At 45.4% G+C, this 115,343-nt stretch carries 115 protein-coding genes and 1 pseudogene (1 of these 116 running past the window's edge); 98 read left to right on the plus strand and 18 right to left on the minus strand.

Annotated features, from left to right (window positions below):
* Positions 1 to 447: 447 nt before the first annotated feature.
* Both BO48_RS00005 and BO48_RS00010 read right to left on the minus strand, forming a co-directional pair.
* On the minus strand, positions 448 to 756 hold the full coding sequence (locus tag BO48_RS00005) for a hypothetical protein (protein WP_496365375.1): 309 nt from the start codon (positions 754 to 756) through the stop codon (positions 448 to 450).
* Between the two features lie 294 nt (positions 757 to 1,050).
* Entirely contained in the window at positions 1,051 to 1,659 is a 609-nt protein-coding gene (locus BO48_RS00010) for a YktB family protein (RefSeq protein ID WP_496365376.1), read from the minus strand.
* A gap of 82 nt (positions 1,660 to 1,741) precedes the next feature.
* Here BO48_RS00010 and BO48_RS00015 point away from each other — a divergent pair, with 82 nt between their 5' ends.
* Both BO48_RS00015 and BO48_RS00020 read left to right on the plus strand, forming a co-directional pair.
* Positions 1,742 to 2,554 carry an inositol monophosphatase family protein gene (locus tag BO48_RS00015; protein WP_496365378.1) on the plus strand — a complete coding sequence of 271 codons (813 nt, stop codon included), beginning with the start codon at positions 1,742 to 1,744 and terminating at the stop codon, positions 2,552 to 2,554.
* A 70-nt stretch (positions 2,555 to 2,624) separates the two neighbouring features.
* Entirely contained in the window at positions 2,625 to 2,789 is a 165-nt protein-coding gene (locus tag BO48_RS00020) for a hypothetical protein (RefSeq protein WP_496365379.1), read from the plus strand.
* A 73-nt stretch (positions 2,790 to 2,862) separates the two neighbouring features.
* Here the strand turns inward: BO48_RS00020 and BO48_RS00025 are convergent, their stop codons facing one another.
* Both BO48_RS00025 and BO48_RS00030 read right to left on the minus strand, forming a co-directional pair.
* Positions 2,863 to 3,417 (minus strand): hypothetical protein, encoded by a 555-nt coding sequence (locus BO48_RS00025; protein ID WP_496365380.1) that lies wholly within the window; start codon positions 3,415 to 3,417, stop codon positions 2,863 to 2,865.
* A gap of 170 nt (positions 3,418 to 3,587) precedes the next feature.
* Positions 3,588 to 3,779, minus strand: coding sequence for a DUF5325 family protein (locus BO48_RS00030; RefSeq protein ID WP_496365382.1), 192 nt, complete (start codon positions 3,777 to 3,779; stop codon positions 3,588 to 3,590).
* A 150-nt stretch (positions 3,780 to 3,929) separates the two neighbouring features.
* Between BO48_RS00030 and typA the strand changes: the two genes are divergently transcribed.
* Positions 3,930 to 5,780 (plus strand): translational GTPase TypA, encoded by a 1,851-nt coding sequence (typA, locus tag BO48_RS00035; protein WP_496365383.1) that lies wholly within the window; start codon positions 3,930 to 3,932, stop codon positions 5,778 to 5,780.
* A gap of 6 nt (positions 5,781 to 5,786) precedes the next feature.
* The gene (locus BO48_RS00040; RefSeq protein ID WP_496365385.1) at positions 5,787 to 6,149 is read left to right on the plus strand and encodes a YlaH-like family protein; all 363 of its coding nucleotides are present in this window, start codon (positions 5,787 to 5,789) and stop codon (positions 6,147 to 6,149) included.
* A 38-nt stretch (positions 6,150 to 6,187) separates the two neighbouring features.
* Here BO48_RS00040 and BO48_RS00045 read toward each other — a convergent pair whose 3' ends face one another.
* Positions 6,188 to 6,670, minus strand: coding sequence for a hypothetical protein (locus BO48_RS00045; RefSeq protein ID WP_496365387.1), 483 nt, complete (start codon positions 6,668 to 6,670; stop codon positions 6,188 to 6,190).
* Between the two features lie 149 nt (positions 6,671 to 6,819).
* Between BO48_RS00045 and BO48_RS00050 the strand changes: the two genes are divergently transcribed.
* The 4 genes from BO48_RS00050 to BO48_RS00065 all read left to right on the plus strand — a co-directional run bounded on the left by BO48_RS00050 (position 6,820) and on the right by BO48_RS00065 (position 13,943).
* Positions 6,820 to 7,113, plus strand: a complete 294-nt coding sequence (locus BO48_RS00050; RefSeq protein WP_496365388.1) for an Fpa/YlaN family protein — start codon at positions 6,820 to 6,822, stop codon at positions 7,111 to 7,113.
* 30 nt (positions 7,114 to 7,143) lie between these two features.
* On the plus strand, positions 7,144 to 8,325 hold the full coding sequence (locus BO48_RS00055; protein ID WP_496365389.1) for an FtsW/RodA/SpoVE family cell cycle protein: 1,182 nt from the start codon (positions 7,144 to 7,146) through the stop codon (positions 8,323 to 8,325).
* A 101-nt stretch (positions 8,326 to 8,426) separates the two neighbouring features.
* Complete coding sequence (locus tag BO48_RS00060; protein ID WP_496365391.1) at positions 8,427 to 11,867, plus strand: pyruvate carboxylase; 3,441 nt, start codon at positions 8,427 to 8,429, stop codon at positions 11,865 to 11,867.
* A gap of 138 nt (positions 11,868 to 12,005) precedes the next feature.
* Positions 12,006 to 13,943 (plus strand): aconitate hydratase, encoded by a 1,938-nt coding sequence (locus BO48_RS00065; protein ID WP_496365392.1) that lies wholly within the window; start codon positions 12,006 to 12,008, stop codon positions 13,941 to 13,943.
* 392 nt (positions 13,944 to 14,335) lie between these two features.
* Here the strand turns inward: BO48_RS00065 and BO48_RS00070 are convergent, their stop codons facing one another.
* Positions 14,336 to 15,232 carry a COX15/CtaA family protein gene (locus BO48_RS00070; RefSeq protein WP_496365394.1) on the minus strand — a complete coding sequence of 299 codons (897 nt, stop codon included), beginning with the start codon at positions 15,230 to 15,232 and terminating at the stop codon, positions 14,336 to 14,338.
* A gap of 299 nt (positions 15,233 to 15,531) precedes the next feature.
* Between BO48_RS00070 and cyoE the strand changes: the two genes are divergently transcribed.
* The 7 genes from cyoE to BO48_RS00105 all read left to right on the plus strand — a co-directional run bounded on the left by cyoE (position 15,532) and on the right by BO48_RS00105 (position 22,132).
* Entirely contained in the window at positions 15,532 to 16,470 is a 939-nt protein-coding gene (gene cyoE, locus BO48_RS00075) for a heme o synthase (RefSeq protein WP_496365396.1), read from the plus strand.
* Between the two features lie 28 nt (positions 16,471 to 16,498).
* Positions 16,499 to 17,677, plus strand: a complete 1,179-nt coding sequence (coxB, locus tag BO48_RS00080; protein ID WP_496365397.1) for a cytochrome c oxidase subunit II — start codon at positions 16,499 to 16,501, stop codon at positions 17,675 to 17,677.
* 3 nt (positions 17,678 to 17,680) lie between these two features.
* On the plus strand, positions 17,681 to 19,600 hold the full coding sequence (locus tag BO48_RS00085) for a cytochrome c oxidase subunit I (RefSeq protein ID WP_496365398.1): 1,920 nt from the start codon (positions 17,681 to 17,683) through the stop codon (positions 19,598 to 19,600).
* The gene (locus BO48_RS00090) at positions 19,600 to 20,226 is read left to right on the plus strand and encodes a cytochrome c oxidase subunit 3 (protein WP_496365400.1); all 627 of its coding nucleotides are present in this window, start codon (positions 19,600 to 19,602) and stop codon (positions 20,224 to 20,226) included. The genes BO48_RS00085 and BO48_RS00090 overlap by 1 nt, the downstream gene beginning before the upstream one ends.
* Before the next feature lies 1 nt (position 20,227).
* On the plus strand, positions 20,228 to 20,572 hold the full coding sequence (locus BO48_RS00095; RefSeq protein ID WP_496365402.1) for a cytochrome C oxidase subunit IV family protein: 345 nt from the start codon (positions 20,228 to 20,230) through the stop codon (positions 20,570 to 20,572).
* A 130-nt stretch (positions 20,573 to 20,702) separates the two neighbouring features.
* Positions 20,703 to 21,656: a cytochrome c oxidase assembly factor CtaG gene (ctaG, locus tag BO48_RS00100; protein ID WP_496365404.1), complete on the plus strand. Its 954-nt coding sequence runs from the start codon at positions 20,703 to 20,705 to the stop codon at positions 21,654 to 21,656.
* A gap of 20 nt (positions 21,657 to 21,676) precedes the next feature.
* Positions 21,677 to 22,132 (plus strand): DUF420 domain-containing protein, encoded by a 456-nt coding sequence (locus BO48_RS00105; RefSeq protein ID WP_496365405.1) that lies wholly within the window; start codon positions 21,677 to 21,679, stop codon positions 22,130 to 22,132.
* A gap of 143 nt (positions 22,133 to 22,275) precedes the next feature.
* Here the strand turns inward: BO48_RS00105 and BO48_RS00110 are convergent, their stop codons facing one another.
* Entirely contained in the window at positions 22,276 to 22,632 is a 357-nt protein-coding gene (locus BO48_RS00110; RefSeq protein WP_496365407.1) for a YugN family protein, read from the minus strand.
* A 125-nt stretch (positions 22,633 to 22,757) separates the two neighbouring features.
* Here BO48_RS00110 and BO48_RS00115 point away from each other — a divergent pair, with 125 nt between their 5' ends.
* The gene (locus tag BO48_RS00115) at positions 22,758 to 23,195 is read left to right on the plus strand and encodes a YlbF/YmcA family competence regulator (protein WP_496365409.1); all 438 of its coding nucleotides are present in this window, start codon (positions 22,758 to 22,760) and stop codon (positions 23,193 to 23,195) included.
* A 364-nt stretch (positions 23,196 to 23,559) separates the two neighbouring features.
* Here BO48_RS00115 and BO48_RS00120 read toward each other — a convergent pair whose 3' ends face one another.
* A complete protein-coding gene (locus BO48_RS00120; RefSeq protein WP_496365411.1) occupies positions 23,560 to 24,480 on the minus strand; it encodes a glycerophosphodiester phosphodiesterase family protein in 921 nt (306 codons plus the stop codon).
* 97 nt (positions 24,481 to 24,577) lie between these two features.
* Here BO48_RS00120 and BO48_RS00125 point away from each other — a divergent pair, with 97 nt between their 5' ends.
* The gene (locus BO48_RS00125) at positions 24,578 to 24,841 is read left to right on the plus strand and encodes a DUF2129 domain-containing protein (protein WP_496365412.1); all 264 of its coding nucleotides are present in this window, start codon (positions 24,578 to 24,580) and stop codon (positions 24,839 to 24,841) included.
* Here BO48_RS00125 and BO48_RS00130 read toward each other — a convergent pair.
* Positions 24,838 to 25,209 (minus strand): DUF7147 family protein, encoded by a 372-nt coding sequence (locus tag BO48_RS00130; protein ID WP_496365413.1) that lies wholly within the window; start codon positions 25,207 to 25,209, stop codon positions 24,838 to 24,840. The two genes, BO48_RS00125 and BO48_RS00130, sit on opposite strands and share 4 nt — an antisense overlap.
* A 62-nt stretch (positions 25,210 to 25,271) precedes the next feature.
* Between BO48_RS00130 and rsmD the strand changes: the two genes are divergently transcribed.
* Both rsmD and coaD read left to right on the plus strand, forming a co-directional pair.
* Positions 25,272 to 25,820: a 16S rRNA (guanine(966)-N(2))-methyltransferase RsmD gene (rsmD, locus tag BO48_RS00135; RefSeq protein WP_496365414.1), complete on the plus strand. Its 549-nt coding sequence runs from the start codon at positions 25,272 to 25,274 to the stop codon at positions 25,818 to 25,820.
* Complete coding sequence (coaD, locus tag BO48_RS00140; protein WP_496365415.1) at positions 25,817 to 26,299, plus strand: pantetheine-phosphate adenylyltransferase; 483 nt, start codon at positions 25,817 to 25,819, stop codon at positions 26,297 to 26,299. The genes rsmD and coaD overlap by 4 nt, the downstream gene beginning before the upstream one ends.
* On the opposite strand, the gene BO48_RS00145 is transcribed toward coaD, so the two are convergent.
* Positions 26,289 to 27,434: a nucleotidyltransferase gene (locus BO48_RS00145; RefSeq protein WP_496365416.1), complete on the minus strand. Its 1,146-nt coding sequence runs from the start codon at positions 27,432 to 27,434 to the stop codon at positions 26,289 to 26,291. The genes coaD and BO48_RS00145 overlap by 11 nt on opposite strands.
* Before the next feature lie 112 nt (positions 27,435 to 27,546).
* Between BO48_RS00145 and BO48_RS00150 the strand changes: the two genes are divergently transcribed.
* Together BO48_RS00150 and rpmF are read left to right on the plus strand one after the other, a co-directional pair.
* A complete protein-coding gene (locus BO48_RS00150; RefSeq protein WP_496365417.1) occupies positions 27,547 to 28,065 on the plus strand; it encodes a YceD family protein in 519 nt (172 codons plus the stop codon).
* A gap of 2 nt (positions 28,066 to 28,067) precedes the next feature.
* Positions 28,068 to 28,241, plus strand: a complete 174-nt coding sequence (gene rpmF, locus BO48_RS00155) for a 50S ribosomal protein L32 (protein ID WP_052256701.1) — start codon at positions 28,068 to 28,070, stop codon at positions 28,239 to 28,241.
* A 27-nt stretch (positions 28,242 to 28,268) separates the two neighbouring features.
* Here the strand turns inward: rpmF and BO48_RS00160 are convergent, their stop codons facing one another.
* Positions 28,269 to 28,736: an N-acetyltransferase gene (locus tag BO48_RS00160; RefSeq protein WP_496365418.1), complete on the minus strand. Its 468-nt coding sequence runs from the start codon at positions 28,734 to 28,736 to the stop codon at positions 28,269 to 28,271.
* Between the two features lie 110 nt (positions 28,737 to 28,846).
* Here BO48_RS00160 and bshC point away from each other — a divergent pair, with 110 nt between their 5' ends.
* The 29 genes from bshC (at position 28,847) to pyrE (ending at position 60,722) form a co-directional block, all read left to right on the plus strand.
* Entirely contained in the window at positions 28,847 to 30,433 is a 1,587-nt protein-coding gene (gene bshC / locus BO48_RS00165) for a bacillithiol biosynthesis cysteine-adding enzyme BshC (RefSeq protein WP_496365419.1), read from the plus strand.
* A gap of 140 nt (positions 30,434 to 30,573) precedes the next feature.
* A complete protein-coding gene (mraZ, locus tag BO48_RS00170; RefSeq protein ID WP_496365420.1) occupies positions 30,574 to 31,005 on the plus strand; it encodes a division/cell wall cluster transcriptional repressor MraZ in 432 nt (143 codons plus the stop codon).
* Between the two features lie 11 nt (positions 31,006 to 31,016).
* The gene (rsmH, locus tag BO48_RS00175) at positions 31,017 to 31,946 is read left to right on the plus strand and encodes a 16S rRNA (cytosine(1402)-N(4))-methyltransferase RsmH (protein WP_496365421.1); all 930 of its coding nucleotides are present in this window, start codon (positions 31,017 to 31,019) and stop codon (positions 31,944 to 31,946) included.
* 12 nt (positions 31,947 to 31,958) lie between these two features.
* Positions 31,959 to 32,342: a cell division protein FtsL gene (gene ftsL / locus BO48_RS00180; protein ID WP_496365422.1), complete on the plus strand. Its 384-nt coding sequence runs from the start codon at positions 31,959 to 31,961 to the stop codon at positions 32,340 to 32,342.
* On the plus strand, positions 32,329 to 34,500 hold the full coding sequence (locus tag BO48_RS00185) for a penicillin-binding transpeptidase domain-containing protein (protein WP_496365423.1): 2,172 nt from the start codon (positions 32,329 to 32,331) through the stop codon (positions 34,498 to 34,500). The genes ftsL and BO48_RS00185 overlap by 14 nt, the downstream gene beginning before the upstream one ends.
* Positions 34,501 to 34,509: 9 nt before the next feature.
* Positions 34,510 to 35,472, plus strand: a complete 963-nt coding sequence (gene mraY / locus BO48_RS00190; RefSeq protein WP_496365424.1) for a phospho-N-acetylmuramoyl-pentapeptide-transferase — start codon at positions 34,510 to 34,512, stop codon at positions 35,470 to 35,472.
* Positions 35,473 to 36,807 carry a UDP-N-acetylmuramoyl-L-alanine--D-glutamate ligase gene (gene murD, locus BO48_RS00195; RefSeq protein WP_496365425.1) on the plus strand — a complete coding sequence of 445 codons (1,335 nt, stop codon included), beginning with the start codon at positions 35,473 to 35,475 and terminating at the stop codon, positions 36,805 to 36,807. It abuts the gene before it with no gap.
* A gap of 19 nt (positions 36,808 to 36,826) precedes the next feature.
* Positions 36,827 to 38,092 (plus strand): cell division protein FtsQ/DivIB, encoded by a 1,266-nt coding sequence (locus tag BO48_RS00200; RefSeq protein ID WP_496365426.1) that lies wholly within the window; start codon positions 36,827 to 36,829, stop codon positions 38,090 to 38,092.
* 107 nt (positions 38,093 to 38,199) lie between these two features.
* A complete protein-coding gene (gene ftsA / locus BO48_RS00205) occupies positions 38,200 to 39,660 on the plus strand; it encodes a cell division protein FtsA (protein ID WP_496365427.1) in 1,461 nt (486 codons plus the stop codon).
* A 26-nt stretch (positions 39,661 to 39,686) separates the two neighbouring features.
* Positions 39,687 to 40,832 (plus strand): cell division protein FtsZ, encoded by a 1,146-nt coding sequence (gene ftsZ / locus BO48_RS00210; protein ID WP_496365428.1) that lies wholly within the window; start codon positions 39,687 to 39,689, stop codon positions 40,830 to 40,832.
* A gap of 61 nt (positions 40,833 to 40,893) precedes the next feature.
* The gene (locus tag BO48_RS00215; protein WP_496365429.1) at positions 40,894 to 41,679 is read left to right on the plus strand and encodes a purine nucleoside phosphorylase YfiH/LACC1 family protein; all 786 of its coding nucleotides are present in this window, start codon (positions 40,894 to 40,896) and stop codon (positions 41,677 to 41,679) included.
* On the plus strand, positions 41,672 to 42,304 hold the full coding sequence (locus tag BO48_RS00220) for a YggS family pyridoxal phosphate-dependent enzyme (RefSeq protein ID WP_496365430.1): 633 nt from the start codon (positions 41,672 to 41,674) through the stop codon (positions 42,302 to 42,304). The genes BO48_RS00215 and BO48_RS00220 overlap by 8 nt, the downstream gene beginning before the upstream one ends.
* On the plus strand, positions 42,301 to 42,936 hold the full coding sequence (locus tag BO48_RS00225; RefSeq protein WP_496365431.1) for a cell division protein SepF: 636 nt from the start codon (positions 42,301 to 42,303) through the stop codon (positions 42,934 to 42,936). The genes BO48_RS00220 and BO48_RS00225 overlap by 4 nt, the downstream gene beginning before the upstream one ends.
* 11 nt (positions 42,937 to 42,947) lie before the next feature.
* The gene (locus BO48_RS00230; protein WP_496365432.1) at positions 42,948 to 43,259 is read left to right on the plus strand and encodes a YggT family protein; all 312 of its coding nucleotides are present in this window, start codon (positions 42,948 to 42,950) and stop codon (positions 43,257 to 43,259) included.
* A 59-nt stretch (positions 43,260 to 43,318) separates the two neighbouring features.
* On the plus strand, positions 43,319 to 44,098 hold the full coding sequence (locus tag BO48_RS00235; protein WP_496365433.1) for a YlmH family RNA-binding protein: 780 nt from the start codon (positions 43,319 to 43,321) through the stop codon (positions 44,096 to 44,098).
* A gap of 24 nt (positions 44,099 to 44,122) precedes the next feature.
* Positions 44,123 to 44,641 (plus strand): DivIVA domain-containing protein, encoded by a 519-nt coding sequence (locus BO48_RS00240; RefSeq protein ID WP_496365434.1) that lies wholly within the window; start codon positions 44,123 to 44,125, stop codon positions 44,639 to 44,641.
* Positions 44,642 to 44,908: 267 nt separating this feature from the next.
* Positions 44,909 to 47,650, plus strand: a complete 2,742-nt coding sequence (gene ileS / locus BO48_RS00245; protein ID WP_496365435.1) for an isoleucine--tRNA ligase — start codon at positions 44,909 to 44,911, stop codon at positions 47,648 to 47,650.
* 5 nt (positions 47,651 to 47,655) lie between these two features.
* Complete coding sequence (gene lspA / locus BO48_RS00250) at positions 47,656 to 48,159, plus strand: signal peptidase II (protein WP_496365815.1); 504 nt, start codon at positions 47,656 to 47,658, stop codon at positions 48,157 to 48,159.
* Positions 48,131 to 49,039 carry an RluA family pseudouridine synthase gene (locus BO48_RS00255; RefSeq protein ID WP_496365436.1) on the plus strand — a complete coding sequence of 303 codons (909 nt, stop codon included), beginning with the start codon at positions 48,131 to 48,133 and terminating at the stop codon, positions 49,037 to 49,039. The genes lspA and BO48_RS00255 overlap by 29 nt, the downstream gene beginning before the upstream one ends.
* 428 nt (positions 49,040 to 49,467) lie before the next feature.
* Positions 49,468 to 49,992 (plus strand): bifunctional pyr operon transcriptional regulator/uracil phosphoribosyltransferase PyrR, encoded by a 525-nt coding sequence (gene pyrR / locus BO48_RS00260; RefSeq protein WP_496365437.1) that lies wholly within the window; start codon positions 49,468 to 49,470, stop codon positions 49,990 to 49,992.
* A gap of 10 nt (positions 49,993 to 50,002) precedes the next feature.
* Complete coding sequence (locus BO48_RS00265; RefSeq protein WP_496365438.1) at positions 50,003 to 51,322, plus strand: uracil-xanthine permease family protein; 1,320 nt, start codon at positions 50,003 to 50,005, stop codon at positions 51,320 to 51,322.
* The gene (locus BO48_RS00270) at positions 51,315 to 52,196 is read left to right on the plus strand and encodes an aspartate carbamoyltransferase catalytic subunit (protein ID WP_496365439.1); all 882 of its coding nucleotides are present in this window, start codon (positions 51,315 to 51,317) and stop codon (positions 52,194 to 52,196) included. The genes BO48_RS00265 and BO48_RS00270 overlap by 8 nt, the downstream gene beginning before the upstream one ends.
* Entirely contained in the window at positions 52,196 to 53,467 is a 1,272-nt protein-coding gene (gene pyrC, locus BO48_RS00275; protein WP_496365440.1) for a dihydroorotase, read from the plus strand. The genes BO48_RS00270 and pyrC overlap by 1 nt, the downstream gene beginning before the upstream one ends.
* Positions 53,467 to 54,558 (plus strand): carbamoyl phosphate synthase small subunit, encoded by a 1,092-nt coding sequence (locus BO48_RS00280; RefSeq protein ID WP_496365441.1) that lies wholly within the window; start codon positions 53,467 to 53,469, stop codon positions 54,556 to 54,558. The genes pyrC and BO48_RS00280 overlap by 1 nt, the downstream gene beginning before the upstream one ends.
* Positions 54,551 to 57,727, plus strand: coding sequence for a carbamoyl-phosphate synthase large subunit (carB, locus tag BO48_RS00285; protein WP_496365442.1), 3,177 nt, complete (start codon positions 54,551 to 54,553; stop codon positions 57,725 to 57,727). Before BO48_RS00280 ends, carB begins: the two co-directional genes overlap by 8 nt.
* Positions 57,728 to 57,735: 8 nt before the next feature.
* A complete protein-coding gene (locus tag BO48_RS00290; RefSeq protein ID WP_496365443.1) occupies positions 57,736 to 58,485 on the plus strand; it encodes a dihydroorotate dehydrogenase electron transfer subunit in 750 nt (249 codons plus the stop codon).
* The gene (locus BO48_RS00295) at positions 58,482 to 59,396 is read left to right on the plus strand and encodes a dihydroorotate dehydrogenase (RefSeq protein ID WP_496365444.1); all 915 of its coding nucleotides are present in this window, start codon (positions 58,482 to 58,484) and stop codon (positions 59,394 to 59,396) included. Before BO48_RS00290 ends, BO48_RS00295 begins: the two co-directional genes overlap by 4 nt.
* 17 nt (positions 59,397 to 59,413) lie before the next feature.
* A complete protein-coding gene (gene pyrF / locus BO48_RS00300; RefSeq protein WP_496365816.1) occupies positions 59,414 to 60,118 on the plus strand; it encodes an orotidine-5'-phosphate decarboxylase in 705 nt (234 codons plus the stop codon).
* Complete coding sequence (pyrE, locus tag BO48_RS00305; RefSeq protein ID WP_496365445.1) at positions 60,111 to 60,722, plus strand: orotate phosphoribosyltransferase; 612 nt, start codon at positions 60,111 to 60,113, stop codon at positions 60,720 to 60,722. Before pyrF ends, pyrE begins: the two co-directional genes overlap by 8 nt.
* 267 nt (positions 60,723 to 60,989) lie before the next feature.
* Here the strand turns inward: pyrE and BO48_RS00310 are convergent, their stop codons facing one another.
* The 3 genes from BO48_RS00310 to BO48_RS00320 form a co-directional block, all read right to left on the minus strand.
* Positions 60,990 to 61,541 (minus strand): DUF488 domain-containing protein, encoded by a 552-nt coding sequence (locus tag BO48_RS00310; protein WP_496365446.1) that lies wholly within the window; start codon positions 61,539 to 61,541, stop codon positions 60,990 to 60,992.
* A 154-nt stretch (positions 61,542 to 61,695) separates the two neighbouring features.
* Positions 61,696 to 63,342: a phospho-sugar mutase gene (locus BO48_RS00315; RefSeq protein WP_496365447.1), complete on the minus strand. Its 1,647-nt coding sequence runs from the start codon at positions 63,340 to 63,342 to the stop codon at positions 61,696 to 61,698.
* Positions 63,343 to 63,356: 14 nt separating this feature from the next.
* Positions 63,357 to 65,051: an Rqc2 family fibronectin-binding protein gene (locus BO48_RS00320; protein ID WP_496365448.1), complete on the minus strand. Its 1,695-nt coding sequence runs from the start codon at positions 65,049 to 65,051 to the stop codon at positions 63,357 to 63,359.
* A 132-nt stretch (positions 65,052 to 65,183) separates the two neighbouring features.
* Between BO48_RS00320 and gmk the strand changes: the two genes are divergently transcribed.
* The 10 genes from gmk to BO48_RS00370 all read left to right on the plus strand — a co-directional run bounded on the left by gmk (position 65,184) and on the right by BO48_RS00370 (position 77,332).
* Positions 65,184 to 65,807 (plus strand): guanylate kinase, encoded by a 624-nt coding sequence (gene gmk / locus BO48_RS00325; protein ID WP_496365449.1) that lies wholly within the window; start codon positions 65,184 to 65,186, stop codon positions 65,805 to 65,807.
* Complete coding sequence (gene rpoZ / locus BO48_RS00330) at positions 65,807 to 66,001, plus strand: DNA-directed RNA polymerase subunit omega (RefSeq protein ID WP_496365450.1); 195 nt, start codon at positions 65,807 to 65,809, stop codon at positions 65,999 to 66,001. Before gmk ends, rpoZ begins: the two co-directional genes overlap by 1 nt.
* 46 nt (positions 66,002 to 66,047) lie before the next feature.
* The gene (gene coaBC, locus BO48_RS00335; protein ID WP_496365451.1) at positions 66,048 to 67,250 is read left to right on the plus strand and encodes a bifunctional phosphopantothenoylcysteine decarboxylase/phosphopantothenate--cysteine ligase CoaBC; all 1,203 of its coding nucleotides are present in this window, start codon (positions 66,048 to 66,050) and stop codon (positions 67,248 to 67,250) included.
* Positions 67,250 to 69,631 (plus strand): primosomal protein N', encoded by a 2,382-nt coding sequence (gene priA, locus BO48_RS00340; RefSeq protein WP_496365452.1) that lies wholly within the window; start codon positions 67,250 to 67,252, stop codon positions 69,629 to 69,631. Before coaBC ends, priA begins: the two co-directional genes overlap by 1 nt.
* Positions 69,632 to 69,640: 9 nt before the next feature.
* Positions 69,641 to 70,570, plus strand: coding sequence for a methionyl-tRNA formyltransferase (gene fmt / locus BO48_RS00345; RefSeq protein WP_496365453.1), 930 nt, complete (start codon positions 69,641 to 69,643; stop codon positions 70,568 to 70,570).
* A gap of 5 nt (positions 70,571 to 70,575) precedes the next feature.
* Positions 70,576 to 71,877, plus strand: coding sequence for a 16S rRNA (cytosine(967)-C(5))-methyltransferase RsmB (gene rsmB, locus BO48_RS00350; RefSeq protein WP_496365454.1), 1,302 nt, complete (start codon positions 70,576 to 70,578; stop codon positions 71,875 to 71,877).
* Positions 71,878 to 71,879: 2 nt separating this feature from the next.
* Positions 71,880 to 72,983, plus strand: a complete 1,104-nt coding sequence (gene rlmN / locus BO48_RS00355) for a dual-specificity RNA methyltransferase RlmN (RefSeq protein WP_496365455.1) — start codon at positions 71,880 to 71,882, stop codon at positions 72,981 to 72,983.
* 1 nt (position 72,984) lies between these two features.
* Positions 72,985 to 73,731, plus strand: coding sequence for a Stp1/IreP family PP2C-type Ser/Thr phosphatase (locus tag BO48_RS00360; RefSeq protein WP_496365456.1), 747 nt, complete (start codon positions 72,985 to 72,987; stop codon positions 73,729 to 73,731).
* On the plus strand, positions 73,728 to 75,968 hold the full coding sequence (gene pknB / locus BO48_RS00365) for a Stk1 family PASTA domain-containing Ser/Thr kinase (protein ID WP_496365457.1): 2,241 nt from the start codon (positions 73,728 to 73,730) through the stop codon (positions 75,966 to 75,968). Before BO48_RS00360 ends, pknB begins: the two co-directional genes overlap by 4 nt.
* A gap of 89 nt (positions 75,969 to 76,057) precedes the next feature.
* Positions 76,058 to 77,332 carry a cytochrome P450 gene (locus BO48_RS00370; protein ID WP_496365458.1) on the plus strand — a complete coding sequence of 425 codons (1,275 nt, stop codon included), beginning with the start codon at positions 76,058 to 76,060 and terminating at the stop codon, positions 77,330 to 77,332.
* Between the two features lie 55 nt (positions 77,333 to 77,387).
* On the opposite strand, the gene BO48_RS00375 is transcribed toward BO48_RS00370, so the two are convergent.
* Entirely contained in the window at positions 77,388 to 77,699 is a 312-nt protein-coding gene (locus tag BO48_RS00375) for a rhodanese-like domain-containing protein (protein WP_496365459.1), read from the minus strand.
* A gap of 93 nt (positions 77,700 to 77,792) precedes the next feature.
* On the opposite strand from BO48_RS00375, the gene rsgA reads away from it, so the two are divergent.
* From rsgA to BO48_RS00395, 4 genes are read left to right on the plus strand one after another with little or no spacing between them, the layout of a single operon-like run.
* Positions 77,793 to 78,656: a ribosome small subunit-dependent GTPase A gene (gene rsgA / locus BO48_RS00380; protein WP_496365460.1), complete on the plus strand. Its 864-nt coding sequence runs from the start codon at positions 77,793 to 77,795 to the stop codon at positions 78,654 to 78,656.
* A 1-nt stretch (position 78,657) separates the two neighbouring features.
* Positions 78,658 to 79,302, plus strand: coding sequence for a ribulose-phosphate 3-epimerase (gene rpe / locus BO48_RS00385; RefSeq protein WP_496365461.1), 645 nt, complete (start codon positions 78,658 to 78,660; stop codon positions 79,300 to 79,302).
* A 3-nt stretch (positions 79,303 to 79,305) separates the two neighbouring features.
* A complete protein-coding gene (locus tag BO48_RS00390) occupies positions 79,306 to 79,923 on the plus strand; it encodes a thiamine diphosphokinase (protein ID WP_496365462.1) in 618 nt (205 codons plus the stop codon).
* Between the two features lie 15 nt (positions 79,924 to 79,938).
* Entirely contained in the window at positions 79,939 to 80,640 is a 702-nt protein-coding gene (locus BO48_RS00395; protein ID WP_496365463.1) for a DUF554 domain-containing protein, read from the plus strand.
* Positions 80,641 to 80,973: 333 nt separating this feature from the next.
* Here the strand turns inward: BO48_RS00395 and rpmB are convergent, their stop codons facing one another.
* Entirely contained in the window at positions 80,974 to 81,162 is a 189-nt protein-coding gene (rpmB, locus tag BO48_RS00400; RefSeq protein ID WP_496365464.1) for a 50S ribosomal protein L28, read from the minus strand.
* Positions 81,163 to 81,516: 354 nt separating this feature from the next.
* Here rpmB and BO48_RS00405 point away from each other — a divergent pair, with 354 nt between their 5' ends.
* From BO48_RS00405 to BO48_RS00430, 6 genes are all read left to right on the plus strand, one after another.
* On the plus strand, positions 81,517 to 81,885 hold the full coding sequence (locus BO48_RS00405; protein ID WP_052256654.1) for an Asp23/Gls24 family envelope stress response protein: 369 nt from the start codon (positions 81,517 to 81,519) through the stop codon (positions 81,883 to 81,885).
* Positions 81,886 to 81,905: 20 nt separating this feature from the next.
* The gene (locus tag BO48_RS00410; protein WP_496365817.1) at positions 81,906 to 83,561 is read left to right on the plus strand and encodes a DAK2 domain-containing protein; all 1,656 of its coding nucleotides are present in this window, start codon (positions 81,906 to 81,908) and stop codon (positions 83,559 to 83,561) included.
* Positions 83,562 to 83,631: 70 nt separating this feature from the next.
* Positions 83,632 to 84,297 (plus strand): L-serine ammonia-lyase, iron-sulfur-dependent subunit beta, encoded by a 666-nt coding sequence (gene sdaAB / locus BO48_RS00415; RefSeq protein WP_496365465.1) that lies wholly within the window; start codon positions 83,632 to 83,634, stop codon positions 84,295 to 84,297.
* An 18-nt stretch (positions 84,298 to 84,315) separates the two neighbouring features.
* Positions 84,316 to 85,188, plus strand: coding sequence for an L-serine ammonia-lyase, iron-sulfur-dependent, subunit alpha (gene sdaAA / locus BO48_RS00420; RefSeq protein ID WP_496365466.1), 873 nt, complete (start codon positions 84,316 to 84,318; stop codon positions 85,186 to 85,188).
* A gap of 1 nt (position 85,189) precedes the next feature.
* Positions 85,190 to 87,160 carry an ATP-dependent DNA helicase RecG gene (gene recG / locus BO48_RS00425; RefSeq protein WP_496365467.1) on the plus strand — a complete coding sequence of 657 codons (1,971 nt, stop codon included), beginning with the start codon at positions 85,190 to 85,192 and terminating at the stop codon, positions 87,158 to 87,160.
* The gene (locus BO48_RS00430) at positions 87,161 to 87,826 is read left to right on the plus strand and encodes a class A sortase (RefSeq protein ID WP_496365468.1); all 666 of its coding nucleotides are present in this window, start codon (positions 87,161 to 87,163) and stop codon (positions 87,824 to 87,826) included.
* 75 nt (positions 87,827 to 87,901) lie between these two features.
* Here the strand turns inward: BO48_RS00430 and BO48_RS00435 are convergent, their stop codons facing one another.
* Positions 87,902 to 89,089 carry an NADH-dependent flavin oxidoreductase gene (locus tag BO48_RS00435; protein WP_496365469.1) on the minus strand — a complete coding sequence of 396 codons (1,188 nt, stop codon included), beginning with the start codon at positions 89,087 to 89,089 and terminating at the stop codon, positions 87,902 to 87,904.
* Positions 89,090 to 89,256: 167 nt separating this feature from the next.
* Between BO48_RS00435 and BO48_RS00440 the strand changes: the two genes are divergently transcribed.
* The 17 genes from BO48_RS00440 (at position 89,257) to BO48_RS00520 (ending at position 104,816) form a co-directional block, all read left to right on the plus strand.
* Positions 89,257 to 90,267 carry an LLM class flavin-dependent oxidoreductase gene (locus tag BO48_RS00440; protein WP_496365470.1) on the plus strand — a complete coding sequence of 337 codons (1,011 nt, stop codon included), beginning with the start codon at positions 89,257 to 89,259 and terminating at the stop codon, positions 90,265 to 90,267.
* 22 nt (positions 90,268 to 90,289) lie between these two features.
* Positions 90,290 to 90,622, plus strand: coding sequence for a glycine cleavage system H family protein (locus tag BO48_RS00445; protein ID WP_496365471.1), 333 nt, complete (start codon positions 90,290 to 90,292; stop codon positions 90,620 to 90,622).
* A gap of 78 nt (positions 90,623 to 90,700) precedes the next feature.
* On the plus strand, positions 90,701 to 91,474 hold the full coding sequence (locus BO48_RS00450) for a protein-ADP-ribose hydrolase (RefSeq protein ID WP_496365472.1): 774 nt from the start codon (positions 90,701 to 90,703) through the stop codon (positions 91,472 to 91,474).
* A 16-nt stretch (positions 91,475 to 91,490) separates the two neighbouring features.
* Positions 91,491 to 92,372 carry an SIR2 family NAD-dependent protein deacylase gene (locus BO48_RS00455; protein WP_496365473.1) on the plus strand — a complete coding sequence of 294 codons (882 nt, stop codon included), beginning with the start codon at positions 91,491 to 91,493 and terminating at the stop codon, positions 92,370 to 92,372.
* Between the two features lie 5 nt (positions 92,373 to 92,377).
* Positions 92,378 to 93,400, plus strand: a complete 1,023-nt coding sequence (gene lplA / locus BO48_RS00460) for a lipoate--protein ligase (protein ID WP_496365474.1) — start codon at positions 92,378 to 92,380, stop codon at positions 93,398 to 93,400.
* Between the two features lie 133 nt (positions 93,401 to 93,533).
* Positions 93,534 to 94,106: a transcription factor FapR gene (gene fapR / locus BO48_RS00465; protein WP_496365475.1), complete on the plus strand. Its 573-nt coding sequence runs from the start codon at positions 93,534 to 93,536 to the stop codon at positions 94,104 to 94,106.
* Entirely contained in the window at positions 94,099 to 95,076 is a 978-nt protein-coding gene (plsX, locus tag BO48_RS00470) for a phosphate acyltransferase PlsX (protein WP_496365476.1), read from the plus strand. Before fapR ends, plsX begins: the two co-directional genes overlap by 8 nt.
* Positions 95,076 to 95,981 carry an ACP S-malonyltransferase gene (fabD, locus tag BO48_RS00475; protein WP_496365477.1) on the plus strand — a complete coding sequence of 302 codons (906 nt, stop codon included), beginning with the start codon at positions 95,076 to 95,078 and terminating at the stop codon, positions 95,979 to 95,981. The genes plsX and fabD overlap by 1 nt, the downstream gene beginning before the upstream one ends.
* Positions 95,974 to 96,711 carry a 3-oxoacyl-[acyl-carrier-protein] reductase gene (gene fabG, locus BO48_RS00480; protein ID WP_496365478.1) on the plus strand — a complete coding sequence of 246 codons (738 nt, stop codon included), beginning with the start codon at positions 95,974 to 95,976 and terminating at the stop codon, positions 96,709 to 96,711. The genes fabD and fabG overlap by 8 nt, the downstream gene beginning before the upstream one ends.
* 33 nt (positions 96,712 to 96,744) lie before the next feature.
* Complete coding sequence (locus tag BO48_RS00485; RefSeq protein ID WP_052256638.1) at positions 96,745 to 96,978, plus strand: acyl carrier protein; 234 nt, start codon at positions 96,745 to 96,747, stop codon at positions 96,976 to 96,978.
* 102 nt (positions 96,979 to 97,080) lie between these two features.
* A complete protein-coding gene (rnc, locus tag BO48_RS00490) occupies positions 97,081 to 97,830 on the plus strand; it encodes a ribonuclease III (protein ID WP_496365479.1) in 750 nt (249 codons plus the stop codon).
* Positions 97,831 to 97,840: 10 nt separating this feature from the next.
* Positions 97,841 to 101,380 carry a chromosome segregation protein SMC gene (gene smc / locus BO48_RS00495; protein ID WP_496365480.1) on the plus strand — a complete coding sequence of 1,180 codons (3,540 nt, stop codon included), beginning with the start codon at positions 97,841 to 97,843 and terminating at the stop codon, positions 101,378 to 101,380.
* A 27-nt stretch (positions 101,381 to 101,407) separates the two neighbouring features.
* The gene (gene ftsY, locus BO48_RS00500; protein WP_496365481.1) at positions 101,408 to 102,523 is read left to right on the plus strand and encodes a signal recognition particle-docking protein FtsY; all 1,116 of its coding nucleotides are present in this window, start codon (positions 101,408 to 101,410) and stop codon (positions 102,521 to 102,523) included.
* Positions 102,516 to 102,857, plus strand: coding sequence for a putative DNA-binding protein (locus tag BO48_RS00505; protein WP_496365818.1), 342 nt, complete (start codon positions 102,516 to 102,518; stop codon positions 102,855 to 102,857). Before ftsY ends, BO48_RS00505 begins: the two co-directional genes overlap by 8 nt.
* Positions 102,858 to 102,859: 2 nt before the next feature.
* Positions 102,860 to 104,206 carry a signal recognition particle protein gene (gene ffh / locus BO48_RS00510; RefSeq protein WP_496365482.1) on the plus strand — a complete coding sequence of 449 codons (1,347 nt, stop codon included), beginning with the start codon at positions 102,860 to 102,862 and terminating at the stop codon, positions 104,204 to 104,206.
* 101 nt (positions 104,207 to 104,307) lie between these two features.
* The gene (rpsP, locus tag BO48_RS00515; RefSeq protein WP_496365483.1) at positions 104,308 to 104,583 is read left to right on the plus strand and encodes a 30S ribosomal protein S16; all 276 of its coding nucleotides are present in this window, start codon (positions 104,308 to 104,310) and stop codon (positions 104,581 to 104,583) included.
* Between the two features lie 5 nt (positions 104,584 to 104,588).
* On the plus strand, positions 104,589 to 104,816 hold the full coding sequence (locus BO48_RS00520; protein ID WP_052256632.1) for a KH domain-containing protein: 228 nt from the start codon (positions 104,589 to 104,591) through the stop codon (positions 104,814 to 104,816).
* A gap of 133 nt (positions 104,817 to 104,949) precedes the next feature.
* Here BO48_RS00520 and BO48_RS00525 read toward each other — a convergent pair whose 3' ends face one another.
* On the minus strand, positions 104,950 to 105,087 hold the full coding sequence (locus BO48_RS00525; protein ID WP_496365484.1) for a hypothetical protein: 138 nt from the start codon (positions 105,085 to 105,087) through the stop codon (positions 104,950 to 104,952).
* A gap of 46 nt (positions 105,088 to 105,133) precedes the next feature.
* On the opposite strand from BO48_RS00525, the gene rimM reads away from it, so the two are divergent.
* The 11 genes and pseudogenes from rimM to hslV form a co-directional block, all read left to right on the plus strand.
* Positions 105,134 to 105,628: a ribosome maturation factor RimM gene (rimM, locus tag BO48_RS00530; RefSeq protein ID WP_496365485.1), complete on the plus strand. Its 495-nt coding sequence runs from the start codon at positions 105,134 to 105,136 to the stop codon at positions 105,626 to 105,628.
* Entirely contained in the window at positions 105,625 to 106,290 is a 666-nt protein-coding gene (gene trmD / locus BO48_RS00535; RefSeq protein WP_496365486.1) for a tRNA (guanosine(37)-N1)-methyltransferase TrmD, read from the plus strand. The genes rimM and trmD overlap by 4 nt, the downstream gene beginning before the upstream one ends.
* Before the next feature lie 130 nt (positions 106,291 to 106,420).
* Complete coding sequence (gene rplS / locus BO48_RS00540; protein ID WP_092983695.1) at positions 106,421 to 106,768, plus strand: 50S ribosomal protein L19; 348 nt, start codon at positions 106,421 to 106,423, stop codon at positions 106,766 to 106,768.
* Between the two features lie 105 nt (positions 106,769 to 106,873).
* Positions 106,874 to 107,743 carry a ribosome biogenesis GTPase YlqF gene (gene ylqF / locus BO48_RS00545; RefSeq protein ID WP_496365487.1) on the plus strand — a complete coding sequence of 290 codons (870 nt, stop codon included), beginning with the start codon at positions 106,874 to 106,876 and terminating at the stop codon, positions 107,741 to 107,743.
* The gene (gene rnhB / locus BO48_RS00550) at positions 107,727 to 108,494 is read left to right on the plus strand and encodes a ribonuclease HII (protein WP_496365488.1); all 768 of its coding nucleotides are present in this window, start codon (positions 107,727 to 107,729) and stop codon (positions 108,492 to 108,494) included. Before ylqF ends, rnhB begins: the two co-directional genes overlap by 17 nt.
* Positions 108,495 to 108,561: 67 nt before the next feature.
* Positions 108,562 to 109,734 (plus strand): annotated as a pseudogene (gene sucC / locus BO48_RS00555) (ADP-forming succinate--CoA ligase subunit beta); the annotation flags it as partial.
* Between the two features lie 21 nt (positions 109,735 to 109,755).
* Positions 109,756 to 110,664, plus strand: a complete 909-nt coding sequence (gene sucD / locus BO48_RS00560) for a succinate--CoA ligase subunit alpha (protein ID WP_496365489.1) — start codon at positions 109,756 to 109,758, stop codon at positions 110,662 to 110,664.
* Positions 110,665 to 110,821: 157 nt separating this feature from the next.
* A complete protein-coding gene (gene dprA, locus BO48_RS00565) occupies positions 110,822 to 111,616 on the plus strand; it encodes a DNA-processing protein DprA (RefSeq protein ID WP_496365490.1) in 795 nt (264 codons plus the stop codon).
* A gap of 110 nt (positions 111,617 to 111,726) precedes the next feature.
* Positions 111,727 to 113,796 (plus strand): type I DNA topoisomerase, encoded by a 2,070-nt coding sequence (gene topA, locus BO48_RS00570; protein WP_496365491.1) that lies wholly within the window; start codon positions 111,727 to 111,729, stop codon positions 113,794 to 113,796.
* Between the two features lie 217 nt (positions 113,797 to 114,013).
* Positions 114,014 to 114,895 (plus strand): site-specific tyrosine recombinase/integron integrase, encoded by an 882-nt coding sequence (gene xerA, locus BO48_RS00575; RefSeq protein WP_496365819.1) that lies wholly within the window; start codon positions 114,014 to 114,016, stop codon positions 114,893 to 114,895.
* Between the two features lie 4 nt (positions 114,896 to 114,899).
* Positions 114,900 to 115,343, plus strand: the 5' portion of a protein-coding gene (gene hslV / locus BO48_RS00580; RefSeq protein WP_496365492.1) for an ATP-dependent protease subunit HslV. It continues 96 nt past the right edge of the window; only the first 444 of its 540 coding nucleotides appear in the window; it begins with the start codon at positions 114,900 to 114,902; its stop codon lies off the right edge, out of view.

Below are 115,343 nucleotides of genomic sequence, written 5' to 3' on the forward strand. Positions count from 1 at the left end.
ATGGGTCGGATCGTACGTCAGCTTGGCGGTAATGAACAGAGACTTAATCCCCTTGTGCTTGATTTCTTTCACTGATGTATTCGTAAAATCGATATTATCCTCTTTCATTTGGAGTAAAGATAGTATAAAATGCTTCATAGGCGTAAATGTTTCCTTTCTGTGAGTTGTGGTGACTTCATTATAAAGAACATTTGCGCCATTTTTATACCCTTTTACATAAAAATACGGTCCATGACATTTCAGTCATCAACCGTATTTATTATAGAGCCAGTATTGAGAGGCGCGCCCGGGAAGTCTGGGTGCGTTTTTTGGCGTGGCGTTTTTTGATACTTTTAAGCGTGGACCTGCTCAGTTGGCCTGAGAAATGAAGCTAAGTGAGCAGCTCAAGAAGAAACCTGCTCACTCGTAAGAAAGACTTTCAACGAATGAGCAGGCAAGCTCTGAATATCAGTATTCAATTAGATCTTTATTCCCATATCGACGTACAGTGGCACTGCTAAAAGTATTTCCACTATATTTTTCAATCTTACTGGATGATAGCCTCCAAGTTGAGTTGAGAACACGCAACTCGCCAATCAGCTGCTGAACGACTTCAGGACTTGTCATCCCGACCCCGCACCCATCATAAACGAACTTATCCCGGTTCACCCGGCTGTTATCACAATCCGCACAGAACACACCGCCGGCGGGCGCGGCAAAACTGACATTGGCGTCGCTGTCATAGGCGGACCTGAATATGCGCCTCGTGTCAAGCATCTCGACGAAGCGGGTGTAATCTATACCGGTTCGGCTTCAGCAGATGCCGGAGACGTTTATTCAGATTGGTACGGGTGTAGATGTTCGGGTGATCCGGTAAATTGCAAATCGTCTGTTCGGGGTGAATAAAAACCAGATTGCAGGTGAGATCGAGCCGCATGTTGAATGCCTTCAAACTGCAGCTCGCCCGCATGGCCCGCCGGTATTCATTCAAATCTTTACTGTCTTCATCTGACAGGAGTGTTCGCCGGTTTAAAATGTCAAGATGCAGCAGCTTAACATTCTTCGACCGCATCAGTAGAATTTCATGAGTTCGATCATGACTTTTTCAAGGTCTTCGATGAAAGCCTCATCGGACTTCAGTGCTTCATCGCCCGGACGGTAAACTTTCCCGACTAAAAACTCGCCTTTTTTCACATAGCGGAGACGGACGAGTCCTGCTTCCAGATCTTCATCGGACAGCCCGGACAGTTCTGGCTTGGACGGCTTCATGTGATCTAAAGAAATGGAGTAATTCTGAGGCATCTCCCTGAACAGGTCTAAATCATCCAGCCATTTCTTAGCGACATTCTGTTTGTCCGGTGACTCATAGATGACACCGTACATGCAGAAGGCGTGGTCGCCCCACAGGCCGATCTGGAAATGGGGCATCATTTTGTAGCCGCGTTTGTTCGTCGAGAACGCAACCCAAGTATCATCCGGCGGATTCACCTTACGGCGGGCGTGCATCGCAACGTGTGGAAACTGTTCGTCTCCCGTCAGGTCCGTAAGGAATCCTGCGAAGTGATCGCCAAGGTTATACAGCTTGACGCGGGGGCCTTCTTTGATGCCCTCCATGCGCGCATCGAGCCCGTCAATTTTAAAAGTGTCGAAATCTTTATTTGTAAAGCGGTATTTAGTCATATAATGATTCCTTTCTAATAATATGCTTGTGAACTATGATAAAATAATAAATGAAACCAATCAAACTTTTGAGGTGTATTTTATGGAAATCTATAAATTCGCACAAGAAACCATACAGGAAGCCGGCAAGTTCATCCGCCAGCGCATGACAGAAGAATTCAGCATCGACAGTAAACAAAATCCGAATGACCTCGTCACGGATGTAGATAAAGAAACTGAGGTCTTTTTAAATAACAGAATTGAAGAACGCTATCCCGACCACAGAATTGTGGGTGAGGAGGGCCATGGCCGTGACATCACCGATGCAGACGGCGTCCTCTGGATCGTCGATCCGATCGACGGTACACTCAACTTTGTCCATCAGATGGAAAACTTTGCGATTTCCATTGGCATCTATATTGACGGCAAGCCATATGCCGGGCTTATACTGGACGTTATGAAAGGCGACCTCTATCACGCCGCTTTCGAGCACGGGGCCTACAAGAACGATCAGCTGCTGCCGGACATTGAACAGTCGCATCTCGAGTCATCACTCATTTCGACCAACACGAACTGGGTAATACGTGACGGCATCAACACCCCGTTCATCGAAGTCGTGAGAAATGCACGCAGCACACGCTCACTCGGCTCGGCTGCGCTTGAATTTGTCAACGTTGCACGCGGCACCAGCAGTGCGGCACTGTTCTACAGGCTGCACCCATGGGATTTTGCGGGCGGCGCCATCATTCTGCATGAAGTCGGGGGCATCACGACGACACTGCTCGGCGACGACCTCAGACTACTCGATACAAACAGCATCCTCGCCGCCAACAGCACAATCCACGATGAAATCACAGCGTACTTCAGAAAAGACGAGCTGTTCATCAAGAACCATAAGATCTTCCACCACCTGTAAACCTGTACTTCCTCGCCGACACTTTTTCAAAGAAGTGTTCCGTGATTTTTCTGTAAGCATAATTATTTAAATGAAAACCGATATGCAGCTGGATGTCACTCCGGCGGTATTCACGACACCGCTCAAGCTTTTCAAGACAGAAGAAATACCCGCCCACCAGTGCATGCAGGCTGTCGATGGTGTGGCAGACGTTGCACTGGATGATGTTGCTGTTGAACAGGGTCAGGTCGTGTGATGTACATGCGGCACACCGCACGCCCGGAGTGAACATGTTCATATTGAAACTGTACGTATTCGGCTGAAACAGATCAGCCGGGCATGGGCGTGTTTTTATTTTTAATGACGGCTGAATGTTCGATGGCTTTTAAATAGTAGGGCAGGTTTTCTTTAGACAGAAACAGGTCGCTCTTACGCGACTTCATTGTGAAGCGGTCATTCATCATGACATATTTGACGATGATCGGGCGCTGGAACTCGCCTTCATCGATCAGCTGGGCTTTGAACATCTGATACAGCTTATCACTGCGGTTTAAATCCAGCACGGCTTCATGGCTGTCTGAGCACAATATATTGAACGGGTTGACGTAATGGCTGCCTTCCAATTCATGAAGGATGAATATGTAATAGCAGTAGTCCGTAATGAGAAGGACATGGACGAATTCACGCTCGCCGTCGACAAAGACTTCCGAGTGCCAGTAAATATCGATGTTTTTCATGTTGATGTCCTGTAAATATTGTTCGAACTCTTCTTCAAGGGCTTCGGAGCGGCACAGGGCCTGATACTCCTTCGTTTCATCTTCGGTGAACGGTAAGCGGTTGTACAAAAACTCATAAATTTTCAGTTTTTCATTCTTTTCACGCATGTTTTTATCCCCCTTTGCAGTACTGTTTTTATTGTGCATAACAATCAAATTGTCGTCAAAACGCAACAATTTGATTTTGGACATAAAAAAAGAACAGAAATTAGATTTCTGTTCAGCGGAAATTCAGTTTCTGCAGTAAAAAAGATGCAGAAATACGAAATTTGTAGTTTTTATAACCAGCCGTTTTCACGGTACTTTTTCTTGAGTGTGAAACCGACGCCGAAAATACCGATAAAGATCAGGACAGTGATGGCTGCAAATATCCACATCGCTTCAGCGGCAAAGACTGAGAAAGCGACCATCATGGAAACGGCAAGTACAGCCAGTACCAGAAAGATAAGTTTTGATTTAGGTTTCTCCATTGCCATGTACTCCTTTAAAGTTCATTATTCAACTGAGTATAGCACAAAAGTCTGTTTTTTAATAGAATTACTATTGTATGAATCAGAATCGTACTGTGATATAATGGTACAGTTAAGGAAAGAAAAGATTCTAAACACGAAGGGAAAGTCTTGATGAATTTAAGAGAAGATATCCGTAATATTGCAATTATCGCACACGTTGACCATGGAAAAACGACATTAGTAGACCAATTATTGAAACAGTCTGGTATATTTCGTGAGAATGAGCATGTAGAAGATCGTGCGATGGACTCAAATGATATTGAAAGAGAACGCGGTATTACAATTTTAGCGAAAAACACCGCGATTGACTATAAAGATCATAGAATAAACATCCTCGATACGCCCGGACACGCAGACTTCGGCGGCGAAGTGGAGCGTATCATGAAAATGGTGGACGGCGTCATCCTTGTTGTGGATGCATACGAAGGTACGATGCCGCAGACGCGTTTCGTCTTGAAAAAAGCACTCGAACAGGATTTGAAGCCGCTAGTCGTGGTGAATAAAATCGATAAGGATTCAGCACGACCTGAAGCGGTTATCGATGAAGTGCTTGAACTGTTCATCGAACTTGATGCGAATGATGAGCAGCTTGAATTTCCTGTTGCTTATGCTTCAGCGATCAACGGTACAGCGAGCCTTGAGCCTGAACCGGAGAAGCAGGAAGAAAACATGCAGTCCATCTACGACAGTATTTTGGAATATGTTCCTGCACCAGTCGACAACAGTGATGAACCGCTGCAGTTCCAGGTTGCACTGCTTGACTATAACGACTACGTCGGACGTATCGGTGTCGGCCGTGTGTTCCGCGGGGAAATAAAAGTCGGCCAGCAGGTTTCACTGATTAAAAACGACGGTACGGTGAAAGACTTCAGAGTAACCAAGATGTTCGGTTTCTTCGGTCTGAACCGTCTGGAAATCGAGCACGCGAAGGCGGGCGACCTAATCGCGCTTTCCGGCCTTGAAGATATCAACGTCGGCGAGACGGTGACACCAAGAGACCATCAGGAAGCGATGCCGGTACTCAGAATTGATGAGCCGACACTTCAGATGACGTTTTCTGTAAACAACTCACCGTTCGCAGGCCGTGAAGGTAAATACGTCACTGCACGCCAGATTCAGGAGCGTCTGGATCAGCAGCTTGAAACGGATGTGTCACTGAAAGTGGAGCCGACCGACCAGCCGGATGCATGGATCGTTTCAGGCCGCGGCGAACTTCATTTATCTATACTGATTGAAAACATGAGACGTGAAGGATTCGAACTCCAGGTGTCGAAACCAATCGTTATCGTCAAAGAAATTGACGGCGTAAAATGTGAACCGTTTGAACGTGTTCAGATTGATGTGCCTGAAGATAATACAGGCGGCGTCATCGAATCACTTGGTGCACGTAAAGGCGAAATGCTGGATATGGTGAACACCGGCAACGGCCAGACGCGTATTACGTTTTTAGTACCAGCAAGAGGCCTTATCGGCTACAGAACTGAATTTATGTCCATGACAAGCGGTTATGGTATATTGAACCATACATTCGAAGAATACCGTCCGCTCATCAAAGGTCAGATCGGCGGCAGACGTAATGGTGTGCTTGTATCGATGGATAAAGGTACGGCATCCACTTATGCGATACTGCAGCTTGAAGGCCGCGGTACGAACTTCATGGAGCCGGGTACTGATGTTTACGAAGGTATGATTGTCGGTGAAAACTCACGTGATAACGACCTGACGGTCAATATTACAAAAGTGAAGGCGGCAAACAATATCCGTTCGGCAACGAAAGAGCAGACTGCTACGATGAAAAAACCCCGCACCCTGACGCTTGAAGAGGCACTGGAGTTTATTAACGATGATGAACTTGTAGAAGTGACGCCGGAAACTGTAAGATTGAGAAAGAGTATTCTGGATAAAGGTGCAAGAGAACGTGCACAGAAGAAAGAAAAGATAAGACTTGAATCGGAGTGAGTATAAGTGTTTCTCCCAGCTGTATTATCGAGTGCCTCAGTTAATGTCAATGAGCGCTTGACTTTTTTCGGCAGACTTTACGGCCTGGATACGAATCCGGAGACTGGAATGTGGCTGCTGTTTGTCACAATATTCGCCTTATGCATACTTGTTTATGTGCTCGGGTTTGCCCGTAAGATCAAACTCTGGCAAAATGTTGTCGTTTATATCGCAATGTTCTTCGGCGCTTTGGTTTTAACTTTCTTCGGTGCATTTCTGCCGGTTGCAGAAAGTCTGATTGTTGCAGCGATAGTACTTGGACTGTACAGATTCAGATTGCACAGAGAACGCCAGGCGGGCAATATACCGCCAAAACAAAAACAGAGCTGATATAAACAAATCACGCCGGGAAATTCCCGGCGTGATTTTTAATTTATGGAGATACCAGTGACATGCTGCAGTCTGGTTTCAATATTATTATCTGAAATGATGACCAGATCGATCATGTTGTCATCATACATTCTCTTACCGTCTTTACTGAACTGTGCGTAGTGTCTGCTGCGTTCATTATACGGAAGGATCGTCGTGCCTTCGTCATGTGTATATGTAATCATCGCATCTTCGCCGCGTTCCGGCTCAGTATATTCGAGAAAAGTATCCAGCTTGATGATGAATGTCTCTTCCAGCAGCTGTGAATTTTTATATTTCTTTTCTGACTTCAAAGTTGGCGGTTTGCTGCTGCCTTCAATAATCTGGCGGTTCCATTCCGTATTGTCGGAAAATGAGATGCCTTCGTCATCATGTGAAGCTTCAAGCGCATCTTCCAAAGTAATTTTACGATCATCAAAAATCCATGTTGAAGGATCTAATGTAATTTGAAACTTGATATCTCCCAGAATCTGTATAACCATATAAAATCGCTCCTTATACTGTTCATTATATCAAAAGATAGTTTGATATAATACGTCATTAATGAATTTCTAGTCTTTTGATTCCTTGCATTTTTAACGTCGGTGATATAAAATTTTTATTATAGTTAAAAGAGGGGGTAAGTGTGTCCATGAAAGAAGAATTGCGCCATCAGGCATATGAACAGCTTGAAGCAGACGCTGATCGTATTGTACAGCTGATTAAAGTTCAGATGGACAATTTGACGATGCCCCAATGCCCGGTCTACGAGGAAGTTTTAGATACCCAAATGTTCGGACTTTCAAAAGAAGTGAATTTCGCCGTACGTCTTGGGCTTGTTGATGCAGACGATGGACGTGAGCTGTTGGAACGCCTGGAAAAAGAAGTTTCCAAAGTCCATGATTTATATATGCAGGAAGAAAAACTTGAGTCTAAAGAAATTTAATCTTTAGACTTTTTTAAATGAGGGAACAATGTGCAATACGTTAAAGATTTTTTCAAATACGTCAAAGCTTATTCCAAGTATGTAGACTTCACGATCATCATCATATATGTACTGCTCAGTCTGATCGGACTCGTGATGGTTTACAGTTCGAGCATGGTCATGGCGGCAAATAACGACAATTTTTCTTCGCCGGAACACTTTTACATAAGGCAGGGGATGTTCATCATTCTTGGCTTTTCCATCGTCTTCTTTATGAGCTACTTCATGTCCGGTGAAATTTTCAAAGATAAAAAACTCCAGCTTACCGCAATTGTTATCATCATGCTGCTTTTACTCTACACATTGTTTTTCGGTGATGTGGTCAACGGACAGAGAAACAGAATCCAGTTCGGCCCGCTCAGCCTGCAGGCGCAGGAATTTTTCAAAGTGCTTGTCATCATCTATATGGCATATATATATGATAAGAAAATATCACTTTCCAAAATGGAGCTTCAGGATTACATTTATCCGCTGACGTTCATCGGGGCGTGTTCGGGTCTTGTACTGCTCACCGATTTCGGTACATGGATGGTGGTTGCAGCCATTATCATGGGTATATTCATATATTCCGGTGTGCCGCTTAAATTCATCATGAAAACCGGGCTTGTGATTACTGTAGCTACCGGAGTTCTTATATTGATCTCCTACTTGTTCCAGGGCCAGGTTTTATCTGATTACCAGATCGCCCGTATCGAAACGTTCATCAATCCGTTTGTGGATCCGATGGGTGCGGGTTATCAGCTGACGAATTCACTGATTGCCATCTCACACGGGGGCTTGACCGGTACGGGACTCGGCGACGGTGTGATGAAGCTCGGTTATCTGCCTGAGCCGCATACGGACTTCGTGTTTGCGGTCCTCGCTGAAGAGCTCGGCCTCGTCGGTGTATTTTTCGTCATCCTGCTGTTCATGATTTTAATATTCAAAGCATTGAAATATGCAGCAGTATCAAAAGATAAGTTTTACAGCCTCGTCTGTGTCGGTGTGGCACTGTATATTACATTGCAGCTGTTCGTCAACATCGGCGGCATTTCAAAAATAATTCCACTGACAGGTGTGCCGCTCCCGCTACTCAGTTACGGGGGTTCTTCATTCCTGTCGGTTTCAATAGCAGTAGGGCTTCTCATCATCGCTGCAAAACACGTAAAAAAAGAAAAAGAAGGGCTGCATTAACCGGTGATTTAAAATTACCGGTTTTTATTCTCAATTAATAGTGTGAATTTTATAATTTTTATTATATAATAAGTTCATTATGCTTTTGGGAGGAATTTCTTATGAACAAGATACATAAATTACTCGTTGCGAACAGGGGTGAAATTGCGACTCGTATTTTTAGGGCTGCAACAGAACTCAATATAACGACTGTCGCAATTTACAGTAATGAGGATAAAGGTGCATTGCACCGTTATAAGGCGGACGAAGCTTATCTGGTCGATCCGGATTTATCGCCGACTGAAAGCTATCTTAATATAGAAGCAATCATAAAAGTGGCAAAGAACGCCGGAGTGGATGCCATTCATCCGGGTTACGGCTTCTTAAGTGAAAATAAAGAATTCGCAACACGCTGTGCCGAGGAAGGCATCATTTTCATCGGACCTGAAGTGCGTCACCTTGAAATGTTCGGTGATAAAGTCCGTGCACGTGAAACGGCAATCTCAACAGGTCTGCCGATCATTCCGGGCAGTAAAGATGCAGTCCGGGATTTCAGCGAAGTTGAGGCATTCATTGAGGAAAATGGTTACCCGATCATCATCAAGGCCATTTCCGGCGGCGGCGGTAAAGGTATGCGCGTCGTCAATGAAGAAGATAACTTGAGAGACAGTTATGACCGTGCGAAGAGTGAGGCGTTGAAATCATTCGGTAACGCGGAAATCTATCTTGAAAAATATATTGATAAAGCAAAACATATTGAAGTCCAGGTGATCGGTGATACACACGGTAACATCGTGCACCTGTATGAAAGAGATTGTTCAGTGCAAAGACGCCACCAGAAACTTGTGGAAGTGGCACCTTCAGTCGGACTGACGGATGCACTCCGTGAAAAAATCTGTGAAGCGGCAAAAGATATGTCTGAACAGATCGGCTACGTCAACGCAGGTACAGTTGAATTTTTAGTGGCGGACGGCGAGTTTTATTTCATAGAGGTCAACCCGCGTGTTCAGGTTGAGCATACGATTACAGAAATGGTTACAGGTGTGGATATCGTCAAGACACAAATTCAGGTGGCAGACGGCAAGGACCTGTTTGGTGAAGAAATCGGCATGCCTCAGCAAAAGGATATTCCGCTGATGGGCTTTGCGGTACAGTGCCGTATTACAACTGAAGATCCGCTGAATGACTTCATGCCGGATACGGGTGAAATCATGGCTTACCGTTCAAGCGGCGGTTTCGGTGTCAGATTGGATGCCGGCGACGGATTCCAGGGTGCTGAAATTTCACCTTACTATGATTCACTGCTTGTAAAGCTGTCCACTCACGGACTGACTTATAAAGATGCGAATGAAAAGATGGCGCGAAGTCTGAAAGAGATGCGTATCCGAGGTATCAAGACGAACCTTCAGTTCCTTCTGAACGTAGTTGAAGATAAAGACTTCCTTGAAGGGGACTACTCGACGAAGTTCATCGATACGACGCCTTCATTATTCGAGTTTGAAAAGCCGAAGGACAGAGGTACGAAGACGCTTGAATATATCTCTACAATTACAGTGAACGGATTCCCTGGTGTCGAAAAAAGAGAGAAGCCCCAATTCGATCCGCCGAGAATTCCGAATTATACACCTGAAATTGTTGACGGTACAAAGCAGATTCTTGATGAACGCGGACCGGACGGTCTCGCCAAGTGGCTGAAAGCGCAGGACGAGACCCTCATTACAGATACAACGATGCGTGACGCACACCAGTCGTTACTGACGACGCGTGTCCGTACATATGATATGAAGAAGATTGCGCCATATACTGCGCATGATCTGAAAGACGCATTCAGTCTTGAGATGTGGGGCGGCGCGACGTTTGATGTGGCGTACAACTTCCTGAAGGAAGATCCGTGGAGCCGTCTTGCGACACTGAGAAAAGATATTCCCAACGTACTGTTCCAGATGCTGCTGCGTGCATCCAACGCAGTCGGCTACAAAAACTATCCGGATAACCTTGTCGAGAAGTTTGTTGCCGAAAGTGCGAAAAGCGGTATCGATGTATTCAGAATTTTCGACTCGCTGAACTGGCTGGAAGCGATGAAGCCTGCAATCCAGGCGGTACTTAAAACAGGCAAAGTTGCAGAAGGTGCGATCTGTTACACAGGCGACATCCTGAATCCGGAACGTTCAAATGTCTATACTCTGGACTACTACAAAAACATGGCGAAAGAACTTGAAGCAGAGGGCGTTCATATTCTTGCGATCAAAGACATGGCCGGCCTGTTGAAACCGAAAGCGGCTTATGAGCTGATCGGTGAACTGAAACAGACGGTGGATATCCCGATTCACCTGCATACGCATGATACGAGCGGTAACGGCGTATTCACATATGCAAAAGCGATTGAAGCGGGTGTCGATGTGGTCGATACTGCACTTGGTGCGCTGAGCGGACTCACTTCACAGCCGAGCGCGAACAGTCTGTCCTACGCGTTAGACGGTACAGACAGAAATATCCGCGCGGATGTTGAAGGTCTGGAAAGACTCAGCCAGTACTGGGAAGATGTGCGTAAGTACTATGTGGACTTCGAAAGTGATATCAAGAGCCCGCATACTGAAATCTACCAGCACGAAATGCCGGGCGGACAGTATTCAAACCTTCTGTCCCAGGCAAGAAGCATGGGTCTGGGCGAAAGATACGGCGAAGTGAAGAAGATGTACCAGAAAGTGAATATGTTGTTCGGTGATATCGTCAAAGTCACACCGTCATCGAAAGTTGTCGGTGACATGGCCCTGTTCATGGTACAAAATGAATTGGATGAGGATTCACTGTTCAAGCGCGGTGCACATCTGGACTTCCCTGATTCCGTCGTGAGCTTTTTCAAAGGTGAAATCGGTATTCCGGTGACAGGCTTCAATGAAGATCTGCAGAAACTTGTGCTGAAAGGCACTGAGCCGCTTAAAGAGCGTGCGGGTGAAATGATGGAGCCGATCGATTTTGATGCGCTCCGTGAAGAGATTGCAGAATTCCAGGAAACTGAAGTGACGGATCAGGATATACTGAGCTACGCACTGTATCCGAAAGTTTACAAAAACTTCGTTACGACGAATGAGAGCTTCGGTAACGTGGACAGACTCGATACACCGACATTCCTGTTCGGTATGCGTAAAAATGAAGAGCTTGAAATCGTCATCGATAAAGGTAAGACGTTAATCGTCAACCTGCTGTCCATCGGTCACGTCCATGAGGACGGCTACCGCTGGATGTACTTCGAACTGAACGGTTTCCCGCGTAAAGTTAAAATCAAGGATGAAAGTGTGGAGTCGAAAGTTGCAAGACTTCAAAAAGCGGATCCTAAAAATATCGGCCACATCGGTGCACAGATGCCGGGTACGGTCAGCTCGATGAAATTCAAAGCCGGAGATTCCTTTGAAAAAGGAGACATCATCATCATCACTGAAGCGATGAAGATGGAAAACTCCGTCAAGGCGCCATTTGCCGGAACGGTTACGGAAGTATTCGTTGATGAAGGCGATAGCGTCGAATCGAATGACCTGATGGCCCTTGTTGAAAAGAAGGACTAATATAAATGGAGGCACCAGTCACATGAGTGGCTGGTGTTTTTTTATTGAAATAAAGTACTGATTTCAGTTTGTAAGTTTAACATCTCCAGTTAAGTGAATATGACTGATAAGGAAGAAATAACCAGAGGAGGGGTTAAGATGCAACTGAATGTTGCTCAGAAGTTAATTAAGGACCATTTGGTTTCCGGTGAAATGAAGACCGGCGAAACGATTGGCCTGAATATCGATCAGACGTTGACGCAGGATGCGACAGGTACGTTGGTGATGCTGGAGCTTGAAGCGATGAAGATTGATAAGGTCAGTACGGAAGTTTCCGCACAGTATGTGGACCACAATCTGATTCAGGATGATTACCGTAACCCGGATGACCATAACTTTTTACGCAGTGCTTCAAATAAATTCGGCGTTCATTACAGCCAGCCGGGGAACGGGGTGAGCCACCCGGTCCATATGCAGGAATTTGCAAAGCCCGGTAAGACGCTGCTCGGATCGGACAGCCATACGTGTGCGAACGGTGCGATGGGCATGCTTGCCATGGGTGCCGGCGGAATTGATGTGACGCTTGCCATGACCGGCCAGCCGTATTATGTCACGATGCCTAAAGTGATGGGCGTTGAACTTACAGGTAAGCTGCCGGATTGGGTCAGTGCAAAAGATGTGATTTTGGAAATGCTGCGCCGTCACAGTGTCAAAGGCGGTGTCGGAAAAATCATCGAGTATTACGGCGATGGACTTGACGACCTGTCGGCGATGGATCGCCACGTTATTGCGAATATGGGTGCGGAACTCGGTGCGACGGCAACGGTATTTCCTTCGGATGAAGCGGTGAAGAAGTTTCTTGAATCTCAGGAGCGCGAAGACGAGTGGTATGAACTGAAGGCAGACGAGGGTGCTGAGTATGATGAATATGAACAGATCAATCTGTCGGAGCTGGAGCCGCTGATTGCCAAGCCGACGAGTCCGGATAATGTGGTACCGGTCAGCGAAGTGGCAGGCGATCCGATTTACCAGTCATACATCGGTTCATCAGCAAACCCGGGGTATCATGATTTTGCGATTGCGAGTGAAATTGTGAAGGGCAGTGTCATTGCACCGGGTACATCGTTCGATATCAACCCGACGTCAAGACAGATGCTGCAGCAGCTCGTGGAAAACGGCCATATTGCCAATTTTCTGTCGGCCGGGGCGCGCCTGCATCAGGCAGGGTGTAACGGCTGTATCGGAATGGGCCAGGCACCGGCGACGGGCCACAACAGTTTGAGGACGACGCCGAGGAACTTCCCGGGACGTTCGGGTACGGTCGAGGATTCCGTATTCCTATGCAGCCCGGAAACGGCAGCGGCTTCGGCCCTCGCAGGTAAAATTACGGATCCGAGAACGCTGGATATGGATTATCCTGAAATTCCGGACCCTGCGCCGAAGGTCGACCATTTCCTGATGGAGGCACCGCCTGAAGATAACAGCGGAATCGAACTCGATAAAGGTCCGAATATTACAGAGATACCGGACTTCGATGCGATTCAGGACAGCTTCGATTTGCCGGTACTGCTTAAAGTCGGCGACAATCTTTCTACGGATGAAATACTTGCCGGCGGTTCGAGAGTGCTGCCGTTCCGCAGTAACATCCATGAAATCAGTGAGTTTACATTTGAAAGAGTCGACGAAACATATACCGACGACGCGAAAGAGTTGAAAGAGAAAGGCGGCCATATGGTCGTCGGCGGTAATAACTATGGGCAGGGCTCTAGCAGGGAACACGCCGCACTTGCACCAAGATATTTAGGGCTCAGAGTCGTGCTGGTGAAAGACTATGCACGTATCCACCGCCAAAACCTGATCAACTTCGGCATACTGCCACTCACATTCGTCAATGATGACGAGTACGAATTGATCGAGAACGGCGCTGTACTCGAGTTCAGAAATATACACGACAATATACGAAGTGACGACACATTCGAGGTGGAAATAAAAGGCACCGGACAGACAGTCGAAGTCACGCACGGCCTGAACGACCGCCATAAAGATATACTGCTTGCCGGAGGTATCATCAACTGGGTGAAAGAAAAGCAGGAGTAATTGAGAGGGATTAATATAGCAAGGCAGCTGGACCTGTTGAAGGTCCAGCTGTTTTTTTTGTGTTTGTATTTGAAGGGGGCGAGCGGCAGTGCGGGGTGGCCGCCTGCTCACTTGAGATGATCATCCGTTCCATATGAGCGGGGAGGGCTTTATTTTTATAAAAGTCATAAATTTCCGCTGTTCCAATAGCAGTAAAATTCCTTCTAACTAAACAGAAATGACCCGTAAAATGTAAAGATAGCGAGAAAACTACCTCTATCTAAACACCTGTCGCATAAAAACGTTCCATCAGCGCGAAATACAACCTCATCCAAACGGGCCTTGCAAAATAAAATCAAAAAATCCAGCCTGGCAAGCTTACAGCCGCTGGACTGGATTTAAAATGTTTTATATCATTTTGTTCTCGACAGTAACATGATGAAGTAACACAGCAATCCGAAAAGTAATGTGATGAACAGTGCGTGCATCAGTGCGATGAAGATGTTCACCATTGTGAATACGCTGAGCAGGCCTGTAATCATCTGTAACATTATAAGAATGAATGCGATGATCCATCCGTAATGCAGTACGCGGTACTGGCTGTAATGTCTGATTGCGTGAATCATGATAAGAAATATCCATATAATTGCGAGTCCTGCGAGTGCTCTGTGTCCCATCTGGACTGCTTCGTAGAAGTTTGTCGGCATGATGTGGCCGGGTTTACAGTGCGGCCAGCTTAGACATGCGAGTGATGAGTCAGTATGTCTGACCAAAGCGCCCGAATAAACAACGAAATATATGTAAATTGTTACGAAGATCGTATTGTATCTTAAAAATGATCCGACTTTCAATTTTGTTGCCTCGAATTTCAAGTCGACTTCGAAAACCAGTAATGTCAACAGGAATACTGCAGCGAAGCATATAAGTGATATGCCAAAATGTGCTGCGAGTACAAAATCGCCTTCCCATATTCCAACTACAGCTGCGGCACCAATCAATGACTGAATGATGATGAAACCAAATGATACAGCAACAAGGAACTTGGTTTCGCGCTTCTCGGGTATTTGTCTCAATGCCATGATACATAGTATGGCAAGGAGGATGATTGCAATACCGGAAACACCTCTATGAGCGATTTCGATAATCGTTTCTATCGGCCAGTCACTCGGTATCATTTTACCGTGACATAATGGCCAGGAATCGCCGCACCCATCTGCGGAACCTGTTTTGGTTACCAGTGCTCCGCCCACCTGGACGAAGACCATGGCTATAGTGGTTATGAGTGCCACAATTTTTAAGTTTTTGTACAATTGTCACACCTCTATTAAGACTTAAGAAATTAACCTCATGAATCCATAATATATATGAAAGAAGTTGTCATTGCAATATTAATTATTTAGAATTACTCTTAACAATTCTTAAATATATGGTAAAATCAATATGTGAAACTCTCTAGATTAGTATAAGTCAGTTTATCATTTATGACACATGCTGTTCATGAAGATTTAATGAACAATTGATGAAACATATAAAATGTAACAATTTTATTGTGGAATTGTATAGTATTTGTGTCGCGACTGATTTATTATTAGAGTTAAATGTTTCTGTTATGAAAGGAGGCGTAGAGATGCAAGGTGATGCTTACAGTGAGATTGTAAAGCAGAATCCAAATGATATAACATTCAAAGCAGTTAAAACGTTATTAAAAGATGGGATAATAAAGTCCAATCTTATTCCAGCATTTGCTGCCGGATTTGTAGCTGTGATGTATTACAGCTTGTCATTTTTTCAGAACTTACCATTGTTATTACTCATGACAGTAGCGACAGCACTTGTCATAGGTGGAGTTTGTGCGCTGAATAATTTTTATGACAGAGACATAGACAGGATTATGGAATCAAAAAAAGATCGTCCAAGTATTGACGGAACATTTACAGGGAAACAGATTTTAATGATCGGTTTCGGTTGTCTGGGCGTTGGGCTGATCATGTTATACTCCGTTAATCCAACTGCCGGAACGCTCGGTCTGGTCGCAGCGTTTGGCTATACCGTCGTTTATTCGATGTTTGGGAAACGTCATTTTGTTTCCAATACAATCATCGGGGCTGTACCGGGGGCGATGCCGCCGTTAATCGGCTGGGCAGTCATTGATCCGGGATTGCATATGATTGCATGGGCGATGTTCATCGTGATGTTCATTTGGCAAATGCCGCACTTTTACGGATTAGCAATTAGAAGAAGCGAAGAATATAAGCTTGCCGCGATTCCAATGCTGCCATCTGTAAAGGGTAATGAAAGAACAAGACGCTCAATTGTGTTTTGGGTAACACTTCTTTTGTTCACACCTGTTTTAATGGTAGAACTTGGCTTATGGTTTGTGCTGCTCGCCACCGCATTAAATTTGGCCTGGCTGTACATATCATTGAACCGATTTAAACCAATTGAAGACTATAACCGCTATGCCGGTCGGGTATTTGTCTTCTCACTAAATTACATCGTTATATTCTTTGTAATGATTGTAATTGCCGGCTTACTCGTGAATATATAAAGTTATTGGATGAAAGAGGGGTTAAAACATGAAGAATCATTGGATGAAAGCTAAATGGATTGGTTTGATCACTGTCCTTATGGTCTTTTTATCTGGTTGTGGTAAGAATCATTTGAGTGCTCTCAGACCTGCTGGTGAAGTCGGTCAGGAGCAGTTTAACTTAATGATACTTTCAATTGTTATTATGCTTTTGGTTGTAGTAGTGGTTACAGTATTATTTACTATTGCAGTAGCTAAAAACCGCCGTAGTAAGAAGGGTGAAGATTTCGAGCCGAAGGATGTGGCGACAAACCACACTTTGGAGATTATCTGGACTTCAATCCCAATCATTTTACTTATTATTTTAACAGTTCCTACAGTGTATCTGGTGTTTAAACAGGCGGATACAAGTGCGAGTGTGACTGACGACGGTGAAGTCAACCCTGAAGAGAACGTTATCAACGTTCGTGCTTACCAGTACTGGTGGGAGTTTGAATACCCGACAGAACAGGTAGTCACTTCACAGGAGATGGTAGTACCGACTGATGAGAGAGTCTACTTCAACCTTATGGGTGTAGACGTCAAGCACTCATTCTGGGTGCCGGCTGCAGGCGGTAAACTTGATACAAACGTTGACGGTATCAACAGTTTCTATCTCATATTTGATGAAGAGAGTGCACAGGAAAGCGACCAGTTATTCTACGGTAAATGTGCTGAGCTCTGCGGACCTTCACACGCACTGATGGACTTTAAAGTTCATGCATTGCCTGCTGAAGAGTACGATCAGTGGTTGGCAGACATGAAAGCTGTTGAAGAGCCGGTTCAGGCATCTTCCGAAGATGCACAGGCCGGAGAGGAAATCTTCGCTGACTCATGTATGGGCTGTCACGCGACGACTCCGACAGGTTCGGGCGCTATGGGTCCTAACCTGACGAACTTCGCAGACCGTGAATTGATCGCAGGTTACCTTGAGCACAACGAAGAAAACTTAGAAGAGTGGATCAGAGACCCTGAATCACTTAAACCTGGAAATAAAATGACAGGTGCTTATGAGTTGAACGATGAGGAAATTGCAGCAGTTTCAGCTTATCTGATGGAGTTGTCTGTTGAAGAAGGTTCTGGAGATGTTGAGGCTCTTGAAGAAGTAAGACAGTCAAACACTACAGAAGCTGAAGGTTCAGAAGGCGAAGAAGAGTCTTCTGAAAATGATGAAGAGGAGGGGAACTAACACATGGCACAAACAAGTACAAAGAAACAAGGTGTTGGTTCTGTAATCTGGGAATATATGACAACAGTCGACCATAAGAAGATTGCTATCTTGTATTTGATCGCTGGTGGATTTTTCTTCGCACTTGGTGGTATAGAAGCAATGTTGATCCGTCTACAACTGGCGGTTCCAAACAACGACTTCCTATCAGCAGGATTGTTTAACGAAATGATCACCATGCATGGTACGACTATGATATTCCTGGCAGCCATGCCGTTACTATTCGCATTTATGAACGCAGTAGTTCCATTGCAGATCGGGGCGCGTGACTTAGCGTTCCCATTCCTGAACTCACTGGCAGTTTGGTTATTTATTCTTGGTGGTATCTTCCTTAACCTTTCATGGTTCATGGGCGGAGCACCGGATGCAGGCTGGACAAGCTACGCATCACTTTCAATCGACTCCCCTGGACACGGCGTAAACTTCTACACTCTTGGTCTACAGATTACAGGAGCGGGTACATTGATGACAGGTATCAACTTTGCAACAACGATCATTACGATGAGAGCACCTGGTATGACATACATGAGAATGCCATTATTCACATGGACGACTCTTGTTGCAGCGATTCTTATCGTATTCGCCTTTCCACCGCTTACAATCGGTATCTTCCTGCTTATGTTTGACCGTATGTTCGGTTCAAACTTCTTCATAGTAGAGGCAGGCGGTAACACAATCATCTGGGAGCATTTATTCTGGATTTTCGGACACCCTGAAGTGTACATACTGATACTTCCGGCGTTCGGTATATTCTCTGAGATATTCTCAGTATTTGCCCGTAAGAGATTGTTCGGTTACTCAGCGATGGTCTTCGCGACAGTCCTTATCGGTTTCTTCGGATTCATGGTTTGGGCGCACCACATGTTTACAGTTGGTCTTGGACCTACAGCAAACGCTATTTTCGCAGTAGCGACAATGGCCATCGCAGTTCCGACAGGTATTAAAATATTCAACTGGATCGCCACCATCTGGGGCGGCAGTATAGAATTCACGACGCCGATGCTTTACGCAGTCGCATTTATCCCTTCATTCGTAATGGGTGGGGTAACAGGTATTATGCAGGCAGCAGCACCGGCTGACTATCAATACCATGACTCATACTTTATCGTTGCCCACTTCCACTACGTTATCGTTGGTGGTGTAGTATTCGGTCTCCTTGCAGGTCTCCACTACTACTGGCCGATAATGTTCAATACGATGTTGAATGAAGTCCTTGGTAAGATTACATTCGTGCTGTTCGTGTTAGGTTTCCACCTCACATTCTTGATCCAGCACTTCCTTGGACTGTGGGGCATGCCGAGACGTGTGTTCACATTCCTTGACGGACAGGGTTATAACGCAGCCAACATGATATCCACCATCGGGGCCTTCTTCATGGCCGCAGGAGTAATCATATTACTGATCAACATTATAATGACACTTGTGAAAAACGAAAGAGTCGGAACGGATCCTTGGGGAGACGGCCGTACGCTTGAGTGGTCACTGCCATTACCGGTTCCTTATTACAACTTTGCACAAGTACCATTGGTCCGCGGACTGGATCCATACTGGATTGAGAAGAAACAAGGCGACGGCAAGATGATGCCTGCGGAATCTATTGAAGACTTCCATATGCCGAACAACTCAATCATTCCGCTGATCATGGCACTTGGCCTGTTCATTGCATCATTCGGTGCACTGTACTTCGCAGATGGTAAAGATTGGGCAATCGATGCAGTATCCGCATTGGATGTAAAACCTTGGGCACTGCCTGTCCTTATGATTGGACTTGCTATCACATTCATTTCAATGGGTGTACGTTCATGGAAAGACGACCTTGGTTATTACGTAACTAAAGAAGAAATAGAGAAAGATCTTGAAGAATTAGAAAGGGGTGCGAAATAATGGCTAACATGGAATACAATGTGCCTAGCGAAAGATGGCCGGTCCATCCCGAAACTGCTACGGCAGAAGGTAAGAATAAGTTTGTAGGTTTTTGGATATTCCTTGCTGGTGAGACTGTTTTATTCGCATCGCTTTTTGCGACATATCTGGCACTGAAAGACTCAGTACCTAGCGAAGATCATTTATTGGCAGCGGAGCTGTTCCACCTGCCGCTTGCATTTGTCATGACGATGTTACTTTTAACATCGTCCCTGACAAGTGTGTACGCGATATATCACATGAGAAACAACAACTTCCAGAAGATGCAGTTGTGGCTCGGAATTACAGCACTTCTTGGTGCAGGGTTCCTTGCACTTGAAATTTATGAGTTCGTGGAATATGTCGGTCTTGGACACTCATTCCGTTCAAGCGCATTTGGTAGTGCATTCTACTTCCTGATCGGAACGCATGGTTTCCACGTAATTGTCGGCCTGATCTGGGTGACATTGCTCATTTTACGTAACGCTAATCGCGGTATATCTGTCTACACAGCAGCAAAAGTAAATACCTTTGCATTGTACTGGCACTTTATTGACGTTGTATGGGTATTCATCTTTACTATCGTTTACCTGTTAGGAGTGTTATAAGATGGCAGAAATGAATCAAGAAGTAATGACAAAAACGCAGCTTGAGTACTTGAGAAACCAGCGTACTAAAGAAATGCGCCATCAGCTCGTATCATTCGGGCTGATGATATTCCTGACATTCATGGCATTCATTCTGGCGGCGTCAGATGTGCCTGCACAGTTTACGATTCCAATCGTACTCGGTTTTGCATTCATTCAGGTCATCCTGCAGTTCTACTATTTCATGCATATGAAAGATAATGGACACGAGTTTGCCAAACTGCTCATAATGACTGGAATGTATTTCGCAATCGCATTCGTTGTCTGCATGGTCTATATCGTATGGATCGGTGCACCAATCGAATAATCAATAAAGACCAACACGGGATGTGTTGGTCTTTTGTCATTATATTGTCATGTAATGCACCCTGGGTATATTGTTAAAAATGACAAAAAAACTTATAATGTTGATAAGTGATGAAAAAGGGTGATTTTTAATGGAAAATTTATCGTCCATATCTATATTCGGATTCATGGCTAATTGGAGCCCTTTCTTTCTGGTATTCACTGTCATGGTCACCGTCGTATATTTTCTGGTGACTAAAAGATGGTACAGGGAATTTGAAGGCGGACGTCCGATTACGAATAAAGAATCTGCTATATTCATAACAAATATGGTTTTAATTTATATTTTATACGGCTCTCCTGTAGATTTGCTGAGCCACATACTTTTCAGTTTCCACATGCTGCAGATGGCATTTGGATTCCTGCTCGCAGCACCATTATTTTATGCTGCACTGCCTGAATACTTACAGAAATATCTTGTCGGTCTTCCGGTGGTCAAACAGATTTTTGCAATTGCGAAAAAACCGTTGATTGCATTGATACTTTTCAATGGTACATTTTCTGTGTATCACCTGCCGGTTGTAATGGACAGCCTAAAAATGAGTGCAGTTGCGCATAACGCAGTCATCATACTTTTATTTGTACTGGCACTCGTAATGTTCTATCCGATATTCAACAAAGTTGAACCGAAAGAGAATCATATGGGCGGACTGTTCAAGATGCTCTATATATTCGGAATCGGTGTGCTTTTAACACCGGCATGTGCGTTGATCATATTCGCTTCAGAGCCGATGTTCAGCACTTACACAGACGGAGATGCATGGCTGTCTGCAATGGAACTGTGTGTACCTGCGGGAACACTGGACAGTCTTGTCGGTCAGGGTATGATCTCAGGACCTGAATACTTTACAGATTCAGAGCCGATCCACGATCAGCAGGCGGGCGGAATCATCATGAAAGTGATGCAGGAAGTGTTCTTCGGGTTCATGCTCGCATTCATATTCTTCCGCTGGTACAAAGATGAGCGACGTGATGAGGAAGAAGTGACACGCCGTTCACTTGAAGAAGCAAGAATCAGAAAAGAGTTTCAAAGTCAGTTTAGATAATAAGGAGAAGTCATAACTATATGGAATTTATACTGCCGACAATCAATACATTTTTTATCATCCTGAGTGCAATATTCATGGCAATCGGTTTAAAGCATATCCGTGCCAGACAGATTGAACTGCATGAAAAATGGATGAAGCTCGCAGCACTCGCTGCACTGATATTCTTTATAGGCTATGTATCGAAAACAGTATTTATAGGAAGCACGCAATTCGGCGGGCCGGATAATCTGAAACCTTTCTATGTAACGTTTTTAATCAGCCATATCATCCTGTCCACAACAGGCGGCGTGCTCGGAGCATACCAGCTGTTTACCGGGACTAAAAGGAAACTCGGCATACACCGTAAAGTCGGCCCGGTTGCGGCGACCATCTGGTTCCTGACAGCAATCACGGGCATCATGGTATATGCTTTGCTTTATATCATCTATCCAGGCGGCTCGACAGCCGGTCTGTTTGATGCGATCTTCCATTAAGGTGGAATGAACAGGATATAGATATTAATCATGCACCAGAGCCGTATTCAGGGCTTTGGTGCTGTTTTATTTTCAGGATATAAAAAAAACCGGCCGTGAACCTTCATTTGAGGTCACGGCCGGTTTTTATTTACATATAAGTATTAAGTCAACACTTTTAGCTCTTTAGTCACTTTACGGATATTGTTGACAGCGTGCTCGACAATTCTTTCAGGGAAGTGTTCGTCACTGCCGTACTCAATACCTGTTGGGAAATAGTGTTTACCCATATAAGGGTCCATCAGCTGGATTGTTGCATCGTTTGCACCCACATCGCCGTCTACAGCGTAGCCCGGCAGGCGCAGATAATAGATACCTTCAGGAATCTCATACTTGAAATCAAAAGTCATACGCTCGTAATCCCAAGAACCACCAAGTACCCATCCATTTTTATTCATAACATTTTGTAAGACATCTTGAGGCACAACTACTTTCTCAAGACCAGAGTTTTCGAAAATCATGAAATTTCCTCCCTAGCATTAATAACATTAATTCAATTTTAATCTATAACCTTAACAGTTGCAAATAGAATTTCACTCTCGCAAAGAATTATGAAGTTTGTTACTATAAATTGAGAGGTGTTTTTATGACAACATTACAAGAATTAACACTGCTGGACCAGCTGGACCGGATGAATCATATGATTACTCAGACCGAAGAATTTAAACATTACTGTAAATATAATCATCTTATAAATAATGATCCCGAAGTTCTCGACATCATTTCCACATTCAAAAGGATGAAGGAAGACTTTGAAGAAGTCAGCCGATTCGGCAAATATCATCCCGACTTCACAACAAAGAGAAGAGAAATCAATCAATATAAGAAAAAATTAGATTTACATCCGATTGTCATGGAATTCAGACGCGCTGAATATCAGCTCCAGGCACTCCTCGACGAAGTGCTCTTCCATATGAGCGAAGACGTCAGCGAACACGTCAACATCGTCAGTGATAATCCATTCTTCGCCAAAGATTCAGGCGGTGGCTGCGCCACAGGCGGCAGCTGTTCCTGTGCAGTATAAATTTTATAATAAAAACCGGACGCCCTCGATCATCCACTTAAAGATGATGGAGGGCGTCCTGGTGTTTGGCGGGAAGTCCGGCAGGGGATGGTGATTGAGCCGGTTGACGGTGAAAGGGGTGGGACCATAATGACAGTAGTTCTCCTGCTGTGCAGATGCTGTCTACACGTTTCATACCGTATGCTGTTTAGATATAAGAATTTTCGGTGTGATCTCAACGGGTATGAAATGAGCTGGCTGCTCACTCAGCTCTGAAATCACTGCCAAGTGAGCAGGCGACATCCACGATAACACCGCCGCCGCCTAAAATCTCCACAAAAATACCCGGCTCAACTTGAGCCGGGCTGGATAAGTCCCATCTAATTTAGTATCTCTGTTTCATCAGGTGGTAGCTGATGTCAGGAAAGTCTGTAACGATTGTGTGGGCACCTTTTTGAATGAGTTCGTCCATCTTGTCCATATCGTTGATGACCCAGTATCCTACTGCGACGTTCATGTTTTGCAGGAATGCGATGAATTTCTCATTATCAAGCGGGTAGCCTTTGACGTTTACCGGAATCTGGAATGTATCTGCATTCGGCTGGTAAAGGTGTTTGAATCCGGTCTTGAAGCTGAAGTAAGCTTTTGTGACCTGTTCTTCACCGGCCCCGAGTGCGATTTCGTCTCCGGAGTACAGTTTGAATCTGTTGATCTGTGCGTCGTGGAAGCTCGTGACGAGTACGCGGTCTTCAGCGCCGAGTTCTTTAATCAGTCGGTAGAGTACCGTCGGCATCAGGCTGCCTTCGTAAGTTTCCGGTTTATCTTTAATATCGATATTGACGAGTTTGTCCGGATAGTTTTCAATCAGTTCCTTCAAAGTAAGGATTTTCGCATCGTCGTGGCCTCTGAACGGTGAGTTGCCTTCGATGTCTCTGAAGTGATAGCCGAAGTCGAGCGCTTTCAGTTCCGCAAGTGTCATGTTGCTGACGCGGCCGGCGCCGTTTGATGTCCGGTCGACATATGCATCGTGCATGACAACGATCTCTTCATCTTTCGTCAGGCGGATGTCGACTTCAAAACCTTCCACATTGAATTCGCTGGATTTATCAAATGCCAGTTTAGTATGTTCGGGCGCCAGTGCCATGCCTCCGCGGTGTGCGAAGATGTAAGGCGAGCGTCTTTTAAAGTACGGCTTGATGTGCTGGACTTTTGTTTCGGATGTAAGTTTCGTACCGATCCAGAGTCCGCCGACGATGCCTCCTGCAACACCGATTGTTGTTAAAACTCTCTTGATACATTTTCTCATTTAAAATATCCTCCAATATGATTCTGTATGATGCTATTAAAAAGTTGTTTCTAAAATGGTATGATATCCTTATACAAATTAGATGGGTGGGACAAACATGTTAAAGAAACGAATGGGTATTTACATTTATTTTAAACAAAATAAATTCATTAGACAATTAAAACGTTATGGCCATCTGATTTATGTAAATAAAGATAAAAAGTACTTATTAATATATATTAACGAATCAGATGTTTCTCAAACAATGAAAGAGCTGAATAAGCTTAAATACGTCTCTGATGTCATTGTCTCACAATATCCCAATATTAAAAGGGAATATGAACGTGAGAAACATGAGGCGAAAGATTACAGGGTGATCTAGTTCATCGGCGGCAGCAGGTGATTCAGTCTCAGCACGCCGATCATGTATTGGAAATATTGTTCAGGATCATGGAAGTCTTCCGGTGTCCGGGTGGTCATCTCGACTTTTTGAATGTTGTATTTTTCAAGGCTTTCATTGATGATTTTATATTTTAGCTGATGCTTGCTTGTCATCGGAATGCCTCTGTAGATTGTATAGAGTGCCTGGAAATTTCCACGCACGGGTTCCATGACGAGTAGAAAGGTGGATGGTTCGTCTTCAACGTGCAGGTAGATGCCTGATTTTATACGTTGATGGTTATATTCGATGAGGGCTTCAAGCTCGAAAATATCGCCGTAGCCGTCACCGAGACGGATGAATTTTTGCATGTATGATCAACTCCTGTTATTCATCTTATCTCAAATCAACAGAAAATGGAAAGAGGATTTTTATGAGAATAATCAGTGGCTATTATAAAGGCAGGAAAATCTCCGCTTTACCGCATAAGGACACACGGCCCACAACGGATAAAGTGAGGGAGAACATCTTCAATATACTGGGGCCTCTCGAAGGGGACGTGCTGGATTTATTCGCAGGGACCGGTGCACTCGGCATCGAAGCGCTGAGCAGAGGTGCCGGAAGCTGTATTTTCATCGACGGGGCAAAAGATGCGATCGGTGTATTGAAGAAAAATACCGAAGGTATCGAGGAGCCGGTCGAAATATACCGCAATGACTACAGGCGGGCGCTGAAGGCGCTGGCTAAAAGAGAGAAGTCCTTCGACCTGATTTTTTTAGATCCGCCATATGATAAGAATATCGTTTCTTTTGCACTGTCGGAAATAAAAAAACTCGGTCTGCTGAATGCAGACGGCCGGATTGTTGTTGAAGCGGGGAAGAGTGAATCTTTTAAAAATCCCGGTTTTGACAATGTACGGGCGGTCGTTTATGGTACAGTTAAAGTAAATATACTGAAAAATATTGAGGAGAAATCATCATGACAAGAATAGCGGTTTGTCCGGGCAGTTTCGACCCGATTACATATGGACATTTGGATATTATTGAAAGAACGAGCAAAGTGTTTGATAAGGTGTACATCTCGGTCCTAAGAAACTCTTCCAAGAAAGGTTTGTTCACGCCGCAGGAAAGAGTGGACATGATAGAAGAAGTGACGAACCATCTGGATAATGTGGAAGTGAAGCAGTTCGACGGGCTGCTTGTGGACTTCTGTCACGAAGTCGGCGCGAAAGCGATTGTCAGAGGTCTGCGTGCGGTCAGTGACTTCGAATATGAAATGCAGCTGACGAGCATGAACAGAAAGCTAGACAGCGATATAGAGACCATCTATATGATGACAAACAACAATTATTCATTCATTTCATCATCCATCGTCAAAGAAGTGGCGAAATACGGCGGCAAAATCGAAGATGTTGTACCGCCGCATGTGGCCATGCTGCTTCAGGATAAATTCAGCGAGTGATGATGACGGGGGTGTTGAAGTCATTGTGAGCTGAATGATGTGCAATGTTATAGACGTCTGTCGCCATGATCTCATCGCTGATATGGCGGCTGTTTTCTTTATTGACGTTGGTAATGATTTCGACATCTGAATCTCTCAGTGTCTTCAAATATTCCTGACCGGAATGGTTCATGGCGAGTACACGCACGGCATTGATATTTCTAACATCATGTGCGGCCATGTCACTGTAAGTGATGTTTAAAAGGATGCACGTCATCAGACGGTTCAGGCGTGTCCATGTGTAGCGTTTTGTTTTTATGCGGTGCATGAAGGCGTCATAAGTATCCGCGCCGCGGACATTTGATTTCAGACGGTGTTCCAGGCCTTCTGACATCATATAGATTTCCCGCAGCGCTTCGGGGCTCTTATGTGTGATGATCACCTTCAGCGTCTGAAAGAAGTCCGCATTGCTGACGGTTTTATTTTTAATAATATCTTCTGTGAGTGCAGGCGGCATAAAATTTTTCACGGCTTCTCCGCTGCCGGTCATAATGTTATTCCTGATGCTTGTTGCGCTTGAAAATTTACCGGCGGACAGGTCGGGCTCATTGTACTGGTTGCTCTGCCTTTTGATCGTGAGCGGTGTAATGCGGCTGCCGAGCGTTTCGATGGCGCGTATGTAGCTCAGGCCGAGGATGTTGTTCGAGCCGCTGAGATCACCCTTGCCGAGCAGTTCTGCGAGTGCACGCGGGTGGCTGTAGCCTTTTTTAATCAGTGCGGACAGTTCGTCTTTGTTGACGTTGTCCCGGCTGTCGGTGTACAACTGTTTGAGGGTGTTTATGTCGCCGGACTCGCTGCCGAAGACGAGGTGCGTGCTCCCGAGGAGTTCAGCGATTCTCACGCCGCCGAGTGCGAAATCGTCGGCAAAGCTGATGCTGTTTTTAAGCGGGAGCTCGACAACAAGATCGACGTGTTTGACGGCGTGTGCGGCCCGGATGAATTTATTCGTAATGGCGGCTTCGCCGCGCTGTGTGAAGTTGCCGCTCATGACGGCGATGACGATATCGGCATCTGAAACTTTACGGCTTTCATTGATATGATATATATGACCATTATGGAATGGATTATATTCAGTGATGAGGGATGTGATATTCATTGAAAAGGCCTCCTTTATTCTGTATTGTATCAAATAATCTGTTAAGAAAATAACTTGACATAAGTCCCCATAAAATGTACAATATTTTTTGTGCTCATAAGAGGTGAAGAGTATGAAATGGACGTTGGCTCAACTAAGAAAATTCCATGATGAAGTGATCAAATTTGATGAATCCCTGGAGCTTGAGAATTTAACAGACCGCAAGGATATCTTATCTGTTGAATCGCTCAATGTTAAAGGTGAAATATTTGTGCGCAGCAGACAATTCAATGCGCAGATTTATATCGATGCGATTATCAACATGCTCGACAGTCGAACATCTGAAGATATTCAAGTCCCGCTTCAAATTGAATCATTGGAAATCTTTGATGAAACTGTCCATGAGGATGATGATCTGGATGAAAATGTTCATCCTGTGATTCATACATTGGATTTAGAACCTGTTATCAGGGAACTCATCATTGTGAACCTTCCAACCGCTTATACGACAAGCGATGAACCACTTGGGAGTGGAAAAGATTGGGAAGTCATCGATGAAGATGAGTTTGCTCACGAGAGTGAGGGAAAAACAGATCCCAGACTTGAAAAATTACAAGCACTACTTGATAGTGATGAAGAAAAGGAGGATTAATCATGGCAGTACCTAAAAGAAGAACATCTAAAACTCGTAAAAATAAACGCCGTACGCATATTAAACTTTCAGCGCCAGGAATGGTTGAATGTTCAAACTGTGGTGAAATGAAACTTTCACACCGTGTTTGTAAATCATGCGGAAGCTATAAAGGTGAAGAAGTAGTAAATAACTAAAAAAGATGAGCTTAGGCTCATCTTTTTTTATTGCTGCAGAGTGTAACCTTCAGGGAACCAGATCAGTGCGTTGTCTGCAAGGTCTCTTTCAATATCGTATTTTAAAGTTTCAAAACCATGGTCTTCAAAAAATGAACGGGCGTTTTGACGGCTGATTGCCTTGATCGGCATATTCTGCTCTTTTACATAATCGATCAGCTTGGAACCGAACCCCCTGCCGCGGTATTTCTCCAGTACTTCCAGTTTCCATATGACGAGGTAGTCATGCGGCGGATCGAAGATGGGGCGGTTGTCATCTTCTTTTCTATACAGACACATGCGTGCAGCCAAATTTTCGCCGACATATATACCGTAAAACGGCGAATCGATATCAGCATCGATCACATTCCCTTTAAGCTCTTCCATCATTTGCAGTTCCTGGGTGCCGTACTCCCCGAACTTTTTAAAATCCTCGGCAGTTTTATAATTGATTGCCAAATGTTTGATCTCAGACATTAAAATCGCTCCTTTCGTCCATTATATTATATTTAACAAACAGTTCAATTGTTTTATAAAATGAAAAAATCTATAATTTTAATTAATCACCGTAACAAAGGAGAAAGACAATGGAAATTGAATGTATGAAATTCTCTAAAGATAAGTTTATTGATAAATTTAATCAGCAGGAAGAGGATGTACTTAAATTTTATCAAAACCTCTCATTAAATGAAAAGAGTATCGATCAAGTGCTGGCGAGACCCGCCCACAATCATACGAAAGCACTTGCTGAGATTATAAGAAATGATATGGAGACATACGGCTTATCGGATGCACAGGAGAAGAACCTGGAACTGCTTGCGGCCGGCAACCGGGCAGTCATCGGCGGCCAGCAGGCGGGTCTGTTCATGAGCCCGAGCTATATCATCCATAAAATAATGTCCATCATCATCGTGACTAAGGATATGAAAGAAAAATATGATTATGATGCGGTACCTGTTTTCTGGGTGGCCGGAGAGGATCATGATTATGAAGAGATCAATCATACATTCGTCTATGACGACATGCATAGAAAAAAGAAGAAGATCAGCTATAAGCCGAATCTCAAAGTCAATATGAGTGTCGGTTTTTATGAATATGACAAACAGGCCATGAAGGATACGCTGGATAAAATCATGGAAATGTGCGGCGACCGTGCGGACTTGAAAGCTTTGAAAAATAAAGTGACTGGATTCATCGATACGCACACTTACTGGACTGAGCTGTTCCACGCGCTGGTCCACGATGTCTTCAAAGATGAAGGTGTTTTGATCTTCAACAGCCACACACCTGAAGTGAGACAGTTTGAAAAGGCGATGTTCAAAACGATGATCGAATCCCATGAGGAAATCGATGATGCATTTGTGAGCGGCCAGAAAGCGCTGGTGGAGGCGCTCGATATTTCACCGACGATCTTCACGGAAAACAACGTGCATCTGTTCCTCAACGCACCGACGGTCCGGACGCTGCTTGAAAAAGACGGCGCGCATTTTAAAGCTGAAGATGAGAAATATACTAAAGAAGAACTTCTTGACCTGCTTGAAACGTCTCCCGAGCTGTTCAGCAATAATGTGGTGACGCGTCCGCTGATGCAGGAGATGCTGTTCAACACACTGATATTTTTAGGCGGCAATGCCGAAGTGAAATATTGGGGCGAGCTGCATAAAGTGTTTGAAGTGATGGATGTCGATATGCCGATCATTTTAAAGCGCATCGAGTTCGAATATCTATCCCCGCGTCTTGAAAAGCTGATGAAAAAGCATGAACTGGATTTCACTCCAAAGCTTTATGATACTGTCGATGAACTTAAACGGACGATGGTGGAAGACGATGTCAATTCCGACTTCATCCAAAAGATCGATGATATTACAAAAAGTGCCGAAAACAGTTATAAAGAACTGCACGACATTAACAGCCAGGATTTTATGACGGATATTGTCGAAGCGAACTTCAAACATCATCTGAAACAGCTGGATTATCTGGAGCGCAGATATAAGACAGAAGTGAAGCGGCACAGAAGAAAAGAACTGGGTGATCTTACAGAACTGCAGGAAAAATTACTGCCGGACGGCGGACTGCATGAACGGATGTACCACCCTTGGCAATATATGACGGATTTCAGGGAATTTCCTCCACTTTCCTACACAACGGATTTAGTCCTCATCAAAACTCCATAACATCAATATTCAGCCGGCGGCTTTCTAATTTTAGAAAGCCGCTTTTTTTATTTTATTTAAATTCCTCGGACTTTATTTGTATAATTTGTGGTGAAAAGTGGTGGTATGTGGTAATTTATAAATAGAGGCAGGTGGATACCATGTTCATGGGAGAATTTAACAATAAACTCGATACAAAAGGCAGAATGATCGTTCCAAGCAAGTTTCGCGAGGATCTTTCAGAGCAGTTTGTAATTACACGGGGTCTTGATAAATGTCTCTTTGGCTACACACATGAAGAATGGTCCCGCATTGAAGAAAAGATGAAAAACCTGCCACTGACAAAACGTGATGCCCGTAAATTCATGCGTTTATTCTTCTCAGGCGCAACTGTCGTCGAGGTGGATAAGCAGGGAAGGATCAATATCCCTCAAAATTTACGCACTTATGCAGGGCTTTCAAAAGATTGCACAATAATTGGTGTTTCCAGCCGGATTGAAATTTGGGATTCAGAAGAATGGTCCGATTTCTATTCCGACTCAGAGGAAAACTTTGAAGATATAGCAGAAGACTTAATAGACTTTGATTTATAGGATGTGACGATGTGTTCAGTCATGACACAGTATTATTAGAAGACACAGTGGACGGTCTCAACGTTAAGGAAGATGGAATTTATGTGGATGCCACTTTGGGCGGCGGCGGTCATACTGAATATCTCCTCAGTAAAGTCACAACCGGTAAAGTGATTGCGTTCGATCAGGATATTTATGCGATTGAACATGCACAGAAAAAATTTAAAAATGATGAACGATTGATTCTTGTACACAGTAATTTTGAAAATCTGACAGAAGAATTGAAAGCTTTGGATATAGAAAAGATTGACGGAATCATGTATGACCTGGGTGTATCAAGCCCGCAGCTCGATATTACCGAGCGGGGGTTTTCGCATACCAGGGAAGCGAGACTCGATATGAGAATGGATCAGTCCCAGTCCCTGGATGCGTATGAAATTGTAAATACTTATTCTTACGAAGCGCTTGTCAGCATTTTCTTCAGATACGGAGAAGAAAAGTTCTCCAAGCGTATCGCAAGAGAAATTGAACGAAGAAGAAAAGAGCAGAACATAGTGACGACAACGGAATTGACAGAAATAATAAAGTCCCAAATACCGCACAAGTACCGCCGCACGGGCGGCCATCCGGCGAAAAGGGTGTTCCAGGCGCTCAGAATCGCCGTAAATGATGAGCTTGGCGTATTTGAACGATCGCTTGAAGCGGCGATTGACATATTGAACAAAGACGGCAGAGTATCTGTCATCACATTCCATTCATTGGAAGACAGAATCTGTAAACAGATGTTCGTCGAATATGAAAAAGGACCGGACCTGCCTAAAGGCCTGCCTGTCATTCCTGAAGAATATCAGCCGGACTTAAAGCGAATCAACCGCAAACCGATTCTTGCGGCCGGGGAAGAACTGGAAAACAATCCGAGAGCACGCAGTGCGAAATTAAGAATCGCAGAGAAACAAAAATAGGATGTGTTAAGTATGGCAGTAGAGAGGTATCGTCAAGCAATACCGAATACAAAACCGAACGACCAGAGTCAGGAGAAATCACACCCCAAGACGCGGACGAAAAATAAAGTCGTCGGCCTCAAGCGGGGAGAAGCGATAGTTTATATAACACTGATGATAATGATCACCATTACAGCATTATTTGTACTGTCTTCAAAGATGGAGGCTTATGAGCTGCAGAGTGAAATCACGAACATAGAAAGTGAAATTGCGACGAAAAATGGTGAAATCGACGAGTTGAACACGGAAGTGACACATTTGGCATCCTATGATAGAATTTACGAGAAAGCTGGTGAGCTGGGTCTAGATTTAGACAACGGCAATGTAAAGGTTGTTGAAAGACATGGCAAAAATTAAAGTAAAGTTCATGAATAGAACGACATCATTTTCAGTCGGTGCGCTCCTAGTATATCTATGTATAGGAGTGCTTTTTCTTTTGATATTCTGGCAATTCTCATATTTGATGATCGGTAAATCACTGGAAGATGAAGATCTGGTCGCACATGGGCATGAAAAATTCACAAGAACTGCAGTCACCAATGCAGAAAGAGGTGATATCACAGACCGTGAAAACAATATTCTGGCGAGTGATATGGAAGCGTACCGTGTGGCATTGATTATTGATGAAGACTATCCGAATCACGTAGAGGATAAGGAAAAGGTGGCCTCTGTACTTAATGAAGTACTGGGCATCGATGAAGATGAAGTGCTTGAGAAAATTGACAAAGGCATCGAAGAGGGGCGTTTCCAGGTCGAGCTCGGCAGAGCGGGCATGGACATTTCCTATAATGAAAAGCAGGCACTGGAAGAAATCCAGGCAGACGAGGATTCGGGTGTCAGCGGTTTTTATTTTGTAGCGGAAACTAAACGTTTCTATCCGAACGGCAACTTTGCTTCGCATCTTGTGGGTTATGCAGAACAGGATGAGGAGACCGGCGGACTGTTCGGCCAGATGGGCATCGAGCGTGCGTATGACGATGTGCTGTCGGGAGAATCCGGATCGACCGGTTATACACAGGATGTGTGGGGCTACATAGTGCCGAATTCGCAAAATCAGGTCAAGGCGCCTGAAGACGGTGCGGATATCCAGCTTACGATCGATTCGAATATTCAGCTGTATCTGGAAGACTCGCTTGATGAGATGGAAGAGCATTTTGAACCGGAAGAACTGTTTGCGGTCGTGGCGGATGCAAAAACCGGTGAGATTTTAGGGTCCGGTCAGAGACCGTCCTTCAACCCGAGAACGCGTGAAGGTTTCGGCAACAGCTGGCTGAATATGCTCTATCAGTATTCATTCGAGCCGGGTTCCACCTTTAAAGTGTTCAGTCTTGCTGCTGCGATTGATGCGGGCGAATATGAACCGGATATGACATTCGAGTCCGGTGAATTCGATGTCGGCGGACATACAATTTATGATTGGGAGCCTGAAGGTTGGGGGAATATCACTTATAATGAGGGAATGCAGTATTCTTCCAACGCGCTCATGATGATTTTACAGGATAAAGTCGGCGAAGATAAAATGCTCGAGTATTACCAGGACTTCGGCTTCGGCGAGACGACGGATTCGGAGTTTCCGCGTGAAGTGCCGGGTGTCATTGCCTGGGATGAGGAACTGCAGCGTAAAACAACATCATTCGGCCAGACTTCGACGGTCACCCCGATTCAGATGATTCAGGGCATGACGGCGATATTGAACGGCGGCGAGATGAAAAAACCGTATGTTATCGACTCGATTACCGATCCGAATACGGATGAAGTGCTGTATGATGGAAAAGAGTCTGTTGTGAGACAGGTGATCAGTCCTGAAGCGGCTGAAAAGACGCAGGAAGAAATCAATACTTTTGTCGGCGGCTCAATGGAGCGCAACCCGCAGTATCAGCTGGATGATTATGAAGTGGCCGGCAAGTCCGGTACCGCACAGATCATCGATCCTGAAAACGGCGGATATATGAGTGGAGACTATGAATTTTTAACTTCATTTATCGGTTATGCTCCAGAAGATGATCCTGAAGTGATCATCTATTATGGTATCAAGCTCGCTTCTAAAAATAAGGAAGACACTTGGGATTACGGTGTGATGCACGGCTTCAACCCATTGATGGAACGTACCCTCAAGTATTTGGAAGTCGGTACACAGGATGAGGAACAGACGGCAGAACTCATCCCGGTTGAAGATTATACCGGCGAGAGTATGGCGCAGGCGGAACTGCCTGAAAGTGACACCATCCATCAGCTTGTCATCGGTGAAGGGCAATCGATTGAAGACCATTATCCGAAAAATGACACGCTATTGCCTTATGACACTTTATTCGTCAAAACAGACGGCCAGGCGACTATGCCGGACCTTAGCGGCCTGTCCAAGCGGGAAGCAATAATTTTTGGAGATTTTGCAGAAGTGGATATTACAATAGAGGGTGAGGGCTTTGTTACCGACCAGTCGGTCGAGGCAGAGGCACCGTTGGAAGAAGGCAGTGAAATCACCATCACATTATCGTCAAATGATCCAAATGACTAGGAGGACATGATGAATTTTATATTTTTAGTACTCGCATTTGCATTAACAGCAATTTTAGTGCCGATGACCATACCGCTTTTAAAGCGTATGAAGTTCGGCCAGTCGATCAGAGAAGAGGGGCCTGAGTCCCATCAGGTCAAGACCGGCACGCCGACAATGGGCGGACTGACATACCTCATACCGACGATACTGCTCGCATTAATGGCATTGTTTTTTGTCGATGATATTTACAAGATGCTCGTTCTCATCATCGTGACAATCGGCTTCGGTCTGATCGGTTTCATCGATGACTATATCATCGTCGTTAAAAAGGATAATACAGGATTGACATCCAAGCAGAAATTTTTGGCGCAGATTGCGGTGTCGATCATTGTTTACATCATAATGGCGAACTGGATTCCGGACATTACAAACAGCATTTATATACCGGGGACGGAATGGTCGATTCCGCTCGGCTTCCTGTTTGTCGTGTGGATCATATTCTGGCTGGTCGGTTTCAGTAACGCCGTCAATCTGACGGACGGACTCGACGGTCTGGCGACCGGTCTTTCCATCATCGCATTCGGTGCGTTTCTGACGATCGCATCGATGTATCATGAATATGAAATCGCGCTGTTCCTGTGCATCATTATCGGTGCACTGCTCGGTTTCCTTATTTATAATAAATACCCTGCAAAGTTATTTATGGGAGATACCGGGTCACTTGCCCTCGGCGGTGTGATCGGGATTGTTTCGATCATGATCAACAACAGTCTGCTCCTTTTGTTCATCGGTGCGGTATTTGTTATAGAGACGGCATCCGTTATGCTGCAGGTGGCGTCATTCAAGCTTACTGGAAAAAGAATATTCAAGATGACACCGATCCACCACCATTTCGAACTGCTCGGATGGAGTGAATGGAAGATTGTTGCCGTATTCTGGATGACAGGTGCAGTGACCGGTGTGATTGGAATTCTGCTGGGAGGACTTTAAATGGGTCATAGTAAATACAAAGATAAGAAAGTCATCGTTCTCGGTTACGGCCGGAGCGGCAGAAGTGCCGTCAACACGATGATCCGCTTTGGCGCCAACGTCGTTTTGACGACCAATGAAATATTCGCAGATGAGAGTATCAGACAGCTGTTAAAAGGCCAGGGCGTTGAAATCGTCGACGGCCACCACCCGATGAGCCTTTTGAATGATGCAGAACTGATCATCAAAAACCCCGGGATACCTTACACCATTGACTTCATTCAGGAAGCAGAAAAACGCGGCATTCCGATCATCACTGAAGTCGAACTGACAAAAGACATCACCGACGCAGGGATCATCGGCATCACCGGCACGAACGGAAAAACGACCGTGACCCATCTGATCGGGGAAATGATGGCCAACGATAATAAAAAACCGATCCTCTGCGGCAATATTGGCTATCCTGCGAGTGAAGCCGCGTTTGAAGCAGATGCAGACAACGTACTCGTCATGGAGCTGTCATCTTTCCAGATGATGGGCGTCCGCACATTCAAACCGGATGTCGCGGTGCTGACGAATATTTATGAAGCGCATATGGACTACCATTCTTCAAAAGAGGAATACGTGAATGCAAAGCTATCTTTATTAAAAAACCTGACTGAATCTGATCTGATTGTTTTCAATGCGCAGCAGAAGTTCTTTTTGGATAATTATCAGGGGCCGGCTGACATCAAATATTTCAGTGGTGAAGGGCATGCGGATGCGTACATTAAAGACGGCTGTATCTGCTTTGAAGATACGGAACTGATCAATATCGACAATGTCCTTTTAAGAGGCAGCCATAACTATGAAAATATTCTCGCTGCAATTATAGCGGTCAAACAGTTCGGTGTATCTGATGACGCAATCATTAAAACGCTGAAAGCGTTCGGAGGCATTCCGCACCGGATGGAATATCTCGGCATCATAGACGGTGTCAAATATTACAATGATTCAAAGGCGACAAATAATCTCGCGACATCATTCGCCCTCGACAGTTTCGAAGTGCCGACGGTCTGGATTGCAGGCGGTCTCGACAGAGGCCAGTCGTTCGAGGAACTGAGCAGGCATTCAGGCCACGTCAAACATCTTATTGCATATGGTGAGACGGCTGAAAAGCTGAGCGGGTTTGCGAAAATACAAAACATCGGAGTGAGTCTCGCTGAAAATCCATATCATGCGGTGCTCGAAGCAAAAGAAATCGCTGAAGACGGCGAAATTGTGCTGTTTTCACCGGCGTGTGCCAGCTGGGATCAATATAAGGATTACGAGGCACGCGGCGACCATTATAAAGAAGGCTTTCATAAAATCTACTAAAGGGCGGTGAGCCATCAAGATGAGAGATAAAGAGGAAATTTCAAAATTAAGAGATAAACTGCGTCAAAACCGTAAGACATATTCGCAGACATCAATAGAGTCCCGTCTTTATGGCTCACCGGAAGATGACGGTAAAGATGATGAAAAGCCGGAAGAAGGCATGGGTAAGGGCGGCATTAAAAAGAGAGAGACTCCTGCCGAAAAATCCGGGGGGCAAAAGGAAAATGAACCTGAGCTTCCGGAAGAGGAATATTTGAGCGAGTCACTGATAGAAAAAAATGAATGGACGGATGTGCCGGACTCCGCTGATGAAGAGAAGGCAAAGCGTGATAAAATGGCTCGAGATAAGCCGCGCAAATCTGTGAAAGCACCTGGAAAGGCAGGGAAGAAGAAAAGGTTTAAGAAGAAAAATAAACCGAAGCGTCCCAAGAAGCCTAAAACTTATACAAAGTTAACGGCCCTGAAAGAAAATATTATGCTGATTCCAAAATACATACTGATTCCGGCCGTCATTCTATTCCTTTTATTTGCCGGACTCATCTGGTATGTATCGACAGATGCAAGTAATCTGAAGGAAATAGAAATCAGCGGAAACAACATAATCACCGAAGAAGAAATAAAAAGCCGGCTTGATTTTGCTTCAGGTGATAAGATGTACAGTATAGACATCGGCACCGCCGAGGAAAATATTTCGCTGCTTCCGATCATCGTTGATGTCAATGTGGAGCGGAACTGGTGGAACGGTGTCACGGTCAGTGTCAGTGAACATCAGGTCGTCGGCTATATCGAGAATGAGGGCGGCTATAACCCTGTACTCGAAAACGCAAGAATATTGAGAGGGTATCAGGTCAGTCCGGTAAACGGACCGCTGATCTATTTTTTTGAAGGCGAGGAAATGGATGACCTTGTAGATAATCTCAATGAGATCGAGCCTGAAATAAGGCAGGGGATTTCTGAAGTTTATTTCAGACCGACAGAAAATTCCCTGGGCAGAATTCATCTTCTGATGAATGACGGCCAGGAAGTTGTGGCGGATTACCGTGATTTCGGAGAAAAGATGAATCATTATATCGGCATGAAAGAAGAAATCGGCGATGACACAGAAGGCATCATCGATATTGAAATCGGCAGCAGTTTCCTGCCGTACAATACGAATGAAGCCCGTCAGATTAAAAACGGTATATACAATTCTCCAGAAGCGACCGGTTACGTCAACGAGGTGAATACCTCATTGAACAATGTCAAAGATACACTCAATCAATTTGAGGAATCAGAGGAAGAATAAAGTATCCGGGTTAAATTTTTGTATAATTCTTGTAAATAGTTCACAATTAACCTGTGATAATGTAAACTGATAATAGTAAATTGATAGCTCGCTAGGAGGCAGATGACTTGAAGGAACATTACTATGTAGCCCTTGATATAGGCTCATCAAGTGTTAAAACAGTCGTCGGTGAGAAGTTTCATGATGGCGTAAACATCATCGGAATCGGTCAAACTTTCACTGACGGGATATCTAAAGGCATGATTACAGATTTTGAGCTTGCCAAAAGTGCAATTAAAGATACAGTAAAAAAAGCAAGTATTTCATCTGGCGTGGAAATTGATGAAGTATTTTTAAAAATGCCGATCACTGATTCAGAAATAAAATTCAGTGAGGAAGCAATAAGATTCGGCGGAGAATCGACAGAAATCAGTGGTGAACATATAGAGTCCCTGTTGGAATCATTAAGAGAAAAAGAGATGGCAGGGGACAAAGAGGTCGTTACCGTATTTCCGGCTCATTTCATCGTCGACGATCTGCATGAAGTGGATGATCCAAAAGAAATGGTCGCAACACAGTCACTTGCCGTCAAGGCAGGCGTCGTCCTGACGAACCGCACATTATTAATCAATGCGGTGAAATGCGTGGAAGAATCCGGTCTGACGATACTCGATGTATATTCGGACGCGGTCAACTACGGCCATGTGCTGACAGATGCAGAAATAGAGCTTGGCGGCGTTGTAATAGACATCGGCGCGGATCTCACACAGTATGCATACTTCGAACGCGGCGCGCTGAAATATGCATCAAGCATTCCGGTGGGCGGCAACTTGATTACGGGCGATCTGACAGAGGCATTCAATATGCCGTTCGACCATGCTGAAAAAGTCAAAAACCAGTACGGACATGCTTTCTTCGATATGGCAAATGATGATGACATCATCCGCCTGAATCAGATCAACTCTGAAGATTCAATTGAAGTGACACCGAAGGATTTAGCAGATATCATTGAACTGAGACTGGAAGAACTTCTGCTGGATGTGTTTGAAGATCTTCAGCGCCAGTCGATTACGAAAGTCAGCGGCGGCTTCGTAGTAACGGGCGGTACCGCAAACCTGCTCGGCGTCAAAGAATTGATGCAGGATATGGTCTCTGAGAAAGTGCGTATTCATGTACCGAATCAGATGGGGGCAAGAAAGCCTGAATTCTCCAGTGTGATTTCTACAGTAAGCAGCGGAATTTCATTTGATGAGTTACTGGAATATGTTACAATTGATAATTATGACACAGCAACAGAACCAGTCTCTTCAGAAACTCCGGAAGACGCCGATTCAAACTTCTTCAGCGGCTTATTCAAAAACAGAAAAGATAAGAATGAAGCAGAAAATCTATCATCAGGAAACGTACCGGTGCAGCAGGAAGAGGCAAATGATGACGTTGTTGAAACTCCTGAGTATGAAGAGTACACGGAGTATTCATACGATGATGACCAAAAAGTCAACGATGCGAAAGCAGAACAGAACCGGCCGAAAGAATCGAAAGATGTGGGCGGTTATATGAAAAAATTATTTAAGAATCTATTTGAATAAGATGAATCATTGGGAGGAAAAACAAGATGTTGGAATTTGAGCAAGGTTTTAACCATTTGGCAACTTTAAAAGTTGTTGGTGTAGGTGGCGGCGGTAATAACGCTGTCAATCGTATGATTGATGACGGCATGCAGAATGTTGAATTTATTGCAATCAATACAGACGGACAGGCTTTAAATCTGTCCAAAGCAGAATCAAAAATCCAAATTGGAGAAAAATTGACGAGAGGACTCGGCGCAGGTGCAAACCCGGATATCGGTAAAAAAGCTGCTGAGGAATCCCGTGAACAGATTGAAGATGCACTGCAGGGTGCGGACATGGTATTCGTTACTGCAGGCATGGGCGGCGGAACCGGTACAGGTGCTGCGCCGATCGTTGCTAAAATTGCGAAGGAAATGGGCATTCTTACAGTCGGTGTAACGACACGTCCATTCTCATTCGAAGGCAGAAAACGCCAGACACAGGCAGCAGCGGGTGTCGACGCAATGAAAGCGGCAGTCGATACACTGATTGTCATTCCTAATGATCGTTTATTGGATATTGTTGATAAATCAACACCTATGATGGAAGCGTTCAAAGAAGCGGATAACGTTCTTCGTCAAGGTGTTCAGGGTATTTCAGACCTGATCGCTGTAAGCGGTGAAGTGAACCTTGACTTTGCAGACGTTAAGACAATCATGCAGAACCAGGGCTCGGCGCTTATGGGTATCGGTATTTCTGCAGGTGAAAACCGTGCAGTCGAAGCGGCTAAGAAGGCGATTTCAAGTCCACTGCTTGAAACTTCAATCGTCGGCGCACAAGGTGTGCTGATGAACATTACAGGCGGAGAGTCATTATCTCTGTTTGAAGCACAGGAAGCAGCAGATATCGTACAGGATGCGGCAGATGAAGATGTAAACATGATCTTCGGTACTGTCATCAATCCTGAGCTTGAAGACGAGCTTATCGTTACTGTCATTGCTACAGGCTTCAATGAAAAAGGTGTGAACCGTACGCCTGAAAGACCAGCAGTTGAAGACAAGAGAGAATCTTTCGGTTTCACAGGCAGTGAAGAAGAGCCGAAAAGAACACGCAGCTTCCAGAAAGAAGAAGATTCAGGCGTGAACAACTCACAGGACGATGATTATGAAGTGCCGACTTTCCTGAGAAATCGTAATCGTCGCAGACGCTAATAATTATTTTGATCAAAGTCAGAAAGGCGCGCCTTTCTGACTTTATTTTTGAGGTGAGGATATGAGTCAGTTTTCTTTTCAGCCGCATCAGCACTTTTATGGTAATAAAGACGGCGACTGTCTGTTTGGTTATACAAAAAGGACGGGCGGCCTGAGTGATTATCCGAAAGACAGTTTCAATATGGCTTTATATATCGGTGACGATAAGGATAATGTGAACAGGCACCAGGATATGCTGGCAAGTGAAATTGATCTTCCCCCTGAAAATTGGGTCCTCCCGATTCAGACACACGGGGGCAGGGTGCAGGAAGTCACTTCAGATGACCTCGGTACCAATGTTCGTGAACTCACGGCCGGATTGGATGATATCGATGCGATATATACTTATGATGAAAATGTGCTTCTGACAATGAATTATGCAGACTGTGTGCCGGTTTACATCTACAGCAGAATCAACAGCTTTACAGCACTGGTTCATGCAGGATGGAAAGGCACATCGAAAGAAATATTGAAAAGCACACTCAATGAATATGATGGACACCCGGGTGACCTTACCGTCATCATCGGCATCAGCATCAACCAGTCACACTATGAAGTGGATGATAAAGTGATCGATGCACTTGGTGAGCGGTACTTAAAAGATGCGGCCATTGAAACGGACAGCGGTTACCAGCTGGGTTTAAAAACAGTCAATAAAAACCAGGCACTTGATTTTGGTGTGGACGCGGACAATATCCATGTCACACCGCTGGGTACGGAAGATACCGGCCAGTTTTTCTCCTATCGTCTTGAGAAGGGGAATACAGGCCGTGCATTAGCATTTATAGGGAGAGTATCAAATGATTAAAGAAAATTTTAATGCGATAAAAGAAGAATTGACCGATGATGTGAATATTATAGTCGTGACTAAATATCATACTGTTGAAGAAACGCTGGAAGCATATGAAGCCGGCGTCAGAGACTTTGGTGAAAATCGTATTGAAGGATTTTTGGAAAAAAGAGAAGCTTTGCCGGAAGATGCGAATGTACATTTCATAGGAACGCTGCAGTCAAGGAAAGTAAAGGATATCGCAGGCTCCATGACACATCTTCATTCACTGGACAGAGAAAGTGTTGCCAAAAAAATTGAACAATATGCAGATGATGAGGTAAAATGTTTTGTACAGGTCAACGTATCTGAAGAATCTTCAAAACACGGTCTGTCTGCAGATGACGTGCAGCCGTTTCTTTTGAAACTGGCGCCATACAGCAAAGTGAAAGTCATCGGTCTTATGACGATGGCGCCGCTTACAGAAGATGAAGCGGTGCTGAATGGTACATTTGGCCGCCTGAAAGAATTGAGAGATGAATTACAAACGACATATCCGGAAATCACGGAACTGAGCATGGGTATGAGCAACGATTATAAAATCGCACTCGATCACGGCGCGACACATATACGTATAGGTTCTAAAATTATGGGAAGCAGGTGATTTTTATCGCAATAAAAAACTTTTTAAAAGATATTTTTGTCGTTGAAGTTGAAGAGGAAGTACCTGCTGATTCTGAACAGAAAAAGAACGAGTCAGCGAACAGGAACAAAGAAGACGCCCGGACGGGAGTCAAAGATAATAAGAGCAAAGTCACACAGCTTGATTTATCCAGAAATGAAAAAAGTTCCCATGACAGTAAAAAGGATAAAAAAAGTGTATCTGTGAATCAGAATAATAACAAATCACAGCGCTCTTTCTTTAAAAAAGAACGACAAAAACCTGCCGACCAAAGCACTACAGGGCAACGAAGGAATTCACCACAGAGTTATAAGGAGACCACTTTGATGAATGCTGATAACATGAATGCAAAAGTTCATTTATTTGAACCGAGAGTCTTTTCTGAAACACAGGATATTGCAGATGAACTTAAAAATGAACGGGCAACCCTTGTCAATTTATCTAAAGTAGATGCGGGCCCCAAAAAGAGGATTGTAGACTTTTTAAGCGGCACCGTTTATGCATTAGATGGTGATATCCAAAAGGTCGGAAATGATATTTTCCTTTGCACACCAAAAAGCGTTTTAGTCGAAGGTGAAATCTCTTCAGATAAAGAAAACTCAGAGGAAATGTAAGGAGAATTATTTTGGATAAATCACTACTGCTCAATATAGTTGGAACAATAGCACAAATATCGTTTATCGCTTTACAATTATTAAGATGGGGGCTCATCATATATATTTTAAGCTCCTGGCTGCCGGCGCTCCGAGAATCAAAATTCGGCGAGTTTTTAGGAAAGGTTTTTGAACCGATACTTGAACCGTTCAGAAAGCTTATTCCGCCGCTTGGCGGCATGCTGGACTTGTCGCCGATCATATTATTTCTTGTTTTATGGTTGTTCCAAAGCGGCCTTGTGGCAGTATTTAATGCTATAAACACATTTATAATACAATTTTAATGCATGGTCACGGTGATATTCATTTATCGCCGTGATTTTCAAATTAAGGAGCATTTAAAGTGAAGGAAATCTTTCAACACTTCAGACCCGAAGAAAAAGAGACCATCATCAAACTGAACAGCCGTTTTGAAATTGCTGAGCGGGATTATTATCCTGTGCTTCTGGATTTTCTGGATCCGAGAGAACAGAGTATCGTCAACAGTCTGTCCGGATACTACCCCGATGTGAAAATAGAATTTTACGGCGGGGGCGCACCGCGGGAGCGGATGCGCGCAATGCTGATTCCGGAAATGCTGGAAGTTTCAAAGGATGATTTCGAAGTGATGGTGCTTGAACTTGACTATCCGGAGAAATTTGTCAATCTTGAACACCGGAATATACTGGGTGCCATAATGAGCGTCGGGCTGGACAGAAATCTGATCGGCGATATCGTCATCGGCGACTCGATACAGTTTGCCATCGCAAAACCTTATTTTCATATTTTTGAAACGGAGCTTACGACAATAAAAAATGCTCCGGTCACTTTGAGTGAAGTGCCGCATGCCGAATTTATGGACATTGTTGATGACGGTGTGTCAGAAACGATGCTGATATCGAGCTTCAGGCTGGATACTGTGACGAGCGATCTTTTAAAAGAGGCCAGGGCGAAGTCCAAAAACAGAATCGAGAAGGGTAAAGTGAAAGTGAATCATACGGTCATCCAGAATCCTTCTTTCATTCTGGAAACAGGCGATGTCGTATCGGTCCGGCATTTCGGACGCTATAAAATTGATGAGATGTTACATGAAACGAAAAAAGGGAAATACAGAGTTAAAGCAAAAGTTTATAAAAGTAAATAAAAAGTCAAATCAGAGGTGAAAATTATGGAAGCGAGTGAAAGGATAAACAGAAAGTTTGCAACGGTCTACCGTGGTCTCGATGAAAAAGAGGTGAGGGATCATTTAAGAAAGATCGAAGACGAAATTGAAGAGCGCGACAGAAAGATTGCACAGCTTGAAGAGATGCTGAATGAACGGGATGAAAATCTGAACAGCTTCAGATCAGTCGAAACGAGTATCAATGAAGCGATTCTGACAGCGCAGAGAGCAGGCGATGATACGAAGGCGGCCGCTCAGGAACGTGCGGATGAAATCATCAGAAGTGCCGAAGCAGAACGGGATATCATCATTGATAAGGCATTGAACCAGGCGCGTCATATCGGCAGCCAGACTGAAGATATGAAGCGTCAGTCGAAAGTTTTCAGAGCGCGTTTCAAAATGCTTGTTCAGGCTCAGCTCGACCTTCTGCAGTCGGATGACTGGGATTATCTGCTCGATTATGACATGGACAATGAAGACAAAGTCCGTGACATTGAAAACGAGTATGGAAATAATGAAGAGTAAATATTGACGAAACGTTTTTATTTTAGCATAATATATATATTGTTAGACACAGCAGAATGTGAGATATTTTAAAGCGACCGGAAGATGGTGAGAGTTCCGGAGTCACAGCATTTTGATATCACTAATGATTGATAATGAATACTATTAAGAAGAGATGGCTCTGACTGAGGGTCAATAAGGGTGGTACCGCGGAATTTTTTCGCCCCTATTGATTCAGTTAGAGTTTTTTTATTTTAAAAATAATTTATTGAAACGGGAGAGTAGAGAATGGATTATAAAGATACGTTATTAATGCCGAAAACTAAATTTAAAATGCGTGGCGGCCTGATCAACAAAGAGCCTAAAATGCAGGAAGAATGGCGTGAAATGGATTTATATGAAAAGAAACTGAAGCAGAACGAGGGCAATACGCCGTATATTCTGCATGATGGCCCGCCGTATGCAAACGGTGCGCTTCATATGGGGCACGCACTGAACAAGATCATCAAGGATATCATCATCCGCAACAAGCAGATGCAGGGTTACTATGCACCTTACGTGCCGGGCTGGGATACGCATGGTCTGCCGATTGAACAGGCACTGACGAACAAAGGTGTCGACCGTAAGAGCATGACGGTCGAAGAGTTCAGAAACAAGTGTATCGAATTTGCGAACACTCAGATTGACGCACAGCGTGAAGGTTTCAAGCGCATGGGCATCGACGGTGAGTGGGACAACCCATACCTGACTTATAAACCTGAATTTGAAGCGTCACAGGTCAGAGTGCTGAAAGACATGGTGGAGAAAGACCTGATCTATAAAGGTAAAAAGCCGATCTACTGGTCTCCGGCAAGCGAATCTTCTCTTGCGGAAGCGGAGCTTGAGTATAAGGACAAGCGTTCACCGTCCATCTATGTCTCATTTGAAGTACAGGACGGCAAAGGTGTCCTTGATGCCGGTGTCGGACTTGTCATCTGGACGACGACGCCTTGGACGATTCCTTCCAACATGGGGATTGCTGTGCATCCGGAACTGAACTATGTCCAGTTCAACTATGACGGCAAAGAATATGTCGTTGTCGAAGATCTGCTGGATCACTTATGCGAAGAAGTCGGTTTCGATAAGGAACAGGTGACACGTACGAAAGAATTCAAAGGTTCCGAGCTTGAATATATTGAAACGAAACATCCATTGTATGATCGCACGAGCCTTGTCGTGCTCGGCGACCATGTAACGACTGATGCAGGTACGGGTCTTGTGCATACTGCACCGGGTCATGGTGACGATGACTTCATCATCGGTCAGAAATACGGCCTTCAGGTGCTGAGCCCTGTGGACGACAAAGGTGTCTTCACGGATGAAGCGGGTAAATATGCCGGACTTTTCTATGACGATGCAAATAAAGAGATTACAGAAGATCTGGATGCAGCGGGCGTTTTATTGAAACTGAACTTCTATACGCACTCGTATCCGCATGACTGGCGTACGAAGACACCAGTTATTTTCCGTGCGACGCCTCAGTGGTTCGCATCGATCAACGGTGTACGCGACGATATTTTGAAAGCGGTCGATGAGACGAAGTTCCAGGTTGAATGGAATAAAAAGCGCATGCACAATATGATTAAAAACCGCGGTGACTGGGTTATTTCACGTCAGCGTGTGTGGGGTGTGCCTCTGCCGTTCTTCTATGCTGAAAACGGGGAGGAAATCGTCGATGTCGATGTCATCGAACATGTTGCGGCATTATTCGAAACACACGGTTCAAATATCTGGTTCGAACGCGATGCGGAAGATCTGCTTCCTGAAGGCTATACGCACCCGGGTTCACCAAACGGCAAGTTCACAAAAGAGACGGACATCATGGACGTGTGGTTCGACTCCGGTTCGACGCACAGAGGCGTGCTCGACTACCGTGACTATCTGACGTACCCGGCGGACCTTTATTTTGAAGGATCGGACCAGTACAGAGGTTGGTTCAACTCTTCAATCATCACGAGTGTGGCGACTAAAGGCCACTCGCCGTATAAAGAGCTGTTAAGCCACGGTTTCGTCATGGACGGAAAAGGTAAGAAGATGTCGAAGTCACTCGGCAACGTCATCCTGCCTGAAAAAGTGATGAAGCAGATGGGCGCGGACATCATCCGACTGTGGGTCATGTCTTCAGACTTTGAAGAGGACGTAAGAATTTCAGACGATATTCTTAAGCAGGTATCGGAAGTTTACCGTAAGATCCGTAACACGTTCCGTTTCATGCTGGGTAACGTTGCGGACTTCAATCCGGCCGAAGATGCGGTTGCCTACGAGGACCTGTATGAAATCGACCAGTTCATGTACCAGAGATTCAATGAAGTCATCAACATGGTGCGTGACTGCTACGAGCGCTATGACTATGTGACGGTTTACCAGTCACTGCAGAACTTCATCAACGTCGACTTGTCCAACTTCTATCTGGATTACGGCAAGGACATCCTTTATATCGAAAAGGAGGATGCTTCAATCCGCCGCAGCATGCAGACAGTGCTTTATAAGATCCTGACTGATCTGAATAAACTGCTTGCACCGATTCTTGTGCATACGACTGAGGAAATTTATCAGCATACGCCGCATTCGGAAAAAGAGAGCGTGCATCTTGAGTATCTGCCTGAAGTTGCAGAAGTGGATAGTGACCTTGTAGAGAAATGGCAGTACTTCCTGAAAGTGCGTGATGATGTATACCGTGCACTTGAAGTGGCACGTAATGAAAAAGTGATCGGTAAGTCACTTGAAGCGAAAGTTTATGTGACCGAGCCTGAAGAGATGAAATTCGAAGACTTGCACGGCAATCTGGAACAGTTATTCATCGTTTCACAGGTGGAAGTCGTGGACAGTCTGGAAGACGGTACGAAATACGATACTGTAACGGTTAAAGTTGAACATGCAGAAGGCGAACGCTGTGAGCGCTGCTGGAACTTCTCCACTGCAGAGAGTCTGACGAGCGGCGAAGATGACATTTGTCCAAGATGCCGCACTGTCGTTGATTCCATATCGTAGGTGGTATCATGAAAAAATTCAGAATTGCGCCGATGGTCATCATCGGTGCAGTGATTTTAATCATCGATCAGATCACAAAATATCTTGTTGTAGAGAACATGGAGATCGGCGAATCCATCCCGCTGCTCGGTGAGTTTCTGCAGCTGACGTCCCACCGCAATTCCGGCGCTGCATGGGGGATGTTCCAAGGTCAGATGATTTTCTTCTACATCGTGACGATTGTCGTCGTCGCGCTGCTTCTGTACATTTATAAGAAAGAAGCGGAGGATAATTTTCTGATGCAGCTGTCGATTACACTGCTGCTCGCGGGTGCGATCGGGAACTTTATTGACAGAATCCTCTTCCAGGAAGTCGTGGATTTTGTAGACACTTTGATTTTCGGCTATGATTTTCCGATCTTCAACGTCGCGGACAGTGCACTGACGATTGGTGTCATACTGATGCTGATCGAGTTTTTCTTCACAGGACGGAGTGGTGATAATGAACGAAATAACAGTAGACAAAAATAATGAAGGTGAACGGCTCGACCGCTTTTTGAGCACGGTCGTGCCGGATTCATCGAGAAGCGATATACAGGGCCGCATCAAAGACGGCATTGTAACGGTGAACGGCGGTCAGGTGAAGCCGAATTATAAAATAAAGACCGATGACAAGGTTGTCGTCCGAGAGCGAGAGCTTGTCGAATCGGATATTGAAGCAGAAAACCTGAACCTCGACATCGTCTATGAGGACTCAGATGTCGCAATTGTATACAAGCCGAAAGGGATGGTCGTCCACCCGTCTGCCGGCCATTACGGCGGCACGCTGGTGAACGGTCTGATGTATCAGCTGGATGAACTGTCCGGTATCAACGGTGAACTGCGCCCTGGCATCGTCCACCGTATCGATAAAGATACGAGCGGCCTGCTGATGGTCGCAAAACACGACGTCGCCCACCGGGAACTCGTGGAACAGCTCGTTGATAAAAGTGTGACAAGAAAGTACACGGCATTTGTCCACGGCGTCATTCCGCATGACAAAGGCACGATTGAAGCACCGATCGGACGCAATCCAAGAGAACGCCAGGAGATGGCGGTCGTGGATGACGGCAAAGATGCGGTGACACACTTCAACGTTTTGGAACGGTTCAAGGACTATACGTTGGTTGAATGTATTTTGGAGACCGGCAGAACCCACCAGATCCGTGTCCATATGAAATATATCGGGTATCCGCTTGTCGGCGATCCGAAATACGGCCAGAGAAAAACGATGGATACGGGGGGCCAGATGCTGCACGCAGGCATTGTCGGATTTACCCATCCAGAAAGCCGTGAACGCCTCGAATTCAAGACAGGACTGCCGGATTACTTTGAGGAAATCCTGGAAGATCTGAGAGCGAGAGAGAAATAGATATTTAAGATTCGTGGACGCAAACGCCTTGTGAGAGGGGTTTGCGTTTTTTTGTTTTTGGCGGCGGATGGAGGAGTCTGCGCTGCTCACATAACATCATTTTCAGCATCAAGTGAGCAGGGCCGCACCAATACCAGGCATCCCCCGGAGTGTAAAACCTCCCTTCATTAATCCTTGACAATGAAATTCATGAGGGCTATGCTTATTAACAATACAAATGACAACCAAATATCATCATTAATGTCTTTAAAACCGGTCCTGTGAGGCCGGGAAGGCATGATATAAACGAGGACAAGTCTGTCTGTTAACGCTACAAGTGTACCTGTCGGGGCACTGTTTTAACAGCCGGTCTGTTTCAAGGGATACGTATATACTCATGCCGGCTGGCATGAGTATTTTTTTATGAAATTAAATCGGGGGTTAGGACAATGAAACAACGCACGATTCTGGACGAGGCACAGATCAGCCGTTCACTGACACGGATGGCGCACGAAGTGCTGGAGCGGAACAAAGGTACTGAAAAATTAATTCTTTTGGGAATAAAAACCCGTGGGGAGTTTTTAGCGGACCGGCTCCAGGATAAGATCAGTCAGATTGAATCGGTCCAAGTGCCGACGGGGACGATTGATATCAGCAACTACCGGGACGATAAACCGGGTCAGACGGTGAATGACGAAGATATCGTCATCGATACGGATCTGAACGACAAGCATGTCGTCCTCGTCGACGACGTACTGTTCACCGGCCGCACGATCCGGGCGGCGATGGACGCCATATTGAACTCGGTGCGGCCGTCCAAAATTTCGCTCGCGGTGCTGATCGACCGGGGTCACAGGGAACTGCCGATCCGTGCGGATTACGTCGGCAAAAATATTCCGACGGCGAAAGAGGAAATCATCAATGTGGCACTTATGGAAGTGGATAACGAAAACGCAGTGACTCTAACGGAATAGGAGAAAAATCATGAGAGAGAAACTACCTACAGACAGTCTTTACAAAAGAAGCTTCGAACCGAGGCTCGATGTTCATGAGAAACCTAAATGGTCACAGTGGGCGCTGTTAAGTTCGCAGCACCTGTTTGCAATGTTCGGTGCGACGGTGCTTGTACCATTTCTGACGGGACTTCCGGTCAGTGCCGCGCTCATTGCGAGCGGTATCGGGACGCTGCTTTACATATGGATCACGAAAGGGCAGATTCCGGCATATCTCGGCTCAAGCTTCGCCTTCATCCTGCCGATCACGATCGCACTCGGTGCGAACACATTGGGTGAGGTGCTGACCGCGCTGTTCTTCAGCGGCATACTGTACGTCGTGATCGGCCTCATCATAAAGTTATTCGGAACCAACTGGCTCATCAGTCTGCTGCCGCCGATCGTCGTCGGACCGGTCATCATGGTCATCGGCCTCGGGCTTGCCCCGGTCGCGGTCGACATGGCGATGTACACGGACTCAGGCAACCAGGAAGGATACAGTCTGACCTTCATCGCAATCGCAGTCATCACACTGCTGATTACAATCGGGGCTTCGGTTTTCCTTAAAGGCGTGCTGTCACTCATTCCGATACTGATCGGGATTGTCGGCGGCTACATTACGGCAACGCTTTTTGGAGTGGTGGATTTCACGCAGATAAAAGAGACAGGCTGGTTCGTTCTGCCGGATGTCCATCTGCCGCTCGTCTCATACGAACCGAGCATCAACGTCGGACTGTTCATCGTCATGCTGCCGATTGTTTTCGTGACAGTGTCCGAGCATATCGGCCACCAGGTCGTCATCAACAAGATTGTCGGCCGGGACTTCTTCAAGAAGCCGGGTCTGCACCGGTCACTCATCGGTGACGGGGCGGCGACAATGTTCGCGGGGTTGATCGGCGGTCCACCGACAACGACTTACGGCGAGAACATCGGTGTGCTGGCAATTACAAGAGTGTTCAGCATATGGGTCATCGGCGGCGCTGCGGTATTCGCGGTCATCCTCGGATTTGTCGGCAAGTTTACAGCGCTTGTCCAGTCGATACCGTCGCCTGTCATGGGCGGGGTGTCGATACTGCTTTTCGGCATCATCGCGGCAAGCGGACTCAGAATACTGATTGACGCACAGATTGATCTGGATAATAAAAGGAACCTCGTCATTGCATCGGTCATCCTTGTGATAGGAATCGGCAAGGCGCATCTGGATTTCATGATCGGAGATATTCCATTCAACCTGGAAGGCATGGCGCTCGCGGCACTTGCAGGTATCGTATTAAATGCAGTATTACCAAAGGAGGAAGCGGTTAATGAATGATTTGCTGACAGTGGAGTCGCTGACCGACTCTGAAATCATGACACTGATTAAACGTGCACTGACTTTTAAACAAGGGGAAATGCCGGAAAAGTTCCGGGATAAAACCGTCGTCAACTTGTTTTTTGAAAACTCGACGCGGACACGGCTGAGTTTTGAAATGGCCGAGTTCAAACTGGGCATACATGCGATACCTTTCGATGCAGATACAAGTTCCGTCCAGAAAGGCGAAAGTCTTTATGATACATGCAGGACACTCGAAGCGATCGGCGCAGACGTGCTGGTCATACGGCACGGCGACAACCGCTATTTCGATACACTGGAAAACATTAATGTACCGATCGTCAATGGCGGCGACGGCAGCGGTTCACACCCGACGCAATGCCTCCTGGACCTGATGACGATATATGAAAACTTCGGACGATTCGAAGGATTGAAAGTCGTAATATCGGGAGATATTTTCCACTCGAGAGTTGCCCACAGCAATTTCCAGGCGCTCACCCGCCTGGGGGCAGACGTTTATTTCTCCGGGCCTGAAGACTGGCAGAATCCGGGATATGAAAATGCTTATATGGATTTCGATGAGGCGATTGAGACGTGTGATGTCATCATGCTTCTCCGGGTGCAGCATGAACGGCACTTCGTCCAGATGACATTTTCAAAAGAAGGGTACAATCAAGAGTACGGACTCAATATGGAACGTTATGAAAAGATGAAAGAGGATGCGATCATCATGCATCCCGCGCCGATGAACCGGGACGTGGAAATATCGTCCGAACTGGTCGAGGCGGATAAGAGCAGGATTTTCAGCCAGATGGAAAACGGTGTATTTATGCGCATGAGTATTTTGGAAAACATTTTAAAGGAGAGACAATAATGTTATTAAAAAATGGTGTTGTACTGCACAATAATGAGTTTGTTGAACAGGACGTTTTAATCGAAGCGGGAAAAATAAAGGCACTCGGCACGAACCTCGATGCAGGTTCTGGTGAAGTCATCGATTTGAAAGGCAAGCTCGTCACGCCGGGTCTGATCGATGTTCATGTGCACTTAAGAGAACCTGGTTTCGAACATAAGGAAACGGTCGAGTCCGGTACGAAGGCTGCGGCTAGAGGCGGCTTTACATCCATCTCACCGATGCCGAACACGAACCCGATCATCGATACGGTAGAGCGGCTCGGAAGCTTGAATAACATTATTGAACGGGAGGCGCATATAAAGGTGCGACCGTATGCTTCAATTACGGAAGGTCTGAAAGGTGAGGCACTTGCTGACTTTGAAGGTTTGAAAAAATCCGGCGCATTCGCATTTACCGATGACGGTGTCGGCGTACAGAGTGCTGACATGATGCTGCGTGCGATGGAGAATGCGGCCAAACTTGATATGGCGATTGTTGCGCATACAGAAGAAAATACACTTATCCGCGGCGGGGCGGTTCACGATGGCAGGACGAGCGCGAAACTCGGCATTCCGGGTATCCCTGCAGTGACTGAGTCGGTTCAGATCGCAAGGGACGTACTGCTTGCCGAGGCAGCAGACTGCCACTATCATGTGTGCCATGTGTCGACGAAGGAAAGTGTGCGTGTCATCCGTGACGCTAAGCGTGCAGGCATCCGCGTCACAGGCGAAGTGACGCCGCACCATCTAGTACTGGATGAAAATGATATTACGGATAAAGATCCGAATTTCAAGATGAACCCGCCGCTCAGAGGTTCAGACGACCGCGAGGCGCTGATCGAAGGGCTGCTTGATGGCACGCTTGATTTTATCGCGACGGACCACGCACCGCATCAGGATTCTGAAAAGGAAGTCGGCATTGAAACCGCACCGTTTGGCATAGTGGGTATAGAAAATGCATTCCAGCTGTGTTACACGAAACTCGTTAAGACGGGCGTGTTCACACTGCAGCAGCTGGTGGACTGGATGACGGTCAAACCGGCGGAAGTCTTCAATATGGACGGTGGTGTTTTATTGCCGGGAAATGATGCGGATATTACGGTCATCGACCTTGAAAAAGAATATACGCTCGATAAAGAAGCATTTTTATCAAAATCAAAGAATACACCATTTGACGGCGAGCCGCTGACATCGGATATTTATCTGACGGTGGCAGGCGGAGAAATCAAATATCAGGCGGAGGGACAGTAATGTTAAATGACAAAAGATATTTAGTTTTGGAAGACGGTACTGTGTACGAAGGATATAAACTTGGCGCGGACGGTGAATGTCCGGGAGAGGTCGTATTCAATACATCAATGACCGGCATTCAGGAAATCATCAGCGACAATTCATATACGGATCAGATCATCACTTTCAGTTACCCGCTTATAGGCAGCGCGGGATTCAATACAGAAGACAGTGAATCATTACTGCCGACAGCACGCGGTGTTGTTGTCAGAGAAGCGATTGAGCACCCTTCAAACTTCAGATCAACTGAAAATTTAGATGGATTTTTAAAAAGAAATGACATCGTCGGCATCAGCGGTGTGGATACAAGAAGCATTACAAAGAAAATTCGTAATTCAGGCGTGATGAAAGCTGAAATCACTGATTCATCCGACCATGCAAAAACGGTTGAAGCAATCAGGGCAATGGAATTCGCGCGTGATCAGGTGAAACGCGTTTCTACAAATACGCCTTATATTTCAACGGGTACCGGCCCTAGGGTTGCACTGCTCGACTTCGGCAAGAAAGAAAATATTGTCCGTTCATTAAACCAGCGCGGCTGCGACGTCACAGTACTGCCTCATGATTCAACGAGTGAACGCATACTGCAGTTGAAGCCTGACGGTGTCATGCTGTCAAACGGTCCGGGAGACCCCGCGGATGTGACAGAAGCGGTTGAAACGATTAGGAATCTGATCGGACAAATACCAATTTTCGGTATTTGTCTCGGTCACCAGCTCATCGCACTCGCAGGCGGTGCCAGTTCCTATAAAATGAAATTCGGCCATCGCGGTGCAAATCAGCCAGTGAAAAATTTATCAACAAACAAAGTGGAAATTACGACTCAAAATCACGGATATGCAATTGATGAGGACAGTTTGAAAGATACGGATTTTGAAATCACGCATATCGCTATCAATGATAATTCTGTTGAAGGTATCAGGCATAGAAGTGAACCGGTTTTCAGTGTGCAGTATCACCCTGAAGCTGCGGCAGGCCCGCATGATGCATCTTACTTATTTGATCAGTTTATCGAAATGATGAAGGCAGAAGGAGGACAATCGAATGCCTAAACGTAATGATATTAAAACAATACTTGTCATAGGAAGCGGTCCGATCATCATCGGACAGGCAGCAGAGTTTGATTATGCGGGCACACAGGCATGCCTGGCATTGAAAGAGGAAGGATACAGAGTGATTCTGGTCAACTCGAATCCGGCAACGATCATGACCGATCAGGAGATTGCGGATGTAGTTTATATCGAACCGTTGACACCGGATTTCATAAGCCGCATCATACGTAAGGAACAGCCGGATGCGCTGCTGCCGACACTCGGTGGGCAGGTCGGTTTGAATATGGCTGTGGAACTGGACCGTTTAGGCGTGCTTCGTGAAAATGAAGTGGAACTGCTCGGCACAAAATTGGATTCTATCAAACAGGCGGAAGACAGGGATATGTTCCGAAATCTTATGAATGATATGGAAGTTCCGGTACCGGAGTCCGACATCATCAACACGATTGACGAAGCGTATGATTTTGTCGAAAAGACAGGCTATCCTTTTATCGTCCGTCCGGCATTTACAATGGGCGGTACCGGAGGAGGCATTTGCTATAACGAAGATGACCTGAAGGAAATTGTTGCGAACGGCCTGAAATATTCACCGGTCAGCCAGTGTTTATTGGAAAAATCGATTGCCGGATTCAAAGAGATCGAATATGAAGTGATGAGAGATTCTAATGACAATGCAATCGTTGTGTGCAACATGGAAAATATCGATCCTGTCGGCATACATACAGGAGATTCAATCGTTGTTGCACCGAGCCAGACACTGACAGATAAAGAGCATCAGATGTTGAGAAATGTATCTTTGAACATTATTAAAGAGCTTGAAATTGAAGGCGGCTGTAACGTCCAGCTTGCTCTGGATCCGGACTCGTTCGACTACTACATCATAGAAGTGAATCCGAGAGTATCGCGCTCAAGTGCGCTGGCTTCAAAAGCGACGGGCTACCCGATCGCCAAACTTGCTGCGAAAATCGCAGTCGGCATGACTCTGGACGAAATGATCAATCCTGTGACGAATTCAAGCTATGCAGCATTTGAACCGGCACTTGATTACGTTGTTTCTAAAATTCCCCGCTTTCCGTTTGATAAATTCGACAAGGGTGAGCGTACACTCGGTACCCAGATGAAAGCGACGGGCGAAGTGATGGCAATCGGACGCACCTACGAGGAATCATTGTTGAAAGCGATCCGTTCACTGGAGTACGGGGTACATCATCTTGGTCTTCCAAACGGTGATGATTTTACTCTGGATTATATCGTCCATTCAATAAAAGCCCAGAGCGATGAGAGGCTGTTCTTTATCGGGGAAGCGATCCGTCGTGAAGTGACACTGGAAGAAATTCATGCCTGGACGAAAATTGACTTTTACTTCCTGAATAAGTTCAAACATATCATCGATATTGAAAGAGAACTGAAAGAAAATGCCGGCAGCATCGAACATTTGAAATGGGCGAAGACATTCGGCTTCAGTGACCGTGTCATCGGACACCGCTGGGAAATGTCGGAAGATGAAGTATTCAAAATCAGAAAAGAACAGGGCATCATGCCGGTCTACAAGATGGTCGACACATGTGCGGCTGAATTTGAATCGAATACGCCTTACTTCTACGGCACGTATGAAACGGAAAATGAATCATTGCAGAGCGATAAGGAAAAGATCCTTGTACTCGGAAGCGGACCGATCCGCATCGGACAGGGTATCGAGTTCGACTATGCAACGGTACATGCGGTATGGGCCATACAGGAGGCGGGTTACGAGGCAATCATCGTCAACAACAACCCGGAAACGGTATCGACCGATTTCTCAATTTCGGATAAATTATACTTTGAGCCGCTCACGCATGAAGACGTCATGAATATCGTCCATAATGAAAATCCGAAAGGTGTCGTCGTCCAGTTCGGCGGTCAGACTGCAATCAACCTGGCAGACAGATTATCTGAACACGGCGTGCAGATTTTAGGTACAAGCCTTGACGATATCGACCGTGCCGAGGACAGAAAACGTTTTGAAGCACTGCTTCAGGAAATAAAAGTCCCGCAGCCGCATGGTAAGACTGCGACGAATGAAGAGGAAGCGCTTCAGAATGCCCGTCATATCGGCTTCCCTGTCCTTGTCCGTCCGAGTTATGTTCTCGGCGGCCGTGCAATGGAAATCGTCTATGACGAGTCGGAACTGAAAAACTATATGAGAAATGCCGTTAAAGCGTCACCTGAGCATCCTGTTCTGATTGATAGCTATTTGACAGGTAAGGAAATCGAAGTGGACGCAATCTGTGACGGAGAGAATGTCATCATCCCGGGCATCATGGAACATATCGAAAGAGCGGGTGTCCACTCCGGGGATTCCATGGCAGTGTATCCGCCGGTAAACCTGTCCCAGGAAGAAATTGATACGCTGGTTGATTATACGGAGAGACTTGCGAAAGGTCTGAATATCATCGGTATCATCAACATCCAGTTCGTCTTATCGAAAAAGGGGATATTCGTCCTCGAAGTAAACCCGAGATCGAGCCGTACTGTACCGTTTTTAAGCAAGATAACCGAAGTGCCGATGGCAAGGCTCGCCATGCATGCCATTCTCGGCAGGAAACTTGCGGACAGTGAATTCCCTCTCGGACTGCAGCCGGATAAAGACGGCTACTATGTTAAGGCACCGGTATTCAGTTTCTCCAAACTGAAAAACGTTGATATCACTCTCGGACCGGAAATGAAATCGACCGGGGAAGTCATGGGTAAGGACGATACATTGAACAAGGCGCTGTATAAGAGTCTCGTTGCCAGTGGTCTGGATGTCAAAGACCACGGGACTGCACTCTTTACGATTGCGGATAAGGATAAGGAAGAAGCGGTTGAACTTGCGAAAAGATTTTCACAGTGCGGGTACCGAATCTTATCGACAAGCGGTACCGCGGAAGCACTTAAAAAGGACGGCATTCCGGTCGTCATAGTGGATAAGATCGGCGAAGGCGACAATACACTGCTCCGTTCCATCCAAAACGGCAACGTCCAGATTGTAGTGAACACGATGACAAAAGGTAAAGAAGTTGAACGTGACGGCTTCAGAATCCGCCGTGAATCCGTCGAGAACGGCGTACCTTGTCTGACGTCGCTGGATACAGCGAGAACGCTGATCGAAGTCATTGAAAGCATGACATTTAATATGAATGAAATGTAGGTGGGCATATGAAAAATATAATGACCGTCGTTTCTCAAGCCAATATCGCTGATAAAATTTATGAAATGGTGCTCCAAGGGGATATTACAGAAAGCATGAAAACGCCGGGTCAGTTTGTGCACATCAGAGTGAGCAATGATACATCGAATGTACTGCGCAGACCGATTTCGATTTCAGATATCAATGTTGAAAAGTCCCAGTTCACGATCACTTATAGAGCAGACGGGGATGGCACGAGGAAGTTCACGGAATTTAAAGCGGGCGACAGCATCGATATATTATCACCGCTCGGCAACGGCTATCCGGTTGAAAAAAGCGGGCATGTACTCATCGTCGGCGGGGGCATCGGTGTCCCGCCGCTCTATGAGCTTTCCAAACAGCTGAACGGCATCGGTGTGAAGACGACCCATGTCCTCGGTTTCAACTCGGCGAAGGATATATTTTATGAAGAGAAATTCAAAGCTTTAGGGGAGACCTTTATTGCGACTGCGGATGGGAGTCACGGCACGGAAGGGTTCGTCACGGATGTGACGAGAAATCTGAACGGTGAATTTGACCGTTTTTATGCATGCGGTCCGAAAGTGATGCTGAAAGCGGTCAGCGATGAGCTGGATATCGACGGTTACGTGTCACTGGAAGAAAGAATGGGCTGCGGTTTCGGCGTGTGCTATGCATGCGTCTGCGACCGGCAGGACGGCACACAGGCGAAAGTCTGCACTGACGGCCCGGTATTCAGGAAAGGGGCGGTTGTACTATGACAAATTCAAAACTGAACATACAGCTTCCCGGCCTGGACTTGAAAAATCCGGTCATGCCGGCATCCGGCTGCTTCAGTTTCGGTGAGGAATTTTCCAGGCTGTATGATCTGTCGAAGCTCGGCGCCATCATGATCAAGGCGGCGACGGAAGAAGAACGCAAGGGAAATAAAACACCAAGGGTTGCTGAAACTGCGAGCGGCATGCTGAACGCCATCGGCCTGCAGAATCCGGGTGTGGATCACATCATCGAATATGAACTCAAGTTTCTTGAGCAGTATGATGTGCCGATCATTGCGAATGTGGCAGGTACGAAGATAGAAGATTACGTGAGTGTCGCAAAAAAGATTTCCGCTGCGCCGAACGTCAATGCACTGGAGCTGAATATTTCATGTCCGAACGTAAAAGAGGGCGGCATCCAGTTCGGTACGGACCCGGAAACGGCGAGAGAACTCACTTATGAAGTAAAAAATGTATCTGAAGTGCCAGTTTATGTTAAACTATCACCAAATGTCACTAATATTGTGGATATGGCCAACAGTGTCGGAGATATAGCGGATGGTCTGACGATGATCAATACGCTTGTTGGAATGCGTCTGGATAAATTCGGGAAACCGATTTTGGCGAACATTACCGGCGGGCTTAGCGGACCGGCCATCAAGCCTGTATCTCTCAACATGATCTACCAGATCAGACAGCATTTGGCGGATATCCCGATAATCGGAATGGGTGGCATTGCAACAGTGGATGATATTTTTGATTACTTATCAGTCGGCGCGGATGCGGTCGCGGTGGGGACGTTGAATTTTACCGACCCGTATATTTGTCCGACACTGATTGATGACTTGGAAAAGCGGGTGGAAAGTCTCGGCCTGGATCATATCCATGATTTGAAAGGCAGAGCATATTCATAAGAAAATAGGGGGAAATTATTATGAACGTACCAATTATTGCACTTGATTTTCGAGAGTTTGACACAATGAAAGATTTTTTAGGTCAATTTGATGAGAAATTATTCGTCAAAGTGGGAATGGAACTTTATTTATCGAATGGACCTAAAGTGGTCGAAGAAATTCGTCAAATGGGGCACGACATATTTTTGGATCTGAAGCTGTATGATATTCCGAACACTGTCGGGAAATCGATGGAAAGTCTCGGCAAGCTGGATATACAGATGACGAATGTCCATGCCCAGGGCGGTACTGCGATGATGAAACGTGCGGCGGAGTCATTCAAGGATGGCAACCCGGACGGCAAGCTGATCGCTGTCACCCAGCTCACATCAATGAGTGATGAAATGGTACAAAAAGAGCAGCAGACTGTACTCTCCCTAACTGACAGTGTTGTCCATTATGCAACACTTGCTAAAGAAGCAGGACTCGACGGCGTCGTATCTTCTCCGCTCGAATCTGAAATTATTCATGAAAAACTGGGACCTGAATTTCTGACTGTCACACCGGGTATCCGTCTTCCGGAAGATTCCAAAGACGACCAGGTGAGAGTCGTAACACCGGTGGACGCGAGAGACATGAAGTCGGATTATATCGTTGTCGGCCGTTCAATTACGCAGGATGATAATCCCGCAGAGAAATACAAAAGAATCAAAGCACTGTGGGAGGGAACTGCAAGTGAGTAGTGAGAATGTCGCCAAAGCATTGCTGAATATCGGTGCTGTGAAAATCCAGCCGGATGACCCGTTTACATGGGCGAGCGGCATCATTTCACCGATCTACTGTGATAACAGACAGATTATCGGCAATGTCGATGCGAGAAAAGATATTGTGCAATATTTTGTTGAAAAGATTGAAGAAATTTCGCCGGACGCTGAAGTGATTGCAGGGACTTCCACTGCAGGCATTCCGCACGCGGCATTCATCAGTGATGCGATGGATCTGCCGATGAGCTACGTCCGCGGCAGTAAAAAGAAACACGGCACCGGCAGACTGATTGAAGGTGCTTCTGTAAAAGGCAAGAAAGTCGTGCTGATCGAGGACTTGATATCTACAGGCGGTTCAAGCATTGAAGCGGCTGAGATTTTAAGGGAGGAGGGCGCTGAAGTGGAAATTGTACTCGCCATCTTCAGCTACCAGCTCGAGAAAGCACATGATAATTTTGAATCATCGGGATTTAAATATGAAACACTGTCCGATCTTGATGCGCTCTTGGATGTCAGTATAAGAGAAAGTCTGCTGACTGAAGAAGAGCGGAAAGAAGTCGTCCAGTTCAGAGATAATCTTTAAATTGAAAAACGTGGATACCCCTGGTTGGGTGTCCACGTTTTTTTTACGGGTTTTTTAAATCGTCCCGGCCATCCCTGTAAGTTGGGAACTTTTTATTTAAAAATTCACTTAAATAATATTGAATGACCAGAAATGGGATGAGAGTGATTACAAATCTCAAAATAAATCCCCACGATTCAGGATAAGGGATCAAAATTATAAAAACTAAAAATATCACCGGTACAATCATACTGATCCATGCTTTTTTACTTTCATTAGAAATAAAACTCACCTCTCTAGTTCAGGATAGACCACGGTCTGGTCTTTTTCGATAATCGGCATCGCGCCCCACCTCCCGAGTTCATGGGCATTCAGTTCAACACCTTTTGCTCGGTGGATGATGTGGCAGACATCATGACCGTGTGCTGCGAGCCAGTTGCTGATGATCAGCCGGTGGCATCTGGCGGGGTGGCTCTCGGAGCACATATAGGCGACATTCTGATTCTTTGCCTTTTTCGTAAGCTGTTTTATACCGGATTGGAATTCATTGGACAAAGTGTAATCCGCATAATTATGAAAAGAATCATTGTCCCAGCCGTCATTAAGTGTAGGACCGACTATGGATGACGTGCCGCGTCTGCCGCCGAGCTGCGGAAAATGTTCATATGCTATATCCTCTTCTTTCAGCCACTCTTCCAATTCGTCACCGTTAAATTGCGGATGCTTCCTGCTGTAAGGAAAAGCACGCACATCTGCAATGGATTTTATTTCCGCATGATGGAGCATTTTCAGAAATTCATCTTTTGTGTGGTCCGAATGACCGATTGTATAGATTTTCATATATTATCACCGCTTTTAATTATCCATACCACTTCTTGCGAATAAAAAAACCCATCCGGATGATGGGATGGGGTGAAATATATGATATTTTGTGTGATATTAAATAATTGATGGAGAGTTAACACACCGTCGTCGGGAGCCCCGCACTAATTAATCAGACACCGAACATCATATCATTGATGATTTTCGCTTCTTCATTGATGTGATTGGAATCCAAGGATACATACAGTTTGATTTTCGGTTCGGTGCCGGATGGTCTGAGTGCAATCCAGCCGTCTTCGAAATGGATTTTGATGACATCCGCTTTCGGCAGATCGATGGCTTCCATCTCTCCTGTAGCGAGTCGTCTGTCACCGTAATGAAAGTCTTCGACACAGATGACTTTGCGTCCTTCGATTTCTGTCGGCGTGTTTCTTCTGAACTGGTCCATAATTTCGGCAATTTTCTCCTTGCCTTCGGTACCTTCAAATTTATGGCTGATCATCTTTTCCATCCTGCGGCCGAACGCATCATAAATATTGTTCAGGTAGTCGATGAGCGTATTACCGTCATTTTTAAGTCCGCTCGCCAGTTTGACGATGGCCGGGACAATCTGGATGGCGTCCTTATCACGGACGAAGTCGCTGAGGAGGTAGCCGTAGCTTTCCTCGTAACCGAAAGCGAATTCCCGATCCTCATCTTCTTCAAGCTCCAAAGCGACCTGACCGATATATTTGAATCCGGTCAATACTTCGATGACCTCTGCACCGAATTTCTCAGCAATCTTTTTACTCAAGTCACTGGTTACAACAGACTTTACAACCACCGGTTTTTTTTTAAATTCAGTCTCTTTCAGACGGTCATACAAAAGAATTGCGCCGAGTTGGTTGCCGTTCAGATGAACATATTCACCGTCATGCAGCACTTCGATGCCGATTCTGTCCGCATCCGGATCGGTTGCTATGAGCAGGTCGGCATTTTTATCTTTACCGAGTGCTCTGGCACCGGTAAATGCATCCGTATCTTCCGGGTTGGCACTCGTCACATTGGAAAAATCACTGTCCGCTTCACATTCCTTATCAACGAGCGTCAGGTTATTGAAACCGAGCGCTTCAAGAAGATACTGCGTAAGCGGCAGGGCAGTCCCGTGCAGGCTTGAAAATACGACCTGCAGATCCGACTCAGGGATATTGCCGGACAAATCCTTGACCTTCTGCTGATACTTTTCATAGTGCGCATAATCAATGTGTTCAACCCATCCTTCAGCCAGTGCCTCATCAAAATCGATGGAGCCGATATTGAAGAAATCATCGATGGCGTTTATTTTGCTGCTGAGTTCATCCGCCGGCACGTCTGTAATCTGAGCACCATCCGAACCGTACACTTTTATGCCGTTATATTCAGGCGGATTATGACTCGCGGTAATCATGATGCCAAAATCCGCTTCATGGCTTCTTGTGAAGAAGGACAGCTCCGGGGTTGTAATATAACCTTCAGACAAATAAACTTTCACGCCATTCTTCACGAGCACGGAAGCGATCGTTTCCGAAAACTCCCTCGACAGGTGCCTGATGTCATAGCCGATGACGGCAACATCCTGCCCGTTTTCATTCATGGACCCGGCGAGTCCGAGCGCGACGCGTTCAACGGTGTATCTGTTCAGACGGTTCGGTCCGAGACCGATTTTCCCGCGGATGCCGGCCGTACCGAATTTAAGGTCGGAAATAAAAGCATCTTCATGCTCGACATCATTTTCAGCCCTATACATATTTTCTGTTATGAGACTGTTTTCAATATGTTCTTCCCAAATATTTTTTGACAATCCTATCACCTCATCTACTTGGTCACTTTCATCTTATCAACTTCGCTTTCAACCGGGGTAACAAAAACTGTTTTCTGATCCGTATATGTGACAAAACCGGGTTTTGCCCCTGAAATTTTGTGGACGTACTTAATATCAGTATAATCCACAGGGACCGATTCGGAACTGCCCGCTTTCGAATGGAACGCCGCAATCATCGCCGCTTCCAAAATATCATCATCTTCTATTTCATTCGGGGCGTGTGTAATGACGACATGCGATCCCGGAATGTCTTTCGTGTGGAACCACAGATGGTTGTTCTGTGCTTTCTTCGACGTCAAATAATCGTTCTGCTTATTATTTTTGCCGACCAGCACCGTCAGGCCGTTCGAGGTCTTAAATTCATGCAGCTGGATTTTATTCTTCTTTTTCTTCTTATTCGAACTTTTGAATTTCAAAATGCCTTCCTCGACGAGTTCTTCCCTAATCTCTTCCACTTCATCCGAAGTCGTAATCGCATCCATCTGATGCAGCAGATTCAGGAAATACTCCCGGTCCGAATAGGCTTTTTCAAGCTGGTCACGCGCAGTCGTTTCGCGGACTTTCAATTTGTTGTATTTACGGTAGTACCGTTGGGCATTGTCGTTCGGCGCGATTTCCGGATCGAGCGGAATCGTGATTTCTTCATCAGTATAGTAGTCGAAGACGACCGCTTCCTTATCATACCGTTTGATTTCATGCATGTACGCCGTAATGAGCTCTCCGTACTTCTGGTACTCATCCTTCGCTTCCGCTTCCTTCAAGTCCTCTTTCAGCTTGTCGATTTTCCTTTCGACACGTTCATATTCCCGGTCGATGACATGGACATAATCCTGTGCCTTCTGGCGGATCAGATTATTTTGGAAACGGTTGTGATAGTAGTCATCAAGCAGCGCACTCAATGATTCATAGACGACCGGTGTGCCTTCCATATGTTCAAGCTTCGTAAAGTAAAAGACATCCTTATCCTTTTTATATAAGACTGGTGTAATGTCCTCCGCCTTTTTAAGAGTCTGTTGTATGCTCAGGACGATGTTCTGCATCGTCAGGTGTCCCGCCTGATGCGCCACTTCTTTTATAAATAAAGGGCTGAAGCCTTCTGTGGCCTTCAAAATCTGGCGGTTGATCTTACCGCTGTTGAAATCCAGGTGTTTCGGCAGTTCATTCAGTTCGTCCGTCCTCGGATTCAGCTTTTTGTCCGTCGGCGGCTGTTCATATTGGAAACCGGGCATGATTGTGCGGACGTTATTATTCGGCGTCAGATGCTTGATGCCTTCAATAATCCTATAGTTTGTATCTGTTATAATGATATTGGAATGTTTCCCCATGATTTCCAAAATGAGAATGCGGGTGATGTCATCACCGATTTCATTTTTGGCGTTTATTTTAATGTGGACCTGCCGGTCGTTGCCGACCTGGTGAATCGAATCTATAATGCCGCCTTCGATATGTTTTCTGAGTACGCGTGAAAACATCGGCGGTTCGAATGGAAATTCATATTTATGGTCTGTCAGGTGAAAACGCGCATACATCGGGTGTGCACTGATCAGCAGCTGGTGGTTTTTACCTCTGCTGCGGATTTTAAAAATCAATGATGTATCATCCATCTGCTGTATTTTATTTATCTTGCCTGACTGTATCATCTCGAGTTCATCACACAGTGCATGAACAAAATTACCATCAAATGCCATTTTTGTTCCTCCTTATATATGCTACTAAAATATTTTAACATGAACTATTACTATTCAATACATTTTAAGATGAATTATGCCTTCATTTATGATACATTAAGAGATAATCACGAAAAAGAAAGGTAACTCGCTATGACTTCAGACAAAGGACTTCTAATCGTACTTTCAGGCCCTTCCGGCGTTGGTAAAGGTACGGTGAGAAAAGCTATATTCGACGATCCTGATACAGGATTCAAGTATTCAATTTCAATGACGACCCGCAAAATGCGCGAAGGCGAAGTAGATGGTGTTGATTACTTTTTTAAAACAAGAGAAGAATTTGAATCTCTCATAGAGCAGGACAAATTTATAGAGCATGCACAATATGTAGGCAACTACTATGGTACACCAGTTGATTATGTAGTGGAAACGATGGAAAAAGGACACGACGTATTTTTGGAAATAGAAGTGGAAGGTGCCAAGCAGGTACGGGAGAGGTTCCCGGAAGCATTGTTCATCTTTCTTGCACCGCCGAACCTCGCACAGCTGGAAGAGCGCCTGATTGGCCGCGGCACGGATTCGATGGAAGTCATCAGACACCGCATCGAAGAGGCGAAACGGGAACTCAGCCTGATGAACCTTTACGACTATGTAGTCATCAATGATGATGTACAACAGGCAAAACGGCGTGTACAATGTATAGTCGAAGCATCACATATGAGACGTGCACGCGTAGAATCAAAACTAAGAAAGTTATTATTGGAGGTCAATAATTAATGTTATACCCATCGGCTCATGAATTGAAAAAGAACGTGGACTCGAAGTATCTTGTAGTGACTCTGGCAGCAAAACGCGCAAGAGAATTACAGGACTATCCGGACAGAACGATTCTCGAAAACTATAAATCCTTTAAAACAGTAGGCATGGCATTCGAAGAGATTGCTGAAAATAAAGTAAAGGTACAAAAGTAGCTGACAAAGTATTGTCAGCTTTTTTTAAAATTGGGGTGAATTTATAATGGCGAATATTGTCATCGGTGTGACCGGTAGTATCGCAGCATATAAAGCTGTGGATTTAACGAGTAAATTGATTCAGAACGGCCACGAAGTCAAAGTGGTTCTGACAGATAATGCGGGAGAGTTCATTACACCGCTCGCCTTTCAGGCAATCGGCAGAAATCATGTATATACGGATACTTTCAAAGAAGAGGATCCGTCAGTCATCTCCCACATCAATATCGGGGAGTGGGCGGACCTCATCATCGTTGCACCGGTATCTGCCAATACAATCAGCAAGCTCGCATGCGGCATATACGACAATATGCTTTTGAACGTGCTTGCAGCGAATACGAAACCTGTCATGCTCGCACCGGCGATGAATGTGCATATGTACGAACAGCCGGCAGTCCAGCGTAATATCGAACAGCTGCTGGAAGAAGGCTATCAGGTGCTGGATGCGGAATCCGGGTTTTTAGCGTGCGGCTACAACGCCAAAGGCCGTATGGCAAACGTTCCGGATATTATGGGCTATATCGAAGATTTCCTCGGCAGCAGGGACGATAAGCCGCTAACAGGCAAAAAGGTGCTGATTACAGCGGGACCGACGAGAGAATCGCTCGACCCGATCCGCTATGTGACGAACCATTCGAGCGGCAAGATGGGCTACAGCCTCGCCAGCAGCTTCAAGGGGCTCGGGGCGGAAGTCGTGCTCGTCAGCGGTCCGGTGTCACTCACGCCGCCAAACGGCGTGGAAACCATCGATGTCGTTTCGACGGAAGATATGTTCGGCCGTGTCAAGGCGCATATGGATGCGGATATCGGCGTATTTTCTGCAGCGGTCAGCGATTATACACCCGTCAGTTATTCTGAAGGCAAGATGAAAAAGACGGCGGACAGTGACAATCTGGTCATTGAAATGAAAAAGACGACCGATATTTTAAAGTATGTCGGTCATAATAATGAAGATATGACAGTCGTCGGTTTCGCGGCGGAAACGGATGATGTGAAAAATTATGCACTGAAAAAGCTCGAGGAGAAAAATGCCGACTGCATCATCATGAATGATGTATCCAATCCTGAAATCGGCATGAACAGCGATGACAATGAAGTGGCCATGCTGTACCGTGACGGCACCGAAAAATACTTGGAAAAAGCGTCGAAAGTGCAGCTTGCGAACCAGATTGTCCAAAATCTGACCGATCACTACGGGTGGCGTTCATAATGTTCGCCTCGATTATAGTGAGCGTGTCGGCAAGCGACGTCAACAAAGTGTTTGAATATAAAATCCCTGACGGCCTGACGGATTTCATCGCGGTCGGCCACAGAGTGCTCGTGCCGTTCGGCCCCCGCCAGATTCAGGGGTATGTCATCGATATTAAAGACGAAGTCGAATACGACCCTTCGAAAATAAAACCGATCACCCGTGCGCTGGACGTCAAACCGGTACTGACGGCAGAGCTGATAAAGCTCGCAAAGGATCTCGCAGACTATTATGTCACGTCATATATTTCTGTAATAGAAACGATTTTACCGGCAGCGCTGAAAAGCAAATCTAAAAAGATGCTGTCGCTTTCGGAAGACAGTACAGAAGAGACGGAAATGACGTGGGAGCGCAAGAATCTGCCGCCGGAAGTCGAAGTCAAAACGCTGCCTGCGGCCGTGCTCGCTGAATTGAAGCCGCTGATCCGCGCCGGTGAAGTGAAGGAAGAGACCATCATATCGCAGCATACAAAAAAGAAGTATGCACGCGCGCTGAAGGCGACCTTTATTCCACGGGGGGACTTCGGCCGGGCGTACAAGCAGCTGGAACTGCTTGATTTCATCGAGCAGTATGATGAACATGTACTTCAGTCGGAAGTGATTGAAAACGGCTATACCCAGGGCACGATCAACGAACTGGTCAAAAAGGGCTACGTTGAAAAGATCGATGTCGTGAGCGAAAGGGACCCTTATAAATCCCGGGTGTTCGAAGAGGACCTGCCGAAGGCATTGAACGCTGAACAGCAAAATGCATACGATAAAATAAGCCATTCAGTAGATCATGATCTAGCTGAAACTTTTTTACTTCACGGGGTGACAGGAAGCGGTAAGACGGAAGTTTATCTGCAGGTCATTCAGAAGGTGCTGGATAAAGGGCGCACAGCTCTGATGCTGGTGCCTGAAATCGCGCTCACACCGCAGATGGTGAACCGTTTTAAAGCGCGTTTCGGCGATGATGTTGCGGTGCTTCACTCTGGGCTGTCCCACGGTGAAAAATATGATGAATGGCTGAAAGTGAAAAATCAGCAGGCGCGCGTTGTCGTCGGTGCAAGAAGCAGTGTGTTTGCACCTGTTGAGCATCTCGGCGTCATCATTGTCGATGAAGAGCACGAAACGACATACAAGCAACAGGACCGGCCGATGTATCATGCGACGGAAGTTGCGAAATACCGGAGCAAATATTATAATTGTCCGGTGATTTTAGGCTCTGCGACACCGTCACTCGAAAGTTTCGCAAGAAGTGAAAGAGGGGTATATACAAGACTCGAACTGAATCATCGTGCGGTGACTCAAACACTGCCGGAAACAAAAACTGTGGATATGGCGGACGAACACAGAAAGGGCAACACTTCGATCGTCTCGGAAGCACTCAGGGAGGCGATCAATCTCCGCATTGAGCGCGGCGAACAGACGGTGCTTCTGCTCAACCGCCGGGGTTATGCCAATTTCCAGATCTGTCAGAGCTGCGGCCACGTACCGAACTGTCCAAACTGTGATATTTCGCTGACGTACCATAAGATGCAGCATTCACTGCTGTGTCACTACTGCGGATATGAAGATGCTGTGAAGCGTGAATGTGACAACTGCGACAGCGACGATGTCACTTTCCGCGGCACGGGAACTGAAAAAGTGGAAGAGTCTTTAAGGGATATGTTCAATGTGGACATCATCAGAATGGACAATGATACGACGAGCAGAAAAGGCATGCATGAAAAACTGCTGAATACATTCGAAAGTGAAAAGATTCCGATACTCCTCGGCACGCAGATGATTGCCAAAGGACTGGATTATCCGAATGTCACGCTCGTCGGTGTATTGAACGCGGATACGATGCTGAACCTGCCGGACTTCAGGGCGAATGAAAAGACGTATCAGCTGCTGACGCAGGTTGCAGGCAGAGCGGGCAGGCATGAACTGTCCGGTGAAGTCATCTTCCAGACGTATAATCCTGAGCATTATGCGATTGAGCTCGCGGAGTCGAACGACTACCGCGCGTTTTATGAAAAAGAGATGGCGTTCAGGAGACTGGCGCGCTATTCACCGTATTATTTCCACGTGCTCTTTACGGTCTCTCATGAACAGGTCGGAAAGTGTCTGGAGGCAACGACGCATATCCATAAGGAACTGGTGGACAGTGTGACCGACAAAGCGATCATCGTCGGACCGTCACCGAGTCCGATTGAACGGATCAATAAACAGTACCGGTTCCAGATTTTGCTGAAATTTAAAGCAGAACCGAATCTGATCGATGTGCTGCACAAAATTAATGAATACTATAATGAACGGTATAAAAAGGATAAACTGTCATTAAAGATAGATGTAGACCCGAAGTATATTATGTAGGAGGATATTATGCCCAATATTGTTTTTATGGGGACGCCGGATTTCTCGGTGCCCATCTTAAAAGATTTACATGAAGCACACGGCGTGGACCTTGTGGTCAGCCAGCCGGATAAGCCCGTCGGCAGAAAACGTGTCATGACGCCGCCGAAAGTTGCGGCCGCAGCTGAAACGCTCGGTATTAAAGTGTTCCAGCCGGATAACATTAAAGATGCGTCAGCGATTGCTGTATTAAAAGCGGTCGAACCGGATATCATTGTGACCGCAGCGTACGGCCAGATTCTTTCAAAGGCACTGCTTGAGCTGCCGAAGTTCGGCGCGATCAACGTCCATGCATCACTGCTGCCGAAATTCAGGGGCGGTGCACCGATTCATCACGCGCTGCTCGCAGGTGAAAAAACGACGGGCATCACCATCATGTATATGGCGGAAGGTCTCGACAGCGGGGATATCATCTCCCAGTCGGCCATCGACATTAAGGACGAAGATGACACCGGTATACTGCATGACAAACTGAGTGTACTCGGCAGTGAACTGCTGCTGGATACGCTGCCTGCGATTTTTGAAGGCAGAAATAATAAGACCGAACAGAATCATGCGGAGGCGACGTACAGCCCGAACATCTCAAAAGCGGACGAACTGCTTGATTTCAACAGATCTGCAGTGGAAGTGTTCAATCATATACGCGGGCTGTCGCCGTTTCCGGGCGCCTATACGATGCTCGAAGATAAAAGGTTGAAAATTTACGGCGCAAAACTGACAGGTGAAAAGACGGACAAGAAAGCAGGCGAAATACTGTCGATTGATGAAGACGGCATTTCTGTCGCGGCCGCGGACGAAGCGGTGCTCATTACGGAAGTCCAGCTTGCAGGCAAGAAAAAAACAGCTGCAAATGATTTTGGCCGGAACCGCCAGGATTTGACCGGCACAGTGTTAGGATGATGAATATGACAGTAAGAGAAGCCGCATTCGAGGCTTATTTGGATATTATGGAAGACAAGGCATACAGCAATATCGTCATAGATGACGTATTGGCATCGGGAGAACTTTCCGAAAAGGACAAGGGTTTATTTACCGAAATCGTCTACGGTACCGTTGCAAACAGGCTGACGCTGGAGTTTTATCTGCAGCCGTTTTATAAGACAAAGGTCAGGCAGTGGAACCGGCATCTGCTCAATATGGCGGTGTACCAGATTCAGTTTTTAGACCGTGTGCCTGCGTATGCGGTCATTAACGAGACGGTTGAGATTGCGAAAGATTACGGCGGTCCGCCGGCCGGAAATGTCACCAATGCGATACTCAGAAATTTCATGCGGGAGCCGCTGAGGGATCCGGCGTCGATTAAAAATCCGGTGAAGCGGCTGTCGATCGAGACCAGTATTCCGGCATGGATCATCGAACATTGGAAAACGCATTATAAGATGGAAGGTGCGGCTCAGATAGCAAAAAGCCTGAGCACGCGGCCTGAGATGTACATCCGGGTCAATTCAAGCTTGACGGATCCGGAAGCTTTGTGTGAACTGCTTGCTGAAGAAGGCCACGAAGTGGGACCGGCGGGTATTCATCCGGATGCGCTCACAGTCAGCACCGGCGCGGGCATTATGGATACGGATGCCTACAGGGAAGGGCGTTTCAGCATTCAGGATGTGAGTTCGATGTTTGTGAATACCGCGCTTGAGCCGTCAGCGGACGATGTCATTCTCGATGCCTGCAGCGCACCGGGCGGAAAAGGGCTCCATGCTTTAGAGAAGCTCGCGACGGGGCATATCGACTTGAGTGATGTTTACGATCATAAGATCAAAACGATAGCGCACAACGCAGAGAGACTTCATTTAAAAAATTATGATACGTTCAAGGCGGATGCGACGTCAGACGATTATCCGCAGATGTATGACCGGATCATCGTCGATGCACCGTGCTCGGGGCTCGGCATCATTAAAAGAAAACCTGAAATAAGATATGAAAGAAATAGCAATGACATCGATAATCTAGTAGAATTACAATTGTCCATACTGGATCATGTCAAAAAGTTTCTGAAACCGGGCGGGATACTGATCTATGCGACGTGTACCATCCATCAGATGGAAAATGAAAATGTGGCATATACATTCAAGAAGAATAATGATAATTTTAAATTTGATGATTTTCATATTCCCGCGCTCGATTTCTCAGGCCCTTACCGCCAAATATTACCATATGAATTAAATACCGACGGTTTCTTTATCGCTCGGTTTAAAAAGGATGTATAAAAATGATTAAAAGACCACCACAAAAACCAATCAAGGACCTATTCCAGCCGGAATTCGACACACCGTCGATCTACTCACTGTCAAAAGATGATCTGACGGATCTGATGTCGGAGTGGGGCGAGGACGATTACCGGGGCAGCCAGGTATTCGAATGGCTCTATGGCCACCGTGTGGATAATTTCGACGAGATGAAAAACCTGCCGAAAGCATTGCGTGAAAAATTAAATGAACACTTCAGCATCGAGCCGCTTGAAACGCTCGTCAAGCAGGAGAGCCAGGACGGCACGATGAAGTTTCTCTTTAAACTGAGAGACGGCTATACGATTGAAACGGTGCTGATGAGGCATGACTACGGCAACTCTGTCTGTGTAACAACACAGGTCGGCTGCCGTCTCGGCTGTACATTTTGTGCATCGACACTCGGCGGACTGAAGCGTAACCTGGAAGCGGGCGAGATCGTTTCGCAGGTGGTGCAGATTCAAAAAGTGCTCGACGAGTCTGACGAAAGGGTTTCAAGCATTGTCATCATGGGAATCGGCGAACCGTTTGAAAACTATAACCCAATGATGAAATTCATCCGTATCATCAACCATGACGACGGACTGAACATCGGTGCGCGCCATATTACCGTATCGACAAGCGGCATCGTCCCGAGAATTTACGACTTTGCCGATGAGGATATACAGATCAATTTTGCAGTGAGCCTGCACGCACCGACGAACGAACAGCGTTCAAGACTGATGCCGGTCAACAAAGCGTTCGATATCGACAAGCTGATCCATTCACTGGAGTACTACCAGCAGCAGACGAACCGGCGGATTTCATTTGAATACGGCCTGTTCGGCGGCGTCAACGACCAAAAGGAAGATGCACTCAGACTGGCTGAACTGATCAAAGGGATCAAATGTCACGTGAACCTGATTCCGGTCAACCATGTACCGGAAAGAAATTATGTCCGTACAAAACGCGACGATATTTTCGACTTTTTGGAAACATTGAACAACCAGGGTGTGAACGCAACTGTCCGACGTGAACAGGGCACGGACATCGATGCTGCATGCGGACAGTTGAGAGCAAAAGAATCAAAAGAAGAGACGAGGGGTTAATTTGGAAATCATTGACAAGAGTATTCGCGGGGAGTTTCGTGATCTGAATGAAGATAGAACTGGCGTTTTTTATAATAAAACAAATCAGGTTTTGTTTTTAGTGGCAGACGGCATGGGCGGTCATGCCCATGGCGACGTTGCATCGAAATTTGTCAATGATGAGATCCAGAAAGCCTGGGAGGAAGAAAACCTCATCAAAAGCGATTATGCAGAAGAATTTTTACGCGATCTCGTCATCAGTACGAACCGTAAACTGTATGATCTGCAAAATGTACATGATGATTACAGCGGAATGGGTACGACGCTTGTGCTCGCTTCAATCATCGATGACACCATCTTCGTATTGAACATCGGGGATTCGAGGGCTTATGTGATGAAGCGCCGGTCGATTGAACAGGTGACGACAGATCATTCCTTCGTCAATCTGCTCGTTGAGACGGGCGAAATCACAAAAGAGGAAGCCATCAACCACCCTAAACGGAATGTCATCACAAAAGCGATGGGCAGTGAACGTCTGATTCAGCCTGATATTTTCAGACTGCGCAATAAACAGTATGATTATATACTGCTGGCGTCGGACGGGCTGACGGATGTACTGCGTGAAGACAGTATTCACAGCACGGTATATCAGAAGAATTTAAGTTTACAAGAGCGGTTGGACTCACTAATCAGTCAAGCAGAAGAAAATGCCTCAAGAGATAATATCAGTATTTGCCTTGCCGACTTGAAAGTGGGTGCGAAAATGTGATCGGTCAACTACTTTCAGAAAGATATAAAGTACTGAAATATCTCGGCGGGGGCATGAGCTCTGTCTATTTGGCCGAGGACATCATTTTAAACCGTGATGTTGTCGTTAAAATGATCAAAGTTGATGTGCATAATAAAGACAAGTCACGCCAACGGTTTCAGCGGGAAGTTGAAAGTACGACCCAGCTTTCCCATCCGAACATCGTCAATGTGCTCGATGTGGATGAAACCGACGAGTATCAGCTGCTCGTCACCGAAATGGTTGACGGCCCGACTTTAAAGCAGTATATCGATGACGATCATCCGATTTCGATTGATGAGGCGGTGGAGCTGTCGGTCCAGATTTTAAAAGGGATTGAACATGCCCATGAAAGAGGCATCATCCACCGTGACATCAAACCGCAAAATATACTGCTCGATTCAGAAAAGAAAATCAGAATCACCGATTTCGGCATCGCAAAAGCACTCAGCGAAACGCGGATGACGGAAACGAATCAGGTGATGGGTTCTGTTCAGTATATTTCTCCCGAACAGGCGAAAGGCCAGAATACGGATGAGCGAACAGATATTTATTCGTTCGGTATCGTGTTATTTGAACTGTTGACCGGCGAGGTGCCGTTCAGCGGGGAAACGCCGGTGGCCGTCGCTTTAAAGCAGATCTCGGAAGATCTGCCGGATATCGACGGATACAGGGAAGTCCCGCAAGGTTTGAAGAACATCCTGTTCAGATGTACTGAAAAGAATCCGGACGACCGCTACAGATATGTGGAGACTGTCCTTCGGGATCTTGAACAGTACCGGGGCAACACCGCGCCTTATGTCAATAATAATAAAAAAGAGGATGACGATACGATCATCACGCCTGCGGTGAAGCCAGCAGCAGCTGCAGGGGCTTCGGCCGCCACAACGGGTGCCGCTGCCGCGACGTCCGGGAAGAAAGATGAGGCATCGCCTGAAACGCCGGAAGCACAGGAAGAAGAACCGAAGAAAAAGCGCGGAATATTGTGGCTGATACCGGTATTCTTCCTGCTGCTCGGTGCGGGGCTTCTTATCTATATGTTCACCCAGCAAAATGAAACGGTGGATATGCCGGACCTTGCGGGACTGACGTTTGAAGAAGCGGAACAGCAGCTTCAGGAGCATAATCTGAAAACCGGTGACGTGAGTGAGGAATACAGCGAGACTTTCGGTGAAGGCGAAGTGATTGAAACGACCCCTTCCGGCGGTGAACAGATTGATTCCGGAAGCACTGTCGATTTCCTTTTATCGAGCGGACTCGAGCCGTATTCGATGGAAGATTTCACAGGCAATGCCTATGTGGATATCATGGATACTTTGAATGAACTGTCATTCAACAGTGTCACGCTTGTGCCGGGCGACAGCGAATCACCGCCGGGAACGGTGACGAGCCAGTCGATTGAGAGCGGCGAAGCGGTCTATCCTGAAGAGCACGACCTGGAGCTCGGCGTGGAAGCATTTACTGTGCCGGACTTTACCGGCGAGAGTTATGACAGTGCTGAAGAAACGTTGAACAATGCCAATTTCAATGAAATCAACCGTGAAGATTCCTATCACGATGATATTGAAGAAGGTGCAGTCATCAGCCAGTCTGTTGACCCGGGCACAGGAGTCTATCCTCATGAAGGATCGATCACTTTGAATGTGTCCCGCGGACAGGAAGCGATAGAAATCGTCGATTATTCCGGCGAGCCGGCTGAAACTGCGCGCAATGCACTGGAAGATGAAGGCTTCAATGTCAATATTGCAGAAGAACTTTACAATGAAAGTGTGGAAGAAGGCAATGTCATCAGTCAGAGTCCGAACTACGGCAATTTCCTGCCGGGTTCAACGATTGATCTGATCGTCTCCCTCGGCGAAGAACCGCCTCAGAATATGCAGTATGCGACAACCGTCAATATACCGTACGGTGAAGCTGAAGAGGAAGAGTCTTCATCCGACTCCGAGTCCGAAGACGCAGAAGAAGACTCAGAAGGCGAGTCGGAGGAGGAAACAGGCGAAGATGATGGCGGGGAATCGTCTGAAAATCCGCCGAAGACAGTAAATATTTATTTGGATGATGCCAACAACAGCATTGATGATGTGCATACAACGCTCGAAATCACTGAAGATACGGATGAAACAATCCGTCTTGAAATTGAACCGGATGAATCCGGGATGTTTATGGTGGAAGTCGACGGGAAAGAAGTTATCAATGAAGAGATTCCGTACAATGAGTAAAATAACAGAAAAACATTGTACAAATGTTGGTAATCGTGTGTTGGTTTATAATATACTAGACTAGAAAACAGTTAATTGGAGGATGTCTCATGGCTACTATTAAAAAAGATAAAGGGTTGGATAACTCGGTTAAATTAATGAAACAGGGTTATTTGTACACTACGAATCAAAGAGAGCGTCTCGGTGTAACAGACGGCGTATTTGAAACACGTGCTTTAGGCGGTAAACGGATTATCGTATTATCAGGTAAAGACGGTGCCGAGCTTTTCTACGACAATGATAAAGTGGAACGTTCAGGCACACTGCCAAAACGTATCGTAAACACTTTATTCGGTAAAGGCGCAATTCATACGACCACCGGAAAAGTACACATCGACCGTAAAGCATTGTTCATGTCATTGATGACAGAAGGAAACCTTAAATACTTAAGAGAGCTGACACGCAACCTGTGGCAGACAAACACTCAAAGAATGGAAAGCATGGATCAGGTCAACGTCTACCGTGAATCCATCGTACTATTGACTAAAGTCGGTACAAGATGGGCAGGCGTTCAGGCACCTGAGAAAGAAATTGAAAATATCGCGACTGATATGGATATCATGATCGATTCATTCAAAGCAATCGGCAGCGCGTTCAAAGGCTACAGAGAATCAAAAGCTGCACGCCGCCGTGTTGAGGACTGGCTTGAAGATCAGATCATCCAGACGCGTAAAGGCAAGATTCACCCGCCAAAAGGCACTGCACTTTACGAATTCGCACACTGGAAAGACTACAAAGGCGAACCGATGGACTCAAGACTGTGCGGTATCGACCTGATGAATACATTCCGTCCATTGATCGCAATCAACAGATTTGTTGCTTTCGGTGCACTGGCAATGTATGAAAACCCTGTAACGAAAGAGAAAATCAAGCAGGACGATGACTATGCTTACATGTTCGCTCAGGAAGTCCGCCGCTACTACCCGTTCGTTCCTTACCTGCCGGGTAAAGTGAAAGAGGACTTCGAGTACAAAGGCTACCATTTCGAAAAAGACACGATGCTTGGACTGGATGTATACGGGACAATGCACGATCCGACTGTATGGGAAAATCCAAATGAGTTCTATCCTGAAAGATTCAAGGACTGGGACGGCAGCCCGTTCGACCTGATTCCCCAGGGCGGCGGTGACTACCACACGAACCACCGTTGTGCAGGTGAGTGGATGACAATCATCATCATGGAAGAGACGATGAAATACTTCGCTTCACGCATCAGCTATGATGTACCTGAACAGGATCTGACTGTAGACCTTAACAGCCTGCCTGGCTACGTCAAGAGCGGTTTCATCATTGAAAACGTCCAAGAGAATGTAGACAGAACTTAATAGAACGATCTGAATAAAAAACCTCCCCGATTTTTTAATCGGGGAGGTTTCGTCATTACAGTTCTTCTCTGTCGCCTTCGTACTCTAAAATGCCGCCTTCAACGTTGACAGCATCATAGCCTTCGTCCATCAGCATGTGCTGCACTCTTTCTGACCGTTTTCCACTTCTGCACATCACGTATACAGTGTCGTCTTTATGATCCTTAAGCTCTTTATTTTCTATATCAAATGTGGTCAGAGGCAGGTGGATTGCGCCCGGCACATATCCGGTTTCCTTCAATTCATCCGTCTCTCTCACATCGATTAAAACCGTGTTATCATTTTTCAACACATTGTTGATGTCACTTACATGTACTGTTTTTGCCATAATACCCAACCTTTCAATAATGTTTTGATATTAATATTTTACCACAACCTGTGAACTGTTATAATTGAAGTATTATAGTATTTGGGGTGAGTTATGAAGAAAGGCCAGATTATAAAAGCATTGAGTGGATTTTATTATGTAAAATCGGATGATGAAATTTATCAGACGCGGGCACGCGGTCTGTTCAGAAATACTTCCGAATCACCGCTTGTCGGGGATATCGTCGAGTTCCAGATTGAAAATGAGACTGAAGGCTATATCACTTCGATTAATGACCGGAACAATTTTCTCAACCGTCCGTCAGTTGCCAATATCGACCAGGTGTTGATTACGATGAGCCTGTTTTCTCCGAAGTTCAGCTTTTATCTGCTGGACCGCTTCATCGCTTATGCCGAAGTCCATGATATCAATCCCGTCATCATAGTGACGAAGATCGATTTGTCAGATGATCCGGAGCTTGTTGAAAAGATTCAGGACACATATTCGATGTATCCCGTTTACTTTACGGATAAAATCAATGTGAATGAAGAGTTACTGCCCATTTTTAAAAATAAACTGAGTGTCCTCGCCGGTCAGTCGGGTGTCGGTAAATCGACGCTCATCAATACGATACTGCCGGAAGCGGAACTGATCACAGATGAGATTTCCGATAAGCTGAACCGGGGCAAGCATACGACACGTCACGTCGAACTGATTGAGATTGCGGGGGGGCTGATTGCAGACACACCGGGTTTCAGTACGATTGATTTTGCTGCGATCGATAAATACAATCTGATGTACTGTTTCATCGATTTCAATGACTACAGCGACCGCTGCAAGTTCAGGGAATGCATGCACATCAATGAACCGAAGTGTGCCGTGAAGGATGCGGTGGCGTCGGGGGAACTCGCACAAACAAGATATGACAGCTATAAACAGATATTTGAAGAAATTGAATCCAGAAAAGAGAGGTATTGACATGAATAAAGTACTCCCGTCATTATTAGCAAGTGATTTTTCAAAATTAGGTGAAGACATTAAAACTATGGAAGCGGCCGGTGCGGATATTTTCCACCTGGATATTATGGACGGCCAGTTTGTGCCGAATATTTCATACGGCCTGCCGGTCGTTGAAGCGATCAGCAAATCATCGAGCATTCCTTTGGATGTGCATCTGATGACTTTGAACCCGGATCAGTTTGTCGATGAATTCAAATCATACGGCGTCGATATGCTGTCCTTTCATATTGAAGCGACAGATCATCCACACAGAGTGGTCCAGCTGATCAAAAGTAAAGGCATGAAAGCCGGTATTGCACTGAACCCGCACACACCGATCATCAGTGTGAAGCATCTGTTGAAGAACGTGGATTTTGTGCTGATCATGACTGTCAACCCGGGCTTCGGCGGTCAGAGCTTTATTGAAGAAGGTCTTGAAAAGATTGCCGAGCTGAGTGCGATTAAAAAAGAGAAAAATCTTGAATTTGATATTGAAGTGGACGGCGGAATCAATAATGACACTGCGAAACTGTGCAAGGACCAGGGTGCGAATCTGCTCGTCAGCGGTTCATTTCTCTTCAAGGCAGAGGACAAGAAAGCGACGATCGAGGAGCTTAGAAGCTAGGACATGCATATCAATGTACTCGTCAGAGAGACGAACACTTCAATTGAAGATATTACGGAAACTCCGTGGGCCGGTGTCGACCACGGTGTTTATTTATTGCTGAAAGACGGGATCATGCCGAAGTATACGTATGGCGATTTTGACTCCATTACTGAAGCCGAGCGTCAGTTCATCGATGAAAAACTCGAAATCAATCCGGTCGAGAGTGAAAAAGATGATACCGATCTCGAGATTGCACTTTTAGATCTGACTGGAAGAGGGTATACGTCAATCGATGTGTACGGTGCGACCGGCGGCAGGCTGGATCATCTGCTCGGCAATACGCAGATGCTGCTGCATGAGAAGTTGACAGATGTTAAAATCCGGATCATCGATACGCAGAATGTGGTGGAACTTTTGAATAAAGGCCGTCATGATGTGTTGAAAAATGAGAATATGAAATACGTTTCATTTCTCCCGATGTACGACGGGACAAGGCTTACACTGGCGCAGTTTAAGTACCCGCTCGATGCAGCAGAGCTTTCCCTGGGCTCGACGCTGACCATCAGCAATGAATTTACAGGTGAAAAGGGCGTTGTGGAAACTTCAGAGCCCATTTTAATGATACAATCTATTGACTAGTTTGGAGGTGCCATGATGATATTACTCGGTGCTATAGTGAACGCCCTCGCCATATTCGTCGGGGGTCTGCTCGGTCTTATATTTACATTCATACCAGAAACAATTAAAGACTCCATAATGAAAATTCAGGCATTGGTCATTATGACACTGGGCATTCAGATGGTGGTAGGCGCTGAAGCAATCATCGTCACGCTGCTCAGCCTGATCATCGGGACGATCATCGGTGAAATCATTCAGCTCGAATCGCTGCTTAACAGATTCGGACACTGGATGGAGATTAAACTGGGGGACAAACACTCCGGTAATTTATCCCAGGGCTTCGTCTCCGGTACACTTGTATTCATCGTCGGCGCCATGGCGATCGTCGGTGGTCTGGATGCCGGACTCCGCGGCTCGAATGACGTGCTTTATACGAAAGCGATGATGGACTTCTTTATCGCGATTGTAATGACGACGACGTACGGTCTCGGTGTCATCATCTCAGGCGTGCCGACTCTGATCTACATTTCAATCATCATACTGTCCGCACAGGGCATCGCAGTTGTCGTGCCCGATGAAATTCTGCAGCAGGTCATTTTCCAGGTCAGCGCCACAGGTGGTGTCATTCTGCTTGCGATCGGCATGAACATGATGAACATTACGAAGATGCGCGTCGGAAACATGATCCCGGCAATTTTTGTCGGCATGGTCATGGTGTATATCATCAATATCATTTAATTGATTGTTTGAGTATGGAGGCGCAGCCCTTTGGGGCTGCTTTTTTGATGTTTGGATGAGACGTGTTTGGATGATGGAATCCGGGGTGTTTAGATGAGGGCCGGAAAAGGTTCTGACTAAACGTCTGACGTGAACAATCTGCTCACTCAGCTCAAAATATGATGTCAAATGAGCAGGCGGAAGCGAAATCTGCTCACTCAGCACTAAATATCACCCTGAGGGAGCAGCCCACAGCATAACCATCATCACCGCCGCCCCATCCCTCACACAAAATAAAAAACCCCTCGCCTGCTGAATTGAAATCCAGCGGGGGAGGGGTCTTTATTTTAAAAATTAAACGCGTTCAACAAGACCTGATTTTAAAGCACGAGCTGAAACCCATACTCTTTGTGGTCTGCCGTCGACCATAACTCTGACTTTTTGCAGGTTGGCACCGAAACGTCTTTTACTTGCGTTCAAAGCGTGTGAACGGTTGTTGCCTGTAGCACTTTTACGTCCAGTGTAGTAGCATTCTTTAGTCATATCGTACATCTCCTTTATTAACAAAGTTCATTTTAATTTGATTGTATCTTCATCAACATACTACAATATAATACATTAATTATTGCGCTGTGTCCAGTGGAAATCGCTATAGAACAATGACTGATGACGCTTATAAAACAGATTTTTTCAAATAAAACCCTCCATATTCGGTATAATAAAGTCATCAATCGGCCGATAATGCTTTTAACTTGCAGCGCAATAAATTATAATCGGTGTATATGCTTATAAAATCTGAAGAGAAATTAATAAACAAATTTGTAAAAACATACTTTTTCATCTTGTAATTCACAGATGTTATTGATTATAATTAAATGATGTATTGGAGGCGAAGTAATGACACTCGAAATTAAGAACGAACTTGGATCCATTGATATTGCGATAGATGTCATCGCAAATATCGCCGGCGGCGCTGTAGTGGAAAGCTACGGTGTTGTTGGTATGGCATCAAAACATCAGGTGAGAGACGGTTTTGCCGAACTGCTCGGGAAAGAAAACTACTCCCGCGGAGTGGTTGTAGAGAACAATGACGGGCTTTTGGATGTTGATTTATACATCATAGTAGGATATGGTGTAAAAATCTCGGAAGTCGCAAATAATATACAGACAAGTGTAAAATACAGACTGGAAAAAACTTTTGGATTGACTATAAATACGATTAACATTCATGTACAGGGTGTCAGAATGATTAATACGGACGAGTAAGCTGGGAGGACTTAGACGATATCATGAATACGATAGATGGTGTAATTTTCAAGGATATGATTTTAAGCGGTGCTGATAATTTAAGACAGCACGCTGATTATGTTGACTCATTGAATGTTTTCCCGGTGCCGGATGGTGACACTGGAACAAACATGAATTTATCTATGACTTCGGGCGCAACTGAAGTCGAGGACAAAAATATAGAACATATTGGAGAAATGGGGAAACATTTCTCAAAAGGACTGCTGATGGGCGCCCGGGGCAACTCAGGCGTTATACTGTCACAGTTGTTCCGTGGATTCTCGAAGGCGATTGAAACTGAGGAGACTGTGGATGCGAAAGTTTTCGTGAACGCATTGGACCAGGGTGTGAAGACTGCCTATAAAGCAGTGATGAAACCTGTTGAAGGTACAATACTTACAGTGGCGAAAGATTCAAGTGAGAGAGCCGTTCAGGCAGCTGAAGAAACCGACTCACTGATAGAAGTCATGGAAGCTGTGGTAGAAGAAGCGAAAGTCTCACTCGAACGCACACCGGACCTGCTCCCTGTATTGAAGGAAGTCGGCGTCGTGGACTCCGGCGGCCAGGGGCTCGTCTATGTATATGAAGGTTTTGTTGCCGCATTAAAAGGTGAAAAAGTGGAAGTGGCAAAAGACGCTGTGGATACGGATACTTTCGTCAATGACGATCATCAATTTGATGATTTCATGACAGTGGAAGATATCGAGTACGGGTTCTGTACCGAGTTCATGGTGCGTTTCGAAGACGGCAAACGCAGTTTCAATGAAGAGGAATTCCGCAATGAGATGAGCGAATTCGGCGATTCACTGCTCGTTATATCTGATGATGAAATTGTCAAAGTCCATGTACACACTGAAACGCCCGGCGAGGCAATGACTTACGGTTCATCCTATGGTGAACTGATTAAGATGAAGATTGAGAACATGCGCGAGCAGTTCAGAGATATCCAATCTAAAAAGCAGAGTAAAGACGTTGTGGAAAATAAAGAACGCCAGTCCTATGATACTGCAATCATTACCGTATCTTCAGGAGACGGCATCAGAACACTGTTTGAAAGTGTCGGCGTGACGCATGTCATTAACGGCGGACAGACGATGAACCCTTCCACAGAAGATATTCTCAACACTATTAAAGATGATGATGTTAAACAGGTCATCATCTTACCAAACAATAAAAATATCATCATGGCGGCAGAACAGGCGCAGCAGATGCTCGACATCCCGGCGATTGTCATTCCTACGGTATCGATACCGGAAGGTCTGTCAAGCATGCTGATGTTTTCACCGGATGCGACGCTTGATGACAATAAGGCGTCGATGAACGCAGCACTTGAGCATGTGAAGACCGGCCAGGTCACATATGCAGTCCGCGATACATCCATTGACGGCGTCGAAATCAAAAAAGATCAGCATATGGGGATCAATAATGGTAAAATCAATTTAGCAAGTGATTCCAAGAGTGAAACTCTGGAAAGTCTGATCATCAATATGCTCGATGAAGAAAGTGAAATCGTAACGATCATCATCGGTGATGAAGGGTCGGAAGATGAAGTGGAATCCATCGTAGAGAAATTGGAAGACACTTACGATGAAATCGAATTTGAAGTGCATGATGGACAACAACCAGTATACAGTTACCTAGTTTCTGTTGAATAGATGCCAGAATGTTCGTATGCCACATCAGTGAGAACACTGATGTGGTATTTTTGGAAATGGAGGTTATATTATGAAATATAAAAGTGTTTTTGATATTATCGGCCCGGTAATGGTCGGCCCTTCTTCTTCGCATACAGCCGGTGCGGCGCGTATCGGACTGCTTGGTAGAAAATTATTCGGACATACACCGGAGCATGTGGACATACACCTGTACGGCTCATTTAAGGATACTTATCAGGGGCACGGGACCGATGTGGCATTGATCGGCGGCCTGCTCGGGTTTGATACTGACGACAGCCGTATCATCAAAGCGAAAGAACATGCGGATGAACAGAATCTACGGACGAATTTCATTTTGCATGAGGAAGAGAGAAGCCACCCGAACACTGCAATTGTCGACCTGGTCAAAGGTGACGACCGTCTGAAGCTCGAAGGGATTTCGATTGGCGGCGGTAAAATCGAACTCGTGAGCATCAATGACTATGAAATCAATATTTCAGGCAACTACCATTCACTGCTTGTCTTCCATGAAGATACGTTCGGAACGATTGCACGGGTGACGACAGTGCTCGGCAATAATGAAATTAACGTGAGCCAGATGAATGTTTCGAGAAAAGAAAAAGGCGACATTGCACTGATGACTATCGAGCTCGATGAAGAGATCAGCGAAGCGGTCATTCAGGAAGTGGAGAATATAGATGGTGTTGAACGTGTAATTGAGATGGCTGACGATTAATATTTAGGAGGTAATATTATGTTTAATAGTATTGCACAATTAATAGATATGGCGAATTCTGAAAATAAATCTATCAGTGAGATCATGATAGAGCAGGAAATGAGAGTTTCCAAACGTTCTTATCTGGAAGTATATCAGGATATGGAACGCAACCTTGACGTTATGCAGAACGCCGTGGACGAAGGCATCGGCGGCGTGGCGAGTAAGACAGGCCTGACGGGCCATGACGCTGTAAAGATGAAAAAGTACATCGAGAGCGGCAAAGGCTTAAGTGGGGATATGAACCTCCTTGCGATTGCCTATGCAGTCAGTACGAATGAAGTGAACGCGGCTATGGGTAAAATATGTGCGACACCGACCGCGGGTTCTGCCGGCGTGGTTCCGGGTGTTTTATTTGCACTCAATGAACAAAGAGACTTGTCAAAAGAAGATATGGTCAGATTTTTATTTACATCAGGCGCACTCGGGTTCGTCGTTGCGAACAACGCGAGCATTTCCGGTGCAGCGGGCGGCTGCCAGGCTGAAGTCGGCAGTGCGAGTGCGATGGCGGCAGCAAGCCTTGTTGAAGCGGCAGGCGGCACGCCGGAGCAATCCGGCCACGCGTTTGCGATAGCGCTTAAAAATATGCTCGGGCTCGTCTGTGACCCGGTGGCAGGCCTTGTTGAAGTGCCATGTGTCAAAAGAAATGCGGCCGGTGCATCCAACGCACTGACAGCAGCGGATATGGCACTTGCAGGCATCGAATCAAGAATTCCGGCAGATGAAGTGATTGAAGCGATGTATAAGATCGGTCTGACAATGCCTTCAGCGCTCCGTGAAACGGGACGCGGGGGCCTTGCAGCAACGCCTACAGGCAACCGTCTGATGCAGGAAATTTTCGGAGAAGAATAAAATGAGCGCGATGTATGAAGTCATCACATCAAAAACGAGTGTCAGTCAACTGAATGGTGTGGGTGAAAAAACAGCAGAAAAACTTCATGCGCTCGGTATAGATGATGTGAACGATGTCGTCTTCCATCTGCCGACCGGCTATGTGAACCAGTCGGTCGTCGATTTAAGGGAGGCGGAGCATGACGCTTCCATAACAGTGGAAGGGACCGTGGTGACCGAACCGAAACTTGCTTTCTACAGGCGCGGCATGAGCCGGCTGACATGTTTCATGGATATTAACGGCATCCATACGAAAGTCGTCTTTTTCAACCAGCCGTATTTGAAGGAAAAGCTGATCATCAATGAATTTGCGCGGCTCTACGGCAAGTTCAATAAGAATAAGCTGGAAATAAACGGCCAGAAGCTGATATATGATACGTCTCCAGGCTATACAGTACGGTACAGTCTGAACAAGACGATGCATGCCAAGACGTTCAGCAAATTCGTGCGTGAAGTCTTTGAAAACTATGACTTCAACCATGATTTGCCTGAAACGATTAAAAGCAAGTATCAGCTCATCCCTTTGAGGGAAGCTTTGTTCCGGCTGCATTTCCCGTCGGATACAGACGGTCTGCACCAGGCAAGGCGGACGATTAAGTTTTATGAACTGTATCAGTTCCAATTGAAGCTGATGCATAAAAGGCAGAAGGAACGCGTACGGAATGAACATTACATCATCGACTATGACATTGATGCACTGAAACGTTTTACACGCACGCTGCCGTTCGAACTGACAGGTGATCAGAAGACGAGTGTCAATGACATCTGCAGGGACTTCAAGCAGAATGTGTCGATGCACCGGCTGCTGCAGGGTGATGTCGGGAGCGGTAAAACGATCGTTGCCGGCATATGCGTGTATGCGGTCAAAACAATCGGCGAACAGAGTGTTGTCATGGTGCCGACCGAAGTGCTTGCAAACCAGCACTATGAATCATTCAAAGATACGTTCAAAGAAGAACTGACAATAGAAAAACTGACAGGAACAACTTCAAAAAAAGAGAAAGCACGTATTTTGGAAGATCTTGCGCTCGGCAACATCGATCTGTTGATCGGCACGCATGCACTCATCGAAGATGATGTCGTTTTCAACAAATTGTCTTTCATCATCATTGATGAACAGCACCGTTTCGGTGTGAATCAGAGACAGAAACTACAGAAGAAGTCTTACCGTAAAAATATTTTATACATGACGGCGACTCCGATTCCACGAACGCTGTCGATTACCACTTTTGGTGACATGGATGTGTCCATCATCCGTGAGATGCCGAAAGGCCGTAAGCCCGTCATCACTTCATGGCATACATTTGATGCGCTCGACTACGTCATGGATGAAGTGAGGGAAGCGCTCAATGCGGGGCACAGCACGTATGTGGTCGCGCCGCTGATTGAGGAATCGGAAACGCTTGACTTGAAAAACGTCAATGAAATCTATCAGACATTCATCAGTGCTTTCGGTGAAGAAACAGTGGAGCTTGTCCACGGCAGGATGAAGCCGGAAGAGAAGAACAGTGGCATGGAACTGTTTGAAACGTTACAGAAAAAAGTGCTGATTTCGACGACAGTCATCGAAGTCGGCATCAACGTGCCGAATGCGACGATGATGGTCATCTTCAACGCAGAACGCTTTGGGCTGTCGACACTGCATCAGCTGAGAGGACGTGTCGGGCGCAGTGACAAACAGAGCTACTGCATGCTCGTCAGCCAGCCGCAGACGGATAATGCCAAGCTGCGGATGGAAATCATGACGTCGACATCGGACGGTTTCGAACTGAGTGAAAGGGATCTTGAAATGCGCGGACCGGGTGATTTCTTTGGTGTCAGACAAAGCGGTTTGCCGCAGTTCAAAGTGGCAGATCTGACAGAAGATTACCGTATGCTTGAGTATGCAAGAAAAGAAGCGGTCAGCGTATTTGAACAAATGGGAGGCGTCTAGATGAGAATGATCATGAGATTGGCCGGTGTGCTGCTGATTGCAGCAGCTGTCGTGTTATTTTTCTGGCAGGATATACAAGAACATTTTACCGACAGGGTCAATGACCGAGTCATCGAAGCATTCCAGAACGGCGAAAAGGAAGTCGAGGTCAATTCGGTCGAAAGTTTTATTACAGGCATTGAACCGGACGCTTCAGCGAATACGGAAATGGCAGAAGAAAAGGATAATATCGATACACGGGGCATCAATATCAGTGATGATATGGCCGGCGTATTGAATATCGACAGCGCAGATATCAGTGAGCCGCTGTATTACGGTCCTGTAACAGAGGCGAAAATGCGCAACGGCGTTTCATTCGTCCATGAAGATGACCATCTGGATATGCAGAACATACCGATTTCCGGCCATCGTGTGGAAGGCGCCGGAATACGCTTCAACTACCTTGACCGGGCCGGTGTCGGTGACACGATTGAACTCGTGACAAGAGAAGACGTCAGGGAATATGAAATCACTGAAATTTTCAATGTGGATCCCTCCCAGGTCGAAGTGATGGACCAGAACGGGGACGACCCTCAGGAACTGACGCTGATTACATGTGATTCATATAATCCGGATACACTCCTGTTTGAAGAGCGAATGATCGTCAAAGCCGAAATCGTAGAATAGTTTCTATAAAATAAAACAACCCCGATTCCATGTTGAGATGCCTCTCATGTGGAATCGGGGTTATTTTTATAAAAGTTATTTATCTTCTGCGAGTGCTCTCAGCTCATCCCGCGTTTCTTTCGGCAGTCCTTCGCCGTAGTCCATCATGCGGACAATATCTTTGAATGCCGCTTTCGGTATTTTAAGATCATCCAGTTCATCGATGGTGAACTGGAGGTCAATCTCATCTTCCCGGCCCGCTTCAAGTTTGTTGACGAAGTCGGGTTCAGTGATGAACGGGCTGGACGCACCGACCATATCGGCGTAATCGAGCGCTTCAAGCGCCTTGTCGGGACTGTTGACGCCGCCGGTCGCCATCATCGGGATTCTGCCTTTAACATGTTCGTAGACGACTTCATTGACGAGGCGCCCTTTATTCGGTCCCTCGGCACGGACTTCGTTCTGGTAGATGTTGCGGCCCCAGCTGGCGATTGCAAGATAGTGGATATCTGTAATCTCCTCCGCCCGCTCCATGAATTCCAGAAATTCATCCACCGTATAGCCGATTTCGCTGCCGCGTGTTTCTTCCGGGGTGCCTCTGAAACCGAAGATGAAATCTTCCGGTGCGTCTTCCTTGATGACGTCGCTCACCGCCCGGATCACTTCAAGACCGAAGCGGGATCTGTTTTCAAGCGTGTCCGCACCGTACTCATCTTCACGCCGGTTTGAAAACTTGGAGAAGAATGTCTGGATCAACAGACGCTGTGCAGCGGAAACTTCGACACCGTCGAACCCGGCTTTGATGGCACGCCTTGTTGCATCGGCATATTGCCGGATGACTGCATCTATTTTGCGTTTGGTCATCGGCAGCACCTGGTGTTTGACCGGTACGTTCAGTTCCATGAAGCTCGGCCCGTAAACGACACCGAGGTCGAGTATCGCCTGATTTGAGAATCTTCCGGCATGCGTGAGCTGAAGAATCGCTTTGGAACCATCCTTTTTCATCGCATCCGCAAGTTTTGTAAGTCCCGGGATCGTCCGGTCGTCACTGACACTGAATCCGTACTCGAAAAGCTGACCGTAAGGTTCGATGTACGCCGCACCCGTGACCTGGATCGGTGCAGAGTTTGCACGGCGGGCGTGATAGAGTTCATCTTCCTCCGTCACATGGCCTTCTGCCGTCGATGAGTTCGTGATCATCGGTGAGAGGACGAAGCGGTTTTTGAGTTCAATTCCGTTTTTTAACTTTAAAGGTTCGAATAATGGTGCATATTTACTGTTCATTTCCTGGCTCCTTTAATCAGCTGGCTGACAATTTTCATTACTTTAAAATTAGCAATAGAATGCCTTTGTGTCAATGAATGGGAAATGCATACCATTGACGGTAAATTTTAAGGAAGTTATAATAAGTATGTTAAATATTTGCATTGAATGCCAAAGGATTTGTGTGAATGGTAAAACTGAATGTACTTGATTATGCAGTAGTGGATGAAGGCAGGTCACCAAAAGAAGCGATAGAGGAAACTGTAGCACTGTGCAAAAAGGCGGAAAGCCTTGGCTATCACAGATTCTGGATGGCGGAGCATCATGATGTCAGCGCCTTTGCAAGCAGCAGCCCCGAAATGCTGATGATGCATCTGCTCGGAAAGACTGAAACGATCAGGCTCGGTTCAGGCGGCGTGATGATTCCGCATTACAGCCCGCTTAAAACCGCCGAGAATTTCAGAATGCTCGAGACGCTATATCCAGGCCGCGTCGACCTCGGTGTCGGCAACACGATCGGCACAAAAATCGTCAACCGGGCACTGAATGAAACACGGCGCAGAAAGCAGCGCTATGAAGATAATATCAGCGATATTATAAAATACGTCACGAATACGGATGATGCCGAACACCGCTACAACGACTTAACGGCAAACCCGGTGGGCCCGGACAACCCGGAAATGTGGATGCTCAGCACGAGCGTCCGCTCCGCGGAAACTGCCGCCCGCCAGGGCACCGGCTATACATTCGGCCTGTTTCCGTACGCGTCAGAGGACAAGACGGAAATCGGACAGGAGGCAATCCGTGTTTACAGGGAGAATTTCAAGCCGTCAGCCGTCATGGAAGCACCGACGGTCATGGTTGCCCCTTTTGTTGTCGCAGCGGACACCGAAGAAGAAGCCGATAATCTTGCACGTGCACTCGACCTGTGGCTGCTCGGCAAAGATAATTTCAGTGAATTCGACCGGATGCCTTCAGTTGAAACTGCTGAAAATTATCCTTATACTGAAACAGACAGGAAAAATATTCAAAGCAACCGCACGCGCATGGTCGTCGGGGATAAAGAAAGCGTCGCAGCACAGCTCACGTCGATTACAGAGACGTTCGGTGCAGATGAACTGCTGCTCATCCCGCTCATTCCCGGCGCACAAAACAGGCACCGTGCACTGGAAGCAATCGCTTCTCAATTTAAAATATAAAAATGAAGAAAGTAGGATCAGAATGAAAAAATTGGCGAACTATTTATGGGTTGAGAAAAACGGAGAGGAATATACACTGATAATGACACCGGAACTTCAGGACGATGTGGGAACGGTCGGATTTGTCGAGTTCACGGAAAATAAAACCGTGGCAAAAGATGACTCGCTTCTTGAACTTGAAGGTTCCAAGACAGTGTTGGATCTGACATCTCCGCTTGCTGGTGAAGTTGTTGCTATCAATGAAAAGGCTGAAGACTCACCGGAGCTGTTGAACTCTGCAGACCCTGCAGAAAGCTGGGTTGTGAAGTTGACAGGCGTTGATGAAGCTGATTTTAATGCACTTGAAAATGTATAAGTGTCAGTAAATTTAAATATTAGCTTGCATTCATATGTCACGGCATAGAATGTAAGCTTATTTTTTAGGAATCAGGTGATGATCATGTCCCGGCAGGGAAGACTGAACTATTTAATTTCATATATGCAAAAAGAAAAGAATATAACAGAAACAGTGCCTGAAAATTTTAACGCGGCGTTTGAAATGTTCCGCGGTCTTGCGAACGAACGTCCGCCGGCTTCGGTCACGGATGAATTCATAGAAGTGCAGGATGCTTTTTTAAAAGAATACAATGATGTGGGTGTGACAGATTCTGAGTCACTTACGCCGGTTGCAGACCACCTGTATTTATGGCAGGGGGACATTACGACACTCAAGGCGGATGCAATCGTCAATGCTGCGAATCCGGACATGCTCGGCTGTCTCATACCGAACCATAACTGTATCGATAATATCATCCATACGAAAGCGGGCGTTGAACTGCGTCTGGAATGTGCAAAGATAATGGAGGCACAGGGCAGAAAAGAAGCAGTCGGCAGGGCGAAGCTCACTTCCGGCTACAACTTGCCGGCCGCTCATGTCGTGCACACCGTCGGCCCGTATGTGAAAGACGGCAAAGTGTCGCCGATGAAGGAAGATCTGCTCAAAAAATGCTATATGAGCTGTCTGAAGCTTGCCGACAAGGAAAATCTGTCGAATATCGCATTCTGCAGTATATCAACAGGTGTCTTCGGTTTCCCGAAAGAAGCAGCGGCGAAGATTGCGGTCGATACGGTCAAAGAATATTTGCACAGTACCAATTCTGAACTTGAAGTCATCTTCAATGTATTTGATGATGAGGATTTTGATATTTACAGGAGACATCTAACTTGAGGAAGGTCGTAATTCTATGAATAATTGGAAGACGTTAGAAACAGAGAATGATGAAAGCAGAATGCTTGCAGGACTGATCGATGAAGCGGATGCGGTAGTCGTCGGCATCGGTGCCGGCATGTCCGCAGCAGACGGATTTACATATATCGGTGATCGTTTCAAAAAGAATTTTCCGGACTTTATTGAAAAATACAACTGGTTCGATATGCTTCAGGCGAGCCTGTTCGAGTTTCCTTCAAGACAGGAGTACTGGGCGTTCCAGAGCCGCTTTGTCGAGCTGAATTATTTGGATCAGCCGGCGGGGGAAGGATATATCGCACTCAGAAAAATGCTCGAAGGAAAGAAATACCATGTCATCACAACCAATGCTGACAATGCTTTTTATGCGGCGGATTATGATATGGATAAAGTATTTTATTATCAGGGTGAATATATTTTATGGCAGTGTTCGAAGTTCTGTCATCAGCAGACTTACCGTCACGATGATCAGATCCGTGAGATGGCAAAGGTGCAGGAAGATATGGAGATTCCGTATGAACTCATTCCATACTGCCCGGAATGTGATGCACCGATGGAAGTGAACAAACGCACTGCGGATAAGGGAATGGTCGAAGACGATGATTTCGAAGCGGACCGCACGAAGTACAATGCATTTCTCGAAGAAAACAGTACGGGCAAAGTGCTCTATCTGGAAATCGGGGTCGGCTATACAACGCCCCAGTTCATCAAGCATCCGTTCTGGAGAATGACCCGGAGCAACGCGGATGCACTTTACGTACCGATGAACCAGAAATCCTACAGGACACCAAAAGCTGTCAGACCCCAGACTGTGGCACTGACCGGCGATATCCAAAAGAACATTTTAAATGCACATAAACAATTAACATATGAAGGATGATCTGAATGTATCTGATCGAACCATACAGAAACGGTGAATATATTACTGACGGTGCGTATGCAACTGCACTGCAGGTGCATGTCCAGCAAAACATATTTCTGGATGACGGCATCATTTTCCCATACTACTGCGACCCGAAGCTTGAAATCGGCAGATTCCAGAACGCTGCTGCCGAAGTGAATCAGGAGTACCTGGACGAAAACGGCATCATGCTGATGAGACGGGAAACCGGAGGCGGTGCAATTCTTGTCGATGACGGCGCAGTGAACATCTGCTTCTTAGTTTCCGAGGACAGCGGCGTGTACGGGGACTATAAGAAAATGTACGAGCCGGTCATCCAGGCGCTTAAAAACCTGGGTGTAAAAAATGTCGAGCAGAGCGGCAGAAACGATCTCGTCATCGACGGAAAGAAAGTGTCCGGCGCGGCGATGACACTGACGAAAGGCCGGGTTTATGGCGGATTCTCACTGCTGCTGGATATCAACCCGGAAGCGATGGTTCAGGCGCTCAATCCAAACCGCAAAAAGATTGAATCCAAAGGAATAAAGTCCATCCGCTCCCGTGTAACCACGATTCGTGAACATCTGGCACCCGAATATAAAGATGTGACGACGTCCGAATTCAAAGATCTTATGATCAAAGAACTGCTCGGCCTGAAAGATATGGATGAAGCAAAACGTTATGAACTGAAGGATGAAGACTGGCAGGCGATAGATAAGCTTGTGGAAGAGAAGTATAAAAACTGGGACTGGAACTACGGCAAGTCCCCGCAGTATTCCTACAACAGGGATGCGCGTCTTACGCCTGGGACAGTTGAAGTGTCCCTCGACATAAAATCAGGTAAAATCCGCAGCTGTTCGATTTTCGGTGACTTTTTCGGCAAGGGCGATATTAAAGATGTTGAATCCGCGCTTGTCGGAACACGCGTCGAAAGAGATGAGCTTGAGTCGATGCTTGAGACGCTGGACCTCAGTCATTACTTCGGTAAGATTGAAACACGTGAACTTGTCGATCTGATATTAAGCTAGGCCATACTTAGAAGAGCGCTTTCAGAAATGGGAGTGCTCTTTTTATTTTCTTTAATTCTTATAAAATTATTTGAAATCCTAAATACACTTATATATACTGATTTTAGTACCAACTACTAAATGAGGTATCAATATGGCTAAATATAAAAAAAGTGAACGGCAGGAAATACTGCTCGAGAGAATCAGCGAAGATCCATTCCTGACTGATGAGAAGCTTGCAGAAATCTTCAGCGTCAGTATTCAGACCATTCGTCTTGACAGACTGGAGCTCGCGATACCGGAACTCAGGGCGCGCATTAAAAATGTCGCGACTGAAGAAGTGGACAAGATTAAAAGTCTGTCACTGCAGGAAGTGACCGGTGAGATTATTGATATAGAATTAAATTCACAGGCATTAAGTTTGTTCATCATTGAAGAAGGGCATGTATTTGAAAGAAATGAAATCGCAAGAGGCCACTTTTTATTCGCGCAGGCCAATTCATTATGTGTCGCAGTAATCAATGAACCGCTTGCTTTAACCAAAAGTGCCAACATCGAATTTAAAAGACAGGCAAAATTACATGACAAAGTCATATCGAAGGCGATTGTAAACGATATGGATAATAATAATGCCTCCATTACGGTTGAATCCAAAGTGGAAGGCAGATTGATTTTTAAAGGACAATTTGAAATGTATTATTCGAATGAGGGTGATAATAATGGTTAAAATTGCGGTCGATCTGATGGGCGGAGATAACGCACCGGAGGCAATCGTCGACGGTGTGATGAAAGCAGTGGAGGCGGACACTTCCATTGAAATTCTCGCCTATGGTTTAAAGGGCAGTTATACAGGCTCCCATCCGCGGATTCAATTCATCGAAGTGACTGAAAAAGTGGAGTCTGAAGATGACCCGGTAAGGGCGGTCCGCAGAAAGAAAGACAGCTCTTTAGTGCGTGCAGCAAAAGCGGTTAAAGACGGAGAAGCAAAAGCGTGCGTCTCCGCCGGAAATACCGGGGCGATCATGAGTGCGGGATTATTCGTTGTCGGCAGAATCAAAGGCATCGAACGCCCGGCAATCGCATCCATCATTCCGAACACTACAGGTAAAGGCATCATGCTTCTTGATATGGGCGCAAATTCCGATAACAAGCCGAAACACCTGTATCAGTTTGCAGAGATGGCAAGCATCTACATGGAAGGCATTGAAAACAGAAAGAACCCGGAAGTCGGGCTGATCAATATCGGCAGTGAAGACAATAAAGGGAATGAAGTGACAAGAGGCGCATTCGACCTGCTGAAAGAGAGCGACTTGAACTTCACAGGAAATTTCGAAACACGCGACATCATTTCCGGCACTATCGATATCGCGGTAACAGACGGATTTACAGGCAACATCGTATTGAAGACGATTGAAGGTACTGCGAAATCCATGATGACCGAAGTTAAGGAAATTTTCTTGAAAAACACGAAGAACAAACTGGCCGCAGGGATTCTGAAAAAGGATTTCGGCAGTATAAAAGATCTGCTTGATTACAGAAAGGTCGGCGGCGCACCGCTGCTCGGACTGGACGGCTATGTTCTGAAAGCGCACGGCTCAAGTGACGCGCTCGCATTTCATAATGCTGTAAAGCAGTCGAAACGCATGGCGGAAAGCGGTGCACTGGATAAAATCAAAGAAAAGGTCGGTGATGAATAATGGCTGAAATCATTTTATTCCCGGGGCAGGGTGCCCAGTACAGCGGAATGGCGAAAGATCTGTATGAGAACAATCCGCGTGCAGAAAAAGTTTTGAACGAAATTTTCAATGAGCTGGATTTCGATCTTAAGTCGATCATGTTTGAGGAGGACGCACGCCTCAATTCGACAGAGTACACCCAGCCGGCACTGTTTGCACATTCACTTGCTGTCATCGCAGCAGCAGACATTAAAGGCGACTTTGTGCTCGGTCACAGTCTCGGTGAGCTTCCGGCATTGGTACACGCGGGGGTGCTGTCTCTTTCCGACGGTGTGAAGATCGTTCAGAAACGCGGCGAGCTGATGAGCCGGAGCGAAGGCGGAAAAATGGCAGCGGTCATCGGCATGGATTATGCCGATCTTCTGGAATTATGTGAATCTGTCTCCGACGATACGCTCAAAGTGTCTCCGGCGAACATCAATGCACCGGACCAGGTCGTGGTTTCCGGTGACGGAGAAGCGGTGGATGCTTTTTCAGAGAAGGCAAAAGATCAAGGCGCGAGACGCGTGATGCCATTGAACGTCTCAGGCGCATTCCATTCACATCTGATGAAAGAAGCTCTGGATGAATTCAGAACATTCGTAGAGGACATCGAATTCAAGGATGCGAACATCCCGGTCATACAAAACGTCAGCGCCCAGCCTGAAACGGACGGCGAAACGATTAAAAAGCAGCTGGTGGAACAGATGACAAGTCCGGTAAGATTTGTCGAATGTATTGAAACCGCAGCTGAAAACGGTGTGACAGGCGGAATTGAAGTCGGTCCTAAAAAAGTATTGAACGGTCTGACGCGTAAAATCGATAAATCAATAAAAGTTAAAAATATTGATACATTAGATCAGGTAAAGGAGTATTCAGATGACTAAAACAGCATTAGTAACAGGATCTTCAAGAGGAATCGGCAGAGGCATCGCTCTTGAGCTCGGCAAAGAAGGGTACCATGTCATTGTCAATTATTCAGGATCCGAAGATAAGGCCAATGCAGTTGTCGAAGAGATAAAAGAAGCGGGCGGCAGTGCAGAAAGCTACCAGTGCCACGTGGAAATCTTTGATGATGTCAAAGCGATGATCAAACATATCACGGGTACACACGGTTCAATCGACCTTGTCGTCAACAATGCAGGCGTCACCAAAGATGGCCTCTTGATGAGGATGAAAGAAGCGGACTTCGATCGTGTAATTGACGTGAACTTGAAAGGGACTTACAACGTGATCCAAAACGTTACACGTCCAATGCTGAAACAGAAGTCGGGCAAGATCATCAACATATCAAGCATCGTCGCATCACTCGGCAATGCCGGACAGGCAAACTACGTCGCTTCAAAAGCGGCGGTCGACGGACTGACACGCTCAGTCGCCCGTGAACTGGCGCCAAAAGGTGTCACGGTCAATGCGATTGCTCCCGGTTTCATCGAAAGTGAGATGACAGATGTGCTGTCTGATGAAATAAAAGACGGCATGCTCAGCCAGATTCCGTTGAATCACTTCGGAAATGTTAAGGATATTGCAGATACTGTGAGCTTCCTTGCAAGCGACAAAGCGAACTATATTACCGGGCAGACAATTCACGTCAATGGCGGTATGTACATGGGATAATCGCTGTGATATTATTAAAGGGAGGTGAGATATATGGCAAACTTTGACAAAGTAAAAGACATCATTGTCGACAAACTTGGAATTGATGAAGAGAAAGTCACTAAAGATGCATCTTTCAAAGATGATCTGGGTGCAGATTCATTGGACATTGCAGAACTTGTTATGGAACTTGAAGATGAATTCGAAATGGAAATTCCTGATGAAGAAGCTGAAAAGATTCTTACAGTCGGCGATGCTCTTGACTATATCGAAAAATTAGAAAAATAATGAAAAGAGATAAAATCCACTTATTCAAGTGGATTTTATTTATGAAATTCTTTTCTAAACCATATATTTTGGATAAAATGGACAGACAGGGGTGAACGATAGATGAAAGCAATCTTTAACAGGGTGAAAAAAGATAAATATGCACTCGAAAAAATTAACAGTTTCAATACTATATTCAAGGATTTTCAAAAGCGGATCAATATGGATCTTGGTGAGCATCCGATTTACCAACAGGCGTTTATGCACAGTTCTTTCATAAACGATCTGAACTTGAATAAAATATACAATAATGAGCGCCTCGAATTTCTCGGCGATGCTGTACTAGAATTGATGGTGTCAGACTTCATTTACAAAAAGTTCCCGGAATTACCGGAAGGAGACTTGACCAAACTCAGAGCAAACATTGTGTGTGAACCTTCACTTGTAGTATTCGCAGTTAAATTAAAAATGCCGGAGCTCATCATCTTAGGAAAAGGTGAGGAAAAGACGGAAGGACGCAGCCGGCCGTCAATCATCTCAGATACGTTTGAAGCATTTTTAGGTGCACTTTATTTGCAGGAAGGGCACGAGAGGGCAGAAGCCTTTTTGCAGGATTATATCTTTGTAGACATCAAAGATGCCCACTATAATGCGGTCGTGGATTATAAAACTTTATTACAGGAAGAAACGCACAAGAAGTATAATAAAGAGCTGCAGTACAAACTGCTGAAAGAATCAGGGCCGAGCCATAATAAAAGTTTTGAGAGCGGCGTCTTTATAGACGGCAAACAGCTTGGCACCGGCCACGGCCGTTCAAAAAAGGAATCAGAGCAGCGTGCTGCTGAAAACGCATTGTTCGCGATTCACGACTAGGAGTAAGTAAATGGTTTATTTAAAATCGATTGAAGCGGATGGTTTCAAATCATTTGCCAATAAAGTGGATATAAAATTTGACAGTGGGCTGACGGCGGTTGTCGGACCAAACGGGAGCGGTAAAAGTAATATTACGGATGCCATCCGGTGGGTGCTCGGTGAACAGTCGGCAAGATCAATCCGCGGTGTTAAGATGGAAGACGTGATTTTTAACGGTACAGATTCAAGAACACCGATGAACGCAGCGAAAGTCAAACTGCAGCTGGACAATGAAAGCCGGACATTGCCGGTGGAGTCGGATGAAGTGAATATTATGCGCAAGCTGTACAGAAACGGTGACAGCGAGTATTTCATCAATGATGAACGTGCGCGCCTAAAAGAAATTACCGAGCTGTTCCTCGATTCAGGTCTCGGTAAAAATGCATACAACATCATTTCCCAGGGTGAAGTCGAGTCGCTGCTGAAAGCGCGTGCGGATGAGAGAAGAGTACTGATCGAAGAAGTCGCCGGTGTGATGAAGTATAAGAAACGCAAAAAAGAATCGGTGAAAAGACTTGAGGAAACAAGAGACAACTTAAGCCGTGTCAACGATATTATTCAGGAACTGTCGGGCAGAGTGGAAAAACTTGAAATCGAAAGTGCCAATGCGGAAGAATATCTTGCATTGAAAGAAGAGATGAAAAAAGCGGATATCGAGGTCAATGTGTACGATATCAACCACCTTCTGAAACGACTTGAAACTGAAAATAAGACGGTTTCTGATTCTGAGCAGCAACTGAAAAAGTATCAGCAGCAGACTGCTGAGCTCGACCGGGAATTGGCAGAACTCAGCACAAGCCGTGACACCGAAGATACGACTTCAAGAACGCTCAATAAAAAGATTGTGGAAACTTCGAAGAAACTGGAACAGCTGAATGGGAAAATCGCTCTTTTTGAAGAGCGTAAATCCAATAAAGGCCAGATGAAGGAAGATTTATCCGAACGGCTGGAGACAAACCGTGCCGAACGGGAAAAGCTGGACGGTCTGGTCCATGAATTAAGCGATGAACTGGCAGACTATGACAAAAAACTTAAATCCCTGAAGGAAAGTCTGGACGAAACAGAACAGAAAAGAACATATTTAAGCGAAGATAACAGCGATGAAATAGAAAACCTGAAAGATAACTATTATGAACTTATGGTTGAAAAGACCACGCTTGAAAATGAGCAGAAAAGAAATGAAGAAATACAAAATGATCAGAATTCCCACTACAGCCTGCAGAAACTGCGTCTGGAAGAGCTTCAAAAAGAGGTCTCCGAATACGAAACCGAGCTGAAGGACAAACAGGACGCCTTTGAAAAAAGTGAAGCACAGTTAACGTCTCTCAGAGAAACTTATAAAGAGAAGACAGCGGACAGAGACAGACTGAACAGTTCATACCATGAAGAGAATGCGAAGCTTGAAAAAAGCATCCAGTATTATAATCAGCAGAAATCAAAGCTGGATATGCTGAAGACGGTCCAAAACGAATACAGGGGCTATTTTCCGGGTGTCCGTGCCGTCCTGAAAAATGATGGCCGGCTGAATGGCGTAATCGGCGCGGTTGGTGAGCTGATCGATGCCGAATCAAAATACGTGACAGCACTTGATACGGCGCTCGGCGCCGCGAGCCAGAACATCGTCATGCAGCGTGAGAATGATGCTAAAAAGGCGATTCAGTATTTGAAGAACTTAAAACGCGGTTTTGCGACATTTCTGCCGCTTGATGTCATAAAAAGACGTCAGCTGAATCAGCAGATTCAACATACCATGGACAATTCTGAAATCAAGGCGGAAGTGCTTGCGGATGTCGTCAATATTGACCCGGCATATGAAAATATTATTTGGCATCTGCTCGGTACGACACTCGTCGTCGATACAATTGATGATGCGAGTGCCGTGGCAAGGGAAACCAGCCACCGTGTGAAGATTGTGACGCTTGACGGGGAGACCGTCTTCCCGGGCGGTGCAATGAGCGGCGGTTCCAAACAGTCTAAAGGCTCCGTTTTGGAAACTAAAAATGAAATCGATGAAATCAGTAAAAAACTGTCGGAATATGACAGCCTGATTGAAGCGCAGAAGAAAAAAGTCGGCGATTTAAGCGGCAGCATCACAGATATTGATATGAATGTCGCCAAGCTGGAAGATGAAGGCAGAGAACAGGGGGACCGGTTCGAAGAATTGAAGCGCCGGGTCTCATCACTCAGCTATCAGCTTGAGTCAAGGCAGGAAACTCTGATGATGATCACTGATGAACTGTCTTCAAGGCAGCAGCAGAACGATGGCGCGGATTTCACTGAACAGATTGAAAGGAAAGAGCAGGAACTTAAAAACCTGGATGAGCGCATCCGTCTGATCAGTACATCCGATAAGGATAAGAAGACGGAACTGAAACTGTTGTCCGATGAATATAATGCGATACAGAATGAAATGACAAAAACGACGGAACGCCACAATTACAAGAAGAGCGAGTATGCAAGGCTGAATGAACAGCTGCAGGAAGTGACAGAAGTGATCGAGGATATTGAAAATGAGCAGGAGATCATTTCTCTCGACCTCACGACACTCGACGTCCGGACGCTTGAAACTGAACAGAAGGCGCTGCAGGCAGCGCTCGATGGTCTGTATGAAGAAGCGGATGACATATCTGAAAAACAGCACAGCCTGAAAGTTTCATATCAGGAAAAGAGTGCGGAGAGAGAAGCAATATACCGCGAATCTGAAACGCTTCAGGAAACACTTCGTACAGCTACGGGTCAGAAAGAAAAGCTCGATACACAGCTCGAGCAGAAGCTGCAGTATTTATCGGAGAATTATAAGACGACTTATGAACATGAGAGCGGTAATTTCACCGAATTCACTGATATAGATAATAAAAGGCTGCAGATCAATTTAAATAAAAAGAGCATCGACGAACTCGGCCCTGTCAATATTGGTGCGATCGAAGAGTTCAAAACAGTCTATGAGCGTTACCAGTTCCTGAAAACCCAGCAAGAGGATCTGCTTGATGCGAGAGAGACACTGCTTGAAGTCATTTCAGAAATGGATGATACGGTGGCAGAACGTTTTGAAACTGCGTATCATGAAGTGAACCATCATTTCGGCGAAGTATTCAAGGAGATGTTCGGTGGCGGACTCGCTGAACTGAGACTGACCGAAGAAGATGACTTTTTAAATTCAGGCATTGAGATATATGCACAGCCGCCGGGCAAGAAATTATCCAGCCTCTCACTTTTATCTGGCGGAGAAAGAGCGCTGACGGCAATCAGCCTTTTATTCAGCATGCTGAAAGTAAGAGTAAGTCCGTTCATCATTCTGGATGAGGTTGAAGCGGCACTGGATGAGACGAATGTGGTGCGTTATGCGCAGTACTTGAAAAAGCTTTCCGAAGATATACAATTCATTGTGATTACGCATAGAAAAGGTACAATGGAAGAGGCGGACAGATTGTTCGGGGTGACGATGCAGGAACGCGGCGTCAGCCAGCTGATCAGTGTGGATCTGAAAGAATATGACGAAGCCAATGTGTAAGACTGACTAATATAGAGGTGTATATAAATGGGTATTTTTGATCGTTTTAAAAAGAAATTCAGACCTGAGAAGAAGACGGAGGACCTGCCGTCGGCAGAACACCAGAATGAAAAACTGGATGACGGTCTGATCAGCATTGATGAATTCGAGGAATGGGAGCAGGAACAGCTCGCCTATAAGTTCAAAGCGGGACTTGAGAAGAGCCGTGAGAAATTCCAGTCGGAAATCAACCAGCTGATGTCGGTCTACCGTAAAGTGGACGAAGACTTTTTCGAGGCGCTTGAAGAATTACTGATCGGCGCAGATGTCGGGTTCAACACAGTGATGGAACTGACTGACGAACTCAGACAGGAAGCAAAACTTAAAAACATTACCGAAACAGAAGATTTAAAAGAGACAATCGTTGAAAAAATGGTAGAAATCTACGAACGGAATGACAATCTGTCTGAAGAAATGAATATTCAGAAAGACGGTCTGACAGTCATTCTTGTTGTTGGTGTCAACGGTGTCGGCAAAACGACGAGCATCGGGAAACTTGCACACAAATATAAAAACGAAGGCAAGTCTGTCATGCTTGCTGCCGGTGATACATTCCGTGCCGGTGCAATCAACCAGCTCCAGGTCTGGGGGGACCGTGTCGATGTGGAGGTCATCAGACAGGCTGAGGGCAGTGACCCGGCAGCAGTGATGTTTGACGCGGTCAATGCAGCGAAGCGGAGAGGCACGGATGTTTTAATCTGTGATACTGCGGGACGTCTGCAAAATAAAGGGAACTTAATGAATGAACTCGGCAAGATGAAGAAAGTCATTCAGAAAGTTGTACCGGATGCACCGCATGAAGTGCTGCTTACTCTTGATGCGACCACCGGCCAGAATGCTCTGATCCAGGCGAAATCATTCAAGGAAGTGACAGACGTTACGGGTATCGTGCTTACGAAGCTTGACGGCACTGCCAAAGGCGGTATCGTTCTTGCGATTAAAAATGAGCTTGGTATTCCGGTTAAATTCGTCGGTCTCGGTGAACAGCTGGATGACCTTCAGGAATTCGATGCTGAAAACTACGTTTACGGACTCTTTGCAGATATGATCCATCAGTCTGAAGAGCTGGATACAGCAGAAGAAGCCAGTGATAAAAATGACTGAAGAACTTGAAAGAACGACCCGGATAAACTATTTATATGATTTCTATCATTCACTGCTGACCGAAAAACAGCGCGCCTATGTGGAACTTTATTACCTGGAAGACTACACTTTCAGTGAAATTGCAGAAACTTTGGATGTGACAAGACAGGCTGTTTATGATAATTTAAAACGTACTAAAGATCTGCTTGAAGACTATGAAACAAACTTGGAGCTGTATCATGATTTCACAAAGAGACAGCAGTATTATCAACAGATTAAAGAGTATGCACAAGATGGAAATGTCAGTAAAATAAACGATGTTATAAATGAACTTGAAACTCTGGAGGAGGAGTAACAATGGCTTTTGAAGGTTTAGGAGAACGACTCCAGGCCACGATGGACCGTGTGAAAAGTAAAGGTAAGGTCACTGAATCAGACGTTAAAGTGATGATGCGCGAAGTGCGTCTTGCACTGCTTGAAGCGGACGTCAACTTTAAAGTGGTCAAACAATTTATAAACCAGGTACGCGCGCGCGCACTCGGCAGTGATGTCATGCAGTCACTGACACCCGGCCAGCAGGTTATTAAAATTGTAAAAGAAGAACTCACGGAACTGATGGGCGGAGAAAATCAAAAGATCAATCTTGCCCAGAAACCGCCGACGGTTATCATGATGGTCGGTCTGCAAGGTGCCGGTAAAACGACGACAGCCGGTAAACTGGCACTGCATTTAAGAAAGAATTTCAATAAAAAACCAATACTCGTAGCGGGCGACATATACCGTCCGGCAGCAATCGACCAGCTGGAAACAGTCGGTAAACAGATTGACGTACCGGTTTTCAACCTTGGCGACAAGGTGAAGCCTCAGGAAATAGCGACCAAAGCGCTCGCTCATGCCAAAGAAGAGCACCTGGATACTGTCATCATCGATACTGCGGGCCGTCTGCACGTTGATGAAGACTTGATGAATGAGCTGAAAGATATCAAGGAGATTTCCAACCCTGATGAAATCATGCTTGTTGTCGACTCCATGACCGGTCAGGATGCGGTCAATGTTGCGGAATCATTTAATGATCTTCTGGACATTTCCGGTGTCACTCTGACAAAACTCGACGGCGACACACGGGGCGGTGCGGCGTTATCCATCCGTTCAGTCACTGAAAAACCGATCAAATTCATCGGTGTATCCGAGAAGATGGACGGACTCGAATCATTCCACCCGGACCGTATGGCACAGAGAATTCTCGGTATGGGCGACATGATGTCCATTATCGAAAAAGCACAGTCCAATGTGGATATGGACGAGCAGAAGAAAATGGAGCAGAAAATTAAAGATCAGAGCTTCACTCTTGATGACTTCCTCGAACAGATGGACCAGGTGAAAACTCTCGGGCCTCTGGATGAACTGCTGAAAATGATGCCCGGTGCGAATAAGATCAAGGGTCTCGACAAGATGCAGATGAGCGGTAAGGAAATCGACCACGTACAGGCGATCATTCGTTCAATGACGATGGAAGAGCGTGAAAAACCTGAAAAACTCAATGCGAGCAGAAAGAAAAGAATCGCAAAAGGTTCCGGCCGCTCACTTCAGGAAGTGAACCGTCTTCTGAAACAGTTCAATGATATGAAGAAAATGATGAAACAGATGACAGGCGGCAAAGGCAAGAAGAAAAATCCATTTGGAAATATGCAGCTGCCATTCTAAAATAAAGAAATTTAAACTTGTAAAGGGAAAACTCTTTACAAGTTTTTTATTATCTGATATAGTAGTAAAAGTGAAATTGAAGAGAGAAAGGAGTTATTCAAATGGCTGTAAAATTAAGATTGACACGTATGGGTTCCAAGAGAAATCCTTACTACCGTATTGTGGTAGCAGATGCGAGAAGTCCAAGAGATGGTCGTATCATCGAGCAGATCGGTTCATACAACCCTGTTTCTAAAGAAGATGAAAACATCACTTTAGATGAAGATAAAGCAATGCAATGGTTAAAAGACGGTGCGAAACCAAGCGACACAGTTCGCAACATCCTGAGCCGCAAAGGTGTTATGGAAAAATTCCACAATGAAAAACTTGGGAAATAAGCACTATGGAAAATTTATTACAAACAATTCTTAAACCGATGCTTGATCATCCGGAAGACTTGGAAATCTCTTTTGAAGAATCAAAGTACAATGTTTCTTACAAAATATCAGTACACAGTGATGATGTCGGACGTGTAATTGGTAAACGTGGCCGTGTAATCAAGGCAATACGTATCATCATGTCCAATACGAATCACGACAGTTCCAAGAAAGTGTTTGTTGATGTAGATTAAATTTTGAGGACACACCCGGATGGGCGTGTCTCTTTTTTATGTCCCGGCGTTTGTGCGCTGGCTGCTCACTTGGGATGATTTTGACTCTTATGTGAGCAGGGGACTTTATTCTGCTGTTCAGGCAGTGACAGAATCAAAGGCCCGCAACCGCAAAATGTGAATCCCTGCCTGTCTCAACACCGTGATGCAAAATCACATCTGTTTTAATGGTTGTCTGCCTGTCGGCAACGGGTATATAATAGATGATATTGAAGAGGAACGGGTGTGCCATACCGGTGGTTCACCATGAATCCATTAATTTTTAAGGTGGTTATAAAATGATTATAATAGGCAGGCTGGTCGGTTTCCACGGGGTGCGCGGCGAAGTGAAGGTACTCAGTGATTCTGACTTTACAGCGGAACGTTTTCAGCCGGGACGGACCGTACATATAAAAAATAAAGATCTTAAAATAGAAAAATACCGCATGCATAAAAATTTTCATCTGTTGACTTTTGAAGGGATTACAAACATCAATGAAGTCGAGGCTTTAAAGAATGAGGACGTTCTGCAGGATGCAGAAGGAGTGGAACTGACGCTTGAAGAAGGTGAGTTTCATTTCAGTGAAATCATCGGCCTGGGCGTCCATACAGATGACGGAAAAGAAATCGGACATGTCACGGATATTTTCCAGACGGGTGCGAATGATGTCTGGGCGGTCCGGGATGAAAATAATAAGGAATATATGATTCCTTATATTGAAGATGTTGTTAAGAGCATCGATCTTGAAAATGAAAAAATAATCATTACACCGATGGAAGGATTGTTGGAATGAATATCCATTACTTGACTTTGTTCCCGGAAATGTACGACGGCGTGTTGAACTCCTCGATTTTAAAGCGGGCAAAAGATAAAGGGATCGTTGATTATAATCTGATAGATTTTCGCGATTACTCCGAAGATAAGCATAACAAAGTGGATGATTATCCATATGGCGGCGGTGCCGGGATGGTATTGAAGCCGGAACCGATTTTCAACGCGATGGATGCGCTGGAAGTTGAAAATCCGCGCGTAATACTGTTGTGTCCGCAGGGGGCACCCTTCAACCAGAAGATGGCTGAAGATTTGAGCACGGAAGAGAATATCGTCTTCATATGCGGCCATTATGAAGGTTACGACGAGCGTATACGTACACTGGTGACCGATGAAGTATCCATTGGTGACTATGTACTGACAGGCGGGGAGCTTGCAAGCATGACGATGACAGATGCGATTGTCAGGCTCATACCGAATGTCATCAGCAATCAGGAAAGTCATGAGCAGGACTCGTTTTCCACGGGTATGCTTGAACATCCGCACTACACGCGCCCGAGGGAATACCGCGGAATGAAGGTGCCGGAAGTGCTGCTCAGCGGCGACCATAAGAAGATAGACGAGTGGCGCTACAATGAAAGTCTGAAGCGGACGAGAGCGCGCCGGCCGGATTTATTGGATTAAAACTTTTATTTGAGGGAAAGATATTGAAAGACCTGAAAGTATATGGTAATATTATACGAGTGTTTAGGCACTAATCACAACTATCCGCTGCTATGATTGGCAAGAAAGTTGGAAGAAGGAGAAGATATTAATGTCACAACAATTAATTAACGATTTGACGAAAGAGCAGCTGAAAACAGATCTGCCGGAATTCAAACCCGGAGATACTGTAAAAGTTCACGTACGTATCATCGAGGGCAGCCGTGAAAGAATCCAGGTCTTTGAAGGTGTAGTTATCAAAAGACGCGGCGGCGGCATTTCTGAGACGTTTACAGTACGTAAAATCTCATACGGTGTTGGTGTAGAGCGTACATTCCCTGTACACACGCCAAAAATTGAGAAAATAGATGTTACTCGTCGTGGACGCGTACGTCGTGCGAAACTTTACTACCTGCGCAGCCTGCGTGGTAAAGCAGCTCGTATCAGAGAAATTAGATAATTCGATGAAAACTCGGACATCACAACTTGATGTTCGAGTTTTTATTTTGGTATGATTGTCTGGATAAAGAGTAATATAAAATATCATGACAGTGAGGGAAAAACTGTGAGTATAAACTGGTTTCCTGGTCATATGGCCAAAGCAAGAAGAGAAGTTGAGGAAAATTTAAAGAAAATAGATGTCATCATAGAAATCCTGGATGCAAGAATCCCTTATTCCAGTCATAATCCGATGATGGATGATATCACACAGCATAAGCCGCGTGTCGTTGTTCTGAATAAGATGGATATGGCTGACGAGAGTGAAACGGACCGCTGGATCAGCCATTTTAAGGCGCAGGGGAAGCATCCCGTCGCCATCAACGGCCGCAGCCACCAGATCATTTCAAAAATTGAGCCGTTGGCCGCTGCAGCGACAAAAGAAATTTTTGAAAAGATGGAGAGTAAGGGGATAAATAAAAGAGCGATCAGAGCCATGATTATCGGCATACCGAACGTCGGAAAATCAACGGTGATCAATAATATTGCCAAAAGAAAAATCGCCAAAACCGGTAATACGCCGGGGGTGACAAAAGCCCAGCAGTGGATAAAAGCAGGCAAAAATATGGAACTCCTGGATACACCGGGTATTCTGTGGCCGAAATTCGAAGATGAGACGGTCGGCAAGAAACTGTCTCTGACAGGGGCGATCAAAGATTCCGTGGTGCCTTTGGATGAAGTAGCTATATTCGGACTGGAATTTTTACAACAGTACCATCTCCAGGATTTAAACAAATTTTATAATATATCAGTCGATGAAGAGAGCGGTGTCATCGAGCTTTACGATGCCATCGGAAAAAGCCGCGGTCTTAAGATGAGCGGCAACGAAATTAACTATGAAGCAGTGACGGATAAAGTCATCTACGACATCAGGAATGCCAAGATCGGCAGATATACATTGGATAAAGTGAGTGATTTTGATGGCGACAATCAGTGAAATTACAAAAGAAATCCGGCTGATTGATTCATTGGATGTGCTGGAATCATGCCCGCATCATGATGATGCCCGGGCGGGCGTCAAAAAGGCGCTGGTACAGCACAGAACCCGTCTTGAAAAACAGAACGCTTTGCTGGAAAAATATGAGTATATGAAAAGGTATGAAAATAAACATGCGGGTGAGATTGTTGCCGGTATCGATGAGGCCGGCCGCGGTCCGATAGCCGGTGAAGTCGTCACCGCTGCGGTCATCCTTCCGGAAGGCTTCATACTGCCCGGCCTGGATGATTCAAAAAAACTGTCGTTAAAAAAACGTATGGAATTCCGGGAATTCATCATGGAACATACAGATTACGGCATCGGCATCGCAACGGTTGAAGAAATTGATAAATATAATATATACGAAGCGACAAGGCTCGCCATGAAGCGTGCTGTGGATGGTTTGAAAGAGCGTCCGGAACATCTTCTGATCGATGCCATGATGCTTGATACGGATATAGAGCAGACGTCAATCATCAAAGGTGATGCGAATTCCAACTCAATCGCTGCATCAAGCGTGCTTGCCAAAACAACTCGTGATATGATGATGGATAGTTATAGTGAGGAATTTCCAGGCTATGATTTTGAAAAAAACAAAGGCTACGGAACAAAGAAACATCTCGACGGCATTGAGCGTTTTGGTGTCACAAAGATACACAGAATGAGTTTTGAGCCGGTGAAAAGTAAAATTAGTCAGAAAACATTGTTCTGACAGTTTACTTTAATATTTACCTTTTCTATAATTGAAGTGTAAGGATTAAACTTATCTTAGGAGGAAGAACATGAATATTCATGAGTATCAAGGGAAAGAAATTTTTCGCTCTATGGGTGTAAACGTTCCAACAGGCAGCGTTGCCTATACACCGGAAGAGGCTGTGAAAGCAGCAAAAGAGCTTGACTCGGATGTATATGTGGTCAAAGCTCAAATTCATGCCGGCGGCAGAGGTAAAGCCGGAGGGGTTAAAATTGCCAAAACTATCGATGAAGTGAAGGAGTATGCTAAGGAATTACTTGGAAAAGTATTAGTGACTCCACAAACAGGGCCTGAGGGCAAAGAAGTTAAAAGGCTGCTTGTCGAAGAAGGCTGCGATATTCAAAGTGAATATTATATCGGTTTTGTCATTGACCGCGCAACTGACAGAGTAGTTCTCATGGGTTCTGAAGAGGGCGGAACTGAAATTGAAGAAGTTGCGGCAACTAATCCTGAGAAAATTTTTAAAGAGGTTGTTGATCCGGTTGTCGGTTTAATGCCTTATCAGGCGAAGCGTCTGGCATTCAATATCAATATACCTAAAGAATCTGTTAACAAAGCAGCAAAATTGATGCTTTCCCTTTATAACGTCTTCATTGAAAAAGATGCTTCAATCATCGAAATCAACCCGCTTGTCACAACAGGCGAAGGTGAAGTTCTTGCACTTGATGCAAAAGTGAACTTCGATGAAAACGCATTGTTCAGACAGAAAGATGTTGTTGAACTGCGTGACCTTGATGAAGAAGATCCAAAAGAAATACAAGCTTCCAAATTTGATCTATCATACGTTGCATTGGATGGTAACATCGGCTGTATGGTTAACGGTGCAGGTCTTGCAATGGCAACGATGGATACGATCAATCACTTCGGCGGAACACCTGCCAACTTCCTTGACGTAGGGGGCGGTGCAACTGCTGAGAAGGTTACTGAAGCTTTCAAAATCATCCTTGGTGATGAAGGTGTGAAAGGTATTTTCGTCAACATCTTCGGCGGTATCATGAAATGTGATGTTATTGCACAAGGTGTTGTAGAAGCTGTTGAAAATGTAGGACTTGAAATTCCATTAGTCGTACGTCTTGAAGGTACGAACGTCGACGAAGGTAAAAAGATTCTGAAAGACTCAGGTCTTGATATCACTCCTGCGACAACAATGGCTGAAGGTGCTCAAAAGATTATTGCAGCGGTAGAAGAAAATAAATAAAAATTAACGGAGGAATTCACTGTGGGTGTTTTTATTGATAAAGATACGAAAGTATTAGTACAAGGTATCACTGGCTCGACTGCATTGTTCCATACAGAGCAGATGCTTGAGTATGGCACTAAAATTGTAGCAGGTGTAACACCGGGTAAAGGTGGCCAGGAAGTTCAGGGCGTTCCTGTTTTCAATACAGTAGAAGAAGCTAAAGAAGCAACGGGTGCGACAGTATCGGTAATCTATGTACCGGCACCGTTTGCAGCAGATGCAATCATCGAAAGTGCTGAGGCAGAACTTGATCTTGCAATCTGTATTACAGAGCATATCCCTGTAGTTGATATGGTGAAAGTAAAACGTTATTTAGAAGACAAGAAAACACGTCTTGTCGGTCCTAACTGTCCGGGTGTCATCACTGCTGATGAGTGTAAAATCGGCATCATGCCGGGCTATATTCACAAAAAAGGCCATGTCGGTGTAGTCAGCCGTTCAGGTACATTGACTTATGAAGCGGTTCATCAGCTGACTCAGGCTGGAATCGGCCAGACAACCGCTGTCGGTATCGGCGGAGACCCGGTAAACGGCACGGACTTCATTGATACGCTTAAAGCATTCAACGAAGATCCGGAAACTGAAGCGGTTGTAATGATTGGTGAAATCGGCGGTACTGCTGAAGAAGAAGCGGCTGAGTGGGTCAAAGAAAATATGACTAAACCTGTTGTCGGCTTCATCGGCGGCGTAACTGCGCCTCCAGGAAAACGTATGGGCCACGCTGGTGCAATCATCTCAGGCGGTAAAGGTACTGCTGATGAAAAAATCAAGACTATGAATGCTTGCGGTATTGAAACTTCAGATACACCGTCAGAAATCGGTGAAACTCTGATCAACCGTATTAAAAAAGAAGACGGCCTTTATGAAAAGTGCCTGACTGTAAAATAAACTTCATATTCTCGTCTATATGATTAAAAATAGTGCTGTTCCAATTGCGGACAGCACTATTTTTGTCTTTAATTACCAATTTTTTGAATTGATAATGTAAAATTTAAATTCAGTTTTATACCATATAATTAAAGTTATCATATAAAGAGGTGATGACTTGAATTATTTGGCGATGTCATACGCAGGGGTAACTGTTCAGGAATATAACGAAATAAAAAATATCCGGTCCGGGTTCAGGCTGCCACAGAAAATACAGAGTAAACTTTCAGCAGCAAACAGGCTGAACACTGAAATGATCATGAGGCAGCTCGCCGACCGGAATATATCATATATGACCATCAATGATGAGGACTATCCGGCGCTGCTAAAAGAAATACACGATCCGCCATATATACTTTATCTAAAAGGCGACCGGAGTTTATTTAACAGACCGATGATCGGAATTGTCGGGAGCAGAAAAGCGACACGGTACACTTCGGAATCATTGGAGAAAATTATTCCTGATTTGAAAAATTTATCGGTTGTTTCAGGGCTTGCTTACGGGGCGGATGAAATTGCACATAAGCTTTGTCTTTCGCATGAAGTACCGACAATCGGTGTGCTCGCTTTCGGTCATGATTTTCATTATCCAAAATCTACATATAGTATACGGACCCGGATGGAACATTCAAACCTCACAATCAGTGAATATCCGCCCCATGCATCAATAGAGAAATGGCGTTTCATAGCACGGAACCGTATTATAGCGGGATTGGCACTCGGTGTGCTTGTAACGGAAGCGGAAGAGAAAAGCGGCAGTCTGGTGACGCTGGAAATGGCCATGAATGAAAATAGGAACACTTATTGTCTGCCGGGTAACATTACTTCATTGTTATCAAAAGGTACCAATGCACGCATTCAGGAAGGCGCTGAAATTGTGCTCTCAAGCGATGATATATTAAAGGATTATTAATAAAAATTTTCAGTATTTTAGCAATGTGAAAAATCTTAAAGAGTTGACAAAAGAAATAAATGCAATTAGTATTTGATTTTGAAAGTACAACCGAAGGAGGCAAACGCATCGTGGCTGATAATTTAGTAATAGTAGAATCCCCTGCGAAAGCTAAAACTATTGAAAAGTACTTAGGCAAAAGATATAAAGTCGTTGCTTCAATGGGACACTTGCGTGATTTGCCCCGCAGTCAAATGGGAATTGACACTGAAAACAATTACGAACCTAAATATATTACAATTCGAGGCAAAGGTCCGCTTTTGAAAGATTTGAAGAAGGAAGCGAAAAAAGCCAAGAAAGTGTTTTTAGCTAGTGACCCGGACCGCGAGGGAGAAGCGATAGCATGGCACTTATCACATGCTCTCGGTGAAAATAATGATTACTATCGAGTCGTATTTAACGAAATAACAAAAGATGCAGTAAAAGAAAGCTTTAAAAGTCCGAGCAAGATCAATCAGGAACTGGTTGATGCACAGCAGGCCAGACGTTTATTGGACAGACTGGTGGGCTACAATATTTCACCGGTACTATGGAAGAAAGTTAAAAAAGGTTTGTCTGCAGGACGTGTACAATCTGTTGCGCTCCGTCTGATCATCGACCGTGAAAATGAAATACGTAATTTCAAACCGGAAGAGTACTGGACGATTGAGAGCGACTTCAAATATAAGCGTTCGGAATTCAAAGGTAAATTCAATTCCGTAAATAATAAAAAAGTGAAGTTGAAGACAAGAGAAGATGTCGATAAAGTACTTGCCGAGATTTCCGGCGATGAATTCAATGTCGACAAAGTAGAGAAAAAAGAGAAGAAACGTTTTCCGGCCAACAGTTTCACGACTTCATCACTGCAGCAGGAAGCAGCTAGAAAATTAAACTTCAAGACAAGAAAAACAATGATGGTCGCGCAACAACTATATGAAGGTATTGATATAAAAGGATCGGGTACAGTCGGTTTAATCACTTATATGAGAACTGACTCCACAAGAATTTCACCGGTCGCACAATCAGAAGCCGAGAATTATATAGTAGATACTTTCGGCAAGGAGTTCCTTGGCTATAAAAAGAAACAAAAAGAAAATGGACAAAGCCAGGATGCGCACGAAGCGGTCAGACCGACTTCGAGCATGAGAACACCTGCGAATATGAAACAGTATCTGACACGTGACCAGTACCGTCTGTACAAGCTCATATGGGATCGTTTCATAGCAAGCCAGATGGCGCCTGCTATTCTCGATACTGTCAGAATGGACATGTCGAACAACGGTGTCATTTTCAGAAGTAACGGTCAGACGATTAAATTTAAAGGTTTCATGCAGATTTATATAGAAGGTAAAGATGATGAGGAAGAAGAATTGAACAACCGTCTTCCTGAGATTGCTGAAGGTGAGAAGGTCAAGAGCCTGAAAATCGATCCGAATCAGCACTTTACTCAGCCGCCGCCGAGATTTACAGAGGCAAGGCTTGTTAAAACACTTGAAGAACTCGGCATCGGCCGTCCGTCAACATACTCACCGACAATCGATACGATACAGAAACGTAACTACGTCCGTATGGATCAGAAACGTTTTATGCCGACTGAAATCGGCGAGATTGTCCACCAATCCATGGAGGAGTACTTCCCGGACATTATAGATGTTGACTTTACAAAGACGATGGAAGCAGACCTCGACAGTGTTGCAGAAGGGAAAGCGTCATGGAAAAAAGTCATCGATGATTTTTATAAAGAATTCGAACCGCGTGTTGAACGTGCGGAAGAAGAGATGGAGAAAATAGAAATCAAAGATGAACCGGTCGGTGAAGATTGTGAGAAATGCGGTTCTCCGATGGTTTATAAAATGGGACGTTACGGCAAGTTCAAAGCCTGCTCCAATTTCCCTGACTGCAGAAATACAAAAGCAATTGTCAAATCAATCGGTGTGACTTGTCCGAAATGTAAAAAAGGCGATGTCATTGAACGCAAATCCAAAAAGAACCGTATATTTTACGGCTGTGACCAGTATCCTGAATGTGATTTCATCAGCTGGGACAGGCCGATAGGAAGAGCTTGTCCGAAATGTGACCATCATCTTGTTGAAGCGAAAAAAGGTAAGAATGCCCAGGTTAAATGTTCAAACTGTGATTACACGGAGAAAGTGAATAATTAACTTTTAATCTACCTATAATCAATAGGTAGATTTTTTGGGCTCTAAAATTAATTGATTAGATAATTAATTGATAATATTCATATTATTGTGTGCAATTCACGGTAAAATATTTTATAATACTGAATGGGCGCTTATCCATGCTTTTTGTCTGTACAGTAAAATTATTGAAAGGCTATTTGGAATTGTGTTAAGATTCTGATAAAAGGAGGTAGAGCCGATCGTTTTTAAACAACGTTTTTTGGACCGTTTGCTTTATCAGAGAAATTTATCGGCACACACAATTAAAAGCTATGCTAAAGATTTAGATGAATTTCATGATTTTCTAAAGAGTGAAGGTTTGAATGTAAATACATTTAAGTATATGGATGCCAGAAACTACCTGGCCATGTTGTATGATAAAGGACTTAAAAGATCGACTGTATCCAGAAAGATATCTACTCTGCGGAGTTATTATCATTTTTTGATCGAATATGAAGAGGTTGAAAATCATCCATTCTTAAATCTGCCTTTTCCAAAAAAAGAAAAAGCGCTGCCCACCTTTTTATATGAAAATGAAATCGTCGCACTTTTTGATTCTCTGGATCAGAGCAGCAAGATGTACTTAAGGGATAAAGCAATCCTTGAACTGCTGTATGCCACAGGAATCCGTGCATCCGAATTGATTTCTTTAAAAATAGATCGAATAGATTTTAAATATATGATTATTAAAGTGTATGGAAAAGGGAACAAAGAAAGAATAGTGCCTTTTAATGAAAGTACAAAATCGAGTTTGAAGGAATATATCGAACATTTTAAAAAATTTATCGACGAAAGTGATTCGCTCTGGCTCAATTACCGTTATGAGCCGCTCACAGTGAGAGGGTTGCGCCATGTGCTTGACATGATGGTCAAGCGCAGTGCACAGAACTTTGATCTCCACCCTCATAAGCTGAGACACAGTTTTGCCACTCATCTTTTGAACAACGGAGCGGACATCAGGGCGGTGCAGGAACTGCTCGGACATGAATCACTTCAGACAACTCAGAAGTATACTCATATTTCAAAAGAGCAACTTAGAAAAACATATTTGAATACACATCCAGGAAGTCAGAAGAGGTGAGAAAATGGCTATAAAAGGTACCACGATATTTGCGATTCAGCATAACGGCTCCCGGGCCATCGCAGGTGATGGTCAGGTGACACTCGGCAATCAGGTCGTAATGAAACACACTGCCAAAAAAGTACGTAGATTGTTTGATGATAAAGTCGTGGCGGGTTTTGCAGGAAGTGTCGCAGATGCATTTACTTTATTCGAAAAGTTTGAAGCGAATCTGTATTCTTATAACGGCAATCTGCAAAGAGCGGCGGTAGAACTCGCAAAAGAATGGCGCGGGGATAAAATGCTGCGCCAGCTTGAAGCAATGTTAATCGTAATGGACAAAGAGACACTATTACTTGTCTCAGGAACAGGTGAAGTCATTGAACCTGATGACGGCATACTCGCAATCGGCAGCGGCGGGAATTTTGCGCTCAGCGCCGGACGTGCGTTGAAACGTCACAGCAGTGAG

Source organism: Lacicoccus kunmingensis DSM 17847 (assembly GCF_059568765.1).

Excerpts from the sequence above, each read along its gene's own strand:
- BO48_RS00120 (WP_496365411.1), bottom strand. The coding sequence starts at position 24,480 with ATGAGAAAATGTATCAAGAGAGTTTTAACAACAATCGGTGTTGCAGGA.
- fmt (WP_496365453.1), top strand. The coding sequence starts at position 69,641 with ATGCCCAATATTGTTTTTATGGGGACGCCGGATTTCTCGGTGCCCATC.
- BO48_RS00370 (WP_496365458.1), top strand. The coding sequence starts at position 76,058 with ATGGCTACTATTAAAAAAGATAAAGGGTTGGATAACTCGGTTAAATTA.
- ctaG (WP_496365404.1), top strand. The coding sequence starts at position 20,703 with ATGGAAAATTTATCGTCCATATCTATATTCGGATTCATGGCTAATTGG.
- BO48_RS00005 (WP_496365375.1), bottom strand. The coding sequence starts at position 756 with ATGCTTGACACGAGGCGCATATTCAGGTCCGCCTATGACAGCGACGCC.
- cyoE (WP_496365396.1), top strand. The coding sequence starts at position 15,532 with ATGAAAGGAGGCGTAGAGATGCAAGGTGATGCTTACAGTGAGATTGTA.
- BO48_RS00525 (WP_496365484.1), bottom strand. The coding sequence starts at position 105,087 with ATGGCACACCCGTTCCTCTTCAATATCATCTATTATATACCCGTTGCC.
- rnc (WP_496365479.1), top strand. The coding sequence starts at position 97,081 with ATGAAAGCAATCTTTAACAGGGTGAAAAAAGATAAATATGCACTCGAA.
- ftsY (WP_496365481.1), top strand. The coding sequence starts at position 101,408 with ATGGGTATTTTTGATCGTTTTAAAAAGAAATTCAGACCTGAGAAGAAG.
- bshC (WP_496365419.1), top strand. The coding sequence starts at position 28,847 with ATGGAAATTGAATGTATGAAATTCTCTAAAGATAAGTTTATTGATAAA.
- fabD (WP_496365477.1), top strand. The coding sequence starts at position 95,076 with ATGGCTGAAATCATTTTATTCCCGGGGCAGGGTGCCCAGTACAGCGGA.
- BO48_RS00110 (WP_496365407.1), bottom strand. The coding sequence starts at position 22,632 with ATGATTTTCGAAAACTCTGGTCTTGAGAAAGTAGTTGTGCCTCAAGAT.
- ftsL (WP_496365422.1), top strand. The coding sequence starts at position 31,959 with ATGGCAGTAGAGAGGTATCGTCAAGCAATACCGAATACAAAACCGAAC.
- sdaAB (WP_496365465.1), top strand. The coding sequence starts at position 83,632 with ATGAAATATAAAAGTGTTTTTGATATTATCGGCCCGGTAATGGTCGGC.
- BO48_RS00045 (WP_496365387.1), bottom strand. The coding sequence starts at position 6,670 with ATGGTTATACAGATTCTGGGAGATATCAAGTTTCAAATTACATTAGAT.
- BO48_RS00520 (WP_052256632.1), top strand. The coding sequence starts at position 104,589 with ATGGAAAATTTATTACAAACAATTCTTAAACCGATGCTTGATCATCCG.
- BO48_RS00215 (WP_496365429.1), top strand. The coding sequence starts at position 40,894 with ATGAGTCAGTTTTCTTTTCAGCCGCATCAGCACTTTTATGGTAATAAA.
- BO48_RS00050 (WP_496365388.1), top strand. The coding sequence starts at position 6,820 with ATGAAAGAAGAATTGCGCCATCAGGCATATGAACAGCTTGAAGCAGAC.
- ftsZ (WP_496365428.1), top strand. The coding sequence starts at position 39,687 with ATGTTGGAATTTGAGCAAGGTTTTAACCATTTGGCAACTTTAAAAGTT.
- rpsP (WP_496365483.1), top strand. The coding sequence starts at position 104,308 with ATGGCTGTAAAATTAAGATTGACACGTATGGGTTCCAAGAGAAATCCT.
- BO48_RS00485 (WP_052256638.1), top strand. The coding sequence starts at position 96,745 with ATGGCAAACTTTGACAAAGTAAAAGACATCATTGTCGACAAACTTGGA.
- BO48_RS00255 (WP_496365436.1), top strand. The coding sequence starts at position 48,131 with ATGAACGAAATAACAGTAGACAAAAATAATGAAGGTGAACGGCTCGAC.
- BO48_RS00020 (WP_496365379.1), top strand. The coding sequence starts at position 2,625 with ATGAAAACCGATATGCAGCTGGATGTCACTCCGGCGGTATTCACGACA.
- BO48_RS00320 (WP_496365448.1), bottom strand. The coding sequence starts at position 65,051 with ATGGCATTTGATGGTAATTTTGTTCATGCACTGTGTGATGAACTCGAG.
- BO48_RS00085 (WP_496365398.1), top strand. The coding sequence starts at position 17,681 with ATGGCACAAACAAGTACAAAGAAACAAGGTGTTGGTTCTGTAATCTGG.
- BO48_RS00160 (WP_496365418.1), bottom strand. The coding sequence starts at position 28,736 with ATGTCTGAGATCAAACATTTGGCAATCAATTATAAAACTGCCGAGGAT.
- BO48_RS00270 (WP_496365439.1), top strand. The coding sequence starts at position 51,315 with ATGAATGATTTGCTGACAGTGGAGTCGCTGACCGACTCTGAAATCATG.
- BO48_RS00200 (WP_496365426.1), top strand. The coding sequence starts at position 36,827 with ATGAGAGATAAAGAGGAAATTTCAAAATTAAGAGATAAACTGCGTCAA.
- recG (WP_496365467.1), top strand. The coding sequence starts at position 85,190 with ATGAGCGCGATGTATGAAGTCATCACATCAAAAACGAGTGTCAGTCAA.
- rpmB (WP_496365464.1), bottom strand. The coding sequence starts at position 81,162 with ATGACTAAAGAATGCTACTACACTGGACGTAAAAGTGCTACAGGCAAC.
- rimM (WP_496365485.1), top strand. The coding sequence starts at position 105,134 with ATGATTATAATAGGCAGGCTGGTCGGTTTCCACGGGGTGCGCGGCGAA.
- BO48_RS00450 (WP_496365472.1), top strand. The coding sequence starts at position 90,701 with ATGATCATGTCCCGGCAGGGAAGACTGAACTATTTAATTTCATATATG.
- coaD (WP_496365415.1), top strand. The coding sequence starts at position 25,817 with ATGACAAGAATAGCGGTTTGTCCGGGCAGTTTCGACCCGATTACATAT.
- BO48_RS00505 (WP_496365818.1), top strand. The coding sequence starts at position 102,516 with ATGACTGAAGAACTTGAAAGAACGACCCGGATAAACTATTTATATGAT.
- BO48_RS00435 (WP_496365469.1), bottom strand. The coding sequence starts at position 89,089 with ATGAACAGTAAATATGCACCATTATTCGAACCTTTAAAGTTAAAAAAC.
- BO48_RS00290 (WP_496365443.1), top strand. The coding sequence starts at position 57,736 with ATGAAAAATATAATGACCGTCGTTTCTCAAGCCAATATCGCTGATAAA.
- BO48_RS00280 (WP_496365441.1), top strand. The coding sequence starts at position 53,467 with ATGTTAAATGACAAAAGATATTTAGTTTTGGAAGACGGTACTGTGTAC.
- rnhB (WP_496365488.1), top strand. The coding sequence starts at position 107,727 with ATGGCGACAATCAGTGAAATTACAAAAGAAATCCGGCTGATTGATTCA.
- BO48_RS00405 (WP_052256654.1), top strand. The coding sequence starts at position 81,517 with ATGACACTCGAAATTAAGAACGAACTTGGATCCATTGATATTGCGATA.
- sdaAA (WP_496365466.1), top strand. The coding sequence starts at position 84,316 with ATGTTTAATAGTATTGCACAATTAATAGATATGGCGAATTCTGAAAAT.
- BO48_RS00090 (WP_496365400.1), top strand. The coding sequence starts at position 19,600 with ATGGCTAACATGGAATACAATGTGCCTAGCGAAAGATGGCCGGTCCAT.
- BO48_RS00265 (WP_496365438.1), top strand. The coding sequence starts at position 50,003 with ATGAGAGAGAAACTACCTACAGACAGTCTTTACAAAAGAAGCTTCGAA.
- coaBC (WP_496365451.1), top strand. The coding sequence starts at position 66,048 with ATGGCGAATATTGTCATCGGTGTGACCGGTAGTATCGCAGCATATAAA.
- BO48_RS00395 (WP_496365463.1), top strand. The coding sequence starts at position 79,939 with ATGATATTACTCGGTGCTATAGTGAACGCCCTCGCCATATTCGTCGGG.
- rpe (WP_496365461.1), top strand. The coding sequence starts at position 78,658 with ATGAATAAAGTACTCCCGTCATTATTAGCAAGTGATTTTTCAAAATTA.
- BO48_RS00295 (WP_496365444.1), top strand. The coding sequence starts at position 58,482 with ATGACAAATTCAAAACTGAACATACAGCTTCCCGGCCTGGACTTGAAA.
- rlmN (WP_496365455.1), top strand. The coding sequence starts at position 71,880 with ATGATTAAAAGACCACCACAAAAACCAATCAAGGACCTATTCCAGCCG.
- ffh (WP_496365482.1), top strand. The coding sequence starts at position 102,860 with ATGGCTTTTGAAGGTTTAGGAGAACGACTCCAGGCCACGATGGACCGT.
- plsX (WP_496365476.1), top strand. The coding sequence starts at position 94,099 with ATGGTTAAAATTGCGGTCGATCTGATGGGCGGAGATAACGCACCGGAG.
- priA (WP_496365452.1), top strand. The coding sequence starts at position 67,250 with ATGTTCGCCTCGATTATAGTGAGCGTGTCGGCAAGCGACGTCAACAAA.
- mraZ (WP_496365420.1), top strand. The coding sequence starts at position 30,574 with ATGTTCATGGGAGAATTTAACAATAAACTCGATACAAAAGGCAGAATG.
- BO48_RS00220 (WP_496365430.1), top strand. The coding sequence starts at position 41,672 with ATGATTAAAGAAAATTTTAATGCGATAAAAGAAGAATTGACCGATGAT.
- BO48_RS00445 (WP_496365471.1), top strand. The coding sequence starts at position 90,290 with ATGAAAAAATTGGCGAACTATTTATGGGTTGAGAAAAACGGAGAGGAA.
- BO48_RS00060 (WP_496365391.1), top strand. The coding sequence starts at position 8,427 with ATGAACAAGATACATAAATTACTCGTTGCGAACAGGGGTGAAATTGCG.
- BO48_RS00145 (WP_496365416.1), bottom strand. The coding sequence starts at position 27,434 with ATGAATATCACATCCCTCATCACTGAATATAATCCATTCCATAATGGT.
- mraY (WP_496365424.1), top strand. The coding sequence starts at position 34,510 with ATGAATTTTATATTTTTAGTACTCGCATTTGCATTAACAGCAATTTTA.
- rpoZ (WP_496365450.1), top strand. The coding sequence starts at position 65,807 with ATGTTATACCCATCGGCTCATGAATTGAAAAAGAACGTGGACTCGAAG.
- BO48_RS00150 (WP_496365417.1), top strand. The coding sequence starts at position 27,547 with ATGAAATGGACGTTGGCTCAACTAAGAAAATTCCATGATGAAGTGATC.
- coxB (WP_496365397.1), top strand. The coding sequence starts at position 16,499 with ATGAAGAATCATTGGATGAAAGCTAAATGGATTGGTTTGATCACTGTC.
- BO48_RS00440 (WP_496365470.1), top strand. The coding sequence starts at position 89,257 with ATGGTAAAACTGAATGTACTTGATTATGCAGTAGTGGATGAAGGCAGG.
- pyrR (WP_496365437.1), top strand. The coding sequence starts at position 49,468 with ATGAAACAACGCACGATTCTGGACGAGGCACAGATCAGCCGTTCACTG.
- BO48_RS00010 (WP_496365376.1), bottom strand. The coding sequence starts at position 1,659 with ATGACTAAATACCGCTTTACAAATAAAGATTTCGACACTTTTAAAATT.
- BO48_RS00455 (WP_496365473.1), top strand. The coding sequence starts at position 91,491 with ATGAATAATTGGAAGACGTTAGAAACAGAGAATGATGAAAGCAGAATG.
- BO48_RS00240 (WP_496365434.1), top strand. The coding sequence starts at position 44,123 with ATGGAAGCGAGTGAAAGGATAAACAGAAAGTTTGCAACGGTCTACCGT.
- BO48_RS00015 (WP_496365378.1), top strand. The coding sequence starts at position 1,742 with ATGGAAATCTATAAATTCGCACAAGAAACCATACAGGAAGCCGGCAAG.
- trmD (WP_496365486.1), top strand. The coding sequence starts at position 105,625 with ATGAATATCCATTACTTGACTTTGTTCCCGGAAATGTACGACGGCGTG.
- ileS (WP_496365435.1), top strand. The coding sequence starts at position 44,909 with ATGGATTATAAAGATACGTTATTAATGCCGAAAACTAAATTTAAAATG.
- rplS (WP_092983695.1), top strand. The coding sequence starts at position 106,421 with ATGTCACAACAATTAATTAACGATTTGACGAAAGAGCAGCTGAAAACA.
- BO48_RS00095 (WP_496365402.1), top strand. The coding sequence starts at position 20,228 with ATGGCAGAAATGAATCAAGAAGTAATGACAAAAACGCAGCTTGAGTAC.
- BO48_RS00310 (WP_496365446.1), bottom strand. The coding sequence starts at position 61,541 with ATGAAAATCTATACAATCGGTCATTCGGACCACACAAAAGATGAATTT.
- BO48_RS00375 (WP_496365459.1), bottom strand. The coding sequence starts at position 77,699 with ATGGCAAAAACAGTACATGTAAGTGACATCAACAATGTGTTGAAAAAT.
- BO48_RS00065 (WP_496365392.1), top strand. The coding sequence starts at position 12,006 with ATGCAACTGAATGTTGCTCAGAAGTTAATTAAGGACCATTTGGTTTCC.
- fapR (WP_496365475.1), top strand. The coding sequence starts at position 93,534 with ATGGCTAAATATAAAAAAAGTGAACGGCAGGAAATACTGCTCGAGAGA.
- BO48_RS00130 (WP_496365413.1), bottom strand. The coding sequence starts at position 25,209 with ATGCAAAAATTCATCCGTCTCGGTGACGGCTACGGCGATATTTTCGAG.
- BO48_RS00030 (WP_496365382.1), bottom strand. The coding sequence starts at position 3,779 with ATGGAGAAACCTAAATCAAAACTTATCTTTCTGGTACTGGCTGTACTT.
- rsmB (WP_496365454.1), top strand. The coding sequence starts at position 70,576 with ATGACAGTAAGAGAAGCCGCATTCGAGGCTTATTTGGATATTATGGAA.
- murD (WP_496365425.1), top strand. The coding sequence starts at position 35,473 with ATGGGTCATAGTAAATACAAAGATAAGAAAGTCATCGTTCTCGGTTAC.
- BO48_RS00025 (WP_496365380.1), bottom strand. The coding sequence starts at position 3,417 with ATGCGTGAAAAGAATGAAAAACTGAAAATTTATGAGTTTTTGTACAAC.
- rsgA (WP_496365460.1), top strand. The coding sequence starts at position 77,793 with ATGAAGAAAGGCCAGATTATAAAAGCATTGAGTGGATTTTATTATGTA.
- BO48_RS00430 (WP_496365468.1), top strand. The coding sequence starts at position 87,161 with ATGAGAATGATCATGAGATTGGCCGGTGTGCTGCTGATTGCAGCAGCT.
- BO48_RS00390 (WP_496365462.1), top strand. The coding sequence starts at position 79,306 with ATGCATATCAATGTACTCGTCAGAGAGACGAACACTTCAATTGAAGAT.
- pyrC (WP_496365440.1), top strand. The coding sequence starts at position 52,196 with ATGTTATTAAAAAATGGTGTTGTACTGCACAATAATGAGTTTGTTGAA.
- rsmD (WP_496365414.1), top strand. The coding sequence starts at position 25,272 with ATGAGAATAATCAGTGGCTATTATAAAGGCAGGAAAATCTCCGCTTTA.
- fabG (WP_496365478.1), top strand. The coding sequence starts at position 95,974 with ATGACTAAAACAGCATTAGTAACAGGATCTTCAAGAGGAATCGGCAGA.
- carB (WP_496365442.1), top strand. The coding sequence starts at position 54,551 with ATGCCTAAACGTAATGATATTAAAACAATACTTGTCATAGGAAGCGGT.
- smc (WP_496365480.1), top strand. The coding sequence starts at position 97,841 with ATGGTTTATTTAAAATCGATTGAAGCGGATGGTTTCAAATCATTTGCC.
- BO48_RS00105 (WP_496365405.1), top strand. The coding sequence starts at position 21,677 with ATGGAATTTATACTGCCGACAATCAATACATTTTTTATCATCCTGAGT.
- gmk (WP_496365449.1), top strand. The coding sequence starts at position 65,184 with ATGACTTCAGACAAAGGACTTCTAATCGTACTTTCAGGCCCTTCCGGC.
- BO48_RS00185 (WP_496365423.1), top strand. The coding sequence starts at position 32,329 with ATGGCAAAAATTAAAGTAAAGTTCATGAATAGAACGACATCATTTTCA.
- rpmF (WP_052256701.1), top strand. The coding sequence starts at position 28,068 with ATGGCAGTACCTAAAAGAAGAACATCTAAAACTCGTAAAAATAAACGC.
- lplA (WP_496365474.1), top strand. The coding sequence starts at position 92,378 with ATGTATCTGATCGAACCATACAGAAACGGTGAATATATTACTGACGGT.
- BO48_RS00125 (WP_496365412.1), top strand. The coding sequence starts at position 24,578 with ATGTTAAAGAAACGAATGGGTATTTACATTTATTTTAAACAAAATAAA.
- BO48_RS00115 (WP_496365409.1), top strand. The coding sequence starts at position 22,758 with ATGACAACATTACAAGAATTAACACTGCTGGACCAGCTGGACCGGATG.